This is a genomic window from Synechococcus sp. O70.2, from assembly GCF_047462135.1.
Lineage (GTDB): Bacteria > Cyanobacteriota > Cyanobacteriia > Thermostichales > Thermostichaceae > Thermostichus.
Genome location: NZ_JANSIS010000004.1, coordinates 55,899 through 164,076, shown reverse-complemented (window position 1 = coordinate 164,076; position 108,178 = coordinate 55,899). Strand labels below are relative to the sequence as shown.

The following is a 108,178-nucleotide window of genomic DNA, read 5'->3' as shown; positions in this document are numbered from 1 at the left end:
TACGGCGAGCGGATGGACGAGTGGATTGAGCTCTTCAAGTATGCCCTGGCCCGTGGCCTCAAAACTACTGCCCACCTCTATGAGACGCTGGATGGCTGTTATCCAGAGCTGTTGCCCTATGTCTTGCGGATTGGTCATGGCATTCAGATCCCTCTCCACTACCCAGAGCTGCTGCCAGAGCTGGCGCGGCGAGGCCAATGCCTGGAGGTCTGTCCTACCACTTACCTGAAGACGGGTACGCTGCCCAGCTTGGAGCCCCTTAAGCTAGTCTTTGACCGCTGCTTTGAGGCGGGGGTGGATATCGCCATCTGCACCGACAACGCCGGCTTGCACAATGTGCGTCTGCCGTTTGAGTACGAGAACCTACTGACCCACGACATCATCGATTTCGATCAGCTTAAACGTTGCCAGGAGGCGGCTTTTCGCCACGCTTTTGCCTGGCCTTACAAAGAATACCCAGCTCTGCTGTTGTCGGAGCTCCAGCGGTCGGCATCGGCTTCCTTAGTGGCTTTGTAGAACAGAGTGGGATTGCTGGGTAGCCTGTAAGCCAAGGTTTAACGCCGCCGTTAGGTAAGGGTTTGCCCATGCGGGAACCATCGGATCTCTTGACCCGTAGCCTCATCGCCCTAATCCGAGGCTACCAGGTGGCCATTTCCCCTCTGCTACCGCCTGCCTGCCGCTACTACCCCACTTGCTCCCAATACATGCTGGAAGCGGTGCGGCGCTATGGGGCCATCCGAGGGGGTTGGCTAGGGATCCGCCGCCTCTGCCGCTGCCATCCTTGGCACCCAGGGGGCTACGATCCAGTGCCTGACTTGCCGGGATCTGCAGCCGACGAAAACTGTCGCCCCAGCCGCAACTGAACGCTTCAGTTGCTGTTATCGGTAGCAGGCCACCGCCTCGATTTCCACCAAAGCATTGAGGGGCAGACAGGCCACCTGGATACAGGAGCGGGCTGGTGCGGGCTCGGTGGCGAAGAACTCTCGATAAACCTCGTTCATGGCGGCAAAGTCTTTCATATCCGCCAAAAAAACCGTGGTTTTTACCACATTGGCTAGGCACGTTCCCCCCGCTTCCAGCACCGCCTTTAGGTTTAGCAGCGCCTGCCGAGTTTGCGAGGCAACATCTTCTCCCACCAACCTGCCGGTTTTGGGATCCAAGCCCAACTGGCCAGCAGTAAACAGGAAAGGCCCGGAAGCGACAACGCCCTGGCTGTAAGGACCTACAGGGGCAGGAGCAGCCTCGGTTCGCACCTCCCGGGGACCTGCCCCGGCTTGAGGCTTAGAACTGACCGGCTTCCTCTGCTCCATGGGGATTGGCGGAACTCTGCAGCTAACCTACCACAGCTGGATCCCCGGCAATGGCAAGATCTACTCGTCGGCCAAAAGAAGCAGCTATGCCCTTAATTAAGTTGCAAACGCCGCTGCAGCCTGAACCTGCCGCTGTGGAGGAGCTGCTCAAGTCGCTCTCTGCCGCTCTGGCCAAACAGGTGGGCAAGCCGGAAGCCTACGTGATGACTGCCTTTGAAGGAGGGATCCCGATGACCTTTGGCGGCAGTGCGGATCCCTGCTGCTACGTGGAAATCAAGAGCGTGGGTCAATTTTCCGCCGAGCAAACCCGGGCCATGAGTGAGTTTTTTTGCAGCGCCATCGAGGCAGCTTTGGGGATCCCGAAGAAGAGGATTTTCATCGAGTTCACTGAGGCCAAGGGCTACCTCTGGGGATGGAATGGCACAACCTTTGGATGAAATGCCGCCCAAGAAAACTGAAACGAGGGACGGCTGCCGTTGGCAAGAACCTAACCAACAAGCTGGCAGAGGGTTTTTTGTCTTTCTCGATCCTGGTCCTCTAGCTCTTGGATGGCCTGTTGGTACACCTGGGCAGGGGTGGATCCCTGGCTGACCTGCTGCAGCCAGCGCTGGGCCTCGTTGCCCCGCTGGAGCAGAGTTTGCAGGGGAGCCAAGAAGCAGCCCAGGCCCTGGGGTTGGCCAATGCGCCAGGCTTCGGTCAGCAGCTCTTCAATCCACTCCTGGGCTGAGCGTTCGCGGCCGGTGCGCCAATCGATCAGCCGAGCTTGCAGGGACTCGCGGGCGGCAGCTTGCTCGTTAGCCTCGCAAAGGCTCTCCAGCTCCGCTGGGGTAAAGGGCCCCTGCAAGGGATCCAGAACCTCCGGCTGGGATAGCAATTGCCAGAGGCGGGCCTCCACCAAGGCAGCAATGGCCAGGACCATCACTGGGTCCGCCACCAGGTCGCAGATGCGCAGCTCCACCCGGTTGAGATGGTAGGGCCGCTCCGGACCATTAGGCCGCACAGAAGCCCAGAGGTGGCGCACATTCTGCATTGTGCCCAGGGCCAGTTGCTCCTGCATCCAGGCGATGTAATGGGCGTGATCCCGGAAGAAGGGCACCTGAGCTGGCGTTTTGGGAAACACCTGCCAACGGCTGGAATGATAGCCCGTTACTTGGCCGTCCAGGAAAGGGGAAGAAGCGCTTAGGGCCAAGTAAAGAGGGGCTTCCGCCCGCAGCAGACGACAGGCGAGGAAAATGGCCTCGCTATCCGGCAGGCCAACATTGATGTGGATGCTGGCAGTTACCACCCGCGTGCCGTAGGTGTGCTCGATGTAGTCGTGGTAGGGGTTGCCCGGATCCGAGCGCTCAAAGTGGTCGCTGCCGCCCAAAGCCAGGGTGCTCCCCGGCAAGAGGGTGTAAGGGCCCAGGCGGCGCAAAAACTGCCGCAGTTGCAGGCGGGGCCGAAGGAGGGCACAGAGCAGATCTTCGTAGCGGCGAAGGGGTGGGGTGATGTACTCCACGTTGCGCCGATCCGGTTCTCGCATAAACCCCGGCAGAGCTCGGCAGATGCGATCCGACAGCCCCACCACTTCCCCGGCAGCGGTGCCGGTGTACATTTCTACCTCAAAGCCCTTGGTCAACAGCACAGGCCAGCCTCCAGCCGCAGCCTTCTCTGCCCATTTTCCCAGGGTTTCGCAAGTACTACAATGTCGGCAAGGCTTGAAGGCAAGCGCAAGGCCAGATGCGGGATCCCATCTATATCCTGGGGGCAGGGCCGGCGGGCATGGCGGCTGCCTACCGCTTGACCCAGCTAGGCTTCCCCGTGGTGGTAGTGGAACGAGAAGAGGGAGTCGGGGGCTTGGCCAAAAGCATTCGCTACCAGGGGTTCATTCTCGACTATGGCCCGCACCGGTTTTTTACCAAGATCCCAGCGGTGCTGGAGTTGTGGAACCAGGTTTTGGGATCCGAACAAGTAACTGTCCGGCGGCTTACCCGCATCTACTACCGCAAGCAATATTTTCAGTACCCCATTCAAGCTTGGGAAGTCCTGCGCAAAGTGGGGTGGTGGGAAAGCCTGCCCATTGTCCTTTCCTATCTTTGGGCACAACTCATTCCGCGGCCAGCTCCCCGCAACTTTGCCGATTGGGTCAAGGGCAAATTTGGCACCCAGCTCTATAGCCACAGGATCTGGCAGGTGAACTTCGACAATGATTACCAAGAATAGATTGAAGCAACTCAGTCAGCTGTTGCAGCCAAGTTGGCAACATCTTGCCCCTTTCTTATGGCAAATCTTGCTGCCCAGTTTGGCCCTGACGGTGCTGCAGATCTTCATGATCTCGCTCTGGAGTAAGGAAAGCGATTATGTTTCCATCTTCAAGGGCCTAACTCAGTGGGATAGCCATTGGTATCTAGGCATCGTGCGGCAGGGTTATCAGTTTTTGGGCTTCGACAAGATTGCCTACGAGCAGAGCAACGTGGCCTTCTTCCCCGGCTATCCCCTCGCTGTTGCTACTATCAGCCGCTTGTTGAGAATCGAACCCGAGGTAGGGCTTTACCTCGCCGCTCAGCTCTTTTGCTGGCTGATGTGGATTTACCTTTTCCTGTTTTACCGCCGCTGGCAAATTCCCCTGGTCTGGCAAATCTTGGCAAGTTTGCTCATCCTGGCCTATCCCACTAGCTTTTATCTGTGTGTGGGCTACAGCGAATCTTTGTTTGTAGCCAGCTTGTTGGGTTTTCTCTACTGGTCAATTCACTGGGAGCGTCCTCTGCTGATGCTGCTAGCCGGGGTCACGGCTTGGTGATGAGTGCTACTCGCATTGTTGGCTTGCCCGTAGCCTTGATTCCGCTTCTCAATCTCTGGTTAGGATCCCGACGTTGGCTTTGGAACCTGGCTACAGTGAGCCTAGCTTTGCTGGGGGGCCTAGGCTTTTTTCTCTACTGTCAGCTTTTCTTTGGAAGCTGGGATCTCTACATGAAAATGCAGCCTTACTTTGGTTCCAGCTTTGTTAATTACCTAGCCATTGTTCAAGCGCACACCTACACTCCCCTTTTTTCTATTGACCACTGGCAATCCCTGTTTTCCCCTTCTAGGGCTTTGGGAGACCAGATATGGGCAATTTCTCTCAGTCAACTGTTTGTTCCCCTCACCCTGGGATCCCTACTGGTGACTGGTTTGATAGATGGGATCAGCGCTACAGCTGGTAAAAGTCAGTGCTGGCAGGAGAGGCTGGGGTTTCATTTGGCCGCTTGGTCGATGTTTTATATTGCCCTAGCAGGGGGGAGTGCGGTGGGTCAGCGAAGCATGAGCCGCTACTGCTTGCCGGTTCACATCGTGCAGGTATTGGCGTTGGTGCATTGGGCTAAGTACACCGATTTTAGCTTCATCCCCGAACGGATCCGGCCCTATCTTGGCAATACCCTAAAGCTGGGGTATGTGCTTTTGGCTTTCATCTTTTTCGCCCTCAACCAAATCCTCACTTGGCGCTATGCCCACCATCTCTGGGTAGCTTGAATCAACCTGGCTAGGGATTAAGATGTGAGGGATCCCGACTTCTCACCAACTGAGAGCTGTGGCGTTTTCTTCTCTCCGCAAGTGGCCTCGGCGGAAATCGTCCCTGCGGGTGGCTCAGCCCATCGAGCCCACCAAGATCTACCCCTGCCCGTGTTACCAGCAAGGCCAGCTGCGCCTGATCACCCTAACTGAGGCCTTCGGGTGCAGCCGTTGCCAGCATATCTTCGCCATTACCCCCGACCGCCTGCACATTGAACAGTTGGGTGTTTCCTATCCCTACCGCAAGATCTGGTTCTGGAACGGCCAGCAATGGGTGCTGCGGCGGGAAAATACCCTCCAGGGATCCATGCTCTTGGGCTTGACCCTTAGCTTGGGGGTTGTTTTGGCTGTAGGTTTTTTTGGCGCGGTGCTCTTCCCCAGTCAAACGCAGTTGCTCAGTGGGTTCCTGATTCTTTGCCTGTTGTTAACGCTGTTGATGGTGACGGCAATCCTGCTGCTGCGGCGGCCTTGAGATGCTTGGGATCGTGGCCAGCCCTGCGCCTCCGGGATCCCCAGTTTCAGCCCTTGTGGATCTAGCCATTTCTCAGGTCTGTCGCCGGTCGGCTAGGTAGGAGGGAAGCAGGTGACCGATTTTGGTTCAGCCTTCGAAAGGGACCATCCAGCCCGCTCGAGACCCCGCAGCCAATCCTCAAGAGGACTTGCTGCTGTTGCTGCTGCGGCAAACCCGCTACGTGGCCGCCCCGGCTGGGTGGAGTTCCTGTTGCAGGCTAGCAAAGTGCCGATCCTAGCTACCCACCTGGGCTACACAGCTCCCTGACCTTTGGCGAAGTCGGCTTTGCTGGATCCTTTGGCTCGCTATGGCCCAGAAGGGATCTCTACCCTTTGGCTGCTAATCCACGCCGACTGGGCCGCTAGCCACCTGCCAGCTCTGGTCGAGGCTTCCCATGTCCAGGCCGCCGCTCCTATCCTGGAGGAGTTTCCGCAGCTCCAGCCGCTGGGGGAAAGGCGTCGCCATCTGCGCCTCCAGCTGGTGGCGGATTTGACAGAGGCCCTCGCCTCACAGCTACCATCAGTCGGAAACAGCCAATCGGCGGCCCAGCGCTTTCTGGAGGAAGTGGATGCGGCTCTCATTCTGGAAGCCCTGAGCCCGGTGAAAGGAGTGACCCAGGGCGACCTGTAGTCCCGCCAACCCCCTTCTCCAAAGCTGGCCGGACCAGGCGAGACTGAAGATAGGGATCCACTCCCAGGTTGTCATCCTACAGAGCCCAAGCGACTAGGGGGGAACTCCTTTGGGGATTGATCTACGCAGCTACGTGTTCTTGGATCGGCTCCAGCCCCAGTACGCCGCCTACTTGGGCACGGTGGCCCAGGGCTTCTTGCCCCTGCCAGGGGACACTTCCCTCTGGGTCGAAATCTCCCCCGGCATTGAGATCAACCGCGTCATGGACATTGCCCTCAAAGCCACCTCGGTAAGGCCAGGGTTACAGGTGGTGGAGCGCCTCTACGGCCTCTTGGAGGTTCACTCTAGCAACCAGGGGGATACCCGCACGGCTGGGCAGGCCATCCTAGCGGCTTTGGGGGTAAGCGAAAAGGAGCGCCTAAGGCCGCGCATCATCTCCAGCCAAATTATCCGCAACATCGATCCCCACCAGACTCAGCTGATCAACCGTTTCCGCCGCGGCCAGATGCTCCTAGCGGGCCAAACCCTCTACATCCTGGAGGTGCAGCCGGCAGGCTATGCTCCCCTGGCCGCCAACGAGGCAGAAAAATCGGCCCGGATCAACATCCTCGAGGTAATGCCCTTTGGCAGCTTTGGCCGCGTGTACTTGGGCGGAGAAGAGCAGGACATTCTGGCCGCCTGTCGGGCCGCTGAGGAAAGCCTGGCGGCAATTTCTGGCCGGGATCCCTTGCTGTTGCCTGAGGAGGTATAGAATGACAGGACTGCATCCCAAGCCTTCACCCAAAGCCAGGCCGCCTCTGTCACCCAGTCGGGATCCCACCCTGGAGCGGGCAAGGTTGCTTGCCGAAGTGGCCGCTCCCTACCGCAGCTTGCGCCGCTTTATCTACCTGGCGGTGGGATTCTCGGCCACAGTTGGTGCGTTGGTGTTTTTCTTTCAGGCCTTGGCAGGGCGGGATCTAGAGACCACCTTGCCCAGCTTGGCCCTGCAGTTAGGGATCCTGGCTGGCGCCATCGGCCTAGAGAGGCTAGAAAACCGCTCTCACCAGAAGGTGATCAGACAGGTAAAGCAACGCTTAGGCATCCAGCAGCCCCCATCACCTGGAGAGGGCTAGTTGCCCGTCTGCCAGTTCCTTAGTCATCTTCATCCTCATGAGCCCTGGGCAAGTAGCGGCGCTGAACTTGGCGGTCGGGATCCACCTCTGCCCACTTTTGAACAATTTGGACACCTAGAAAGGTGAGAAAAGCCCCCAAAGCCACAAAGGTGAGAGGTGGGATCGCCAGGATCGCCACCGCCGCCAGCACGTAGATGGCCACCTTGGGCAGAGAGGGATCCACCCTCCAGCCGCGGCGGTACACCCAGTTGGTGAGCTGCTGATCCCAGCGGCGCAAGCGAGGGACGTTTTCTGTGTAGATCTCGGCCAAAATGGGCCAAAGACGGCGCAGCTGGCCTTGGGCTTGCTGTTTCCAATCCCGCGGCGAGTGCCTCATCGGGAGGATCTCTTGCCCTATCCTTCCTCAGGTCATCCTAGCCCAACCCCACCAGCAGTCCGCTGGGAAGACGGAGGATGTAAACATTTGCATCGGAGATTGGGGTGGCTGGACAGGGCTACAGTACACTGGGGGCACCTGCGCAGCGGTTTGGCTGCCGCGCTCTTCGGTAAATCTTTTGAACTGCTCGACTGGAGAACACCAATGGCTCACACGGTCAAGATCTACGACACCTGCATCGGCTGTGCTCAGTGCGTGCGGGCTTGCCCCACCGATGTGTTGGAAATGGTGCCCTGGAAGGGGAACAACAAAGCCGGCATGATCGCCGCAGCCCCCCGCACCGAAGACTGTGTTGGCTGCAAACGCTGTGAAACCGCTTGCCCCACCGATTTCCTGAGCATCCGCGTCTATCTGGGCCCCGAAACCACCCGCAGCATGGGCCTGGCTTACTAAGCAGGTTGGGTTGCAGTTTTCACTGGAGATTGCCTGCTCGCTCAAGCCCCTCCCACCATAGGAAAACAGCACCTTTGAACCTCAGCCTCTCCTCGACAGGAAAAAAAGTTGGGCGAGCCGTTGCTGTAGCCAATTGGTTTATTCGGAGAGGAGGGATCCCTCCTCTTCCTTTCTTCAAGGATCGAGATAGAGTCGGTGTTGGCGAATGTAGTGCTCCACGGCGGGGGGTACCAGGTAGCGGATGGATCCCCCTTTTTGGATCTGCTGGCGCAGGTAGGTGGAAGAAAGGGTTAGGGTAGGGGCTTCCAGGATTTCCGCCTGGATGGGTAGCTTCTCAGCCACCGCCCGCAGCACCTGGGCAGCGTCGCCAGCATCAAGGCGAGGGGCAACAATCCACTGACAGAGGCGGGCCAGCTCCTCTGCCTGGTACCACTGGGGCAGATCCCGCAGGGCATCCACGCCGATAATCCAGTACCACTGGGTGTTGGGCTGCTCCTGGATGAGGCAGCGCAGGGTCTCGATAGTGTAAGAAGGGCCGGGACGGCGGATCTCCAAGTCTGAGCAGGCAAAGCGCTCGTGGTCAGCAATGGCCAGCTTTACCATGGCCAGGCGATCCTCTTTGCTGGCGCCCCCAGCTAAGGGCTTGTGGGGCGGATCCCCTGCCGGCATCCACAGCACCTGATCCAGGTTGAACTGCCAGAGGGCTTGCTCGGCCATGATCAGATGGCCGTGGTGGACGGGGTTAAAGGTGCCGCCGAGAATGCCAACGCGGCGCTGCTTGGGAGCAGAGGAATTCATGGCTGTTGGCTGAGGTAGCTGATGGCATCGCGCAGCCAATCCTCTGTTTGCCGGGGCTGGGGTGGCAGGGCTTGGAGGGCTGCTTGGATTTCCTGGGGGCTATAGCCAAGGGCCAGCAAGGCCATTTCCACCTCTTCGCGGATAGGGGAGGGCGGCCCCCCCGACCAAGGCTGATTGGCATTCTCCAGGCCTTTTCGCCAGTGGGCCAATTTGCTTTTTAGCTCCAGCGCCAGCCGCTGGGCGGTCTTTTGTCCTACCCCTGGAGCCAGGGAGAGGAGGCGGGCATTCTCAGTTACCACTGCCTGGACCAGCTCCGGTAGGGCAAAGGTGTTGAGCAATGCCAAGCCTAGGGCTGGCCCCACCCCTGGTACTTTAATTAGTTCCGCAAACAGATCCCGCTCCGCTGCCGAGCCAAACCCGTACAACACCAGCTCGGTCTCCCGCACGAGCAAATGGGTGAACACCCGCACGGGCTCCCCTATGGGGGGCAGTTGCTTGAGAAAACGTGCCGGCGCCTGGATGCGATAGCCGATCCCTTGCACCTCTAGAGTGAGGCTGCTGCGCTCTCCCAGTTCCACAGCAACAAGATGACCTGTTAAAAATGCGATCATTTGCGTATCCAACCCGTGTTTAATACTCTGACCCGTAGCCTTCGGAGTTGGCCAGGCAAATCTACTAGGATGAAGAGAAGCTTGCGAGCAACCCTTATGGCTTCAACATCGGCACTGGCCACTCCTATCTCGGCCCGCTGGATTTGGCGAGGGCAGTCTGTCCATTATGTCGAACAGGGCGAGCAGGGACAGCCTCTGCTGTTGGTGCACGGCTTTGGAGCCTCCACTGACCACTGGCGCAAGAACATTCCCGAATTGGCGCAACACTACCAGGTCTATGCCATTGATTTGCTTGGCTTTGGCCGTTCCGCCAAGCCCAAGTGGAACTACGACGCTGAGCTCTGGAAAGACCAACTGCGGGACTTCTGTCAACAGGTGATCCGACAGCCAGTGGTGGCCATTGGCAACTCCCTGGGAGGCTATGTGGTGCTCAGCCTGGCAGCGGAGCATCCCGAATGGGTGCGGGGTGTGGTGCTGCTCAATGGAGCCGGCGGCTTTTCCACTGCCAAGGGATCCCGGCAGTGGCTGGGCAAGCTGGTGGGTTGGAGTCTGCGTCAGCCCTTGGTGTCTTACCTGTTGTTTCAGTACTTGCGCCAGCCCCAGGTGATCCGGGCCAAGCTCAAGCAGGTCTACTACAATCAGGCGGCAGTGACAGACCAGCTGGTGGAAGACATTCACCGGCCTACGCGGGAGCCGGGGGCGGCCGATGTGTTTGTGGCTCTGATGCGAGGCGGACAAAAAGGACGCTACGTGGACGAGCTGCTGCGCAGCCTAGCGCGACCCCTGCTGCTCATCTGGGGCGAGCGGGATCCCTGGATGCGGGTTCGCGAGCGCTCGCAGCTCTATCGCACTCACTACCCCACGGCAGTGGAATACTTCTTAGAGGCTGGCCACTGCCCCCACGACGAGTGTCCCGCCGAGGTTAATGCCATTATCCATCGCTGGATCGAGGAGAGGATCCCTTCCCCCTCCCCGCTAGTGCCGCCATCCATGAGGATCTAGCCGAGGTTATCTAACGGCTGTGGCGGCGAAGCTTCTTCCAGGCCAATGGTATACTTCAGCCACTTCCCAGGTATCGCTGCCGCCGCGGGATCACGGGATCTAGGGTGAGGTCTTCACCATAGCAGCCGCAGTATTGGCAGCGGTGCCCATCGCGATGGAGGACATTGCGCTGCGTCAGGGGAATCCAGTAGTGGCGAAGACGGATGACCGTAGGCAGAAGAACGTTGCCGTGGACTACTTTACCGTTGTGCCCGATTTGCTCAGCCTTGCCCTTGAGCAGCGCGATAGCCCGGCGCAACTGGTGATGTTGAGCGGCTCGTAGGAGGCATTGGCTACCAAAACCTTGCCCGTGCTGGGGATCCCCACCCCGCTCCAGAAGGCGCCAGCTCCTGATTGAACCCAGCTTTACTGGACTGCGGCCACTTCCACTTGGTCAGCCGGCCCCAGGCTGACGCGAAACTGCCTAGCCCCCCTTGGCAAGGGATCCGGCGCTACCTCAGGCACGTCGGCAAAGGGGGTTATGGCGCGGCGCTCCCGAGCGGGCGCATTCTTTGGTTCGGCAGCCAAGGGGAATCCGGTCTCACCCACCGTTACCCAGTAGTAGACTAAGCTCTCCTGCAAACCTGGGGGAGACTGCCACTACTGGGCCGGGGTGCTTTCCAGACGCTGCTGCAGATCTCCAGCGGCTTCCGGCGCAGTGAGCTGCTCCTGGGGTGGGGAGGGAGGAGGGGGGGGATCCCTGCGGCTGACCCAGAGGCCAACCCCAGCCACCAGGGCAATCCCGCCCGCCAGCAAGGCAGCAATTGCGGTGGGCTGTCGATACCAAGCCGGCGTCGGCGGCGTTGCCAGTTTGTCCAGTTGGGGCAGATCTTCAGCCGCCTGCGAGAGGTTTTCCAGGAGGTCATACAACTGCGTCATCGACAGATCCACCTGGGCAATGCGATCCTCCCCCTGCCGCACCGTAAGGCGGTGGGAAATAAAATCCAGCGGACGGATGGCCGCCGTACCACTGAAAGTTCCCTTGGGCGTACCGCTGAGCTGGGATTCAACGTAGCGGTCGATCACCGTGATCAAATTCTTAAGCCAAACGCTGTCTCCCTGCAGAGTTTTGGTAGTCTCTCCCTGGCGGATTTCCAGCTGACACTCAAAGTTGCTCTCAATCGCCTGTAATGGCAACCTAGCAGAGCCATCAACTGGCCGGGAAGGGAGGGGCGCTTCCCCGCGCACGGTGAGGGTCGAGGTGGGTTGGTGATAGGTTTGGCTAAGGGTGAGGCTGGGCATAGTTCCAAGGCTGAGGGCTAGGAAGAGGGCAGGGCATCCGATCCTACCTTGCTGCTGGCAGGGAGATCCATCTCAGGGCGATTGAGCAAGGCTTTCCACAGCCGCTCTGCTCCTCTGGGGCTACTGTAGAACAGCAGCTCAATCAGGATGCGCAGAGCCAGTTCGGCAAGGCTATCCTCATCGCGGACATCCCCATCCACCATACGGCTGCGGTAGTGGGAGATAAACTCGCCTAGATAATCGCCCACCAGCGGCTGACGGAAAGGGCTGAGCTCCTGCTTGAGGGCAGCTTCCAGTTGCTCCAGCGTGCTACGGATACGGGCCTGTTGCTGGGCTGCCAGATAGGCAATTACTCTGGCCAGGGCGCGGGCCTCTTCGATCTCGACTTTCTTGGGTTCACCGCTAGTGCGGCGGAGGGGATTGGCGTTGCGCAGGCGCCAGAGGGCCACCCGATCGCCAATGTACTCTTCTAGGTTCAGGGCCTTGGCTGCTGCCAGAACGGCCTCGGAACTCTCCCCGCTCAAGGACTCCAGGCCCAACAACAGCAAATCCAAGTGGGCTTTGATGGCTGCAGTAGCTGTGGTGGGGCCAAGGGCTTGAGGATCTAACTGAATCTGCCTAGGTTCCACTGTCACGCTGTTAATGGGAACTTTTAGCTTGGATAGGACTCTATGATCTCCTCTCCAGGGTAAACTCGCAACCCACCTCTTTGCCTTGGGCAAGAGCTCGGCCGCCAGGTATAGAGCTCTACTCCACCTCCCTTCAGATTGGCGATGTATACTGTAGCAAACCCAGGGAGAGGAGAAGCCCCACTTGAACCGAGCTGCAGCTTCTGTGTAACGCCCTGCCTTTTTGAAGGCCAGGGCAATGCTAGGCCTTGTTCCAGATGAGCATGGATGCTTGCCAACACAGCCCTGCCCGCCTAATCCTGATCTTCAAGGATCAGCTGGGCCAGCGCGGCGTTGTGTTGGACAAGATTTACTACTCGGTAGGGCGAGCCGCCAACAGCCACATCCGTCTCTATGACCCCTTTGTTTCCCGCCAGCACGCTGTCATTATCCGCGTTCCTGAAGAAAGCCAGGCTGGATACAGCTACGTGATCTTTGACGGCAGCCCTGGCTCTCGTCAAAGCACCAATGGTTTGTTCGTCAATGGGAAACGGGTTTCCTCTCATCGGCTGCAGCTTTTTGACAAGATCGGGTTTGGGCCGAGGGTAACAGCCATTGTTAGGAGCACCGACCACTTCAGTCCCGATACCTTGGCTATCCTTTTGAAGACGCCGCCCAATGTTCCTGAGCCGGGATCCCAGCAGGACACCGAGAAAGAAGCGCTCAGAGAGAACGAAAGCTTCACTGCCATCCCCTGCCTTGCGGTATCCTGAGACCAGCAGCCTAGTGAGCTTTGGGTTCCCGTGGCTTCCATTCCCCCTGCGCTGAGCAGCTACTGGCAAAATGGCTTTAACCTGGAAGCTCACCTGGGATCCTTCCTCGGCCTTGAAGCCGCCGAGCTGCAGGAAAAGCTGCGAGCTGGGCAACAACAGTTGGCAGAGCTGGGCCGGCGCGACTTCGGCTGGGATCAGGTAGAGGCCTTTTACCGGGATCGGGTGGGATCTGCCTATCTGCTGGACTTGGCCGCTTGGCACCTAAGCAGCACCGACTACATCGGTGACACCCTGCGCCTGGTGGCGGATCAGGCCCGCGGGCTGGTGCTGGATTTTGGCGGAGGCATTGGCACCCACACCATTGGGGCAGCCCTCTGCCCAGCAGTGGAGCAGGTGATTTTTTGGGATATCAACCCCATCCATCGGCAGTTTGTACAACTGCGGGCGGAAAAATTGGGTCTAAGCGAGCGGATCCACTGTCCAGAAACCTTGCCAGAAGGGATCTTTGATACCATTATCTGCTTTGATGTGGTGGAACACCTGCCAGATCCAGCAGCTCAGTTGCGTCAGTTTTACGCTTGGCTCAAGCCGGAAGGTAAGTTGTTGATCAACTGGTATTTTTTCAAGGGGTTTAACGACGAGTTTCCTTTCCACCTGGACGACCCCCAGAAAGTTGAGCAATTCTTCCAGGTGCTGCAAAGTCACTTTTTGGAAGTGTTTCATCCCTATCTCATCACTGCCCGCTGCTACCGCAAGTGGAATAAAGGCTGAGACTGGAGAGAACCCAAGTGCTGCGCTACTTGCAGGTGTTGTGGCTGTTTTGGAGCACTTCTGTAGCAGCAGAAATGGAGTACCGGGCCAATTTTTTCTTTGCCAGCCTCAGCAGCTTAGGCGGCCTGGCGTCAGCCTTGTTTGGGCTGTCGCTGTTCTACCAGCAGGGGCACCGCTTGGGGGGCTGGAGTTGGCCGGAGGCGCTCATCGTCCTGGGGGTGTTCACCATCCTCCAGGGGGTGTCGACCAGCCTCTTTAACGTCAACCTCAATCGCATCGTGCAGCAGGTGCAGGAGGGCACCCTGGATTTTGTTTTGCTCAAGCCCATCAGCAGCCAGTTTTGGCTGTCAACGCGGGTGTTCTCTCCCTGGGGCCTGGTGGATATCGGCTTTGGCCTGTTGCTGATTCTCTACGCCGGGATCCAGTTGGAGCTGCCAGCCTGGGCCTATGTCCTGGGGCTAGTGCCCTTTTTGCTGGGGCTGGTCATTCTCTACAGCCTCTGGTTTATGCTGGCGGCCACCAGCATCTGGTTTGTTAAGATCTACAACGTCACCGAGGTGCTGCGGGGCTTGGTAGAGGCTGGGCGATTCCCGCTGGTGGCCTATCCGGTGGCCTATCGGCTGTTTTTTACCTTCGTCGTGCCGGTGGCTTTCCTGACCACAGTGCCGGCGGAAGCTCTGTTGGGGCGAGCCCAATGGCCCTGGCTTGTGGGATCCGCCCTGTTGGCAGCAGGGTTGCTGTGGGGATCCCACCTATTCTGGCGCTTTGCCTTGCGCTTTTACACCAGCGCTTCTAGTTAAGTTTTGCCTCCTTAACTGCAGCCGACCCCACCGCCTAGGAGAGGCCCAAAGGGAATTAGGTTAAGATGAAAGTCGCGACTGCGCCAAAACCCTTGGAGGCCAGGTCATGGGCGAAGCCAAACGCCGCAAAACCCGCAGCAGCCCAGATCCCGACCAAGAGTTGCTGTTTCCCAGCTTCAAAAGCATTCCTCTCACCAAAGCCCAAGCCCGCACGATCTACAACTGGACAACTCGAGGCACTTGGGCCGGCATTATTCTCCTAGCCATTGTCTGGGTGATAGTGCGATTTGTGGGGCCTGCTTTCGGCTGGTGGCATCTGGCGGGCTAGCCAGCTGGATCCTTTGAGTTTTCCCGGAGTTTCCCTATGCAATCCTACTTGGCAGCCGCCCTTCAGATGACCAGCACGCCTGATCTGGCCGGCAACTTCCAGCAGGCAGAGGAGTGGATTGACTTTGCGGCGCGCCGGGGCTGTGAGCTCGTAACCCTGCCGGAAAACTTCGCCTTCATGGGGCCAGAGGAAGAGAAAGTTCGTCTTGCTCCAGAGATCGCGCAGCGGGCGGAGGAATTCTTGGCCAAGATGGCCCAGCGCTACCAGGTATTTGTGCTGGGCGGCGGATACCCGGTGCCAGATGGAGAGGGCAAGGTGTACAACACGGCCGCCCTCTACAGCCCAGAGGGCAGAGAGCTGGCTCGCTACCGCAAGATCCACCTTTTCGACGTCAACTTGCCCGACGGCAACACCTACCGCGAGTCCAACACGGTGGTGAGCGGCAACGAGGTGGTTGTCTACCAGGAAGAACGGCTAGGCACCCTTGGCCTTTCGGTCTGTTACGACGTGCGCTTTCCCGAGCTGTATCGCTCCCTGGTGGATCGGGGGGCGGAGGTGTTGCTGATCCCTGCCGCCTTTACCGCCTACACGGGCCGGGATCACTGGCAGGTTTTACTGCAGTGTCGGGCCATTGAAAACACTTGTTATGTCATCGCCCCTGCCCAGGTGGGCACCCACTACGCGCGGCGGCAGTGCCACGGGCATGCCATGATCATAGATCCTTGGGGGACGATCTTGGCGGATGCCGGCGGCGAAAAACCAGGGGCGGCCATTGCTGAGATCGACCCGGAGCGGCTGCAGCTTGTCCGACGGCAGATGCCCTCGCTGCAACACCGTCGGCTTGCCTGAGGGATCCCCTATGCCTTGGCCGCCGCTAATCCTCTACAGCAAGCCTGGCTGCCACCTCTGCGAGGGCTTAGCGGAGAAGTTGCAGCAGATCCCTGAAGTCAGGGAGCTGGAAATCCGTGACATTACTTCCAACCCCCTTTGGTGGGAGCAGTACTCCCTCGAGGTTCCCGTGCTGAAGGTGGCTGGGGATCCGGAACAGCCCCTACCGCGCCCTTCTCCGCGGCTAACGGTAGCGCAGTTGCGCAGCTGGCTGGGACAACAGTTGGGTGGTCTCTCAGGAGGCTAGCGCTTCCTTGCGGGCAGTGTAGCCGGCCTGGCGCAGAGCTGCAACGGTGGCCTCGGCATCTTTCACCCAAAATTGGGATCCCAGCCGCACCCAGAGGGTGTGGGGGGGGGCGACGAGGGCAGCCACCACGGGAATGCGATTTTCTTCCTGAGCTTCCGAGCGTTGACCGGCAAGTACCGCTTGCAGACGGCGCCGCTCCTCTACGGTTCCAGCAGAGTCCAGGGGAACTTCCACCGTAACCCAGCTTACTGCTTCAATGGGCTGCAGATCCTCCACAATCAATTGCACCTGCTCATCCCGCTGGTCGACCTTAGCCCAAACCAAGAGCCGTTGATCCACCTGCAGGCAACTGCGCAAACGCTTGTAAGTCTTGGGGAAGAGCACCGCTTCGCAAGTGCTTGTCAGATCTTCTAGTTGCAAAATGGCCATGCGCTCCCCTTTTTTGGTGCTGACGGTTTTGATGGCGGTCACCAGAGCGAGAATGCCGACTGAGGCCTCGGACGAGCAGGTCCTTAAGTCAGCGAGGTTGACAAGAGCCAGCAGCCGTACTTGCTCTTGGAGCCGCCGCAGAGGGTGATCCGAAACATAAAAGCCCAACAGTTCCCGCTCTAGCCTCAGCTTTTCCTGCGGCGGAAAGTCTTCAGTTGCAGGCCCTTGGGGCGCTTCCGTAAAGCCCTGACTGCTGCTGCCCAGCAAATCAAACAGGCTGGCTTGGCCAATGGCTTTGGACTTGGCCCGCTCCGCCGCCCAACTGAGGACGGGATCCAGATCCGCTATGAGCTGTTTGCGGTTGCCGGAAATACCGTCGAAAGCGCCTGCACAGATGAGCGACTCTATGGCCCGGCGGTTGACGATGCGCAGATCGACCCGCTGGCAAAAGTCGGCCAAAGAGGTAAAGGGGCCGCCAGCCTGGCGAGTGGCCAGAATGTTTTGCACCGCTCCCTCACCTACATTCTTCACTGCCCCCAAACCAAACAAAATGCTGGATCCCTGAGGCGTAAAGTCTAGGCCGGAGCGGTTGATGTCAGGCGGCTCAATTTGGATTCCGATTGACAGGCAGTAGGTGATGTAGCGCTGGACTCTATCCTGATCCCCGCTTACAGAAGAAAGCAGCGCTGCCATGTATTCTGTTGGGTAGTTGGCTTTTAGATAGGCGGTCTGGAAAGTAATCAATCCGTAGGCTGTAGAATGGGATTTGTTAAAGCAATACTCGGCAAAAGCAACCATCTGGTCGAAGAGCTCCGTGGCTACTTCTTTAGCCACACCTCGCTCGACTGCTCCTCGAACAAACTGCTCGCGGTGTTTCTCCATTTCCGAGACCTTCTTTTTCCCCATCGCCCGCCGCAGCAGGTCAGCCTGGCCCAGGGTATAGCCGGCCATGTCCTGGGCAATGCGCATGATCTGTTCTTGGTAGAGGATAGCCCCATAGGTATCTTGAAGGATTGGCTTGAGAAGGTCGTGGGCATAGGTTATCGGCTTGCGGCCATGTTTGCGATCGATAAAGTCTGGGATCATGCCCGTATCCAATGGCCCCGGTCGGTAGAGAGCCAAGACCGAGGAAATATCTTCCAGATTTGAGGGCTTGAGCTCTCGCACCACCTGCTTCATCCCGGAAGATTCCAGTTGGAAGATCCCTTCCACCTCCCCTTTTTCCAAAAGTTGGTAAGTCTTTGGATCGTCCAGTGGTAGGTTGTCCAAATCAATCACAACGCCTCTATGTTCTCGAATTAGCTCTACAGTCCGCTGGATCAGGGTTAGGTTGCGCAGCCCCAGAAAGTCCATCTTCAACAAGCCCAAAGACTCGATGTCCTCCATCGAGTACTGGGTAATAATTTGGCCTTCATTGTTGTACTGCAAAGGCACGATCTCGTCCAAAGGATCCTTGGAAATGACTACGCCAGCGGCATGGACTCCAAAGGTTTTGTTGGTGCCTTCTAGCAACCGAGCTAGGTCAATCCAGCGGCGGGTGGTTGGGTCTTTCTCATATTTTTCCTTGAACTCCGGAGCAGGAGTGTTCTCGCCGATCATCTCCTCTAGTTTTGCCGGCTTGCCCCGGGACACCGGGATCAACTTTGCCATTTTGTCAGCTTCGGCATAGGGGATATCCAGCACCCGAGCAACGTCCTTGAGGATAGCTTTGGAAGTCATGCGGTTAAAGGTAATGATCTGAGCCACTCGCTCCTGTCCATACTTGCGGGTTACGTATTCGATCAGCTCTCCCCGACGCTCGATACAAAAGTCAGTATCGATGTCTGGCATTGATTGCCGTTCTGGGTTGAGAAAACGCTCGAAGAGCAACCCGTATTTGACAGGATCGATATTGGTAATCTGTAGGGCGTAGGCCACCAGGGATCCGGCTGCCGAACCACGGCCTGGGCCCACTGGGATCCCGTGCTCACGGGCATAGCGAACGTAGTCCCAGACCACCAAGAAATAGCTGGAAAACCCCTTTTGCTGGATGATATCCAGCTCAAAGCGCAGGCGCTCCCGATAGTTTTGGGGGATCTGATCCGGATGGGCGACGCCACAGCGCTTTGCCAAGCCTTGCCAGGCCAATTCAGCAAGGTAGCTATCGGCAGAATGACCTGGGGGAACTGGGTAGTCAGGCATGCGTATTTCCCCAAACAGGTCATAGTCCTCAATCTTTTCCAGCACTTTGAGGGTATTGGCAATCGCCTCGTCAATGACCTCCTGCTCGAGGTGATCGCGGCAGAGGCGACGCATTTCCTCTAGGCTTTTTAGGTACTCTGTGCCCGTGTAGCGAAGGCGATTTTTCTCGGTGAGGGATTTGCCTGTCTGGATACAGAGCAGGGCATCGTGGGCCTCCACATCCCAGCAAGAAATAAAGTGGGTATCGTTGGTGAGGATGATTGGGATCCCCAACTCCCGAGCAATGCGAACCAATTGCACATTGACAAAGCGGTCTTCCCGGTAGCCGTGATCCTGGATCTCGATGTAGTAGTCATCTCCAAACTGTTCCTGGTACCAGGCAGCAACCTGACGAGCAATTTCTGGCCGCCCCTGCAAAATGGCCTGGGGAACCTCTCCAGCAAGGCAGCCGCTGGTAACAATCAACCCCTCCTTGTATTGCACTAAATACTCTTTATTGATGCAGGGTCGAGCGAAGATCCCCTTGCCTTGAACGCCGTGGAGATGGGAAATGGTGGTCAGCTTCACCAAGTTTTTGTAGCCCTGGGTGTTTTTGGCCAAGACCACTTGGTGATACTTGGGGTACTTGCGGCTTTTGTCCCGAATGTTGCCGTTGATAACATACATTTCGTTGCCGATGATTGGCTTAATCCCTTTGCTTTTACACAGTTTCACCAGTTCGATGGCCCCGTACATAACGCCGTGATCCGTCAGGGCCAGCCCTGGGAAACCCATAGCCACTGCTTGCTCAATCAAAAGCGGCAGTCGGCTAGCCCCGTCTAGAAGGCTGTACTCGCTGTGCAAGTGCAAGGGAACAAAGGCCATGGCAACGGTAGGGATAAGGGATCCCTTCAACCTTAACTCAGCGCTCTCCTTTTCCGGTTGCCGGCAGCTGCCGCTACAGTGAAGTCAAGCCCACCTTTTCGCCCTTCGCCTGATATGGAGCCTCCTATTCGCCTCACCCAGTACTCCCATGGTGGCGGCTGCGGCTGCAAGATTGCCCCTGCGCTGCTGCAGCAGATTCTCAAGGAGCTGCCCCTCCTCTGGTCGGATCCAGCCCTGTTGGTGGGAGCTGAAACCAGCGACGACGCCGCCGTTTACCAACTCAACGACGAGCAGGCCCTCATTCTAACCACCGACTTTTTCATGCCCATTGTGGACAATCCGGTGGATTTTGGCCGCATCGCTGCCGCCAATGCCCTTTCCGATGTTTACGCGATGGGGGGCACGCCCATCCTTGCCCTGGCCATCCTGGGCATGCCGGTCAACACCCTGCCCCTGTCGGTCATTCGGGAGATCATGGCCGGGGGGATCCAAGTCTGTCAGGAAGCGGGGATCCCTCTGGCTGGGGGGCACTCCATCGATTCCCCTGAGCCCATCTTCGGCCTGGTGGTGGCAGGGCTGGCCCACCCGCAGCACATCCGCCGCAACGCCACCGCCCAGCCTGGCGACGATCTCATTCTGACCAAGCCGCTGGGGATCGGGGTAATGACCACCGCCCTGAAGAAGGGTCAGCTCAGCGCAGCGGGCTATGCAGAAGTTTTACAAGTGATGACCCAGCTCAACCGCATTGGCCCGCAACTGGCCCGGCGAGCCCAGGTTCACGCCCTAACCGATGTAACGGGCTTTGGTCTTTTGGGACACTTGCTAGAGGTCTGCCGTGGCTCGGGGGTGAGCGCTGAGTTGGATCTGGCTGCCATTCCCTTTTTGCCAGAAGCCCTCTCCTTGGCTGAGGCTGGGATCTTCCCAGGCGCGGCCCGTCGCAACTGGCAAAGCTATGAGGGAATAGAGGCCAACTCTCTGCCCGAGTGGCAGCCATTGCTCTTGTCGGATCCGCAAACCAGCGGCGGCTTGTTGGTGGCTGTAGATCCGAGCCACACGGCGGAGCTATTGCAAGAACTGCAGGAGGCCGGCTACCCCTATGCCCGTCGCATTGGCCGCTGCCAGGCCGGTGAAGGGATCGCCATCCGGCTTGTCGGCGAGATCCCAAGATGAAGATTTGGTCAAGCAGGGCTGCAAAAGTTGAAGATCTCATGTAAGGGGAACGAGATATCTTGGAGGGGTATGAACGAGTCCTCTCCCAACCGCCACAGCCTGGTTCCGTGGGTTGATCCAGAGCAGCTAGTCTGCAGCCTCGGCAGTGGTCAACTGCTGATGGTGGATCCCCAGCGACACAACGCCTTGATCATCTGCAAAACGTTTCATGCCGAGTTTGCCGGGCCGGGCGCTGCAGTCGGGGGTCCTTTGGACGTGGAGTCGAGCAGTGTGGTTCCGATTGGGGATGTGGCTCTGTTGCATCCCCGGAGCTACCAAGAGCGGCAGAATGCTTATGCCAAGCGGCTGCACTGGATGCGCTGGCTGCAGCAGATTACCGACAACCCCCTGTCGGCCCAGCGGGCACGAACCTTGCTCTTTAGCCTAGAAGAGTTTTTCTCTGCTGAGGTGGTCAGCCAACTCCCCGATGAGGTTTTGGCGCGGCTGGTAGGGGTGCTGCCCCAGACCATTGCCGCAGCCCGCAGGGAAGTAAGCTACCCCACAGCCAAAGCTGCGAGTCTCCGCACCTCCTTTCCTCGATAACCTTGCCCCAGCTATTCCTTGGGCGATTGAGTCTGCCTGGGCTGGTTGGCATCACGGCTTGCCGTTGGGATAGAGCCGATTTAGTCCTTTGCGCGCTTTGGCATGGATGTCCAGGGTGGCATTCATTTTCAGGATTTGCCGGTAAACCTGCTCAGCCCGAGCAATTTCCCCCTCCTGTTCCAGTTTCTCGGCCAGCCTGAGCAAGTTCTGGGCTGAAGGCTCTGCCAGGGATCTCGCTTGGCCTTCCTGCCCCTGCAAGCGCTGCAGTTCTTCCAGGCGCTCTAGCACCATCGGTCGCAGCAGCCAAGAGTCATCCAAATCCAAAACTTCCCGGTAGTAGCGCTGGGCCTCTTTGAAGTTCTTTTGCTCGTCGTAGGCTTCCGCCAGTTGCAGAGCCAGCTCTGCCGTAGGCCGATCCTTAAATTGCCGATGCAGTTGGTTGAGCCGCCGCACGAAGGGAGATCCCTGCTGGGGGTTTTGCAGATCCGGAGCGTGTTGAACTGGCAGGTAGTTGGCGTTTTGGGCCGGTTGTTCTCCGGAAGAGGCAGCCTCTGTGGCTTGCCCTCGCAAGGGTACCTGACGGCTGAGGCTTTTGGGATCCAGGGGTGTGGGCTTGGAGAGCTCAATTGGCTGATCCCCAGAAGAGGTGGACGGACTTGACGGCGGGATCGGCTGCGGCGAGGGAAGGGTCTTGCGAGCCGGCGATTGGGGAGATGGCTGCTTCAGCTCCTCAAGGGTGCGGGGAGACTTTGCTTTGGGAGTCTCTCTGCGCTCTTGGGCCAATTCTCGATAGAGAGCAGCTAACTGAAGGTAGCCTGCCTCCTCGTAGGCAGTGGCCAACCAAAGGGCATTTTCAGGGCTGGGATCGGCCCGATAAGCCCGCCGCAACAACTGCAAAGCAGTGCCATAGTTGCGCTCTCGAATAGCTGCCTGCCCCAAGCTGACTGACTTGGCCGCCGTTGTATCGCTAGCCATACTTGCTGTGCCTCCCTGGGTGCTGCTGGTAGATTCCTAGCCTAAGCATACCTTTGCCGAGCCAGACGTTAACTGCTAGGAAAGACTTCTCCTATTGGCAAGCATTTCTAGCCAATATCGACTGGCTTAAATGTGGGTAAGAAGATCTGGATGTAGGGCGCACCTTCAAGCTAGCCTGGAGTTGGGGCTCTAGAAGCAACAGATTCCGGCGCCAAGATGATTCAAGACTTTCGAGAGCGGTACCCCATGGGCAGCTTGCTCACCGATCTGTTGCGCGTGGAAGAAGGGATCTACATCGTCAAAGCCCAGGTAGTGGTGAACAACACCGTTTTGGGCAGTGGCATGGCCGGCTCAAACACCATCGAAGAAGCTGAAGATGCTGCCTTGAAGCGGGCTCTCCAGCATGCAGGATTTGGTCGCCCTACCTCCTCTTTAAGTTTAGGCCTAGACGCTGCCCCTGCCAGGGCTTCTTATCTGTCCTCTCCCAGTTGGCCAACTCCTAACTTGGGCAATGAACAGTCCCAGTCTTCCTCTACCCCTCCAACCCCTGAAGCCGCAGGGATCTCAGCCCGATCCCAGGCCCTTAAAGAAGCGGAGACTCAAAGCGACGACCTTTCGGATCTCATTGCGCAAACGGACGTGGAGATGCAGCGCATTGGCTGGGGCCGCAAGGAGGGCCAAGAGTTTTTGGAACGTCGCTTCCAGAAAAAATCTCGCCACCAGTTGACTGAAACTGAGCTGCGGGAGTTCTTGCGCTACCTCAAGCAGCAGCCCTCGCGCCTGGGCAGTGAGCCCCGCTTCTAAGTTTTGCCACCAGGGCCGACAAGCTACGGCGCCCCCACAATCACTGTTGTATTCTGCATCGTTTTGACCACCGTCTCCCCCCCTTCCGAGAGCACAACCTGCCGCTCTGGCACCGATACCTTGGCTACCTGGGCAGTTTGGTAGTTTTGCCCAGCCTGCACAACTGCGGGAAGGGTGCCAGGGGCAGAAATGAGGGCAAAGGACTCACGGCCAATTTGGATAACCCCAGAAACCTGCACGCTGCGGGCAAAAGCAGCCGGATCTGGCGTGGGTGTGGAGAGCGGCGTAGCCACGCCTACAGGCACTTCGCCCTCCAGGGGAGGCAGTTCTGGAAGGGGCGGCAGATCTAGGGGTGGTAGAGGGGGCTCGGGAGCGCGCACGTTCTGGGGCACAAAGGGATCCGCCCGTCCCGCCCTACTCAGAGCCCGCTGGGTTTCCTGCTCCCGATCTACAGGTGGGATCAGGATGGAGGCAGGTTGGGTTGGCAAGGGCCGAGGCTGGTCGGGAGCAGTCTGGCCAAAGCCTTCGGGCAAAGCCGCCGTCTGTTGCCGGGCAAGAGCCTGCAGCTGGCTAGCTCCACGGGCCAGGGTAGCATTCATGTCCTGTTCCCAACGGCCTGAGGGGTTGAGCCGCATGATCACGGGGTTGCTGTTGCCGCGAAATTCTACCCAGACTTCCGCTTCCGTGTTGCTGAGCCGGCGGGAGCGAAGGATGCGGGATCCCGGCGGCAAAAGCGGCTGCAGGGCCAGCTCGGCGTCCCGAACTGCCTGGGCGTTGGCCAAAGCGGGAGCCAGAGACATGCCTCCTGCCAACCCCAGCAGGATCCCAAGCAAAAGCAGTGGGCGAACCATAAAAACCCCTGGGAGAGCGTCTCTGGACTAAAATATCCAAAACCCTCCCAATGGGGCTAACCTCGAGCTGCCTTTTTGTCAAGCCTCTCCCGACAAAACGGCGATCCCTGCCCCAAGGCAGCAAAGTTTGCCATAATTAAAACTTGTAAACATTCTGGCTCTCCCCACTTTGGATCCCGCCAACCCTAGCCAATTACAGGAGATTGCCGAGCGGCTGCGCAGCCCACGACCAGCGGATCGGATGCTGGCCTTGGCGCAGTTGCGGGACGTGCCAGCAGAGCAGGCAGTGCCGCTGATTCTGCAGGTCGTTGACGATGAAAACCTGCAAGTGCGCTCTTTTGCCGTCTTTGCGCTCGGGGTCAAGCAAACTGACGCCTGTCTGCCTAAGTTGGTGGAGATCCTCACCCAGGACCCGGACTACAGCATTCGCGCCAATGCAGCAGGCGCTCTGGGATACCTAGAAGACCCCCGGGCTTTCGAGGCGCTGGTGCGTGCCTTCTACGAAGATGTGGAGTGGCTGGTGCGCTTTAGTGCTGCCGTAGCGTTGGGCAACCTGAAGGATCCCCGAGCTTACGACGTACTGCTGCGGGCGTTGGAGGGGCCGGAAGAGTTGCTCCAGCAGGCGGCCATCGCTGCCTTGGGGGAACTGGGGGATCTGCGGGCGCTGGATCACCTCTTGCGCTTTGCCCAATCGGAAGATTGGCTGGTGCGGCAGCGGCTGGCCCAGGCCTTGGGAAATCTGCCCTCGCCTAAGAGCATTTCCGCCCTCAACTATCTGGCCAAGGATCCCAACGATAGCGTTGCCGCAACCGCTCTGGATTCCCTGCGACGGCTGCGCCAAAGGGGCTTCCTAGAAGCAGGATCCCCACCAGCGGATTAGAAGCAAGCTAAGCTGAAGATCGGGGTTCAGCTTGCTGGAGGGCTCCTTTGAGGAGGAGGCAAGCTTTTCTATTCTTATCCCCTGCTCTATGGTGGCTACCAAACCCCATCCTGAGATAGCCGGACTTCCCTCTCGGCCCCGCATCGTGGCGGCTCTTTCTGGGGGGGTAGACAGCTCCACAGTGGCAGCTCTCCTCCACGAACAGGGCTACGCCGTGGAGGGGGTTACTTTGTGGCTGATGCGGGGGAAAGGCCAGTGCTGCACCGACGGCCTGGTGGATGCTGCTGCTGTTTGTGAGCAACTGGGGATCCCGCACCACATCGTGGATAGCCGCGAGTTGTTCCAAACCCACATTGTCGATTACCTGCTAGCCGGCTATGCGGACGGGATCACACCCCTGCCCTGCTCCCGCTGCAACAAGCTGGTCAAGTTCGGTCCCTTGCTGGCCTATGCCCAGGAGCAGTTGGGCATCTCGCAGATTGCCACTGGCCACTACGCGCGGGTACGTTTCAACGCCGAGCTAGGGCGCTACCAACTGCTGCGGGCTGTGGATCGCCAAAAGGATCAGTCTTATTTTCTCTACGACCTCAGCCAGGAGCACCTGGCCCACAGCCTCTTCCCGTTGGGCGAGTACACCAAGGCCCAGACCCGCCAGATGGCTAGGCGCTACGGCTTGGCCACCGCCAACAAGCCAGAGAGCCAGGATCTTTGCCTAATTGAAACCTACGGCTCGATGCGCAACTTCCTGGATCAGCACTTGGGGGAAAGGCCAGGGGAAATTGTCGATACTCAGGGGCAGGTCCTGGGGTACCACCAGGGCATTCACCACTACACCATTGGCCAGCGCAAGGGCTTAGGCATTGCTGCCCCTCGTCCGCTCTATGTGGTGCGCATCGATGCAGCCATGAACCGCGTGGTGGTGGGAGAGCGGGAAGAAGCCACCCAAGCAGAAGCCTGGGTGCGGCAGGTCAACTGGGTGTCGATCCCAGCGCCATCAGAGCCCTTGGAGGTAGAAGTGCAGGTGCGCTACCGTACCCCTGCCGTGCCAGCTACCTTGATCCCGGAATCGCCGGAACGCGTGAAGTTGCAATTTGCCGAGCCCCAGTTTGGCGTCACCCCCGGCCAGGCCGCCGTTTGGTACCAGGGGGATCTGCTGCTGGGAGGTGGCATCCTCGAGCGCCCTCTTTCCTAGCTGGAAGTTTGCCAGAACGCAGCGGCAGGACCTCAAGCTGGCGGGACAGGGGCAGCCGCGGCTAGAGTCAATCGGTTGTGGCTATTGAGGCCCATGCGCTTGGCTTTCTACCTGCGCTTGCTGCTGTTGTTGGCGCTGCTGGCCCTGTTTACAGGCCTAATTGTGTGGCTGATTCAGTCCTTTCTCGAGCTCTACTACGCCACCCGCTACCACCCCCTTTTAGGGGGTCTGTTAGTTGGAGTGCTGACGCTGCTGCTAGTGGTGTTTTTGGCCGCCTCGGTCTATTACTTGTTTCTCTTTGGCCGAGCTTCCTCGTCTCCAACCCAGCGCCTCCCTCGGCTAGCTTCCCCGACAACCCCCGCCGAAAAGTGGGAGGCAGCCCGGCGCAACCTGGCCCAACTGGAGGCTCAAGTAGCCCAGATTCAGGATCAGGTGGCCCGAGCAGCACTGGCAGAACGGTCAGCCCGCTTAGCCCAGCAGTTGGCCCAGCCCCAACTGAAGGTGGTGGTTTTCGGCACAGGCTCGTCGGGCAAAACCTCGCTGGTGAACGCTCTCCTGGGGCGGCCAGTGGGAGCAGTGGGGGCCACCCTAGGCACCACGCAAGCCGTGGCCGTCTACGACTGGAACCTGCCCGGCATCCTCCACCCCGTGAAGATCGTGGACTGTCCAGGCATTTTGGAAATTGGGCCAGCAGGAGCCATGCGGGAAGAAGAGGCCCAGGCTCAAGCCCAGGCTGCCGAGCTGTTACTGGTAGTGGTGGATGGGGACCTACGCCAGTCGGAGCTGGAGCCCCTGCGCCGCCTTCTGGCCTTGGGCAAACGGGCCCTCCTGGTGCTCAACAAAATTGACCTCTACACTCCTGAGGAACAGCAGCTTCTGCTCCAGCGGCTGCGGGAACGGGTTTACCCCCTTATCCAACCAGAAGATGTCCTGCCAGCTGCTGCCAATCCGGCCCCCGTGCGCCTGGGATCCCAAACCTGGCAGCCGCAACCCGAGGTGGCGGCGGTGCGGGATCGGGTGCAGGCGGTGCTCTATGCGGAGGGGAGATCCCTGGCCTTGGACAATGCCCTCCTGCAATCCCAGCAGTTGGGTGAGGAGGCCAAGCGCATTCTCCAGGCGCAGTTGCGCCGCCAGGCGGAGGAGGTGGTCGATCGCTTTCAGTGGATTGTAACCGGTGTGGTCTTTGCCAACCCCATCCCAGCGCTGGATCTCCTGGCCATTGCCGCCATCAACGCCCAGATGGTGGTGGAGCTGGGATCCCTCTACGGCTGCAAGATGAACCTGCAGCAGGGGCGGGAGCTGGCTTTGTCCTTGGCTAAGACCTTGGCTGGCTTGGGTCTGGTGGAAGGGGCAATCCAACTGACCACCGGGATCCTAGCTACAGTGGCTGAGGTCAGCGTTGTTGGCTTTTGGCTGACAGCACCCATCCAGGCAGCCAGCGCTGGCTATCTCACCCGCATTGCCGGCAAAAGCTTTATCGAGTACTTCCAGCGCAACCAGAGTTGGGGAGAGGGAGGCATGCAGGCGGTGGTCAAGGCCCAGGTGGAGAGCGCCCAAAAATCCGGCTGGCTCAGGGAGTTTGTCCGCCAGGCCTGGGAACGGGTTTTCCGCTTTCGCTAGGAACCGCTCTGAAAGACTTACACAACCCCAGGCAAAAGCAGACTTTCACTCGGCGTTGAGGCTTTCTTCCTGCTTCCACGACCCGTAGCTAGTAGTAGAGTTCACCTCTACTACCCCGCCAGAGGGATCTCCACAGGCGTGACTTCCCCGCGAGCTGCAGGTAGGTGCTCCTTGCCCCCATAAGGCACACCGGCTAAAGACGGAGCCAACTTTTTTAGCCCAGGCAAAACGCCTACTCAAGAAGATGTACCGGCTAGCCTACTCGCTCAGCCCATCTCCGTCAAGGCAGAAGGTTGGTTATGCCACAAAGTGGCCAATTGTCCGGTGAATCAAGGACTAGAGGAGAACCCCGCCTGCAGTACCAGCTCCATCCCTGCTAGGTAATGGCGTAGCATCCGCCAGCACTTCGCGGCCAGCAGCAGCGGTGGCTTGCAAGCACCACGCAGGCGGCAATACTAGCGTGCCCCTAACCCATAGGCAGGCTCCCCTTGCTGCCAGTTGCCCCTGCTCGTTATCCTAGTAGAGCTGAAAAATTGGGGGAAACAGGTGAGCCGTGGCTAAAAAAAGCATGATCGAGCGGGAGAAAAAGCGCCAGCGCTTGGTTGAAAAGTATCGCGAAAAGCGCCAGCAATTGAAGGCAGCGCTGGCTGATCCCAATCTCGACCAGGCCACCCGCATGGAGCTGCATGCCCAACTGCAAAAGCTGCCGCGCTCCAGCTCGCCCACCCGCCTGCGTAACCGCTGCTGGAAAACGGGCCGTCCCCGCGGTTACTTCCGGGATTTTGGCCTCTGCCGCCACAGCCTGAGGGAGATGGCTCACCGCGGCCTGCTACCCGGCGTGGTCAAAGCCAGCTGGTAGCCCAGATGGGCTGGAGGCTGCTGGCAACTGCTCTGGAAAAGCAAGCACCTTCTCTGCCCTGAGGGGAGCTCCCCGTGGCCCTGAAGCCCTTCCAGATTTGCGACGACGATCTTACCTCCGACCTGGTCAAGGCCCTGGCCGGAGAAGCCTACCTGGCGGTGGACACAGAGACGATGGGCTTGATCCCGCAGCGGGATCGACTCTGTGTTGTGCAACTTGCCAACGCTGCCGGTGAGGTGGTGCTGCTGCGGTTTAGCCGCGGCGTCAGGCAGGCCCCTCTCCTAGCCAAGCTGCTGACGGATCCCGGCATCGAGAAGATTTTCCACTATGCCCGTTTTGACCTGGCCATGCTGCGCTACCACCTGGGGATCCAAGTCTGGCCGGTCTTCTGCACCAAGATTGCTAGCAAACTGGCTCGCACCTACACCAGCAAGCACAGCCTCAAAGATGTGGTGAGCGAGCTGTGCGGGGTCGAGTTGAACAAGGCAGCCCAGAGCTCCGACTGGGGAGCTGTCCATGCCCTCTCGGCGGAGCAGTTGGAGTACGCAGCCAACGACGTCCGCTACTTGATCCCGGTGCGCCACAAGTTGGCCCAGATGCTGCAGCGAGAGGAGCGCTGGGAACTGGCGCAGCGTTGCTTCCAGCACCTTCCCACCCTCGTCGAGCTGGACCTGCTGGGGTATAGCAACGTCTTCGAGCACCAGTAGTGGCAGCCTCTGGAGCTAGTTAGCCAAGTCGGGGAAAGTAGCCCGCACGGCGGGGTGGATGAGCTTGCCGGAGCGAATGTTAAGCCCTTTGGCCAAAGCTGGATCTTGTTCCAGGGCAGCGGCCAGGCCAAGGTTGGCCAGCTTGAGAATGTAGGGGAGCGTGGCATTGACCAAGGCTTGGGTTGAGGTCCAGGGGACAGCCCCTGGCATGTTGGGAACGCCGTAGTGCAACACGCCGTAGGCTTCGTAAACCGGCTGGGCGTGGGTGGTGGCCCTAGTGGTGGCAATGCAGCCTCCCTGATCCACCGCGACGTCCACAATCAGGGATCGGGGCCGCATCTGGGCCACCAGCTCCTCCCTCACCAAAATTGGCGCCCGCCTGCCCGGCACTAACACCGCTCCCACCACGAGATCGGCCTCGCGAACGCACTCCTCGATGGTTTGGGGGGTGCTGTAGAGCAACTCCACTCGCGATCCAAAGATGAGCTCCAGCTCGTTGAGCCGCTGCAGGTTAATGTCCAAAATCTGCACCTGCGCTCCCAGGCCAACGGCCACTTTGGCCGCCTCTGTACCCACGGTTCCTCCGCCCAAAATCACCACTCGTCCCGGTGGCACACCTGGGATCCCGCCCAGCAGTACGCCTCGCCCCCCCGCTTGGCGGGTGAGGTAGTGGGCACCAAATTGCACCGAGAGCCGCCCGGCAATCATGCTCATGGGCATCAAAAGAGGCAGGGAGCCATCGGCCAGCTCCACTGTCTCGTAAGCCAGGCAGGTGGCCCCCGAACGCAGGAGGGCTTGGGTGAGCTCGCGGCTAGCCGCCAAGTGCAAGTAGGTAAATAGGATCAGATCCGGATGGAGCAGCGGATACTCTGCGGGCAGGGGCTCTTTCACCTTCACCACCAACTGCTGCTGGTAGATCTCCTCAGGAGTAGCAGCCAGCCTGGCCCCCGCCTTCTCATAGTCCTCGTCAGTAAAGCCGGCTCCCTGGCCCGCTTGAGTTTCCACCCACACCTGGTGCCCCTGCTCAGTCAAGACCCGCACCGCCGCTGGTGTTAGGCCGACGCGGAATTCCTGCTCTTTAATCTCCCTGGGCACGCCAATGCGCATAGGGATCCCTGGAGGACTGCCTTCGAGTTTGTGCGCGCTCTGTTAAAGTGTAAGCGTGATTTACGGCCCGGATCTATGACCGTTGTCTCCGCTGCTGCTACACCCGCTGCCCCGGAGACGACTCTACTCAACGTCTGGCAAGTCCTAGCCGAGAAGTTTGCTGACCAGCCTGCCCTCAGGGATCCCCATGCCCAGCCGGTCTTTGAGATTTCCTATGGGGAACTGTTCCGCCGCATTCAGACGCTGGCTGCTGGCTTACAGGCTTTGGGCATTCGCCCTGGGGATCGGGTAGCCATTTTTGCCGACAATTCCCCCCGCTGGCTGATGGCGGATCTGGCCACGCTGTTTACAGGAGCAGTCAATGTGCCGCGCAGCGCCGTAGCGGATCCAGCGGAGCTGGGCTACATTTTGCGTCATTCTGGGAGCACCGCTTTGATTGCCCAGGATGTGAAGACGCTGGCACGGGTTCGGTCAGTTGTGGAGGAGCTGGGCCTGGAGCGGCTGTTGCTGCTTTCGGACGAAGAAGAGCCAGGAGTAGTGAATTTTTCTCAGTGGCTGCAAACGGGGCGAGAACACCGCTACGAGCCCCCCAAGTTGGAGCGATCCCAGTTGGCCACCATCATCTACACTTCCGGCACCTCCGGTCAGCCCAAGGGGGTGATGCTCAGCCACGGCAACCTCATGCACCAGGTGGAGAACTTGGGCGCGGTCGTACAGCCCCAACCGGGGAACAAGGTGTTGAGCATTCTGCCCACTTGGCACTCTTATGAGCGGGCTTGCGAGTATTTTCTCCTTAGTCGCGCCTGCACGCTGGTCTATACCAGCCCCCGCTTTATCAAACAAGATTTTCAACAGGAGCAGCCCCACTATTTGGTGGCAGTGCCGCGCATTTGGGAAACCGTTTATGAAGGGATCCAGCGGCAATTCAAAGAGAAAAGCCCCCTCCTGCAGTGGCTAATCCGCGCTCTGATGGCTGTCAGTGAAAGCCATGTGCTCTCTGGACGGATAGCTCGCAACCAGTCAATTTTGCACTACGGAGTCAGCCCCTGGGTGCGCCTACGGGCTCGCTGGCAACATTGGCTGCTCTGGCCCCTGCATCGGCTGGCCGATTGGCTCATCTACCGCAAGGTGCGACAAGCACTAGGCCCCAATTTTCAACATGCTATTAGCGGCGGCGCATCCCTACCTGCCTATCTGGATCTGTTCTATGAAGTTGTTGGGATTTCCATCTTGAATGGCTACGGCCTCACGGAAACCTCGCCAGTGCTATGCGCGCGGCGTCCTGACAACAACGTGCGCGGTACGGCTGGCCCACCGCTGCCAGGGACGGAGTTTCGCATTGTCGATCCGGAAACCTGGCAGCCCTTGCCCCCTGGCCAAAAGGGGTTGATCCTGGCCCGTGGCCCGCAGGTGATGATGGGCTACTACAACAATCCAGAAGCCACCGCTAAAGTTCTCAGCTCTGATGGCTGGTTTGAAACCGGGGATCTAGGCTGGCTCACTCCCGACGGCCAACTGGTGATCACCGGCAGGGCCAAGGATGTCATTGTCTTGCGCAACGGCGAGAACATTGAGCCACAGCCACTGGAAGATGCCTGCCTGCAATCTCCCTACATCAGCCAGATTGTGATCGTCGGGCAAGACCAAAAAAAATTGGCTGCCCTCATCTACCCCAACCTCGACGCCCTCAAGGCCTGGGCTGCTGAACAAGGGATCCCTACTGCCGAGACCGAGCTGCTCGTTCACCCGCAGGTGCGCCGCTTCATCTTGCAAGAAGTACGCCGCCGCATCCAAGAGCGCCCTGGCTATCGGCCCGACGAGCAAGTTGCTGACTTTCGCTTCTTGCCAGAGCCCCTGAGTGTGGAAAACGGCCTCATGACCCAGACGCTGAAAATTAAGCGCAACCCCGTGGCGGAGCGCTACGCTCACCTTATTGAGGAAATGTACCGATCTTTGAAGTAGGGCCAGCCTTCTAGGTTTGGGATCCCCGTTGTTGCTCCAGGTAGCGCCGGAAGGTCTCCGGTGGGATAGCCCCCCGGTAGGCCCCACAGTAGTAGAGGGTGAGCACCGCCTTGTAGGCCCAGTCGGTCGCCACCACGTCTGGGAAAGGGCTGGGCAGGGTATCGGCTTGGTTGGCGGCGCAGGCTTGCAAAATCCGCTCCGTGGTGAGCTGTTCTGCCAAGTCCGGAGGGAGCTCCCGCAGGTTAGCCTGGGCCAGAACCGCTCCCGGCAGGCACAAGCTGGCGAGGGTTGCTGCCCAAAAAGCGCGAGTGAAGAGGTGTTGCCAGTTCATGGCTCTCAAAGGGAAGAGTTGACAAGTGCTTTCTCTAGGGTAGTACGAGCCAGAAGAGCGCCTGGATGGGAGTAAACTCCCTCAGATCCCGCTTCTGGCATTAAGATGCAGGAAAGGGAGAGTGGGATCGCAAGCTGCCAATGGTCTCCCTGCATGGCCATGTAGAGCTGAGAGCGCGATAGGTCGAAGCCAATGAGTCGAAGCCAATGAGTTTATCGCAAGGGCCGGGTTTTGATGGGGTGGATCCCCCGGATCCGAAGCTGATCGATGCCTGTGTGCATTGTGGGTTTTGCCTGACCACCTGCCCCAGCTATCGCGTCCTCGGCAAGGAGACGGATTCGCCGCGGGGCCGCATCTACCAGATGGACGCCCTCAATCAGGGCCAAATCTCTCTCTCAGCGGCAGTGGTTTCCCACTTCGACACGTGCCTGGGCTGTTTGGCCTGTGTAACGGCTTGCCCCTCGGGGGTGCGCTACGACCGGCTGATTGCCGCTACCCGACCTCAGATTGAGCGCAACTACCGCCGCAACCTCTGGGATCGACTGTACCGCCAGTTGATTTTTTTCCTCTTCCCCTATCCGGAGCGGCTGCGACCGCTGCTCTGGCCCCTCTGGCTCTACCAAAAGATGGGGATCGGCGCCTGGATCCGCAAGGGGCTGGAAAAAATCTCCCCGCGGCTAGCGGCCATGGAATCGCTGCTGCCCCCTTTGCAGGTGGAGCACCTTTTGCCCAAGCGCTATCCGGAGCGGATCCCGGCGGTGGACGAGCGCCGCTTTCGCGTGGGGCTGATTCTTGGCTGTGTGCAGCGCCTGTTTGCCCCCCAGGTAAATGAGGCCAGCATGCGCGTCTTAACCCACAATGGCTGTGAGGTGGTGATCCCACCTGCCCAGGGCTGTTGCGGAGCCTTGCCCCACCACCAAGGGCAATTGCAGCAGGCGAAAACTCTGGCCCGCCAGATGGTGGATGCTTTTGCTGTCTACGACTTGGATGCCATTCTCATCACTGCCTCTGGCTGCGGGCATACGCTGAAGGAGTACGGCCACATCCTGGGTAAGGATCCCCACTACCAAGAGAAAGCAGCCCAGTTTGCGGCCAAAGTCAAGGACATCCAGGAGTTTCTTGCTCAGGTGGGGTTGACCGCTCCTCTCCATCCGCTGCAGCCGGATCCCTTGGTGCTGGTCTATCAGGATGCCTGTCACATGCTACACGGGCAGCGCCTTAGCCAGGAGCCGCGCCAACTGCTGCGGCAGATCCCGGGCCTGGAGCTGCGGGATCCCGTCGATGCTGCCCTCTGCTGTGGCAGCTCCGGCGTCTACAACCTGCTGCAACCCGAGGTGGCGGACGAGCTGGGATCCCAAAAGGTGGCCAACCTCCTCAACACCGGCGCCCAGGGGATCGTCTCCGCCAACATCGGCTGCCGCTTGCAAATCCAAAAGCACCTGCGCCTGCAAGGCAAGGCTGGGATCCCCATCTACCACCCCATGGAGCTCTTGGACCGGGCTCTCCAACCGCCCACTCCAGAGCTAGCCAAGGCAACTGCCTAGCTAGAGCTTGAGAGCGGCGCGGGGATCGTAGGACTGGATGCGCTGCAGCTTTTCGTAGAGTTCTCGTTCCTCCTCCGAAAGCCGCGTGGGCAAATAGATCTGAACTACCGCGTAGAAGTCGCCCCGCTCCCCGTTGCCCTTGGGAAAGCCCCGCTCTGCCAACCGCAGCTTTCGCCCTGGTTGCGTCCCTGGCGGGATGCGCAGCTTCACCAGCCCGTCTAGCGTGGGCACCTCCACCTGGGCGCCTAAAACCGCCTCGCTGGGACTAAGCGGCAGGTCGCAGTAGACGTCAAACCCCTCTAGGCGGTAGAAGGGATGCTCCTTCAGCTCGATCTTGAGGTAGAGATCGCCAGCGCCCCCGTTGGGTTTGGGGTGGCCCTGGCCGCGCAGGCGAATTCGCTTGCCCGGCGTGATTCCCGGTGGGATGCTCACCTCAAGCACGCGATCCCCGCCCACCCGCAGGCGGCGCTTTCCCCCCTCAAACGCTTCCGAGATGGAAAGGTGGAGGGTGGCCTCCGCGTCGTAGTTGGCATTGGCCGAAGGACTGCTGCGGTCTTTGCCAGAGCTGCGCACTCGCCCTAGCAGTTGATCGATAAAATCCTGAAAGTCTTCAAACTGGTCGAAATCGACGCCCCCTCCCCCCAAGCCAAAGTCCTCGCCAAAGGAGCTTTCGCCAAAGGGGCTGCTGTAGGTCTCTCGCCGGTAGCGAAAGCCACCCTGCTGGTGGTACTGGCTGAATTGGTCGTACTGCCTGCGCTTGCTGGGATCGGAGAGAACCTCGTAGGCTTCGTTGATGTCTTTAAACTTTTCCTCAGCAGTTTTGTCGTTGGGGTTGACGTCTGGGTGGTATTTCCGCGCCAAGCGACGATAGGCCTGCTTGATCTCCTCAGCAGTGGCTGTCTTGCTAACCCCCAGAATTTTGTAGTAGTCCTTGAAGCTTTGCATGGAGGCATCCGCAGGCAGAGGGCTACCAACCCCGAAGAAGGAAGGAGGCGGGCTAGTGACCCTTGCCCATTCCCTCCCTCCTCCTGTTGAAACTGGCACCAGAAGCCGGATCCCTCCTTCCTAGAGGGATCCCGCAGGGGTTACTTGGCCTCAGTGAAATCGGCGTCGATGACGTCATCGCTGCCGCCGGCAGTCTTCCCTGCGCTAGAAGTGGAGCTAGAGGAAGCGCCAGCTTGCTGATAGAGCTCGCTGCTCATGGCGTAGAGAGCCTCCTGCAGCTCCCGCTCCTTGCTTTGGATGGCGCTGTCGTCATCGCGCTGGATGGCCTCCCGCAGCTCCCGCACCAGGGTTTCGATTTGGCTGCGCTTGCTGGAGGAGATCTTGTCTCCCAGCTCCTTCAACTGCCGCTCGGCCTGGTAGGCCAGAGAGTCGGCCTTGTTGCGGCGCTCGATTTTCTCGCGGCGGGCGCGGTCTTCGGCGGCGTATTTTTCCGCCTCGGCAATCATCCGCTCCACCTCTTTGCTATCGAGCGTGGAGGCGCCGGTGATGGAGATGCTCTGCTCCTTGCCGCTTCCTCTGTCTCTAGCCGTTACCTTGAGGATGCCGTTGGCGTCGATATCAAAGGTCACCTCAATTTGGGGCACACCCCGAGGAGCGGGTGGGATCCCTTCCAGCCTAAAGCGGCCCAGCGATTTGTTGTCGCGAGCCAACTCCCGCTCCCCTTGAACCACGTGGATTTCCACCGAGGTCTGCCCATCTTCCGCTGTGGAGAAGATCTCCGACTTGCGGGTGGGAATGGTGGTGTTGCGCGGGATCAGCTTGGTGGCGATACCGCCCAGGGTTTCCACCCCCAGCGACAGGGGAGTGACATCCAAGAGCAGCACGTCTTTCACCTCGCCCGCCAGCACCGCGGCTTGGATGGCAGCGCCGACAGCCACCACCTCGTCGGGGTTGACGGTTTGGTTGGGCTCCTTGCCCAGCAGTTCCCTCACCAACCGCTGTACCGCCGGAATGCGGGTGGAACCACCCACCAGCACCACTTCGTTGATGTCAGCCTTGGTGAGCTTAGCATCCCGCAGGGCCTGCTCCACCGGACCTTTGCAGCGCTCTAGCAGGTCGGCGCAGAGGTGCTCAAAGTGGGCGCGCGAGAGCTTCAGCTCCAGGTGCTTCGGACCGTCGGCAGTGGCAGTGATGAAGGGCAGGTTGATGGTGGTCTCCAAGACGCTGGACAGCTCAATCTTGGCTTTCTCAGCAGCTTCTGTTAGCCGCTGCAGGGCCTGCCGGTCTTGCCGCAGGTCGATCCCTTCCCTGCGCTTGAACTCTTCGGCCATCCAGTCGACGATCTTCTTGTCGAAGTCGTCGCCGCCCAGTTGCGTGTCGCCGCTAGTGGCTTTCACCTCAAAGACCCCATCTCCTACCTCGAGAATGGAGACGTCGAAGGTACCACCGCCCAGGTCAAAGACAAGGATGGTCTCGTTGGTGCGCTTATCCAAGCCGTAGGCCAAGGAAGCCGCGGTCGGCTCGTTGATGATGCGCAGCACCTCCAAGCCAGCAATGCGGCCTGCATCTTTGGTGGCCTGCCGCTGGGAGTCATTAAAGTAGGCAGGCACGGTAATAACGGCTTGGGTGACCTGTTGACCCAGGTAGCGGCTGGCATCTTCGACCAGCTTGCGCAGCACCATGGCCGAGATTTCCTCGGGGGCAAATTCCTTGTTCATGCGGGGTGAGTACAACTTGACATTGCCCCGCTCATCCCGCCGCACCTGGTAGGGAACCCTCCTGGCCTCGGCGCCCACCTCGTCGTACTTGCGCCCGATAAACCGCTTGACGGAGTAAAAGGTGTTCTCGGGGTTGAGCACTGCCTGGCGACGAGCCATCTGACCCACCAGGCGCTCCCCATCCTTGGTAAAGGCAACTACCGAGGGTGTGGTGCGGCTCCCCTCGGCATTAGCAATAACCGTGGGGACACCCCCCTCCATTACGGCGACAACCGAGTTGGTTGTGCCCAGATCAATTCCTACAACTTTTCCCATCGGCTCCTTCTTCTCCTCTTTGTGTGTACAGGACTTCGGTTACCGCCGCCAGCCCATCCGCTTGTGGGGTAGCTTGGGCAGCCAACTTGCGAAAATCTGGCAAAGGCTTAGCCATTTCCTGAGCCGATCTTAACCAGGTGGTTGGCAACGCTAGGGCGAGAATGCCGCCCATTTCTGGGGGTTGAAAAGCCGACCTGTTACGGATCTCCGTACCTGCGGGGTTGGGGAGTCGGAGCTTCGGGAGTGGGGAGAAAAACTCATCCAGGGCCGCCACCGCAAGAGTTGCAGGCCCAGACCAACTTCACGTCGCCAATCACCCCTTTGCTGAGGAGCAGCCAGGCGTTCGTGCCCTTCCCCGCAGGGTTACAGCGGGGATCCATCGAGGCAAAAAAGAGCATTAGTGAGAAAGACTAAGAAAAACAGCAAAAGAAAGAGAAAGAGAGAGCTTGCCGCTAGAGCCTTTTTCAAGGAGCTCTCAAGCCCAAAGCCTTATCTGGCAAGGCTTAGGCGGTTTCCGGCACAGCCTCCCTGCTTGGGAAAAATCTTGACGCCTTCTGAAATAGAGCAATATATTGTGGATTCTGTGCGGAAATCCTGCGCTGTTCACATCTCGGTATCTGGGGGACTGCTATGCCGACTTTGACTCGTTCTCCCTGGACACTGCGAGACAGCGAAAAGCTCTATCGCATCTGCTACTGGGGGGAGCCCTACTTCCGTATCAACGCCGCTGGTCATGTGGAGGTAACCCCACAGGGCCTACAGCAGCAGGAACCGGGCATTGACCTGTACCACCTGGTGAAGGATCTGGTGGCGCGGGGTTTGCAGTTGCCGTTGTTAATTCGCTTTCCCGAGATTGTGGCCGACCGCATGCGGCAGCTTTGCCAGAGCTTTCAGCAGGCCATTGAGCGCTTTGGCTACCCCAATGTCTATCGGGGGGTTTACCCGGTCAAGGTGAACCAGCAGCGCCACCTGGTGGAAGAGGTGGTGAAGCACGGCCGCGCCTACCATTTTGGCCTGGAAGCGGGATCGAAGCCGGAGCTGTTGATCGCCCTAGCTCTGCTGGACACTCCCGGGGCTTTGCTCATCTGCAATGGCTACAAAGACCGCGACTTTATGGAAACGGCCCTCTTGGCCCAGCGGCTGGGGCGCACGCCCATCATCGTCCTGGAGCGGCTGCAGGAGCTGGAGCTGGTGCTGCAGGCTGCCGAGCACCTGGGCATTGATCCCATGCTGGGGGTGCGGGCCAAGCTTTCTACCCAAGGCAGCGGGCGCTGGGGCACCTCGGCCGGGGATCGGGCCAAGTTTGGCCTTACAGCGACGGAGATTTTGCAGGTGGTGGAACGGCTGCGGGAAGTCGGCAAGCTGCACTGTCTGCGCCTATTGCACTACCACATCGGCTCGCAGATCTCGATGGCGAGTGTGCACGGGCGGGCTGTGCGGGAGGCCAGCCAGATCTACATTGAACTCGTCAAGCTGGGAGCGCCGATGGGCTACCTGGATATCGGCGGCGGCTTAGGGGTTGACTACGACGGATCCCAGTCCGCCAGTCATTTCTCCCAGAGCTATAGCGTCGAGGACTACGCCGCCACCGTGGTGCAGACAGTGCTGACCACCCTGCAGCCGCATGGGATCCGGCCACCGGTGCTGGTTACCGAAAGCGGGCGGGCCTTGATGTCCCACCAGTCGGTGTTGGTCTTTGACGTGCAGGATGTCAATGTGGCTAGCCCCTACCCCATGCCTACCCAGCTCACCTCCAGTGCAGAGGTGATCCAGAAGCTAAACCAGCTCTACTACGAGATCCGGCCCGATACCCTAGTGGCCGATTATCGCCGCTGCCAGGAGCTAAAAGAAGCTGCCCTGCGCCAGTTCATCGAGGGATCCCTCAGCTTGCAGGAGCGGGCCGAGGTGGAGCGGCTGTTTTGGAACTGCTCCGACAAGATCTGCACCTTGGCCTACGAGCAGTACCAGGCAGGGCAGCCCGTGGCTGTAGATCTCCTGGAGCTGGACGAGATGCTGGCCAGCATCTACTACGGCAATTTCTCCCTGTTCCAGTCCCTGCCGGATAGCTGGGCCATCGGCCAGGTCTTTCCCATCATGCCCATCCACCGTCTGGACGAGGAGCCGCGCCAATGGGCTACCTTGGCGGATCTAACCTGCGACAGCGACGGCAAGATCAACCGCTTCTTTGGCGAAGACGGCCAAATCACCTCGGTCTTGCCGCTGCATGATCCCGACGGGCAGCCCTACCTGCTGGGGGTGTTCTTGGGGGGTGCCTACCAGGAGATCCTGGGGGATCTGCACAACCTCTTTGGCGACACCAACGCGGTGCATGTCCGCACCCGTCCTGGCGGCTATCACGTCTCCCAAGTGATCAAGGGAGACACGATTGCTGAGGTGCTGAGCTGGGTGCAATACACCAGCGAAGACCTGGTGGAAGCCCTGCACCACGCCACTGAAGCCGCGCTACAAAGGGGGCAGATCACTCTAGAGCAGGCTAGGGCGCTGCAGCAGCACTTTGAAGACAACCTGCGGGCCTACACTTACCTGCACCGCTAGCTGCCCCTCTGCCATCCCGGCTTTAGCTCGTAGGGGTGTAGGGGTAGCTGAGATCTGCGCTGTACTCAGTGCCGGGAGTAGGTCACGGAAGGGGTGGGCTCTATGGCCCCCTTTTTCTAATGACAGCTTCCGGCCTGAGCAGAGGTGCTCCTTACCCGGCAATCTGAACCAGACACGGGTTTGATCCACAGCCAACCAAAAAAAGCAGCGTCACGTCAGCCATCCCTGCCCGCTGGCAACGTACTCTCAAGCCCGGCGAAGAAAGTTGACCAACGCCAACAAAACCAAAGCCCCAACGGTTGCCATCAACAATTTCCCCAGCAGACCTGTAGCCCATAAGCCGAGCAAGTTGAAAAGGTATTCTCCTACAACTGCTCCGCAAATGCCGACAATGATGTTACCAATCAGGCCAAAACCGTAGCCGCGCTGGATAGACCCTGCCAGCCAACCGGCAATTGCCCCGATCACTAGAGACCTTAGTACGCTTTCCATGCCCTTTGCTCCTTCTTTTCCCGAGACAAATCCACTCCACCTCCAGCTTCTTTCGAAGTCGAGACAGAGCCTGGCAGCGACATGATAACTACAGGGATCCCTTGCTGTCCACGGCTCCCCAGCTCTACAAAAGGAAAGACTGGCAGGGTGAGATCTGCCAGCCTAGGTTAGTTCCCTGGAAGTGAGCTGAGAGCGTCGTTGCCAACGACTTCAACCCAGTTCCAGTCTCTGCCGTTTCCCCCCCTCCCGAAGTGATCCGGATCACGCGGCAAAGGTTCTTTAGAAGCGGCCCTGCTCCCCACCTCTGACCGACAAAGGTCAAAGCAATGGAGGCAGAGCCCTAGAACAAGGGCAATTGCTGCTCTTCCCAGTCGGCGGGGCTTGGAGGATCCACCTCCTCCTCGTTGGCATTCCCTTCCGGCAAGGGATCTGCTGCTTCCGCCAGCAACTGACGGGCAGCCGCCAGCAACTCGTTGCGCAAGGGGGCCAGATCGCTGCGGTCAGCTAGATACTGCTCCAGAGCCGTCAGGGGCTCTAGATGTCTGGGATCCAAGCCCGGCAAGCGGATGCGGCCAGGGCTGACCACTTCTGGGGCAATGGTGTAGCTGAAGGCAGGGGCAAGGGCTTGGTGCAGAGCCCGCTCGTCAATGCCATCGAGCTGGTCGGGGCGAAGGCGGTAGATGAGGCGTAGGATGGAGCCGGCTACAGGGGCCTTGGCAATGGCCTCCAGGAGTTTGGCTTGCACTTCTTGGGGGGGATAGGGGGTGAGATCGAGGCGGATGGTGTGAAAGGCGCGGGCGGGCAAGGGCAAAAATTCGTAGCTTGCTCCTGTGGCCGTAACCTCTGCCACTACGCAACCTTTTTCCTCTTTTTCCTCCCCGAAGTCCACCCGCTCGATGCTGCCGGGATAGATCACCAAGGGATCCCGACAGAGCACCTGGTGGCAGTGCACATGCCCCAAAGCCACGTACTGGTAAGCTGGCCGCGCCAGCAACCAGAGGGGCACCGTCAGGCCTTTGCCTACCGAAAGATGCCGCTCGGCCCCGTAGCGGGCTGTATCTACCATTACATGGGCTAGTAAAATTGCCGGGATCCCGGGCCGTAACCTGCGGGCCTCCCCTTCCAGCGCCAGATCCAAGCGCTGTAGCAGCTTCTGGGTCAGCCCTTCAGGGTCAAGGCCCAAGCCCTCTTGGCGGGCCAGTAGGGTGGAGCGGTTTAGCCAAGGCAGGGTGGTCACCTGGACTGGGCCGCTGCGAGTTTCAATCCAATGGGTCTGCAGCCGATCCCCGACGACAAACCCCGCCACCCCTAAGGCCCGGTAGATGGCTAGGCTGTTGCCCTCCTGGCCCTGTCCGTATTGGTCGTGGTTACCCACCAAGAGAACGGTCGGGATGCCGGCATCAGCCAACCGGCGAAGCTGCTGGGCAAAGAGTTCTTGGTGCCGAGGGGGCGGCGTCGCATCGGGAAAGGCATCTCCCCCAAACAGAACTAAGTCCACAGCTAGATCGAGGGCAAGGTCAATGCACCGCTGCAAGGAAGCCACAAAATCCTCCAAGCGGGTGTTCAGTCCCGTGGCCGGGTTGATGGAGCCGTAGGCTAGACCACTGCCCAAATGGACATCGGAAAAATGCAACAGCCTCACCATCTCAGCCGCCCTTCTCTAAATTCCAGGCCCAGCCTGGGATCCCTGCCTAAGCTAAGTTTCTCGGCGCGGCCGGGCCCACTCTAGCCGCAAGGGCCGACCCATAAATTCCTGACCGTTGGCAACGTTAATGGCTTCTTCTTCCTCCGCCTTGGTGGCCAACTCCACAAATGCAAAACCCCTTGTCTGGCCGGTTTCTCGGTCTCTCGGGATCGTAACTGACTTAACGTTCCACCGCTGCTGGAAGAAGGCTTTGAGCTCTTCAGTTGAAGCTTTATAGTTTAGGTTTCCCACAAAAATGGTCATAGCAATGTAAGCAAGGCAAGGCACAGGTCAGGAGGAGCAGCAGCCCCAGCTCAAGGTACTTCACTTCTACCATGACGCCTTGCTCGCTTGCCCAAAATAACAAGACGTAAAGGGATCCCTGCTCAAAAAGCTTCGCATCTCCCTATCCGAAATGCGCCCTCGTCAAATCTGTAGAACTGGACTTTTTCTGCTACTTCGTTGAGATCTCCCTCCCCCACCTAGCTACCAGGACTTGGCATCTTATTGCAGCTTGTTAAGGGAGATTGTTAAGATATGTGTTATCCTGACTGCGTCGCGCGTCAGGGGCAGGTTTGGAATAGCCCAAAGCAAGTCTCTGACCTACCCCCAAGCCTCTCGAGGTGACGATAATGGAGGAAACGCCAGGTCTTTCTTTGGAACAAGAATTTCGCCAGCGGGCTTTTGAGATGCTGGTGGCTCGCATGAGTCCCGAGCAAGCTAAGGACATCCTGGTCAAGCTGCACAAGCAAATGCTGCTGCAGGAGGCCACCTATCGCCAGTTGCTGCGCCAGTTCCTCAACGCCTAGGGGTGTATGCATGCCCTTTCATTTCCCACCTGGTGGATTCACGTGGCCAGCGTCTTGGAGTGGCTGGCGGCCATCGTTTGGGTGTGGCAGTTTGGGGAGCGAACGGGGCGCCCCGAATGGCGAAGCCTGAGCTGGGCGATGCTGCCGGCGCTGGTGGGAGCCATGTGTGCCATTACCTGGCACTGGTTTGACAACGACCCCAACTTGGAGGGGCTGGTGACTGCTCAGGCTGGGTTTACCCTGCTGGGCAACTGTACGCTGGCGTGGGCAGCCTACCGCATTTGGCGAGCCGAGCAGGCGGAGGAACGAGATCCCAGCTAAGCAATGAACAGCTTGTTTGCTCTCTCTCTGTTTCCCTACTTGCTCTTTTTGTTCTTCCTGTCGCGGCTGCGCCGGATCCCGCGCTTGGCGGTGGCGGGCTTTTGGCTGCTGCTGCTTTTTGTTGCCGTCAGCATCCCAGCAGGGTTGTACGCCCAGAAGCACTACGGCACTTCTTTAGCCAATGTGGATCCCCTCCATGGAGGGGCAGAGGCTTTTCTCACTCTCTCCAACATTTTGGTGGCCTTGGGCTTCAAGCAAGCCCTTGACCAGAAGGCCCAGGGATCCCCGAACAGCCCTGAGCAGTCGTGAGTCCTCAGGCCTAACTTCCAGGCGTCCCCGGGGTTTGAGCAAGTGTAGAATGAGGGGGCCAGCTAGACAACCTGATGTTTGTCCTTGTAAGAGACCTGCCCGATGGTGGCCACGCTTTCTGTCCCCAAAGTTAAACTCAAAAACCCACCGCTGCGCATCTATCGCATGGGGGACAAGGTGCTGCGGCAACCGGCCAAGCGGATTAGCCAAGTCAACGACGAGATCCGCCAATTGGCGCGCGATATGCTGCAGACCATGTACAGCGCTGATGGCATTGGTCTGGCAGCGCCACAGGTGGGCGTTCCCAAGCGCTTGATTGTGGTGGACATCTATCCCGACAAGCCAGAAGTGCCGCCGCTGGTACTGATTAATCCGGAGATCCGCCAGTACCTTGGCGAAACGGTGGCTGCTCAGGAGGGTTGCCTAAGCATTCCAGGCGTCTTCTGTGAGGTTCTACGCGCCCAGGGAGTGGTGGTGTCGTTTAAGGACGAAAGCGGACGGCCCCGCACAATCCAAGCCGATGACTTGCTAGCGCGGGTCATCCAACACGAAATCGATCATCTCAACGGTGTGCTGTTTGTTGATTACGTGGAAAACGAACTGCTGCTGGATCAGGAGCTGCGCAAGCATGGCTTCCAGATGCAGGATGTGCAACGCAGAGCTAATCCCCTTGCCGCTCCTGCCCTGAAACCTCGCTAGGTTATTTGCGCAGGCGCTGGGCCAAGAGCTGCTCCTCCAGGGCGGCAATGCGGTTGTAAGCAGCAGTTAGCTGCGCGCTCAAGCGCTGGATCTGAGCCTCAGGGGCAAGATCATAGGTCGGCTGGCGGTTGCCGACTACAGGCGGATCCTCCTCCAGCAAAAAGTTATGGCTCCCATCTCCAACCAAGTCGGCGTTTAGGGTGCTATAGCAGGAGGAGGCGGGCACAGCTTTTTTGGCCTCTTGCCGCGCCAGCAGGGCAGCGGCCACCTGCTCTGGCAGCCGTTCAATGGCAGCTTTTAGCTCCTGAATTTGCCCCTCCAGACGCTCAAAATAGTGCTGCAAGGTTTCGCTCATAGCTGCCCCGCTCTTAACTCTTTACTCCCATTGAAAGAGACAGGTTTCTATCCCTCCCTCCCTTCGCCCAGATCATTTAACGATTGAACAAAAAATGCAGGATTCCCTCCCCTCCTCCCCTCAGCGAGGTTACACCTTGCCCGTGTTTGCAGTGGCTGCTGCCAAGGCAGCCTTTCACCACCTCCTCAAGATTCCCTTGCCCCAGGAGGGTGGTTGTCCCGTCGTGGCAGTGCAGGTGGAGCCTGAGGTGGGATCGGTCAGGATCCCGGTGGAGCAGGTGGCCACGTTGTCGGAGAACACCGCTTTAGCCATCACCCGCTCGGATCCCGGCCCTCACCTGGATCTCACCCGCAACACGCCGGTCTGGGGGTGGGTGGCTCTGGAGGAAAAAGATCCCACCGCTCCCCCTTTGCTTCTAGAAGCTGGCGAGGGGCTAGGGCGACACGCTGACGGCAGTCCAGCCATCTCTGCCTACGCCCGGCGTCTGTTTGAGGTCAACCTTTTGGCAGGGATCCCGGAGGGTTATCGCCTGCGGGTGCGCATCATCTTGCCGGAAGGCAAGCTGCTGGCAGAACGCACCTCCAATGCTGCTTTCGGGGTGCTGGAGGGGCTAGCGCTGGTGGGGACGCGGGCGGAGGTGGAGCCCTCTGCCAGTGCCGAAAGTCTGGAGCAAGCCCGGCAAGAGCTGCAACAGAAGCTCGAGCAGCACAGGCAGCTGGCCTTTTGCCTAGGCAGCCACGGGCAACAGGTAGCCCTGCGGCAAGGGATCCCGGCAGAGCAAATCCTGCGGGTAGCCAATTGGGTAGGGCCGCTGCTGGTGGAGGCGGCGCTGCGGGGGGCGGAGGCCGTTCACTTGATTGGCTACCACGGCAAACTCATCAAGCTAGCAGGCGGCATCTTCACCACCTCCAGCCATGTGGCCGATGCCCGCCTGGAGATTCTGGTGGCAGCCTTGATCCGCTGTGGGGGAGCAGCCGAGCAGGCGCGACGGCTGTTGGAGCTGGGAACGGTGGAAGCAGCAGTGCAGTACCTAGAAAGCCTGGGTTGGGCAGAGCCGGTGCTACAGGCCCTGGCTTGCCGAATCTGCGAGCGGGCAGCAGCCTATGTGCAAAAGTACGCCGGCCGATCCCTAGCGTTGGCGGTAACGTTGTTTGATCGACAAGGGCAAGTTTGCGTGCAGGTAGGGCAGGGACTTAAACCTCAGTCTGCTCAAACCCTCTAGTGGTTTTCAGCAACTCTAGGCGCTGAGCTAGGTTGGATCCGAAGCTACCCAGGGATCTCCACCAGTGGCTACTTCTTCTGCAGCTTCTCCCCAGCCTCCTCTGTCGGAGAGGGTGGCGCGCCTGCAGGCAGCCCTGAGTGCGCTAGGGTTGAGCTCTCTCCAAGTCCAGGCGCGTCTTTCCGGCCACCGCTTGTTGCTGCGTTTAGAAGGGGAGCCCCTCCCGGATCCGGACTGGCTGCTGGAGGGCCTCCTGCCAACCCTAGAGGAAATGGCGCTGAGCTACCGGCAGCGCCAGGTGGAGCTGTTCGGCTTTCCTTCCAACGAAGGGATCCCGGAATGGCACCGCGAGTGGCGCTACCAGCCGCCGCCCAACCCCAACAGCCCCTTGTACCGTGCCCGGCAGGGGGATGAAGAGGCCCTCCAGGAGGTGCTCAACTACTTGCTCCACCCAGAAGGAATCCGCGCTCGGGTTCACCTGCATCCCAAGCTGGGCTGGCTGCAGATTAACTTGCAGGCTGCAGAGGCGCCGGATCCGGCCTGGGCCAAGGATTTTGTGCGGCGGGTTCTAACGCGCTTAGAATTGACCTTTGTGCAACGGCTGCGGCTTTCTGGGCAAAAGCTAAGCTCTTTCTTTCCAAGCTGGAGCCAGGAATTCGATCTCAAACAGCCCGCCTTTTGGCAGGCTCCCCCAGCCAGGCTTTCTCCCTTTCCTTCTCCAGCAGCCGACGCTGCCGATGGCGAGCCCCCTCGGCCTTCCCCCGCCGCCCTAGACTAAAGGGCAGGGTTCAGGGGGTTGGCCATGCGGGTTGTCTTCTTTGGCACGCCGGAGTTTGCCCTACCTTCGCTCCAGGCTCTCCTGCAGCCGCCGTCTCCTTTTGAAGTAGTGGGATTGGTCTGCCAGCCGGATCGGCCCCAGGGACGAGGACAAAGGGTGCTTCCTCCGCCCACGAAGGTCCTTGCCCAAGCCCAGGGGATCCCCGTGTGGCAACCTGTCCGTTTGCGGCGGGATGCAGAGGTGCTGGCGGCGCTGGCGGCGCTGGCTGCCGATGTGTTTGTGGTGGTGGCCTATGGCCAAATCCTGCCACCGGCGGTGCTGCAGATGCCCCGGCTGGGCTGCGTCAATGTCCACGCCTCCCTCCTGCCGGCCTACCGCGGCGCTGCCCCCATCCAGTGGGCTATTGCCAACGGCGAGACCGAGACCGGCGTCACCACCATGCTCATGGACGAGGGCCTGGATACAGGAGCCATCTTGCTGCAGGCCAAGCTGCCCATCGGGCCGGAGCAGACCGGCTTGGAGCTAGCCTCCCAACTAGCCCAACTGGGGGCAAGCCTGCTGGTGGAGACGCTGCTGAAGTTGGAAAAAGGAGAGCTGACCCCCATTCCTCAGGATGACTCGCGGGCCACCTACGCCCCCCTGCTCAAAAAACAGGACTTCCAGCTCGATTGGCGGCGCTCGGCCCAGGCTTTGCACAATCAAATCCGCGCCTTTTCCCCCAACTGCTTTACTGGCTTGCAGGGGCAGCGGATTAAGATTGTCCGCTCCGCCTCTCCTCAGTTGCACCCGCCACCTAATCCTCTTCCCCAGGGCAGCCCTGGAGAAGTCGTGGGACTGGCCAAGGGAGAAGGGGTGTATGTGGCTACCGGTGAGGGATCCCTCCTAATCCGGCGGGCCCAACTGCCTGGCAGAAAAGAACAGTCGGCTTGGGATCTGGTCAACGGCGGCCAGCTCAGGCTGGGCATGCGCTTTGAGCCGCTTTTGGAGACCGATAGTTCCTCTCCCCAGGGAGAGTAGGTCAGGGGGGTGGGGGTTTATTCTGGCTGGGGAAACTCCTGCCAGAGGTTGGTGTGTTGGCGCAGGCTGAGGAACTGACCACCGCCCAGGATGAGGTGATCCAAAACGGGGATCTGCAGCAGTTGTCCCGCCTGCAGCAGTTGCCGCGTGAGAGCCAGATCCTCGGGGCTGGGATCCAAGCTGCCAGAGGGGTGGTTGTGGGCCACCAGGATGCGGCTAGCTCCCTGCTTGATGGCGCTGCGGAAGGTTTCCCGGGGGTGGGTGAGGGTTTCCGTGGCGGTTCCCCGCGTTACGATCTGCTGGCCGATGAGGCGGTGCTTGATATCCAGGTGCAGGACGGCAAAGTGCTCTTGGGCCTCCCACATCAGGTCAGCGCTCAGGGCCATGGCCGCCTGTTCTGGCGATTCAATCACCGTCAGCTCAGGTGGTCGGGCCAAAAAGATCCGCCGCCCCAGCTCGATGGCCGCCAGCACCGTTGCCGCCTTGGCCGGGCCGATGCCCTCAATTTGAAGCAGCTCCCCGGCCTCCACCTGGCGCAACTGGGCAAGGGGATCTCCTTGCGCTTCCAGTTTTTTGAGGAGCAATTGGGCTAGGCCCAAGGCAGAGAGCTTGCCCGGCCCCTGGCCTGTGTTGAGCAAAATGGCCAGCAGCTCGGCGTGGGAGAGGCTTTTGGCCCCCTGGCTGAGCAGTCGCTCGCGCGGGCGATCCCGAAGGGGAAGGTCACTGATACGCAGCACGTACTGGCCCATATCTTCAACAGCCAAAAGGGGCTGCTACAGGCTGGGATCCCAGGTTACCAGGCAATCGGGCACCTACGCCGTGCTTGCCAGGAACCCGCAGCGGATCTCAAAGATAGGGTACAAACAAGCGCAGCCCATAGGGGCCAACCCTTCCTGAAAAAAAGTGGACGGCTCCTCCCTGAGTATGCTGCAACAACCGCCAGCACCAGGATCAAGGTAGGGCCACAGGTGAAGAAGGGTTACAAGATAGCTCCTAGGAAAGGGGAAAGGACAGAACCGTCACAAAGAGGAAGCCAACTCAAAACGGGATCCCTTGAATCCACCGCAACGCCGCACGCAGCTTGGCCAGGAGAGCGGTGGCCACCCAGTCCGCCACCTGGACGCCTGCCAGATCCCTGCCAACAATAAGGACACGGGGCTGCCGCGTCTGGTAAGGAGATAGAAGGTCTACCTCCACACTCCCCCAGCGCGTAGCGCTAACGGGTATCCCGGCGGGCTAGCTAACGTCTCACGAGGAGACAGTACGGTGATGGAAAACTTCGATCCTGTTTTAGGCGGACAAGGGCCTGGCGGATTCGATCCGGTCATAGGTGGCCTGGTGGGTGTTTGACAAGCCCTGGCCAGTCCGGATCCTCAAGTGAGAATCCGAGCTCTCAAAGATGCTCTCCAACATGGGGAAGAAGGGGCCCAGCTTCTCCTGAAAGCACTGCAGGAGGACAAGGAGTGGGAGGTAAAGTTCGCTGCTTGGGAGACGTTCCTGAAATCCGACAATCTCCACCACGTGCAGGCAGCAAAGGCATATCAGATCCCCCTACGTCAGGTTGGGGATATTCGAGGAAAGTATATAGCTGGCGAGCGAGACTTTCGCTGGGCTGACTTGAGGAAGGCCAACCTGAAAAAGGCTGACCTGAGCGGGGCTAACCTGATCGGGGCCAAGCTGAGCGGGGCCAACCTGGAGGAGGCCAACCTGAGCGGGGCCGAATTGTTCGGGACCGACTTGAGGGGAGCTGAACTGACAGGTCCTCAGCTCAGAGGGGCCAACCTAAAAGGTGCCAAGCTCGATTCTGAGATTTGACGAGCACAATTCTTCCCGATGGGACGCGCCATCCTTGACTTCGTAGCCCCAAGGTCTGTGGGGTCTCGAAGAGGTCGGAAAGCGGGATCCTCCCAGCCAGGGCAATAGCAGCCAGGACGCCCAGAGCCCTCCACCCCTGACCGAGATGCCCGATCCAACGAGCCTCGTCGGCAGCCCAAAGGGATCCCAGCAGTGGGTCAAAGCTTAGCCAGGGAAAGCTTCTAAAGGCACCACCCGGCCCACACTTTCGGGCGAGCGCAAAAGGCGCAGCAGGTGAGCGGCTAAGGTAGATCCCTCGATCCTGGCGGGAATTTCCACCCCACACCAGCGGCTGGAGCTCTCCTGCAGGGCTGTCACCCACGCGGGCGACAGGGATCCCTGGGCCACCCCAATCAGTTGCGGCAGGGGGTCGCTGCGGTAAAGCCCAATCCAGCGCAGGCCCAGTTGGAAGGGCCCAGGCCGAAAACGAGGGTTAGGGCTGCCGTCCGCTTCAAACTTGCTCAGCATCAGCTGCAGCGAATAGATCTGGCGGGTATTCAAGGGGGGAGCGGCAACCCGGCGGGCGCGAAAGGTGGGCACCATCTCGGCAAAAGGAACCTGGACGGTCTGCTCCTCCCCAGGGGTGGTGTCGAAGGCGTAGGCGTAGGCTGGGCTGTCCCAGCCGCCTTGATCCCTGAGCAAAACCTTGTAGCGCTGTCCATCACCCCGCAGCCGCAGCTCCAGGCCAGCAAACCCTGAGGCGTCCAAGGGAGGCTGCCAATTGCGCGTGCGCGTGGAAACAAAGCCGCCGAAGTTGGCCGTGGAAACCTGGCCCGTAAACAGCAGCTCGCCCTCTCCCCAGAGCAGTTGGCTCTGGCTCACCCCACCCATTACCACATCGTCCAAGATGCCCCAGAACTGGTTTAACTGGGGGTTGGGCTGGCGGAAGTCGAAGAGTATCTGTTCCGTTTGGCCGCTGCGGCGCAGCCGTTCCAGGTGGGCCCTGGCCACCTCTGGCGCTCCCAGCTCTAAGATCACCCTGGCTGTCACCCAGTCCTGGCTCTGCCCTACCTCCGCCCCTTGCTGGCGCAACGCCTCTGTCAAACCTTCGGGCAGGCCATCGCCCAAAAGAACCAGAGGAAGGGAAGTGGCTGGCGTCAGAGAAGGAGGCATAAAGGGAACTTCTGGGCTTTGAAAGCCATTCTGAAGCCAGCGCCAGAAGCTGGCAAAGGGTAGCACCTCGTAGTAGGTGAGGGTGTTCCAAAATCGCCCTAAGTCCCAGGTCATCTCTAGCTGCTCCAAAACGCCCTCCAAGTAGGCAGAACCGGCTACCTACCCAAGGGATCCCCTTCTCCAGCGTAGGCAAAGGGGCAACAGTGCGGCAGCAATTGGGGCAAGCTGAGCGGGACTCAGTAGCCTTGAGACCGCCACAGATTAGTCCCGGGGACCGGCAAGCAAGGCTGTGATCTGGTCAGCAATGCGCTGGGTGGCCCCAGGGGATCCCATGCGCCGTTGCCCGTGGGCCCGCAGTTGGGCGGCGTAATCGGGATCCCTGGCTAGGCGGTCCAGAATTTGGCAGAGCACGGCGGGGGCCTGCTGGGGAGAAGTGAGGTGGACGGCGGATCCCAGAAGGCGGCTTTGGGCTTCGGCAAAGCGCGGGGTAAATTGTGGCCCCTCTCCCGGCAGGGTAACCACTGGCTTTCCTAGGCCGACGCATTGTTCCGTGGCCGTCCCCGCCATGGCCAACACCGCCGTAGCTCGGTGGGCACAGGTGCCGAAATCTCCCCACACCAGCAGCAGGTCGCGGCGCCGCGACGGGATCTTCTCCTGAAGGGGACCCCGCTCCAGGTTGGGGCTGAGGGCTGCATAGACTTGGATTTCTGGCGGCAGTTGCTCTACCACCTGCATCATCAAAGCCCAGTTGCGGTAGGCTTCCGGAGGACGGGATCCCGGCAGCAACAGCACCGCAGGCCGGCTGGGATCCAAAGGCAATTCCCCCCGCGGCTCTAGGTCGTCCATCATCGGGTTGCCCAGGTAGAAGGCCCTTAGGCCCCGTTGCTGTAGGCCAGCTGCCGTCAGCTCATCCCGCAGAAAAGAACCCAGGCAGCGCCTGTGGGCCATCAGCCAGCGCTCCCAGGGCAAGTAATCGGAAGCCGGCTGGCCCAGCCAAGGGCGGCGGTAGGGCCCCCGCTCGTCCCGCCAGTAGTAGTCCGACTTGGCCGTGCCCACGAAAACGTAGGGGATCCCGCTCCACCAGGCCATGGCTAGGGGCACAATGTCTCCCACGGCTAGCACCAGCTCCACCTGCTTGGCTAGGCGGCGCACCAGAGCCAGTTGCTGCCTCGTCAGGCCCAACAAGCCAGCGCGCAGATCCCGCCACAGCTGCCGCCAATCCTGGTAGATAAATCCCCCCGAAGGCATTACCTGGGTCAGGGGCAGCAGCGGGATCCCTCGCCGTCGATACGCCACCCCTTCCCCCACAATCGGCAGGGCCTGCACTGGGATCCCTCGTTGGGTGAGGGCTGAGGCAATGCGGCTAGCCACCTCATCTTCTCCGTGGCCATTGCTCAGGCACAGCACCCGCGCCAGATTTTGGGAGTTCATTGCTGGGGGAGGTTGTCGTCTCCAGCCAGACTAAACGAGCCTACCAAAGCCTACCGAATTAAAATAGGGCCAATCTGAGAGAGAAAGCCGGGGCGATGATCCGAGATGAGCGACAGCGAGCTGAGTTTATTGCAGCGGTGGAAGCCTTGCGCCTGGAAGGGCCCTACTTCGTCGAGACCCGTCTTAGCCGTCAGCGGGGACCTTTTTGGCGGGCGGTGAAGGATGTGGCCGCCGGCCAGCCCTGGTGGGAGATCCGCTACTTTCCTGCCTGTGAGCGCTACGCTTGGGCCTACCTGCCGGAAGGGATCGGCCCCCGTGAGTTTGCCTGGGGACACACGCCCCAGCAGGCTTTCCTCAACGCCCTTTGGCAACAGCCTGCCTCCTCTTCGGACAAGGGCTAGCCCAGGTGCCGGAGAGACTATTCCAGTTTAGAGTAAGGATTAAAACTCCCACGCGCAGGGGACATGAAACCACAAGCCGTCGCCCGGATTCTCGATGCCAACCTTGACCGCGCTCGCGAAGGGCTCCGGGTATTGGAGGAGTGGTTTCGCTTTGGCCTGGAGAACGGCGAGCTGGCTAGCGAGTGCAAAGCTATGCGCCAGGCCCTAGCCCGTTGGCACAGCAACCCACTGCGGTTGGCCCGCGACACCCCTGCCGACCCCGGCACCCAGCTCTCCCACCCCCAGGAGGAGGAGCGGCGGGATCTCAGCCACCTGTTGCAAGCCAATTGCAGCCGCGTGCAGGAGGCGCTGCGGGTGCTGGAAGAATACGGCAAGCTGGCCGAATCCCAGCAGTGGGTGGCCCCTGGCCTGGCCAAGCTGGCCAAAGACATGCGCTACCACCTCTACGTTCTTGAAAGTGAGCTGTTGGGCAGATCCCTGCGCCGACGCCTGTTGGCAGCCCGTCTTTACCTGGTCACCAGCCCAGTGCCCCACTGGCTGGAAGTAGTGGAAAAGGCGCTGCGGGGCGGGGTGACTCTGGTCCAGTACCGCCGCAAGAACCTGGCCGACAGGGAGATGCTCTGGGATCTCAAACAGCTGCGGCAACTGTGCGACCGCTACCAGGCGTTGATGCTCGTCAACGACCGGGTGGACTTGGCCTTGGTCAGCCAGGCGGATGGGGTACACCTGGGCCAGACGGATTTGCCAGTTGCCCAAGCCCGACAACTGCTGGGATCCCAACGCCTGATTGGCCTGTCCACCACCAACGCTGAAGAGTTGGCCCAGGCCCTCGCCAGCGACGTGGACTACATTGGCGTCGGCCCCGTCTACGCTACCCCCACCAAGGCGGAAAAACCGCCTGCGGGTCTGGAGTACGTGCGCCTGGCTGCCGAGAAGGCCTCTCTGCCCTGGTTTGCCATTGGCGGCATCGATCTCCACAACCTGCCGGAGGTGCTGCAGGCAGGCGCCAGTCGCGTAGCCGTGGTGCGGGCCCTGATGGAGGCGGCGGATCCCACCCAGACCGCCCGTGCCATGCTGGCCGAGTTGCAAGGGATCCCTGCTTTATCTTGAAAGAGGAAGAGCCTACTTTTCATCCCCCTGATGGCAGAGTTGGCAAAAGAACTCAGAGAGCTCACGGATCGCAACCAGAAAAGCGGCGGCGATCCCAGCCTAAGTGGGATTGCCACTGAGGTGCAAGGGGAGCTGATCCAGGAGCTGGATCTGATGATCCGGGCCCGCTACCCTTTGATCTACCTGGTCTCCCCCGAAGAGGAGCCGGCCGATGCCGTGCTCGTGCAGGTAGCCAAGAGAACCGATCCGCCCCGACGGCTGCTGTTTTGGGACGTGGTACGGGGCTGGCAGGATAGCGGCGAAGACCGGGGTTCCCTCATGGCCGCCCTAGGGCGGGTGTGGCGCTCAGCTCCGCAGGAAGACACTCTGTTTGTGCTGCGGGATCCGCACTTTGTGTTGCGCAACGCCACCAGCGACAAAAACGCCCCCATCCTGCGGGAGCTGAAAAACCTTAGCCGCGAGCTCAAGCGCACCCGCAAGACCTTGATCCTGCTCAGCCATACTCTGGAGGTGCCCAGCGACCTGGCCGAGGAGGTCACGGTTGTCGATATTCCCCTGCCCAACAGCGAAGAGATTAGCCGCCTCATCCAGATCTATGTAGCTCCCGAAAAACTTAAGCTCAGCCCCTTGGGTCGCGAGCAGCTGGTCAAAGCCTGTCAGGGGCTAAGCCGAGAGCGCATCCGCCGCGTTTTGGCCCGCGCCCTGGCCGCCAAGCAGGAGGTCAACGAGGCCGATATCGACCTGGTGTTGGAGGAGAAGAAGCAGGCCATCCGCCAGACGGGCATTCTGGAGTTTTTCACTGCCCGCGAGACCCTGAAAAATGTGGGTGGGCTGGACAATCTCAAGGCTTGGGTGCGGGTGCGCCAGGAAGCCTTTACCGAAGAGGCGCGGCGCTACGGCCTGCCCAACCCCAAGGGGGTGCTGCTGGTGGGGATCCAGGGCACCGGCAAGTCCCTCTCGGCCAAGACCATCGCCAACGAGTGGCGGCTGCCCCTGTTGCGGCTGGATGTTGGGCGGCTGTTTGCTGGGATTGTTGGCGAGTCGGAAAGCCGCGTGCGCCAGATGATCCAACTGGCGGAGGCCATGGCCCCCTGTGTGCTCTGGATTGACGAAATTGACAAGGCCTTTGGCAACATTACCAGCGGCGCCGACGGAGACTCGGGCACCAGCCGCCGGGTGTTCGGCAGCCTCATTACCTGGATGCAGGAGAAAACCAGCCCGGTCTTCATCGTGGCCACTGCCAACAACGTGCCCCTCTTGCCGCCGGAGCTGTTGCGCAAGGGCCGCTTCGACGAGATCTTTTTCCTTAACCTACCCACCCACGCCGAGCGCAAGGAGATCTTCCGGGTACATCTGCAGCGGCTGCGCCCCAACCGCCTGCGGGAATTCGACCTAGATGCTCTAGCAGCCGCAGCTCAGAATTTCAGCGGCGCCGAGATCGAGCAGGCTATCGTGGACGCCATGTACAACGCCTTTGGGGGCAGCGGCAGCGGCGCTCGGCGAGACTTCACTCAGGAAGACATCTTGCAGGCCATCCGCGAAACCGTGCCCTTGGCCTCCATTGCCCGCGAGCAGATCGAAAGCCTGAAGTGCTGGGCTGCCCAAGCCGGCGCTAGAGTTGCCTCTCAAGATGCTCAGGTGCTGCAGGAGATGAAGCAATGTTTTGCGGCTTCGTAGAGCCCCTAGGCGGGGGTTGAGGCCCTGGAGTCGGCTCCCACCAAGCGGCTTACTGAGGCATTGGGAACCTGAGCGCTCCTCCCCTCGTGTCACAATGGGTAAAGGTTGGCTTCTTTTTGTGTCTTGGCCCTGTGCTCAAGCCTCTGTACTACCGCGAGATCCCTTGCCCAGAGACCGCTCAAGTGCTGCGCTGGCTGCAGGAGCACCTGCCTTTGCCTACGGGCAGCCAAAAGGTGCTGACTCCTACCGGCCTGCGCCTACAGGGATCTGGAGCGGAGCTGGCCGTTTTCCTCTGGTCGGGGCTAAACACCACCTATCTCAAGATCTTCCAGTGGTCAGAGCGGCCTTTTCCCCAGCAGGGCCGCTGGCTAAAGGAAGTGGAAAAGGCTATCCAAAGCCAGTTTCCCCACCGCTACCCGCAGTTGCCCCCTATCGATCTCAGCCAGGGATCCATCTTTGAGCAACTGGAGCCCTTTTACCCGCAGACGGTAAAGTACTTCCGCCGCATCCCCAACGGCGAGTTTGACCTGCAGCGGGTTTACTGGTGGGAGAGGCGCTGGCGGGAGGAGGTACAGTCCCCTCCTACTCAGCGGCCACCGGTGCTGTTGCGTCAGCCTGCCCCCCAACCTGCACCCTTGGAGTGGGACTTGGTGGTGGTGGGCGGAGCCCTGGGAGCCATCTACGGCGCGGCCATGGCCCGCCTGGGCTACCGCGTGGCCTTGGTGGAACGGCTTCCCTTTGGCCGCATGAATCGGGAGTGGAACATCTCGCGGCGGGAGCTGCAGACGCTGGTGGACTTCGGCCTCCTCAGCTCTGAGGAGATGGAGAGCCTGATTCTGCGGGAATACACCGATGGGTTCAACAAGTTTTTTGATGGCAACAGCCCTGTACGCGCGCCCGTCCTGCACACGCCGACGGTGCTCAACCTGGCCATCGATGCCGAAAAACTCCTGCAGCTCTGCGGCCAGATCCTAAAAGCCTGCGGCGGCGCCATCTACGAGCGCAGTGAGTTCCAGCGGGCCTATATCGAGGAGCAAGGCGTCACGGTGGTGGTTAGGGACTTAACCACTCAAGAAGAGTTCTGCCTGGGAACCCGCCTGTTGGTGGATGCCATGGGGACGGCCTCCCCCATTGCCCAGCAGCTCTACGGCCGCCGCGCCTTTGACAGCGTTTGCCCCACGGTGGGAGCTACCATTGCAGGGGGGTTTGAGCCGGGAGTTTGGGATCCCCAGTTTGGCGACATCCTGGCCAGCCATGGAGACATCAGCCGCGGTCGACAACTGATCTGGGAACTGTTCCCTGGGCCAGGGGAGGATCTCACCTTCTACCTGTTCTACTACCACCAAGTACACCCGGAAAACCCGGGCTCCCTCTTGGAGTTGTATGAAGACTTTTTCACCATCCTGCCTGAGTACCGCCGCTGTGACCCAGAGCGCCTGCAGTGGAAGAAGGCCACCTTTGGCTATATCCCCGGACGCTTTGGCCGGCAGCCAGCTCCCGCAGAGCCCTTCGACCGCGTTCTCTTGATTGGGGATGCGGCAGCCCTGCAATCGCCCTTGAGCTTTACGGGGTTTGGATCCCTAGTGCGCAACTGCCCCCGCCTTTGTGACCTACTGGACACAGCCTTGCGCCATGATCTGCTCAAAGCGGCCGACCTAGCCCAGATCCGCGCCTATCAGGGCAACTCGGCGGTGACCTGGCTGTTTTCCCGCGGCATGATGGTGCCCACCGGTAAGGTACTGCCGCCCGAGCGCATCAACGCCATCCTCAACAGCTTCTTTGGCATTCTCACTACCGAGCCGCCAGAGGTGGTGGACGACTTTATCAAAGACCGGGCTGGCTGGCTGGCCTTTAACCGCATGGCCATCAAGGCAGCTCTGCGGAACCCACGGCTGCTGCTGTGGATTTGGGAGGCGGTGGGGGCGGAAGGCTTTGCCCACTGGCTACCCACCTATTTCGGCTACACCGGCCTGGCCTTGCTCTCGGCCTTGCTGGGGGGCTGGTTCCCCAAGCTGCTGCGGCGCCTGCAGCTCTGGCTGGAGCCTCGCTACCCGCGCCTCTGGCTGCGCTGCCTAAGCTGGAGCTACACCCTCACTTACGGTGTCGGCCGGCCGCGCCTCGAGTTCCACCTTCCTGCTCCTAGTTCTTCTGCTAAGCCAAGCGTCCAAAATCCGATACCGAGCTGGATAGAAGAAAGAGTCTAGCTCATGCAGCCACGGCAGTTTAGAGTCACAAACAGGTAGGCTAAGGGCAGAACTTGTTTGTCACCACCCATGAGCGACACGGTTTTCAGCAAGATCATCCGTAGGGAGATCCCCGCCCAAATTGTCTACGAAGACGAGAGGGCAATTGCTTTCAAAGACATTGCTCCCCAGGCCCCTGTCCACATCCTGGTGGTGCCCAAGGAGCCCATTCCCCGGATTTCCCAGGCCAAACCTGAGCATGAGGCGCTGTTGGGGCACCTACTGTTGACAGCCCAACGGGTGGCTGCTGCAGCTGGCCTAGACAAAGGCTACCGCTTGGTCATCAACGACGGAGAAGACGGTGGCCAAACTGTCTTTCATCTCCACATTCACGTTCTCGGCGGTCGACCCATGGGCTGGCCTCCCGGCTAGACGACGGTTTTGCCGCCAATGGGGGGCTTTATAGAGCGCTCCGCGCTGCCAGGGCGAGAAGGTGCAGACGTGTCAACCGGTGTCGAACGCGCTTGGGCAAGCGCTGTAGAGGGCAAATTTTGCCAACTGCGGGCATCGGCTGGCAGAGAGTTTACCCAAGGGCACTTAGCGGGGCTGGAGAGACAAGCACCTCTAGCTCTGTGGAGGCCCCGCCTTTAAGCAGGAGGCAGGGGAGGACGTCAAAGATACAATGCTGCTGTTAAGGGTAGCCGGCGGGCGAGGTCTAAAGCCGATGGAGTGGCATGTCACCGATGCGGAAAGCCTGATGATTATCGACCAAGAGGTGGGCAAGCATGGGCTTTCTCCTGCCGAATACGAGGTGGTGCGTCGGGTAATTTACGCTACCGCAGACTTCGAGTATCTCCACCTCATCCGGTTTGCCAACGAGGCTCTGCAAGCAGGGGCGGCAGCCCTGGCAGCGCGCACCACCATCGTGGTGGACGAGCCAATGGTGCAGGTGGGCATTGCGCGGGCTGTGCAGAACACCTTTTCCAACCCCATCTACTGCGGCAGCGAAGCTGTCACCCGCCCCCAGAAGGACAAGACCCGCTCTGCCTGGGGCCTGCAGACCCTGGCTCAGCGCTACCCGGAGGCCATCTTTGTCATCGGCCAGTCCCAGACTGCCCTCACCACCCTAGTGCAACTGATTACAGCGAAGGAAGTAGCCCCCGCCCTCGTGATCGCGACGCCGGCTGGGTTTGTGAACGTGGTGAAAGCCAAGCAGGAGCTGGCCGATTCGATGGTACCCCACATCCGCACCGAGGGACGTAAAGGCGGCCCCGCTGTAGCAGCGGCGGTGTTGGATGGACTTCTGGATCTGGCTTGGCAGGCCTACACGCAACCTGGCCGTGGGGATCGCCCAGGTAAATCTAGCCCTGGATAAGCCAAGATCACAAACGCCCTGGGATCCTGGTCACACCTTTCTAGGTTTCGTCTTGGCAAGCTGGGAGCTGCCTTCTTGGAGTGCAGCAGGGCGCCTAGTTATGCAACATTTCCGGCATTTCAGTGGTTTTTGGAGGATCAGTTGCCTTCTAGCTGTAGCGTTTGGGCTGAGAGGGTGGGCCTATCCCGAGCAGGTGGCCGCTTTGCCCCTGTCTTCCCTCGCCGCCTCCCTAGATCTCAGCTTGGAGGAAGCCCAGCTCAACCCCTACCAGCGCTGGCAACAGCAGCATGCACCTTCTGCCGTTCCCTCTGCGGGTAGCAGCTTCTACCGCCTAGCCCAACAAGTAGAGCAAGAAGCCCCAAAGCTGCCTTTTCCGCTCAAAGCAGAGGGGATTCCCTTGGGACAAGACAGCTCTTTTGTCTTGCATCCCAGCGGTCTAGGGTATCGGCTGTCTTATTGACGATCAGTAGTGATTCCCCACCTTTCGGTGGTGCACCGCAGTGAGGCCCTCGGGACTGGAGACCCGCCCTGCCTCAAGGATGCTGTAGACCACCCAGTGGTCACTGGTTTCTAGGCGGCTGGCCACGCGGCACTCCAGGTAGGCCAAGGCATCGGCAAGGATAGGGGATCCGTTGGCGGCAGGGTAGGTCTTGACGCCAGCAAAGCGGTCGGCCCCTGGAGGAAACCGCTTGAGGAAGTGGCGCATCAGGGACTGGTGATGGCCCTCCTGCAGCACGTTGAGGACAAAGGTGTCTCCCACTTGCAGGAAAGACTCGATGGCCCGATCCTTGGCCACCGCAACGCTGATCCCCGGCGGATCAGAGCTGGCCTGGGCTACCCAGGAGGCGAGCATGGCGCTAGTGGCCTGCCCTTTGCGGGCGGTGAGGATGTAAAGGCCATTGCTGATGCGACCCAGAGCGCGATCCAGGTCAGCATCTAGAGCTTTCATTTGCTGAATGCTGCGATCCCGGGTCAGCCATTGCCCTAGGTCGGTGCCAGCCTCTTCCGCCAGCTGCAGCAGGGTTTCGTTCACAGGCTGCTTGAGGAGGATGGGCGGAAACACTTCCTTGGCACCCAGCTCCTGCAAAGTGTTGCGGCAGAGGTAGACCGACTCGTCGTCTTCTCCCCCCGACTCAAACAGGCCAAAGCCCTGCTTGCCGTGGGCAGCAGCCAGAAGAGTTTTCAGCAGCATCTGCGTGGTGGCTGCCTCGGGCCCCGATTGGGGGGGCATGCCGATCACCACACCGGCAGCCAAGCTGGTTAGCTCCCGCACCTCATGGGCATCCAGCAGCCGCAGATCCGCCAGCTCTACGGCAACGCCGGTTTTTTGGATCCCGCGGGCAATGGCTTGAGCCAGCGTTTCCGCCTGGCCATATCCCGACAGGTAGAAGACGGCCACCAGCCGTTCGGCTTTGGCCTGCTCTAGACTCCAGCGGCGGTAGTGCTCTACCCAGTTAGACAAGTGATGCCGTAGTAGGGGGCCGTGGCCGGTGGCAATGGCCGCAATGGGAGGTAGGGCTTCCATGCGCTTGAGAGCCGAGAGCACGGAGCGGGCGTTGGGCGCCATGAGGCAGTCGTAGTAGAGCTTAAAGTCGGCCTGTAGCAGGTGGGGATGCTCATCCCAAGCCAAGTCGTCGCAGTAGTGCATCCCAAAGACGTCGCAGGTGTAGAGGATCTGGGTGCCGTGGTCGTAGGTGAGGATGGTGTCGGGCCAGTGCAGGTTGGGAGCCGAGATGAACTCCAGGACATGCCCCTTGCCCAGATCCAGGCGATCCCCCTGCTTCACCACCAGGTACCGGAAGGGCCGATGCACCAAGCTTTCCAGAAATTGCACGGCCACTTTAGAGGCCACCACCGTCAGCTGGGGCGCCAGCTCCAACAGGTCCCCCACTAGGCCGCTGTGATCTGGCTCGGTGTGGCTGACCACCAGGTAGTCGATTGTGGCGGGATCCAGGAGGCCTCGCAGCAGATCCAAGTACAACTGCCGAAACTTCTCGTGGGAGGTGTCAATGAGGGCCACCTTCTCGCCGCGGATCAAAAAGGAGTTATAGGTGGTGCCATTTTCCAGGGCAAACTCGATGTCAAACCGATCCCGATCCCAGTCCTGGGAGCGGATGGCAAGGGTATCGGCGCCAATAGGCAGCGTCTGCAGTGTGAGATGCGCCGAGCGCGGTGCAACTGCCATAGCGGCCATGTCCTCCCCCTCTGCCAGACGGCAACTTGGCGTGTAACTGAACCTAGTTGCAATGTAACTGAATGTTGAGGCAGGGGGAAGGGAGAGGACAGCCGGCAAGTTTGGATTTTCTAATGGAATGCTTTAGGGATCTGCCGCCAAGGAGCTGGAACCAAAGGCAGCCGCAAACTGGGCCAAGGTGTGGCGCAACTGATCCAGGTTTTGGCCAGTGGCAGCGGAAACAAACAAAGCCTTGGGGTAGAGCAGGCGGACATCTTCCACCCACTCGGGATCCAGGCGGTCAATTTTGTTGAACACCAATTGTCGGGGACCGGTGGTCAGGGGCATCTGGTCCAGCAATTTTTCCACCGCCTCGATTTGCCCTTCCCAGTTGGGGTGGGAGAGATCCACCACATGCAGCAGGGCATCGGCCTCCGTCACCTCCTCCAGCGTGGCCTGGAATGCCTCTACCAATTGCTCAGGCAGCTCAGTTAAAAATCCCACGGTGTCGGTCAAGAGCACCGCCTGCTGACCGGGCAGCTCCAGCCGCCGCGTGGTGGGATCCAGGGTGGCAAAGAGTTGGTCAGCCACGTAGACCTGGGCGTGGGTGAGGGCGTTGAGAAGGGTAGATTTACCAGCGTTGGTGTAGCCCACCAGGGCCACCACAGGAATTTGGGATCCCTCCCGCCGTTGGCGCAGCCGCTGGCGGTGGCGGCGCAGCTCTTCCACTTCCTGCCGCAGCTTGCTGATGCGCCGCTGGATGGCCCGCCGCTCCGTTTCCAACTGGGTTTCCCCCGGGCCGCGGGTGCCAATTCCACCCCCCAACCGCGACATGGTGCGACCGCGACCAGCCAAGCGGGGCAGCAGATACTGCAGTTGTGCCAGCTCCACCTGCAACTTCCCGGCCCGGGTTCTGGCCCGCTGGGCAAAGATATCCAGGATCACCTCGCTGCGATCCACCACTCGCACCCCCAGGGTCTCCTCTAGGTTGCGCACCTGGCTGGGGGTGAGCTCGCGGTCGAACACCACCAGGTTGGCCCCCAAATCCTGCACCAGCAAGGCCAACTCCTGGACTTTACCCGAGCCGATGACCGTGGCGGAATCGGGGCTCTCCCGCCGCTGCCAGATGGTCTGGAGCACCTGTCCGCCGGCGCTCTCCACCAAGCGGCCCAGTTCCGCCAAGGCGTCCATGAGATCCTCGTAGCTCTGGCCCGGCCCCTGCAGCCCCACTAGGATGGCCCGCTCTTGCTTGGGATCCACCTGGCGGGCGGTTGCTTGGCGCCGAAAGCCATCTTCTAGCTCCGTCACCAGCTCCTGCAGATCTTGTTCTGCCAGGATCCCCAAGGGCAGAGGCTCAGAAACCTGCCAGCGGCGCCCTTCCTCCGGCACCAGATGGGCCAGGTAGGCGCACTTGACAAAGCCCGTGACCCCCCCGCCGCGGCGCAGCTTTCCCTCTAGGGGAGAGACCGAGAGGGTAATGAGGGCATCCAGCCGCTGGAGGGCCATAGCTGTCAGCGCTTTTTGGCTAGGACCCCCTGGGCCCACTTGGGTGGTGATGCAGCGGATCCCGGACAGGCGCTCCGCCCCCTGGCGCGGCAGCTCCCAAGCCGGGATCTGCGTTTCAAAAGGGGATCCCAGCCCCACGCGAATCACTTGGCCCCGCCGATTGAGGTAAACACTGATGGGCTGGCTTTCCAGATCTTGAGTGAGGGCTCCCAGCCTTTGGGCAAACTCCACCGTCACCAGCCGATTGGGGGGCAGTCGCAGTTGGTAAAGACGTTGCAGTTGCTTGCGCTGATAGGGTTTTAGCCCCTTGGCCTGGGCAAGGCTCAAACCAAGGTCGGTCTGCTGGCGAGAGGCGCTAACCCTGGGCATAGGGACGAGGAAATACCCGAAAACAGGCTTTTATCTACCATACACGCTTTGTCCGAGCCGCCTGGGAGGGAGAGCCGCCGGCCCAGGGCCAATGGGAGCGTGGCGACGGGGCCCCAGATCCTCTGCAAAGGTTAACTACCAGGACAAGCCGAACGGCGCGTTGGCGGCAATCCCCCAGAAGGCTCGTGCCTATGTAGACGGCTAACTGAAGGTGGTGGGATCCAGCCCCGACCTCAACCATCACGAGGTGTTTATCCGCAACAACGTGCCGGTGATGGCCTTCTTGTTGCTGCATAGGCGGTCAGACATCGTGCGCCGCTTCCTGGACTCCTGCCTTACCTGCCCAAGCTGGAATCCCTGTATCGAGCTTGCCATTGAGGTAGCTACCGCTGGCGAGAAAATGGTCAAGCCGGGTTTGGAAGAGGTGGATGGATTGGATTTTGCGCCGGGCCAATTTGCCAGATGGCCGTAAGGGAATCGACATCGGCATCGAGGGGGAGCGCATCGTTGCCCTGGAGGCAAATCTGCAGGCTACTGCTCCCCAGGAGATCGATGTGAGCGGCCGCTTGGTGTCGCCCCCCTTTGTGGATGCCCACTTTCACCTGGATGCCACCCTCACCTACGGGATCCCGCGCGTCAACCAATCGGGCACCTTGCTGGAAGGGATCGCCCTCTGGGGAGAGTTGAAGCCACTGCTAACTCCGGAGGCGGTCATCGAGCGGGCTCTAACCTACTGCGACTGGGCAGTGGCGCGCGGGATCCTAGCCATCCGCGCCCATGTGGACGTGTGCGATCCCAACCTGGTGGCGGTGCGGGCCTTGCTGGAGGTCAAGCAAAAAGTGTCCCCCTACCTGGATTTGCAACTGGTGGCCTTTCCCCAAGATGGCTACTACCGCTCGCCGGGGGCGGTGCAGCTTTTGGAGAAGGCTCTGGATTTGGGGGTGGAGGTGGTGGGTGGGATCCCCCACTTCGAGCGGACAATGGCCGAAGGAGCCGCTTCAGTGCGGGCTCTGTGCGAGATTGCAGCCGCGCGGGGCCTCCGGGTGGATCTGCACTGCGACGAAACAGACGACCCCCTCTCCCGCCACGTCGAGACCTTGGCTTATGAGACGCTGCGGCTAGGCCTGCAGGGGCGGGTGACGGCCTCCCACCTCACCTCGATGCACTCGATGGACAACGCCTACGTGAGCAAGCTAATCCCCCTAATGGCCGAGGCAGAGCTGGGAGTGGTCGCCAACCCGCTGGTCAACCTGGTGCTGCAGGGCCGCCAGGACACCTACCCCAAGCGGCGGGGACTGACGCGAGTGCCAGAGCTGATGGCCGCCGGGCTGACGGTGGCTTTTGGCCAGGACTGTGTGATGGATCCCTGGTACCCTCTGGGCAGCGGCAACATGCTGGAAGTGGCCCACATGGCCGTCCACGCTGCCCAGATGACAGGCTATGAGCAGATGCGGCAGTGCTTCCTAGCGGTAACCGAAAACCCAGCCCGCCTGCTGGGCCTGGAGGGCTACGGGCTCCAGCCTGGCTGCCGCGCCGATTTGGTGGTGCTCCAAGCTGCCGATGTCGTCGAAGCCATTCGCCTCAAGCCACCCTGTCTGTATGTTTTCCGCCGGGGCCGCCTCATTGCCCAAACCCCGCCGGTGGTTGCCCAGCTCCATCTTCCAGGGCGCCCAGCCCAGGTGGAGTTTACCCGTCAGCTTTAAGGCTAACGGCGCACGGTGCCGCTGAAGCCGCTGGCCTTAAATTGCTCCAGGGTCAAGGGCAGGGGGCTGGTCACGGGCACGGAGATGCGAATGGAGAAGGGGCTTTCCCCAGGAGGAACTTCGGCAATTGCCCCCAGGCGGGTGCGCTCCGGCAGAACTTCGTTGCCGTTGGCATCATAGAGGCGACCAAAGACGTCGGCATTCAGCACGGTATTCTTGGAGCGGTTGACAACTGTGCCCTCGATAAACAGGCACCTGGCCGGTATGGGGTTGCCGTTGCTGGTTACCAGGTTGGTGTATTCAGGGGTATCGGGGCAGGAGGTGACGTGGAGATCCTTGAGTTGCAGCGGGATCTTCCCAAGACCCGCTAGGAGCGCCGCCAAGACCACCCAAGCCAGACTCCAAGCAAGGGAAGAGAACCTTCTTTGGGCTAGACGCTGCCTGTGCTCCCAAACTTGGCTCATGCTCTCTCCTCCAAGGCCTACCCCCTTAGTCTAGGGGATTCCTTGCTGGGTAAAACCCCTCTTCGGTTTGGATCCCGTCCAGGCGCTGATCCCAGGGATCGCAGGGGAGGGGCTGCTCCAGCAGACAGGCCTGCGGGACAATGCCCCACTTGGGCACGGTGGGATTTGGTAGGGAGGCCAGAAACCAGTCATAGTATCCTCCTCCGTAGCCTAGGCGCCTCCCCCAGCGATCGCAGGCCAGGGCAGGCACGAGGATTAAATCCGCCTCGCCCGGGTCGACAACGGGGCTGGTGGGGGAGGGTTCCAGCAAACCCCAGCGGTTGGGGACTAGCTCAGCCGGATTGTAGCGGTGCCAGCGCAACTGCCGCTGGGGCAAGCAGCGAGGGATCCCCCACTGCTTCTCTGGAAAAAGGACAAATAGGGATCCCAGATCCACCTCTGAGCCGAAAGCCACATAAGCCAGGATGGTTTTGGCGGCCAGGATTTGGGAACAAGAGGCCAAATGAGCCACGATCTTTTGGCTGATAAGAGCTCGATCCAACCCCTGCCGTAGCTGGCGAAAGTGCTGGCGCAGATAGGCCTTTGCTGAGGCAGGATCTGCTGTAGCGGCAGGAAGCTGAGGGAGAGAAAGTTGCTGCACAGGCCCAATGAGATTACTGGATGGCCAGCAACTCCACCTCAAAGTCTAGGGTGGCGTTGGGAGGGATCACGCCGCCAGCACCGCGGCTGCCGTAGGCCAACTCCGGCGGGATGCGCAAGTACCGCTTACCCCCCACGCGCATCGTGGCCAGACCTTCTTCCCAGCCAGGGATCACCTGCCCTGCCCCGTAGGTAAAGGTAAAGGGTTGATTGCGCTTGTAGGAGCTATCGAAGACCGTACCATCCTGAAGTTTGCCCACGTAGTTCACCACCACCTTTTGCCCTGGCTGCGGGGAAGGCCCTGTCCCTTCCACAATGTCGTAGTACTGCAAGCCCGACTCGGTAGTGATGAAATCCTTGGCTTGGGATGGGGCGGTAACTGCCGGATTGTCTTTGGCTCGGGACAGAGCTGTTGCTGGCAGTCCAACCCCTGCCCACAGGCAAAGCAAGGCCAAGCCCACCAGCAGCACCCGTTGCGTTGCTTTCATCGGCGTTTCCTTAGCTGTTGCTGTTATGGTACCAGGATTGCCTCAGCTCCTCAGCTCGGCAAATTCGATGATTTGGCCTTGCGGATCCCGCACCCAGAAAACCAAGGGCTTCTCGGAGCGGACACTGTTGCGGATCCCTTGTTTGTTAATCCGCCTCAGGAGGGCCTTGAGGGCCTCCCGCTCATAGCTGGCGTGGCGATAGCGAGCGCTGCCGCTGCGGCCTGCCGTTGTCCCGTAGGTTGACAAAGGCCTGGAGGAGCCACTGTAGGGGGTAGCAGCCGCATAGGGATCCGTAGAGCCAGGGATCACGTGCAGCTGCACTGCGTCAGAGAGCTGGTACCAAAGGCCAGAGGTATCGAGGGTTTTCGAGGCAGACTGGCCCTTGGCGTCAAGGCGGGAGCCAAGGCCAAGATCCCCCGGGAAGTAGACGGAGCCCAGGCTAGAGCTGACGACGCTTTGCTCATAGCCGTAGTAGTACTGCAGCGGCAGCTCCGCCTCCGGCAGCTTCAACACCTTCTCGTAGAACCCCCTTGCCTGCTCCAGATCGGGCACGATGATGGTGTAGACCCGCGGTGCGCCGCTCAAAAATGTCCACATCGCCCCGCCATAGGCTGAAAGCAGTAAGAACATTAGCCCCTTTGTGGAAAGCAAAGCCTCCAGCGGAATGAGGGGCAGCAGCAGTCCAAGGGGGCCCAACATCGGCACTGTCCGTGGGTGACTCTATAGTCCAGTATAGGACTCTCCCCTCCCAGGTGATGAAGCTTGCCCTGTTTGCCCCTACTCCCCGCGGCCGCCAGTTGGCCCAGCCTTTGCTGTCGCTGCTGCCGGAGGAGTGGATCTGCTGGAGCAAGGCCAACTCCCAAGGAGAGCCCCTGCCTCCGCCCTGGCAAGCTTACGGGGATCCCCTACCCGGATCCCTAGCGGCAGCAGTGGCTCAGAGCTGGCCGCAGGTGCAGGGCTGTATCTTTGTCTTGCCCGTTGGGTCGGTGGTGCGGCTCATTGCTCCCCTCTTGCAGGACAAATACCGGGATCCGGCGGTGGTGGTAGTGGACGAAGCTGGCCGCTGGGCCATCAGCCTCTGTGGCGGACATGTGGGGGGAGCCGATGCCTTAGCGCGGCGGGTGGCGGCTGCTTTGGGAGCCGAGCCCGTCCTCACCTCCGCCTCGGAGGGTCTGGGGATCCCGCCTGTGGATTTGCTGGGGGATCCCTACGGTTGGCGGCGGGGCGCTGGCGATTGGAACGAGGTGGCTGCTGCTTTGGCGCGAGGAGAGCCAGTGGCTGTTGAGCAAACCTGTGGCACGCAGCTCTGGCGGCGGGCTTGGCCGGCAGATCACCCTCTCTTGAGCACTGCTCCTAGCCAGGCGGTGGCCCAGATCCGGATCAGCGAGTATTCAACTTCTTTGGACAAGAACAAGATCCCCACCGTTCACTGGCATCCGCGGGTGCTGTGGGTGGGGGTGGGCTGCGAGCGGGGCACTAGCCGCGCCTGGCTAGAGGGATCCCTGCGGCGCCTGTTGCAGAGCCAGGGGCTAGCTTTCGAGGCCATTGCCGGCTTGGCGACCCTAGAGCTGAAACGGGATGAGGCGGGACTTGTGGAGCTGGCCCAAGCCTACGGCTGGCCCATTCAGTTTTTCTCGGCCGAGGCCCTGGCGGGGATCCCGGTTCCCCACCCTTCGGAGGCGGTGCAACAGGCGGTGGGCACCCCTTCGGTGGCAGAGGCGGCTGCCCTTTTGGCGGCCCAGCGCTGCTCAGGGGATAGCGATCCAGCCCCAGCGAGAGCTACTCTCCTCTGCCCCAAGCAGGTCTTTGCCTCCGAAAGCGAGGGAGCTTGTACCCTAGCCATTGCCCGCGCTGCCCGAGAGTATTCGCCTCGCGCCGGGCACCTGTGGCTGATTGGCACCGGCCCTGGGGATCCCGCCCAATTGACGCTGGCTGCCCGGCTGGCTTTGGCCCAAGCCGACGCGGTAATCGGCTACCAGCTCTACCTGGACTTGGTGGCGCCCCTCCTGCGCCCCGGCCAGATTTGCGAAGCCTTTCCCATCACGCAGGAGGTGCAGCGAGCGCAGCGAGCCATTGCCCTGGCCCAGCAGGGGCTGCAGGTGGCGGTGATCTCTTCGGGAGATGCGGGGATCTACGGCATGGCTGGGCTGGTGCTGGAGTGCCTGGCCCGTGCTGGTTGGGATGGGATCCGCCCCTCTGTGGAGGTGCTGCCAGGGATCTCTGCGCTTCAGGCTGCTGCTGCCCGGCTAGGGGCACCCCTGATGCAGGACTTTTGCGCCATCTCCCTCTCGGATCGGCTCACTCCCTGGCCGACCATCGAGCAACGCCTGCAGGCGGCTGCCCAGACTGACTTTGTGGTAGCTCTGTATAACCCTCGCTCGCGGCAGCGCTTGGATCCCTTTCTCAAGGCGCTGCAGATCTTTCGCCGAGCCCGCTCTGCCCATACCCCGGTGGCAGTGGCCCGTAACCTCTACCGCCCCGGCGAGACCCTCCACCTCACCACGCTGGGGGAGGTAGATCCCGAGGCGGTGGATATGTTCACCCTGGTCTTGATCGGCAACTCGCAGACCTTTCGCTACGGCAGGTGGCTAATCACCCCCCGCGGCTACCCCTTGGGTAAGACTTAAAACACCCTGAGATGCCGAGGATTCAACTGCAGCCACCGGGGAAGCTCGAGCCGCCTTTTGGTTTGGCAACGTTTTCGGGCACTTGCTGGCGAAAATAAGTATGGCCGAACCGAGAGCTGCTACCATTGACGGCGGCAAGTGGAAGAGGGATCCCCTTTTCGGATTACGATAATCTATGAGCAGTAGGGTGGCGTAGCCAAGTGGTAAGGCAGAGGTCTGCAAAACCTCTATGCGCCAGTTCGAATCTGGCCGCCACCTCTTGAAGCTGACCTCCCCGGCGGGACACGCATGAAAGACAAGTTAATGTTGATGATCCCGGGCCCCACTCCCGTTCCCGAGAGTGCGCTGCTGGCCATGGCGCGGGGGCCCATCGAGCACCGCAGCAAAGAGTTCGCCGCCATTTTGGAAGAGGTGACGGATGGGCTGCGCTGGCTGCACCAGACTACTTCCGATGTGTTTGTCTTTGCCTCCAGCGGCACCGGGGCGATGGAAGCCGGGATCCTCAACACCCTCAGCCCTGGGGATCGCGTCTTGGTAGGGGTCAACGGCAAGTTTGGCGAGCGCTGGGCCGAGATGTCGGAGCAATTTGGCCTGCAGTGCGAGCGGATAGAAACCCCCTGGGGCGTGCCCTATCCCGTCGAAGTCTTCCAGGAGAAGCTGGCTGCTGACCGGGAGAAGACCATCAAGGCGGTCATCCTCACCCATTCAGAAACCTCTAGCGGCGTGGCCAACGATGTGCAGGCCATTGCGGCTGCCGCCCGCGAGCATGGGGAAGCCTTGGTAATTGTAGATGCCGTCACCAGTTTGGGAGCCATGCCGGTGCCCATGGACGAGTGGGGCTTGGATGTAGTGGCCTCTGGATCCCAAAAGGGCTACATGATCCCGCCAGGGCTGGGGTTTGTAGCTGTTAGCCCGCGGGCCATGGCTGCTGCCGAGCGCTCTCGCTTTCCCAAGTACTACTGGAGCTTTAAGCTTGCCCAAAAAGCCCTGCGTCAAGGCACCACTCCCTTTACGCCGGCAGTGAACCTGTTCTACGCCCTACAGGTTACCCTGCGCCTAATGCGGGCCGAAGGATTGGAGGCCATCTACCGCCGCCATGCCCGCTTGGCCCAGGCCACCCGCGCCGGTGTCAAGGCCCTGGGGCTGAAGCTTTTGGTCAACCCCGAGTCAGCGGCTAGCCCCTCGGTAACAGCCGTGCTGGCTCCGGAAGGGATCAACGCCGACACCCTCCGCAGCACCCTGAAGAAACACTTCGACATTGCCCTTGCTGCTGGCCAAGATCACCTCAAGGGCAAGATCTTCCGCATCGGCCACCTGGGCTTCGTGAGCGAGCGCGATATTCTCACAACCCTGGCTGCTCTGGAATCGACCCTGCACACCCTGGGCTACAGCGACTTCTCTCCTGGAGCAGCTCTCAAAGCGGCCGAAGAAATCTTGGCCAACCCCTAGGGATCCCTGGCCCATGCTGTAGCTCTTGACACCTAGCGACCCTCCCTTGCCCTGGCTAGAATGGGTGAACCTGCTTAACAAAAGATAAAACTCCAGAGTTTACTTCTCTGGAGAGATGCCTGGTTGAGACTCAAGGGCTGTCATGCTGATTAGTTTGCAACGGGATCCCTGTCAAACTGCTTCGGCAGCAGAGTTGCGGCGAGTTCTGCAAGGGATCGGCCCCCTTTCTTGTCCCTGGCAGTACAACTTTCACCTGCACACCCGCTGTTCGGATGGGCAAATGGATCCGGTGGAACTGGCGGAGCAGGCGCGCCGGCATGGCCTCCAGGGCCTGGCCATCACCGATCACCACACCCTGAAGGGTTACCAACAGGCCCGCGCCCACCTGGATCGCCCCGATGATCCCATCCTCTGGTCGGGGATCGAGATTACAGCCAACTTGCTGGGCTGCGAGGTGCATATTCTTGGCTACGGGTTTGATCCTGCCGACCCTGTTTTGGATCCCTACATCCAAGGCGAGCAAGTGCCCGGCCTGGGTGCTGCTGAGGCCATTGGGGCCATTCAAGCAGCAGGAGGGTTGGCGGTGTTGGCCCATCCCTTTCGCTACTGGCTGCCTGCAGAAGTCCTCGTCCCGGCAGCAGCGGCCCTAGGAATCGACGGCCTCGAAGTCTACTACGCCTACAAGAATCCGGAACCTTGGGCTCCCAGCCCAGAAGAGACGGCGATCGGGGAGGAGTTGGCCCAGACCTACGGACTCTTGAAAACCTGTGGCACCGATTCCCACGGTTCCAGCATCCTCAGGCGTATTTAGCCGGCTCCACCTAGGGGCGGGGATAGAGCAACTGACCCAGGCGGCGCAACTGCTCGGCCGTGCCCATACACAGCAGCAGATCCCCTGGCTGCAGCAAGGTGTCGCTGGTGGGTCCGCCAATAAGCTGGCCATCGGCTCGCCGAATCGCCACCACCAAAGCGCCAGATCGGGCTCGCAAATTGGCTGCCCCCAAGGTTTGGCCAACATAGGGGCATTCTTGAGCCACCAGCTCGTACTCCTCTAGGTAAAAGGTACGATCCCGACCGGACAGGATCCCATCCACAAAGTCCACCACGCGGGGGCGCAAGGCAGCTGCTGCCATCCGCTTTCCGCCCGTAATGAAGGGGGAGATAGCGTGGGTGACACCTGCCCGCTGCAGCTTTTGCAAAGCCTCTTCCGTGTTGGCGCGGGCAACGGTGCGGATGCGAGGGTTCAGGGTGCGGGCCGACAGCACCACATAGAGGTTCTCGGCATCGGTGGAGAGTGCGGCGATCAGCCCCTCGGCCCGCTGCACCCGCGCCGCCAGCAAGGTGTCATCGAGGGTGCTGTCTCCCTGGAGAGCGATGTATCCCAGCTCTTGCGCCACCTGAATAGCTTCGGCAGATTGATCGATCACCAAAAACGGCACCCCCTCTGCCTGCAACTCTTGGGCCACCTGCCGCCCAATACGCCCAAAACCGCAAACGATGTAGTGGTTGTTCAGCGCTTCCATTTGTCTCTTCCACTTCCGCCGCCGGATCCCTTCCTGAAAATGCCCTTGGATGAGGGCCTCCGTAAAGCGATTCACCATAAACCCGATGCTCAAGACCCCCATCAGGATCAAGGCCGCTGTGAACAAGCGTCCCCGATCCCCAAGCGGCCTCACCTCCATAAAGCCTACAGTGGTTAGGGTGATGACGCTCATGTAAAAGGCTTCCACCCACGGCCACTGCTCCACCCAGTGGTACCAGAGAGTGCCGATGAGGACCACGCCCAGCAGCGCCCCCACACCCAATCTCAGATCGCGGCGGATGCCGGGATCTCTTTTGGCAGCTTGCAAGGGTGGACGCACTGAGGCCATGGAGCCAATACAATGGGGAGGAGGAAAAGGGTTGCTGAAAGGCAGATGCCCGAGTACGTCAAGATCGAGTATCGGATCGACAAAAACGGACAGGTAACGGAGACCGTGCTAAACGGCAACGGCTCCAGTTGTACGCTAGCGACTGCGGAGCTGGAAGCAGCTCTTGGAACGGTGCAAAAACGAGAGCTGCTGCCTGAGTTTCATCAGCCGGCAGAAACTGAGATAGAATCACGGGTTTCTTTGCAACAAACCTGCTGAGTCCCACCTCTACCTGCTCATTTTCTCTTCTTGCCCCTCTTGCCGGCGTTGGCAGCCCGCGCCGCTTCAACTGCTCCTTGGAACAGCCAAACGGCTAGGGGAGCGGCCACGATCAAGATGATGCTAGTGGGGCCAACGCCAAAGTCCGGCTTACCAGAAGCCAACTCGAAGATTGAGCCCACAGCGGCAATGGCGCTGACGCAGGAAACCGCTAGGAGCAGGTAGCTTTTGACAGGGGTGGTCATGGGGAACCCGTCTGGAGACTACAGTTAGGGGCTAGGGCCTGTCCAGCCTAAGAGCAAGCCGGCTAGACTTCTCTTCGCAAAAAAGCCCCCTCATCTTTGAGAGGGCTAGCTTTTTTTCTATACTACTACGGGTAGGGCTCCGCCCCAGCAAGCCGAAGTCGGGGTTGCTAGCCTACAGTTCGATTTACCCCTTGACAATGATCTTGCCAACCATTCCGGCTCCCCGATGGGGCGTGCAGTAGTAGGTGTACTCGCCCGGCGGGACATCGACAAAGGCCGTCTCGACCACTTGGCTGGGAGCAGTGAGCAGGGCCTTGTGGGAGAGCTTGGCTGCCAGGGCCGCATCGCCACCGGGTACTTTGTCGAAAACAATGTTGTGGGGATAGACCTTGTTGTTGACCCACCGAACAGTATCCCCTTGCTGGATGGTGAGGACAGGGGGATCGTAAATGAGCTGGGCCTTATCGGAGCCCATTTTGACCGTGTAGGTTTCAGCAGCAGCAGGGTTGGACAAAAACGCCCCTGCAGCCATCCCGAGCACAAGGGTGAGGAGAACAAGCTGTAGACGCTTTGCCAGGTTAAAAACAAACAACATGGATCCCTCTCAAAACGTAACAGCACTTACTCTTCTGCTGCTTGGCCACCGCTTTCCAAGCTGTGAAGCGTGCCTGGTCATGCAGGAGGAGTGACAGCTCTATCTTAACCCAACTTTAGGCATCTTTAAGCATGGAAAGCATCTTTAAAAAGCGTAGAGCTTTTTAAGCATAGGGCCTATACCCTCACAGGCTGTATCATGAGGGCAGCTACAGCAAACAGCTTTGCCAGAATCAGTTAAACTACGCGGTGGGACATCCCGGGTCTGCTCGCTGACGGCTCTTGCGAAAGCTCCCCGTTAAAGCGAGAAGCCCATGCTGCACCTACCTACAGGATCAGTGCCGGGAGTATGTCGCGTGTAGGGCGGCCGTGCTTCTTCTCTCAGGTTGCCCCTGCGTTCACGGCCAGCTTCCAAGAGGCTTCTGGCAAAATCTGGACCTGCCCCATTAGCACTGCCCTAAGCTTGGGCAGAGTCCTCAAGCTGGAGATGCACTACTAGGTGCAGAGGTGAAGGTTCTTCCCAGCGGCTTTGTAGCAGCTCTTTGGCTTGAGAGGGATCCGCCGCCTCCCCTAGATACCCACCACCTATACCTAGACTGGTATTGTAGGTTTTTAGGGCCAGAGGTGGGCAATTTCCCGAAGCCTAACCTCGTTCAGGAAAGCAATGCTAAAGTGCCGCTTGCACAGCAGGCTATTTGAGGTAAATTGGCGGATTCGTAGGACTTCCTCAACAACGGACTGAATAGTGATAGCTTTTGTCAGATTGAGTTGGATCGAATGCTGTTTAACTGATTTCGAGAGTTAAGGCCTATCTCTAGAAGAAAGCCAAAACGGTTTTTTTGGCAGCATACGGACCAGCCGCTGAGATCCCTAGGGCTCTAGAGTGGGCTGGCTGTCCTCAAGGGGCCGTTGGGTTAAGGGCCCTTTCCTGGGAAGGTCCTCCCAGCTTGAGCGCTTGAGTAAGCAATCCTTGCTGCAGGTAGGAGGCGCACTGGCCTAAGTTAGCTTAACATGGTTTCAGAGGTGGGCCAGGCGTTACCTTCGTAACCGTGGCTAACTGACCCAGCCTCTAGAGATTGGCTCCTCTTTCCTTGCACTGCAGGCAAAAAGACAATGGTAGGCATCTTCAGGCGCTTTTTCGGCTCTCGTGGTCGAGCAGCTTCCCAAAGCTTATCAGAAACGGTTTCCCAGCCGGCCAAAAAGAAAGACAACACCTTCTTTCTCAACCCGGATGAGGCCAAGACCCTTGGCAACATCGAATACATGCGCACTCCTAGGATTGTGAAGCACACCTTTAAAGACTTTGGTTCTGGCAGCAAGATAGAGGTGGTGGAGGAGGTGTCTTCCTTGAGCAAGGTTAAGTTGACTGAAGAAAAAAGCAAAGCTTCTGAACCTGTTGCCGAACAGGGCTCCCTCACCTCCAACAGCGGCAGCGGAGTGGCCTCACGCCGCGGAGGAGGATCTGACCTAGATAGGTTCCGCGAGATGGCTCGCAGCTTACGGAAAAAGTAGGCTAGCCGCGAGTGGACTAGCGCCCAGATTCAACCCATCAATCAGCACCGAAGGGAAAGGCAATGGCAATCAAGCGAGGCACCCTGGTAAGAGCCATCCGTGAGAAGCTGCAGGGCAGCTTGGAAGCCCAAGCCAGTGATCCCATGATCCCCAACTACGTCTTTGACACGGCTGGAGAAGTGGTGGAGATTAAGGGAGACTACATCCAGATTAAGTTTGGAGCTGTTCCCACCCCTCCGATCTGGCTGCGGGTTGATCAGGTCGAGGAAATTGCCGGTTAGGTTGCTCCCTGCCGGAAGAAAGAGGGAGGCAGTGGTATCTCTTGCTCCGCCCAGCCGCGAGCAACTTTTGCGACGGCGGCAACTTCTGCGCCAAGAGCGGCGTCGCCGTTTTTGGCAGGGATCCTGGCGCTTGGCCAGTTCCACAGCTCTCCTGCTACTGCTGGTGCAAAGCCTGCAGCAGCCCTACTGGCAAATTCGTCGACCAGAGCAGATTCAGGTCAGCGGTAACCACTGGGTGGATCCCGACTGGATCCGGAGGCAATTGCCTCTGACCTATCCGATAAACATCTGGCAGGTGCAGCCAGCAGCGTTGGAAAAAGCCTTGCTGGGATCCCCGGCTTCCCCTTTCCAGAGCGTCCAGGTGCGGCGGCGGTTGCTGCCAGTGGGAGTTGTTGTCCAGGTGCAGGAACGGCAGCTGATTGCCCGTGCTCGCCGAGGCGACCAAACGGGTTGGGTGGATCGAGAGGGCAACTGGCTGCCCCCGGATCCCTACCGTTTCCTTGAGTCCTTGCCCGAGTTGGAGGTGCTGAGCTGGGAGAGCCACCCACCCGAGCAATGGGCGCCACTGCTCGAAGCCCTGCAACTGTCTGAAGTTCCAATCAGGGCAGTGGATTGGCACGCCGGCGGAGGGATTACCCTACACACTGAGCTGGGCAATGTTTATCTGGGGCCGCTTTCTGACCGCCTGTCCTTGCAAATTCAAATCCTCAACCAAATGCGGGATCTGGGCCGATACTGCGAGTGTACGCCCGAGGAAATTCTCCAGATTGATCTAAGCAGCCCCACCGTGCCCACCTTGCAGCTTACCCCTGCCGCCATGCAGAGGCGCCAGAAGGATCTGGAGCAACGCTAGACTATTCCCTTGGCTAAAGCCAACTCCATCCCGCAGGTGTGAAGGTAGCTCTGTCCCTGGCCTTGGCTGCCTGCGCTGGGGGGCTAGCTTGCAGACCAGGGTCAGAGTTTGCTGCATAGTAGTGTAGTCGTCTTACGTTGGAGGGCGGCTAGATCCTGGGGCTGCCGTGCCGCGTTTTTTTCTGATGAAGACAGGGCCAGCGGTGGAGGTTAGCCAGTTGTGGGTCGCCTACCCTGGTTGCCCACTGGTTCTGCAAGGGGTGGATCTCAGAGTTGAAGTTGGCCAGCGGGTGGGGGTTATCGGCCCCAATGGTGCCGGCAAAACTACCCTGTTCCTTGCTCTTGCGGGTCTCTTGCCCCTCCGCGCTGGGCAGATTACGTTGTTTGGGGAGCCGCTGCAACCTGGCCAATTTCGGCCTGAGGTGGGGCTAGTGTTTCAGGATCCCGATGACCAACTGTTTGCTGCCTCTGTGGCGGAGGATGTGGCCTTTGGACCGCGCAATCTCGGTTGGCCTGAAGCGGAGATTATCGCCGCCGTACAGTCAGCCCTGCAGAGGACTGGCACCCTGCATCTAGCCAATCGCCCACCCCACCGCCTCTCCAGTGGCGAAAAGCGTCTGATTGCCATCGCTGGGATCCTGGCGATGCAGCCCCAGTTGGTGCTCTACGACGAGCCGACCGCTAACCTGGATCTGCGGGCGCGACGGCAGCTAATCGCCTTTTTCCAGCAAGTAGGCCACACCTTTCTGCTGGCCTCCCACGATCTGGAGCTGATCCTTGAGGTGTGCGATTGGGTGATCCTTTTGGATCAAGGCCGCGTCTGGGCTCAGGGATCCCCCAGGCAGCTGCTAAGCCAAGCCGACCTCTTGGAAGCGCATAGTCTGGAGGTGCCCCCTTCGCTGCGCTGTCAGGGAAAGAGTGGCTAAGCTGGTGACTCTGAGGAGAAGGAGTGTCAAGAACTGTTTGTTAACAGTTAACAACAGTCGTGCTTTCTTAATAAAAGCTATCACTCCAATTAAGAATATTGATTTTTATTCGGGGTGATTGGGGATATCATTCTGCTTAGGTTGGGGATCCTCGCTCTGAGCTATCTCAGCCGAATTCTCTGTATGATTTCAGCAAGGGATAGGTTGAGCTCAGAGTTGACAGTTTTGCCTTCCTGCGCGATGGCTCCCTTGAAATCCCGATGGCTCCTAGTGGCTCGTCCCAACCTAGTCCGAGGTCTGTTGCTAAGCAGGTCTTTCTTGGGCAAAAAGGGGGGAGGAAGCGTCTAGGTCAGTCAGGGTTGGTTTTCCTGAAGGGATCACCAGGTGAGGCAGAGACAGAAGGATCTTCACTTGAGGTCAACGAAGTAGCCAGATCCTAGCAGCAAGCCAATCGGCAAGACAGTGGCTGCTAGGTTGAACTTCACGGTGCTTAGGAACTAGGCGTTCAAAGGGGTGGAGAGTTGATATGCCTATTGCGGTTGGAATGATTGAAACGCGGGGGTTTCCAGCAGTAGTAGAAGCAGCCGACGCCATGGTGAAGGCAGCGCGTGTCACGCTGGTGGGCTACGAAAAAATTGGCAGCGGGCGCGTCACTGTGATCGTGCGGGGTGACGTCTCCGAGGTGCAGGCCTCGGTAGCTGCCGGTTTGGAATCTGCCAAGCGGGTAAGCGGTGGCGAGGTTCTCTCCCACCACATCATCGCTCGGCCGCATGAAAACCTGGAGTACGTGCTGCCCATTCGCTACACCGAAGCGGTGGAGCAGTTTCGCACCTAGCCCGGAAGCTGGTTAACCCATCTCAGCGTAAGGAGTCCCTATGGCCATCGCAGTTGGAATGATTGAAACGCTGGGCTTCCCAGCGGTAGTGGAAGCGGCCGACGCCATGGTGAAGGCAGCGCGCGTCACCTTGGTGGGCTACGAGAAAATTAGCAGTGGGCGCGTCACCGTGATCGTGAGGGGCGATGTCTCTGAGGTGCAGGCCTCGGTAGCTGCCGGCATCGAAGCGGTGAAGCGGGTCAACGGCGGCCAGCTGCTCTCCTGGCACATCATTGCTCGTCCCCACGAAAACCTGGAGTACGTGTTGCCCATTCGCTACACCGAGGATGTGGCCCAGTTCCGCGAAGGGGTCAATGCCATTCGTCCCTTCACGCGTCCCTAGATGCGTATTGCGATTGTACGGGGTACCGTCACCAGCACCCAGAAGGATCCCAGCCTGACGGGCGTGAAGTTCCTGGTGGTGCAGTATGTCGATCTCGAAGGCCGGCCGCAGCCAGACTATGCTGTGGCTGCTGACCCAGTGGGAGCCGGCGCCGAGGAATGGGTGCTGGTCAGCCAAGGTAGCGCGGCTCGCCAACCGCGGGGAAACGAAACCCGACCTTTGGATGCCGTGGTGATGGCCATTATTGACACCGTTAGCATTGACGGTCGCTCCGTCTACAACAAGCGCGAGCAACGCTAGCTGGGATCCTTCCCTTTCCTCTTTGATTGGGTCTAGAGGCTCACGGTTATGCCTGCTCAAACCTACGCTGCGCCGCCAACGCCCTGGTCACGTCGCTTGGCGGAGCCTACCATTCATCCCTCTGCTTACGTCCACTCCTTTTCCAATCTCATCGGGGATGTGCGCGTCGGCGCCCAGGTGCTCATCGCCCCTGGAACTTCCATCCGCGCCGATGAAGGATCCCCCTTCTACATTGGCGACGGCTCCAATATCCAGGATGGGGTGGTGATCCACGGCCTGGAGCAAGGGCGGGTCATTGGGGAAGATGGCCAGCCCTACTCGGTGTGGATTGGCAAGAACACCTCCATTGCCCACATGGCCTTGATCCACGGGCCAGCCTATATAGGCAACAACTGCTTCATCGGCTTCCGCTCCACCGTGTTCAATGCGCGGGTGGGAGATGGCTGCATCATCATGTTGCACTGCCTCATCCAGGATGTGGAGATCCCGCCGGGCAAATATGTGCGCTCCGGCTCCATCATCACCAACCAAGCTGAGGCTGACCGGCTACCGGATGTCCAAGATAGCGATGCCAAGTTTGCTCAGCACGTTATCGGCATTAACCAAGCCCTGCTGGAGGGCTACCACTGCAGCGAGAACCTCGTCTGTATTGCTCCTATTCGCAACGAGCTGATGCAAGCCCGCGCTTCTGATTCTTCCTCCTCTCTTGCCAATGGGCACAACGGCAGCGGATCCCTTCTAAGTCCAGAGGTGGTGGAGCAGGTGCGCGCCCTCTTGGCCCAAGGCTACCGGGTGGGCCTGGAATACGCTGATCCCCGCCGCTTCCGCGTCTCCTCTTGGCAGAGCGAAGGCCCAATCCTCGGCACCCACGAGGCCGAGGTGGTGCAATCGCTGGAAGCTCTTCTAGCAGCCCACCGCGGGGAGTATGTGCGCCTGTTGGGGATCGATCCCAAAGCCAAGCGGCGGGTGCTGGAGCAGATTATCCAAACCCCAGAAGGTCCCGCAACCCCCTCGGGATCCTCTGGCCGCCTTTCGGTGGCTATGCCAGGCTCCAGCAGGGGGGAATGGCGTCTGGAGGAGGAGATCCAAAGCCTGGTGGCCCAAGGGTACCGCGTTGGCCTGGAAGTGGCCGATGCTCGCCGCTACCGCACTTCTTCGTGGCAGACCTTGGGTACTTTCAGCGGCTCGGTCCAGGAGATCCTAACGGCTGTGCGGGCAGCCCTAGCCGAGCACGCGGGAGAGTACGTGCGCCTGTTGGGGATCGATCCCAAAGCCAAGCGGCGGGTGCTAGAGAAGGTGATTCAGACCCCCAAAGGTCAGGTGGGCAGCAGTCCGGCGGAGGCGGGCGCGGCGACAAGCACGACTTCTGCTTCTGGGGCAGGGGACAGCAGCAGCCCGGATTTGGAGCTGCAGGAAGAGGTGCACCGGTTACTGGCCCAGGGCTACCGCATCGGCTACGAATATGCCGACGAGCGCCGCTTCAAAACTTCCTCTTGGCAGAGCGGGCCGGTCCTTCGCGCTAGCCGTGGGCCAGAGGTGTTGGCCGAGCTGAGGGCGGCGCTGGCAGAGCACCAGGGCCACTACGTGCGCCTGCTGGGGATCGATCCCAAAGGGAAAAAGCGGGTCTATGAGCGCCTCATCCAGACCCCCAGTGGCAAGCCGCCCACTTCTGCGCCAGCAGCTCAAGGAGCGCCGGTGGCTGCAGTTTCCCCTCCCTCCACCCCTAGGCGACTTAGCAGCGAGGTGGTGTCGCAAGTCCAGCAACTACTTAGCCAGGGCTACCGCATCGGCACTGAACACGCTGACAAGCGCCGCTTTCGCACCTCCTCTTGGCAAAGCTGTAGCCCCATTGAAGCCACGCAATTGGACCAAGTGGTAGCAGCCTTGGAGGCCTGCCTAGAGGAACATCGCGGCGAGTACGTGCGCCTGCTGGGCATTGACCCCAAATCTAAGCGGCGGGTGCTGGAGCAGATTATCCAAACCCCTTGAGGAGTTCCGGGTTGGTTTCCAGCCAGCCCTCTAGCGATGAGAAGCACCTTGGCTTCCACTCTGCCCACCTCCCTCAGGTCCCAAGCCTGGCTTGTGCAGAGCGGTAAAGCCCACTACGTTGTCAGTGGTGAGGTAGACATAGAGGAGGAGGCAAGCATCGGCCCAGGGGTGCTGCTGCGCGCCAATCCCGGCTGCCGTATCCACATCGGGCGGGGCGTCTGTATTGGCGCGGGATCTATCCTGCACGCCTGTGGGGGATCCCTGGTTGTGGAGGCGGGGGCTACTTTGGGAAGGGGGGTGCTGGTGATTGGGCAAGGCACCATTAGCGAAAATGCCTGCATTGGCTCGGAAGCCACGCTGCTCAACTGTTCAATACTCCGCCAGGCAGTCATTCCTCCCGGCTCGCTACTTGGGGATCCCACCTGGGGAAGCGAGCAAGAGACGGCTGGAGTAACCCAGACAGAGCCAGAAGAGGCAGAGAGGGTGCAAGAGTTGCCCGCAGCCCCCGCCCAAGGGGTGCCTGAGGCCAAGACCCCTCCTCCTTCTCCTAAGGCAGAGGTAACCCCTCAGGAGCAGGCAGAGCCAACGCAAGAAAAGAGGGGGGTGGGCAAGCTCAACGGGATCCCAGGCCGTGCCGAGCTGGAGCGGCTGTTGGGCAAGATCTACCCTCACCGTCAGGTTCTCTCCTCGCGGGATGGGCGGTTCTGAGAGCTACCCTGGCATCGAGGAAGTAGAGTTCCATGTCCACCTCTCTAGGCCTTATTCAGACGCGCAGCTTCCCCGTCATTGTCCGCGTTGCCGACGCCATGACCAAGTCGGCCGGCGTGACTCTCATTGGCTTTGAGAAGATCTCCGGCGGCTACTGCACGGCAATTGTGCGGGGGAACATCGCCGATGTGCGCATTGCCATCGAAGAGGGGATTGAAGTGGCTCGCCAGTTTAACCAGGAGGAGATCTCCAGTCTGGTGATCCCAAGGCCCCTGCCCAACCTAGAGGTGGTGCTGCCCATCAGTAGCAAGCTGTCTCAACTGGCCCAAAGTCGGGGCTACAGCCGCCTCAGCAACCTAGCCGTGGGCCTGCTGGAGACCCGCGGCTTCCCCGCTATGGTGGGGGCTGCTGACACAATGCTGAAAACAGCCGATGTGCAGCTAGCCGCCTACGAGACCATTGGCGACGGCTTGTGTACGGTCATCATTCGCGGCACGGTCTCCAACGTGGCCATTGCCATCGATGCGGGCATGTACGAGGCAGAGCGCATCGGCGAGCTAAACGCCGTGGCCGTGATCCCACGCCCCCTCGACGAACTGGAGCAGGCCCTGCCGGTGGCCAGTTGTTTTGTTGCTCAGCCGGTTACCTTGCCCGTGGCGATCCCTCAAGCTCAGAAAGAAGAGGTACAGCGCAGCGAGAGGGCGGGAGAGCGGATCCCAGTCTATTTGGAGCCCCCAGGCACTCCCTAGGCTCACCGCTAGACAGCAAGCCAAGCAGGAAAAAAAATGCTAGGCTACTGGAAGACCTGGGTCCGTGCGGCTCGGACGCCCAAACCGTGTCAGGATCGGAAGATAGCAGCACTACGGGATGCTCTGAGCAGGCGCGTCAACCCAGGTCGCCCTTTTCCCGCAGCTGGGTTCCACGGGCACTAGCAGGGCACACCCTATGGCTGAAAAAGACAATCCCCTTGCCAACTTGGCTCAAAAGGCCTTCTACTTCGGCATGGGTCTGGCGGCGCTAGTTGCCGACAACGTCCCCAAGGTGGCTGGGAATGCCAGAGACCGCCTGCTGGAGCTGCGCAAGCAGGTACAGGTTCTAGTAGATGAATTGGTAGAGCTGGGGGCGATGAGAGCCGAGGAGGCGCGAGCCTACATGGACGCTATTGCCGCCACTGTCAGCCGCAAGGAAGAGGGAAAGGCTGCCGGTGGCCCCCGCAGAATCACCATTGAAGATATGGGCGAGGCAGAGGCAGAAGGGAGCACTGCCATTGAGCTGTCAGAGGCAGCTCGACTGCGTCAGCAGATTGCTGAGCTGCAGGCAGAATTGGAGCGGATCAAGAAAGAGGCCGGTAAAGCCTAGCTTGGCAGAGTATACAGGTTGCACTGCAAAGGCCAGCTTGAGCTCTAAGTAACGCGTCCTGGAGGACTCGAACCCCCGACATCCGGTTTTGGAGACCGACGTTCTACCAGCTGAACTAAGGACGCACTAGAGACTAGCTTTCTATCTAGCCTAGCAAGTTTCCCTGTAGCTTTAAAGGGCCTCCTCCTGGAGATCTTCCTTGGCTTTGATGCGCGTGGCTTTGCCTACTCGCTTCCTCAGGTAGAAGAGCTTGGCGCGGCGCACTTTGCCCCGCCGTAGCACCTGAATGGACTCGATGCGCGGCGAGTGAACTGGGAAGACGCGCTCCACGCCAATGCCCTGGAAAACCTTGCGCACGGTGATGGTGCGGTTGAGACCTGCATGGCGCATGGCAATGACCGTGCCTTCAAAAGTTTGCACTCGCTCTTTGCCACCTTCTTGAATGCGTACCCCCACCCGCACCTGATCCCCAACGTGGATCTCAGGTAGGTCCGGCTTCAGGTATTCCGCCTCCACAAGGCGGAGGATGGCCTCGGGGTTGATGCGAGCGTTCATGGCTTTCCCGCGCTCTCAGCAGCTAACTATCGTAGCAATCCCCCTGCTTTTTGTACAGGTCTCGAAGGGCCGGACGACCCCGGAGCTCAAGACTGCGTTGGCGCCCCTCTCTTTGCTAGATAGGCTAGATTGTAGGCTCTTGTGAGAGGCGGGAGACGCCGTGAAGCCCCAGACGGGATCCCTGCCCCCTGCCAAATCTGCAGACCAACCCCTGCTCCAGCCCGAAGCCCCTAGGAAAGGGTGGCCTACTGGCTGGATTCTCCTGGGTCTGCTGCTGGCTAGCTTGGGAGGGGGTGGTATTTTGGTTCAGCGGTACCTCCAGCAGCAGAGGGTACAGCGCCTACAAAGGTTGACGGTGCCCGTCGAGGTAGTGGATCTAGTCCAACGGCTGCGGGTAAGCGGCCAGGTGCAGCCCATTCGCCAGGTGAATGTTGGTCCTCGAGAGGCGGGCCGTTTGGCGGAGCTATTGGTGGATCAGGGGGATGAGGTGGTGGCAGGGCAGGTGCTAGCCCGGATGGACTACGGCGATCTAACTAGCGGCATTCGCCAAGCCCAAGCCCGCATCCAAGAGCTACAGGCCCGCCTGGCGGAATTGCAAGCCGGCGAGCGACCCCAGGTCATCGCAGCAGCCCAGGCCAGGGTGGATGCGGCGCGGTCGCAGGTGAGTTTGGCCCAAAAGGAGCTGGAACGGATTCAGGCGCTGGTGCAGGAGGGGGCTGTAGCCCGCAGCGAGCTGGATCAACGCCTAGCTCGCTTGGAACAAGCGCAAGCGGACTTGCAAGCTGCCCAACAAGAGTTGGAGCGATTGCGGTTAGGTAGCCGCCCAGAAACGCTGCGGCAGATCCAAGCCCAGATTGCCCAGGCCCAAGCCGAGCTAGCCCAGCGACAATCTCGCCTAGCTGAGGCCGAGGTCCGGGCGCCCTTTTCCGGTGTGGTGGTGCAGCGCTTTGCCGAGGTGGGATCCTTTGTAACTCCCACAACCGCAGCTTCCGACGCCACTGCTGCTTCCTCCAGCTCCATCCTGGTGCTGGCCCAGGGGATTGAGGTGCGAGCGGAGGTGCCGGAGGCGCAGATTGCCCAGGTGCGGGTGGGACAGCCGGTGGAGATCCGATCCCTGGCCTATCCGGATCGAGTGGTACGGGGACGAGTGAAGCGGATTGCCCCTGCCACGGTGGTGGTGCGGGAGGTCACCGTCTTTCGGGTCGCGATCGAGCCGGAGCAGGAGGCAGACTTTCTGCGCATTGGCATGAACGTCTCGGTGGATTTTCTCGGGGAGCAGCAACCCCAAGCCCTCACGGTGCCCTCGGTGGCCATCCTGCGGGAGGGGGGCCAAGAGGGGGTAATCCTGTTGGATCCGCAAACCCAGCGGCCTGTCTATCGGCCAGTAGAAACGGGCCTCACCCAGGGAGGGATCACCCAGATCCTTTCCGGCCTGCAGGCGGGGGATCGGGTCTTTACGGCGCTGCCGCCAGGAGTAACCCTGCAGAGTTTGCTTCCACAAGAGCGCCGTCCTAGCCGAAGTGGGAGAGTTAGGCCGCACCCATGAGCTTTCTGGTTGCAGCCAAAATGGCCTGGCAAATGGTGCGACGGCACCGCTTGCGCACAGGCTTGAGCATGCTGGGGATCCTCATCGGCAACGCGGCAGTGGTAGCCATTGCTGGCTTTGGCCATGCTGCCCAGGAGCTGGCTGTGGATCAGTTTCGGGCTTTGGGCACCAATTTGCTGATTGTCTTCTCTTCCAGCTTTGGCCTAGCGGATGCCAGCAACGTCCGTCCTCTTACCCTCGACGACCTGCGGGCGATTGCTGCGGAAGTGCCTGCGGTATCGGCAGCTGTCCCCAGCCTGGCGGTCAATGTGCGGGCTGTGCGGGGCGGGGTGGATCGCCGCTATGAGGTCATAGGCACCTGGCCGGAGTATTTGTCGGTGCTGAATTTAGAGGTCGAGGAGGGCCGCTTCCTCTTGCCAGCGGACATTGAGGAGCAGCGCCCGGTGGTAGTGCTGGGCAGTGAGGCCGCCCGCGAGCTGTTCGGCTTGGATCCCGCCGCCGCTATTGGAGAGACGCTGCTGCTCAACAACTTGCCCTTTGAGGTAGTCGGCATTTTGCGCCCCAAGCCAACAGTGTTTGGCAACAACGATGCCCGCCTGTTTCTGCCGGTAGACGTGGTGGCCAACCGCTTTGTTGGACGGCGCTCTCCCTATGGCCTGGAGTTGACGGCCATCTTTGTCTCGGCCCGCTCCGAAGCAGATTTGCCGGCTGCTGAGTTCCAGATCCGCAACCTGTTGCGCCAGCGGCACCAACTGATAGGAGAAGATGACTTCGTCATCCGCAACCAGAAAGTGTTGCTGGATGGGGCAGCCAGGATTTTAACTCTGCTGCGGGTACTGCTGAGCGGCACAGCGGCGCTCTCGCTGCTGGTGGGTGGGGTGGGGATCATGAACGTGATGTTGATCTCGGTGGCAGAACGCACCCCTGAGATTGGCTTGCGCAAGGCAATTGGGGCCGACAGTCGGCAAATTTTGCAGCAGTTTGCAACCGAGGCTATCCTGATTGCCGTCAGCGGGGGAGTGGCCGGGATCCTCCTCAGCAGCAGCCTCCTGGTGGCAGTGCGAATGTTTACCCCTTTGGCCACGACTGTCGATCCCGTGGCAGTGGTCATATCTTTTTCCCTCTCGACGGGGGTTGGACTGGTCTTTGGCATTTTCCCCGCCCGCAAAGCGGCGCAACTGGATCCCATTGAGGCCCTGAGAGCCTGAGATCCACCGTCTGTAGGATAGTAGGTGTGAGGTGCCCGCTGTTCGCTAAGGAGCTTTCCCTTGGTCAAAGAGCGAGTAGAGGTAATTGTCCCAGCCACTACCGCCAACCTGGGGCCAGGGTTTGACTGCATGGGTGCAGCCCTGCAGCTCTACAACCACTTCCAGTTTCGCGAGATCCCTGCTGGACTCAGCATTCACTATCGTGGCAGCGATCCTATCAGCCAGGGCAAGGACAACTTGGTGTATCGCGCCTTCTGCCGGGCCTTCGAGCTGCTGGACAAGCCTGTGCCGGGAGTGGAAATTGAGATTACCCTCAACGTGCCCCTGGCGCGGGGTCTGGGCAGTTCTGCCACTGCTATTGTCGGCGGCCTGCTGGGAGCCAATGCCCTTGGATCCCTTAACCTAGCCTCCGAGACCCTCCTCCAGTTAGCCATTGTCCTCGAAGGTCACCCCGACAACGTGGTGCCCGCCCTTCAAGGCGGCTGTCAGCTCTGTGTGCAGGGACAGCAAGGGCAGTGGGTGTTCTGCCCGGTGGAGTGGCACGAGCGCATTGGGATTGTGGCAGCGGTGCCTAACTTCAAGCTCTCCACTCAGGCAGCCCGCGAGATCCTGCCCAAGTCCGTCAGCTTGGCCGATACCGTTTTTTCCAGCAGCCATCTGGGGCTGCTCATCCGCAGCTTGCAGTCGGGGCGGGTGGACTGGCTAAGGGTGGCTTTGCAGGATCGGCTGCACCAACCGGCCCGCATGGAGTTGATCCCTGGTTTCAAGGCAGTCCAGGAGGCAGCCCTGGCTGCAGGAGCCTACGGAGTGGTGATCAGCGGGGCTGGGCCTACCCTCCTGGCGTTCTGTGCGCCCGAGGAGCGAGAAGGGGTAGGAGCGGCCATGGTCAGCGCCTGGGCCCAGCTAGGTATCGAGGCAGAAGCGAAACCCCTGAGTTTGGATTGGCAGGGGGGAAGAGTAATCATCCACTCTAGAGATGAGGAGCTATCTGAGAGATAAACGTCGTCCCTGGTGCCCCACACCGCTAGCCCAAGCAGAGCGGGCAAGGGTAGGACGGACAGCAGAGCTGTCTTCTTGCAAGAGCAAGCTGGAGGCCTTCTTGGGTCAGCAGGACGGAGTCCGTAAGTCGCGCTTCATGCTGGGCTAGGGAGGAGTTAAAGAGGCAAGCGCTCTGTTTGCCCCGATTTTCCAGATTTGCTCTTTGTTGGCTAGGGAGGCAAGCAGCTTGCTCGGCAGGTAGAGAGTCTATCAGCACCAGCTAGTAGCCATCAGGCAGTTGCTCTAGCAACAAGCCGGGGGAGCTAGGCTTAGGGTCAAATTCAGTTGAGGATGAGACGGGGCTACAGGTAAGATCCATGGGGGTAAACCCCAAGGGGAAGCTCTAGACTGACAGAACAAGGAAGGTGGCTGCGCTGAGGATTGGGTAAGTAAGGTAAAACAGAGAAAAAAAGTTGCCAGGGGAGTCATTGTACCAGCTATGGTTTCGTAGCTATTGGAGCTAACGATCTGGAGGTTTTAGCTTGAAGCCTTCTGAAGCAGGTAGTCGCTGTTTGCTGAGCTTTGTGGGGAAGCGTAACATCTTATCCTAAGTTGTGACGGAGCTGAAATGTCGGTTCTGGGGAGCGCTTGTTTTCCCTAGAATGGGATCGCTAGCCTGGATCACTCTTGCAGTTTAGCCCTTACCCTAGGCGATGGATGATGCCATGACTCCTGAGATGATACGTCAATTCTGGTCTTTGGTCAGCGAGATCGGCAGACCGGATTGGCTGAATCAGCGTGACGATGACTTGGTCAATCTCATCCTGAATGCCTGTCAGAAAAGATATGCCCTCAGCACGGTCGATACCTCAGTTCTCAACCGTTACATTACTCTCCGCCTGCCTCTAATCCGCGAAATTGTTGTGGACTAAAGCAAGGTAGGAAACTTTTTTCTTGTCATGGCGATTGCACGGATTACTTTGCTCGTCTACGGGGTGCTGCTTTTGGTAGGCGGAGTAGTCGGTTATAGAAGAGGCAAAAGTCTCAAGTCTTTAGTTGGAGGTTTGGTGGGAGCTGTTCTCAGCGGAGCTAGCTATGGCCTCCTGGGAGCGGATCCCCGTTGGGGCCTAGGCTTGGGCTTAGGGACGGCGGCGCTGGGATCCCTTCTTTTTGCCTTGCGCTACCGCAAAACTGGCAAATTTCTGCCCGCTGGTCTGATGTTGGCCGTGAGCTTGACGGCTGTTCTTCTCTTGGGCTTAAGTTTCGTTGAGGTTCTCCCCAGTCCTAGGGGGTGAGGGATCTTCCACAGCTTGTAGCTAGAGGAGCTTCCTACCACAAGGCGGTCTATCCCTGTCGCGGCAGCGGCGCGGAGTGTTTGCCAGGGGGCCTGCGCTGCCTTTTTTGGGCAGGTTTGGGCTGCTGGGCGTCCTTGCTCTAAGCTGAGAGCTCAGCGAGGAGCGACGCGATAGAAGCGAGTGGTGGTCGCCCATTCGCGGGCAGGGATCTTCTCGACGAGGATGGCGCGGGCGATGGCGTCGCCTAGTCTGGATCCCTCCACCTGCACACGGGCAAAGGAGCCACTCTCTTCAAAAGCAACGATCTCCTGGAAGTTGAGCGGCCGGGGGGAGGCCACCGCCAACACTTGGGCTTGGCCAAAGGGCGGGGCAATGGTCAGGCGGTAGCTGGCGCCAGGGGGTGGGAAGGTGCGCACTTCGCCGGCCCGCAGAAACTCCTCTCCACCCGAGAAGGGATTGGGCAAAATAAGGTGAGTGCGTCCATCGGCTTGGATGCTAAACAGGTAGACGTAGGCGTCACGGTTGGTACTGAGAGTCAGGCGAATCGGCTCGCCAGGCCGGTAGATGGGGTTAGAGCCGCGCCGATCCAGCTCCAAGGTCACCTGCAAGTCGGAAGGCACAGGGTTGACGAGGATGGAGCGGGCCCCGGTTTCTAGGCGAGTGTCAGCTAGTTGTAGCCTTGGCAGCGAGGGGTAGATGCCCAGCGTTTTGGGAAAAACAGCGGCGGTGGGCGCCACCGACAGCCCCAAAGCCAGCGGCAGGAAGAGCAGTTTGGCGTCCATGGTTCGCACCTGACATTCAGTGGCTATGTTCAGCCTAGGAAGGGGCAGAGTTTTACTGGAGCGAGCTTCGCGCAATCTCAGATCTCCTGCTGAGGCAGTTTCCCTTGCTGCAGATGGCAGGCCCAGGGGGAAAAGCGCTGAACCGCTTCTCACCTTTGGGTGGGAAAACTGGGAGATCCCAGCTAGAAAGAGCTAAGCTGCAGATCAGGGATCAACCTTGCCTATGGCCAGCGACAGTTACCAAGAAGGCATCGCAGCGGTTCAGGCGGGCGATTTTCCGGCTGCCATTCAAGCATTTCGCCGGGCAGTTGCCGAGGATCCCACCCATACAGAGGCTCGCTATAAGTTGGCCTGGGTGCTGGGTATGAGCGGCTATCTGGATCCAGCCCTGGCCGAACTGGAGGTGGTGGTGGCGGCGGATCCCGGCCATGTTGCAGCCCACTACAACCGGGGGGCCCTGCTGTTGCAAAAGGCCCAACTGGAAGCAGAGGTCGAGGGCCAGATCGATCTTGAGGTCCTGCAGAAGGCAGAAGAGGCTTTTCAAACGGTGATGCGCTTGGATCCTACAGATCAACGGGCCTACGCCTTTCTCACCTTGGTCAGGCGGGCGATCCGCAACTACCATAGCCGCAGGGATGAGGAGGCCAGGATCCCCTAGCTTGGCTGTCGCCCGCACCCCAGTTGCAGCTTCTCTACCAACTAGCGAGGGACGCCAATGTGGAAAACCAGGTCACCGCAGGCCCAAGCCTACGGCTCGAAGGGCGTAAGCGGCTTCGGCCCGGGGGAGATCCTAAGAATTGAGTGGAGGAATCTCAAGGTCAGACGAGAATGCCGCCGAGGTACGCAATTGCGGGGCCTCGGAAGCTTGGGAGCTTGATCCCTGGCTAACCTTGGAGATATCCACCATCGAGACCAACCCTTGCAGGGTGGCAGGGATGGAGCGGGGATCCATAAAAATGACCTTCGAGCTGGGACTGCTGCCCACTTTGAGGCCCATATCGATGTAGCTTTGGGCCATCAGGTATTGCAAGGCGTTGGCTGCCTCGGGGTGTTCTTGCAAGGCAGCGGCAATGGTTTTGATGGCCTCAGCTGTACCCTCGGCCAATAGCAGCCGCTGTCGCTTTTCGGCTTCTGCCCGCAGGAGTTGAGCCTTGGCAGCCCCTGCCGCCTGGTTGATGCTGGCCTGCTGTTCCCCCTCTGACCTGAGGATGGCGGCCCGCTTCTCCCGCTCGGCAGCCATTTGCTTTTCCATCGAGTCCTGCACGGTTTTGGAGGGTTGAATATCCCTGACTTCCACGCGCGTGATCTTGATCCCCCAGGGATCCGTGGCCTCGTCCAGTTCGGCCAGAAGGCGGGCGTTGATCTCGGCGCGCGAGGAAAAGGTCTGATCCAGGTCCATGCGGCCAATCTCAGCCCGCAGCGCCGTCAGCACCAAGTTCACCAAAGCTCGCTGCACATCTTCTACCGCATAGCGAGCCTTGATCATATCCGTGATGCGCCAGTAAACCACTGCGTCGGCCATTAGTGAAACATTATCGCTGGTGATGCACTGCTGCGGCGGCACGTCCAGTACCTTCTCGCGGATGGTTTCCTGGAACACAATCCTGTCGATGGGGGGAAAGATGACGTGCAAGCCGGGTGTTAGCTTGCGGTGAAACCTACCCAGACGTTCTACCAGTGCCTCATAGCCCTGGCTAATGATCTTGACAGAGCTGAACAGGTAGCCGATAAAGATGAGGGCAACGGCGGCTGGGATGACCGGCATACGACTCTTCTCCTGACAGAGGGTTCAGCCCCTATTCTAGACGGTTGCTGGAACTGATCCCTTCACCTCGATACACCGGAAGGCTATCTAGTAGAAAGCCTGCGGGAGGATCCCTTCTTATGAAACTAAACAGCAAGAACCTAGAAGTTGGCTTAAACAAAATTTACGATGTCATTATTGCTGGCGGTGGCGCGGGGGGGTTGTCGGCAGCCATTTACTTGGCCCGCTACGGCTTGAGCTGCCTGGTGGTGGAAAAGGGCAGAGGCCGCTCTTTTTGGATGCAGGACTTGCGCAACTATTTGGGCCTGCCGCCAAACACGCCAGGACGAGAGCTGTTGCGACAAGGAAGGGAGCACGCCCTTAGCTTGGGGGTGGACTATCTAGGGGGCTATGTGGAAGATGTTACAGATGAGGGGGAGCTTTTTGCTGTCAAGGTCAAGGTGGGGAAAGTCAACAGTGTCTACCCTATTTTTCGCAGCAAGTATTTGATTGCGGCAACAGGTATTATTGATTATCTGCCTCAATTGGCTGATATGCAGAATGTTTACGAATATGCAGGCTACTCGCTACATGTCTGCATGATCTGCGATGGCTATGAAATGCGGGATCAGAAAGCAGTATTGATTGTCAATTCAGAAGATCGGATTAATACAGCTTTTGTCCTCAACTGGTTTACGCCTTATATCTCGGTGTTAACCCATGGCTTGTGCTCGGTTGGCCCCGAGATACGCAAAAAGCTGGCAGATCATGGTTACCCTCTCTACGAAGCTCCCATTCGTCGCTTTCTTGGAGAAAACCACCAGCTGCAAGGAGTAGAGCTGGAGGACGGCACCTACATCGAGGCTACTACTGGCCTGGTAGCCATGGGCGCCAAATACCACAACGACTATTTGAAAGGGATCCCCGGCTTGACATGGCAAGGGGAGAACCTGCTCACCGATGAGTGGTGCCGCACTTCCCACCCGCGCCTGTTTGCGGTAGGAGATTTGAAGCAGGGCCTCAACCAGGTGGCGATTGCCGTCGCTGACGGAGCGCTGGCCGCCACGGCCATCTGGCGGGACATCCGCCGATCCTCACCTCCCCGTAAGTGGGAAGAGCGCCTGCACTCAATTTAGGTTCATCCTACTTGCTGCAGGGAGTGGTGATAGTCTTTTGCTCTGTAGTTGTTGTGAAAACCTTGGCAACTCCATGCATTTTCTGAAGGCGGTGATCTTTTTTTGGCTTTCCTCTTGGTGGGTCTATATTACTGTGCTGCGGGGGCCCGCCCTCTTTTCAACCTCAACCTCACCTCGACCCTAGGATACAGTCCCGTTCTCCCAATTGAAAGTGTTCGCGTTCTGCAAGGCAGCCATCCGCAAGAACTACTCATTTATCTATCGGCTCCCTCTGCTGCTTGGGTCTATCAAGAGCGGCTGAACGGGCATTATCTAATCGACATTCCCTATGCTGTAATCACTCATTCCACAAGGGTTGAGGTTGCCAAGGAACTGCCCTATCAACTCAACTGGGGCAACCAAGACCAGCACACTGGGCGTCTGTTGATTACACCCGCGCCTGCTTATGTACAGGTGTTTCTACAGCATGGCTGGGTTCCAGATCCTAGCTTTCTCGACCCAGCGGAAAATAGCCAGCCCTTGCAACTGCCTTTGGAAGAAGTGCTGGGGCCTTTGTTGGAGGTGCCGGCCCGTTCTGCCTTCCTCACGATTGACGATGGGCCTTGGCCTCAGTCCACCCCTCGCCTTTTAGAGGTTTTGGATCAGCTACAGATTCCGGCCACCTTCTTTCTTATCGGCACCCATGTTTCTCAATTTCCAGAGTTGGCCCAGTCCATTCAAGCTCACCACCACACGATAGCCAACCATACCTTTACTCATGATTATCGACGTCTCTACAGCAGCAACGAGATATTTTATGCCGAGGTGGAGCAGACAACCGAGCTGATGAAGAGGCTGGGCTTGGACCCTCAGCTGATTGTTCGGCCACCGGGGGGCTTTCGCCTAGATCCAGCTTTACGCCACTCTTTGGAACAGGCGAGGTATCAGGTTGTTTACTGGAACATTAGCCCTGAAGATGCCTATGCCGACCAAATACCGGCCCAGCTGGCGGAGCGGGTTCGCGCTCAGTTGCAGGCGCTCAGAAACTCGGAACAACCGCTAGTTTTGCTGCTTCATGACCGCTGGCCCCATACCGCTGAGGCCCTGCCAGGTATCGTGGCTGCCGTTGAGGAGGCAGGCTATCGCTTTTTGCCCTGGCCGACTTCTAAGAATGCTGCCTGATATTCTGGATGACGGTTGAATCCAAAGGAGCAGTCAGTTTTTGGTGGAGGAGGGGGAAGCATGCGCAAGCTTATAGTAGGGGGAGCGGCCTTGGCTTTGGCCCTGCCAGTCGCCTCAGCTTCCGCCTATTCCCAGCCGCTGCTGCCGCTATTGCCTGCTGCCTCTGCAGGCAGTACTGCTCGCGAGGGAGTTGTAGCCCTGTTTCGTCAGTCCATCTGGTGGGATTTTATCCGCGGCAATCGTGGGGAAAACCTGCGCTTGTTCCCTGCTCAGTTGCTCTCCTCCTCGCAGCAGGGAGTGGTGGCCGTGTTTGAGATCCAGCGGCAGCCGACGGTGGAGCCCGTGGTGCGCGTGCTCAGCTTTGACCATCAAGGAGGGTACGATTTTCGTCTGCTCCACATGGCTGAGCCCATCCCAGGTCGGCTAATCGAGGCTCAGCTGCGCACTGACATCACACCCACTCCCCAGCCCAAGTTGGTGCTCCTCACTGAGCGAGGGGGAATCAGCCTGCTGCGGTCGGTTCTGATCTTAGAACACCGAGCAGAGGGGCTTGTGCCGCTGCTGAGCGTAACAGATTTGAACAACGCCAGCCTGCGGGTCAGTCCCCAGGGGATCCTAATCCTCTCCAGTGCCCCGGGAGCTAGCCGCGACTTGCGGGCTACGCTCTACCAGTGGGAGGGAGATGGCTTTGTCCGCCGCGATCTCTAGCCTCCCCGCCTTTTAAACCGCTCTAGGGCCGCAGGTGTCTATGACCAGGGAGCTGTTGAGCCTGCCAACAGGCCCCTAGGCTGGGGGCTTGGCCCACCTGCCAAAGAAACAGGCTCTCTGCTCCCAGGGGATGGATGCTCCAGGGATCCAGGTCAGCCCCAAACCAGCCGTAGGGATCGACAGGGGCGGGCTGGCCGGAATTGGTTTGGTCAAAGCGGCGCACCTCAAAGTGGAGATGGGGCCCGCTGGCACAGCCGCTTTCCCCTGACAGGCCAATCACCTCCCCAGCTGCCACCCTCTGCCCCTCGTGTACCCGGATTTGGCTGAGGTGGGCGTAGAGGGTTTCTAGGCGGATCCCGCCCGGGGATTCCCCTTCGTGCAGGATGCGCACCCGCAGCCCTCTGACTGGACGGCTCAGGCTGGGGCAGAAAAACTCTGGTTCCGGGCGCGCTACAGTAACTCGTCCAGGGGCGGCGGCCAGGATGGGGGTGCCTACCGGCATGGCCCAGTCGTAGCCGGCGTGGCCATCGCTTTTGCCACAGGGGTGCTGGGGACTGGGAGTCCAAACCTGGCCCCGGCCGCTGACAAATCGGCCATTGCCGTCTCCTTCGCCCAAAGGCAGGTCGTGGTCGAAGAGGTTGGTGACCGGGAAGTCACCGATAAAGGGTTTGTGCAAAAGCGGCCACTGGGGCGGCGGCGGGTCCCCTTGGACTTGACGATAGCTCTCTAGTTGCCGCCGGTAGCCTTCCAGCTTCTGAAGCTGAGCGGGGTCCTGCAACTGCTGCCGCAAAAGATCCACCAAGCGCAGGGCCTGAGCCCAGTCCCGGCGCTCCACAGCCCGGCTCAACTGGGCGTAGACTCCCCTCAGGACTTCCTGGGATACGGAGGAAGGGGGCCTCTGGGGAAAGCCAGGCAGAATGTTTACGAATTGATACAATAGGCAGCAAAGTATCAGTAGGCATACCTTGAGCAGACCAGGCGGTTTGGCTCGGGTGCCACTTTCCTTTTTGCCACCCGCTTTTCTCCTCAGCCCCTGCCCAAGCTGTGGGAAAGCGCAGTGGCTCTGACCAACCACCCCGCGGGAGCTTCTCATGCGTTGGCTGTTATCCTCTGGTGTTCTGGTTAGCTTGCCTTTCCAGTTTTTTAACAGGCGAGGTGTTCTCCTTTGGTCTGGGTCAATCTGGCAGTGGTTGGAAGCTTCGGCGCTAGGCTTGCACATTCTCTCCTTGCTCTTCGGCCTAGTGGGCCTACTTTGGGTAGTACCGCATCCCGAGTGGGTGGCCAGTTTGCCTCCCATTGGCCTCCAGGCCTTCTCTTGGAGCATGGGCAACGGCGGCGTTGCCTACATGGTGTCTGGGGCGCTGGCGGCAGTTCTAATGGGATCCCGCCTCCTGGGGGTGCGACGCCTGCTGATGTTCTTGATCCCAGCGGTGGGCATCTCCCTAGCCAGCGAGCTGCTGGGCACCAGCACTGGGATCCCCTTTGGTGACTACGGCTACCTCAGCGGCTTGGGCTACAAGATTGCCGGCTTGGTTCCCTTTACAATCCCTCTGTCCTGGTTCTATGTGGGGTTATCGGCCTACCTGTTGGCGCGGGTGGCTCTGCAAGCGGGGCGCCACTGGCTGATCCACTTTGAAGCCATTCTGTTGGGAGCGCTCTTGCTCACTGCCTGGGACTTTGTGCTGGATCCGGCCATGACCCGCGGCCTGATCCCCTTCTGGACCTGGTTTCAGCCAGGGCCGTTCTTTGGCATGCCGCTGCAAAACTTCGGCGGCTGGATGCTGACAGGGACTGCCTTTATGACCGTGGCCAACCTCCTCTGGGGGAAAGATCAGCCTGTCCTTAACCGCCGCCAGTTGCTGGGGCCGCTGCTGCTCTATGGGGCCAATTTTGCCTTTGCCCTACTGGTAAGCCTGGGATCTGGAATTGTCGCGCCGGCAGGGTTGGGCCTGCTCCTGGGACTGGGGCCAGCCCTGGGGTTGTGGTGGAGTGCGCCGCCAGCTCTTCCCTCTCCTTCCGAGGGAGCAAGCGGGAGGATTGTCGGTGGGAGGGGGTGAAGTAGGCAGCTTAGTTGAATTTTCGCAGGGATCCCGGCACCGTCTTCTTCGGGCTGCCCTGCCACAGGCCAATCACCAGGCAGACCACCCCCAGGTTGATGGCCACATCGGCCACGTTAAACACGGGGAAGCTAATCCAGACGAAATTGAAAAAATCCACCACGTAGCCGTTGAGAAAGCGGTCGACGCCGTTCCCCACCGCTCCCGCCCAGATGAGGCCATAGCCCACCTGCTCCCAAAGGTTGAGGCTGCTGCTGCGCAGGGCCAGGAGCGCCAGGGCTATTGCCACCCCTAGCGAGACCCACTTGAGAAACTCCGCCGAATCGGCAAACAGACTCCAGGCAGCACCGGTGTTTTCCACGTAGGTGAGGTGGAACACCCCTGGCCATAGCTGGATCTCCGGGCCCGGCAGCAGCCGCTCCACCGCCCAGCGCTTGCTCAGCTGATCCAAGGTCGTCCCCAGGATCCCGACCAGCCAAAAGCCTTTGTTCTTCATGCTGCTTGCGCTCCCCGGCGGTTTGCTGGCCCAGATAGGTACCTTTCCCCTCGGCTGAAGAGGTGCAGAGCCTGCTGGGAGATCCAAGCGGCGAAAACAAAAGCGCCTGGCTGGGCCAGCCGGACAGGGATCCCAATGGCTACCGCCCCCGTTGCTCTAGAGATCGGCGTAGTTCGCTAGCCATCTGCAGAAACTCCCGGGGGCTACCCGCCTTGCCGTAGGAGGCGCGATCTTGAACCTTCTTGCCACTGCCCTGGCGGGCGCGGAGGTTGAGCAGAGAGCTGGCCATCTCCAGGAACTTGGCGGGGTTTCCCTCGCTGCTGCCCCGCATCACAAAGGTTTGTCCAGCACGAGTTACTGCCATGGCTACCTTGACTCTCAGAAAAGAAATACTCGTTCACATCTTCCCACAAGGGATCCCCAGTCGGCCAGGCCCGGTGCTCTCTGAGCCTCGTTAGAGATAGCCACGGCTTCTGAGACTTTGCATAACCAGCTCAATGCATTCGGGGATGCTCTGTTCGGCAGTTTTGCAGACCACCTCTGGGCATTCCGGCGGCTCGTAGGGATCGTCAATGCCGGTAAAGTTCCGAATGAGGCCTGCTCGCGCCTGGCGATAGAGACCCTTGACATCGCGCTGTTCGCACACCTCTAGGGGGGCATCCACAAAGACTTCGATAAAGTTGCCGATCTGCTGCCGCACCTCCTGCCGCGTTGCCCGATAGGGAGAAATGGCCGAGACCAGCACGATCACGCCGTGGCGAGTCAGCATCTTAGCCACAAAGCCAATGCGGCGGACGTTCTCGTCCCGGTCTTCTTTGCTGAAGCCCAGCCCTTTGGTGAGGTGTTGCCGCATTAGGTCGCCGTCAAGCACTTCCACCGGCAAACCCAGAGCTTGCAACTGTTGGGCCACGCCGCAGCTAAGGGTGGTTTTGCCCGCCCCACTTAGCCCTGTAAACCAGACTGTTACCCCCCGCCGCCCCATGGGTAGGCATTCCTCGTCCTCGGGCTTCGCTAGAATAGCATCCCCAGGGCAGAGTGATACACTCGAGACGCTGTCTCCATTTTTCCCCTGCCGAGCATGTCCCCGCCAGGCTTCTCTCCCCCTGACACTCTCCCAAGCCCTGCAACCACTGCCGAGCTGTTTGAGCGGCATGTGATGTCCACCTATGCTCGCTATCCCCTGACCCTAGTGCGCGGGGAAGGTTGCCGGGTTTGGGACGAAGAGGGGCGGGAGTACCTGGATTTTGTGGCAGGCATTGCCACCTGCACGCTGGGCCATGCCCATCCTGCCTGGATCCAGGCGCTGACGCAGCAGGCGCAGCAGTTGCACCATGTCTCCAACCTCTACTGCAACCGCCCCCAGGCGCAACTGGCCCAGTGGCTGACCCAGCACTCCTGTGCTGACAAGGTGTTTTTCTGTAACTCGGGGGCAGAAGCCGTTGAAGGTGCCATCAAGTTGGCCCGCAAGTATGCCCACACGGTGCGCGGGATCGAGGATCCCATCCTCCTCACCGCCCACGGCAGTTTCCACGGCCGCACCCTGGCTGCCCTCACGGCCACCGGCCAGCCGAAATACCAAAAAGACTTTGCGCCGCTAGTGCCTGGCTTCGACTACGTCCCCTACAACGATATCGAGGGCACGGCAGCGGTGTTGGAGCGCTGGGGCGAGCGGGTGTGTGCCGTGCTGCTGGAGCCGCTGCAGGGGGAGGGGGGGGTTGTCCCTGGGGATCCCGCCTACTTTCAGTGGCTGCGCCGGGTTTGCAGTGAGCGGGGCATCCTGCTGATGTTGGACGAGGTGCAGGTAGGGATGGGCCGCACCGGCAGGCTCTGGGGCTACTGCAACCTGGGGGTGGAGCCGGACGTGTTTACTCTGGCCAAAGGCCTGGCCGGCGGGATCCCCATTGGTGCCCTGTTGGCGAAGGACTTTTGCGCGGTGTTCCAGCCAGGGGATCACGCCAGCACCTTTGGCGGCAACCCCTTGGCCTGTGCGGTTGGCCTAGCGGTCTGCCGCACCCTGATGGCGGAGAGCCTGGTTTGGAATGCTCAGCAGACGGGCAGCTATCTGCGCCAGGGTTTGTCTTGCTTGGCAGAGCAGTTCCCACAGCTTGTTCAAGAGGTACGCGGCTGGGGCCTGATCCAGGGGCTGGTGCTGCGGATCCCGGCGGCTGAGGTGGTCAGGGCTGCCATGGAGCAAGGGCTGTTGCTGGTGCCAGCAGGATCCCAGGTGGTGCGCTTTGTGCCCCCTTTGATCGTCACTCCTGCGGAAATTGACGAGGCGCTGGCGCGGTTGGAATCGGCTCTGCAGGAGCTGGCTGGTGGCCAGTCCGTTGGCGATTCCTAAAAAGCCTAGCCCTGCCAGAGCTGCCGCAGAAACCCCTGGAGCCGCTGGCGCGCAGAGGGCTCGTGGGGGCCAGGATCTCTAGCCTGCTCCAGCAGGGGCAGGATCTCCTCGGCGTAGGCTGGAACAAAACCGGCAGCAGGCCAGAGCAAGTCCGGCGTGGCCCGCAGCTTCCAAACTTGGGATCCCTCCCTAAGCAGCAGGGGTCGCACCCAGAGCAGGGCTCGAGATCCCGCCTCAAGACGGTGGAGAGAAGCCTGAATCAGCTCCCCATAGAGAGTGGCCTGCGGCCCTGGCAGGGCTAGGATGGGGCGGGGCGAGGTGGGGACACTCCCTTCTGCCCCCCTTCCAGCAGGCAGAGGACGTTCCTCAATGGAGGGATCCTCACTAGAGCCACAGCGGGCAGGCAGACAGGGCCACAGGGTCATGGGATGGCTGGCTTCCGCCTGGTGAGCCTGAGACCAACTACCACCTGATCTTAAGAGACTGCCCACGGTGCTAGCCTTGCAGGCAAGGCATAAACTCCTTGCAACCGGATCCCGCCATGATGCACACCTTTATCCCGCCCCACCGCTTTTTCCCCTACCTGACCTGGACAGAGATCCAGGCCATGCCCAACAAAGAGAATGTGGTGATCATCCAGCCAGTAGCCTCGATCGAGCAGCATGGGCCCCATTTGCCCCTGGTGGTGGATGCCTGCATCGGCACGGCAATCATCGGGCGAGCCATGGAAAAACTGGAGCCGGAGATCCCGGCTTACGTTCTGCCCACCCAGTGCTATGGCAAGGCCAACGAGCACTGGCATTTCCCGGGCACCATCACCCTCTCGGCCCAGACCCTGATGGCCTTGCTCACCGAAGTAGCCGAAAGCATCTACCGGGCTGGATTTCGCAAGCTGGTCTTCCTCAACTCCCACGGCGGCCAACCTGAGGTGCTGCAGATTGTGGCCCGCGACCTACACCAGAAGTACGAAGATTTCCTTCTTTTCCCCATCTCCGTCTGGCGCGTTCCCCACCAAGGGCAGGAGCTGATGACGGAAAAAGAACGGGAATTGGGCATCCACGCTGGCGACGGCGAGACCAGCATGCTGATGTACCTGTTGCCCGAGACGGTGCGCACCGACCGCCTAGTCTGCGAGTACCCCCAAGATTTGCCGGAAGACAGTCTGCTCAGCCTGGAAGGGCGAATCTCTTTTGCTTGGACAACTCGCGATCTCAGCCAGAGCGGCGTTCTGGGGGATGCCACCGCTGCCACGCCCGAGAAAGGCAAACTTTTGGTGGAGTCCATGGCCGATGGCTGGGTGCAGCTAATCCGGGATCTGTACAAGTTCCGACAGCCCCAGGCTTGGCGCAAAGCCCCGCTGCCGGCCTAGACTTCTGAGGCTTCTGGCCGTCCCTAGCCTGCCTCTTCGCGAGGACGGGTGATAGGCTTGAGGGAAAGTTCCCCCACCCCCTGAGGGAAGAGCAATGGTTCTTGCCTCAAAGCCGGCTACCCCTTCCATCCTTGAGCGGCACGACGCCACCTGGCAGGACTACTTGACCATTTGCAACCATCCCACCCTGGACTGGCAGAAGATTTCTTTTTACCAGGGCTGGTTGTGGGTCAGCATGGGCAAGGAAGGGCCAGAGCACGCCTCCGTCAGCGATTTGATGACGGCAATCTTTTTCGCCTGGGCCTTTCTGCACCCGGACGTGCCGCTGCAGTCCTACGGTCGCTGCCTGATTGAGTACCCAGAAACCCACGCCTGCGCCCCCGACCTAGTGCTCTACAAGGGAGAAAACATCCCCAGATACCAAGCCGGCGAGCCGCGGCGGATTGACTTGCGTTTCCAAAGGCCTCCCGACCTGGTGGGCGAAATTGCCGACACCACCCTCAGCCTTGACCTAGACGAGCAAAAGCAGCTCTACGCCAGCCTGGGCATTTCTGAGTACTGGGTCATCGATGTCAAAGGGCGGCGTGTTTTTGCCTTTGCCTTGGCCGAGGATGGACGCTACCGGGCCATTGCCCAGTCGCAGGTGCTAGCGGGCCTGCCGATAGCCCTGCTTGAGCAGACTCTGGAACGCTTGGCCAACGAAACCAACACGGCGGCCGCCAACTGGCTTCTCCAACAGCTCCAACGCCAGGCTTAAAGCCATCAGGGCTCTCCTCTAGTCCTTGATTCACCGTTCGCGTAAGCGGGACGGAGTCCGTACAATCGGCCACTTTGCGGCATAACCAACCTCCTGCCTTGACGTAGATTGGCTGAGCTAGTAGGCTTGCGAGTCCATCTTTTCTGGTAGGCACTTTGCCTAGGCTAAAGTTGGCTCCGTCTTTAGCCTGTGTGCCCGGTATAGCAAGGAGCAACTACCGTCAGCTCGAGGGGAAGTCACGCCTGTGGAGATCCCTCTGGCGGGGTAGTAGGTGTTGAGCCTGCTACTAGCTATGGGTCGTGGAAGTAGGAAGAAAGCATCAACCGCGAGCAAAAGTCCGCTTTTGCTCGAGGTTGTATGAGTCTTTCAGAGCGGCGTTTGGGCCAGCTTGATGATGAGATGGTGGTTTTTGTCCACTGTGATCCAGCCCTGCTGGCGGAAACGGTTCAAAAGACGAGTGATGGTGACGCGGGTAGTGCCGATGGCATTGGCCAAGTCTTGGTGCGTAAGGCGCACCTGCAGGCGCACTCCTGTCGCAATGGGGGATCCCAACTCCACTGCCAACAGGGAGAGCAACTGACGCAGCCGATCCTCCACCCGCCGCCGCCCGGCCAGAGCCAGCAGTGCTTCGGTTTGGCGCAGTCGCCGCACCAACTGCTTGAGCAGCCCCTGGCTTAGGGTTTCTGAGGCTTCCACCTCGGCTGCCGACAGCCGCAGCACGTCAACTGCCGTCAACGCCTTAGCTTGGTAGGGATCCAACTTTGTCCGCGGGGATCCCAGCGGCATGGAGGGAACGGCAAAGCCCAAAATGGCCTCGCTCCCGTTGGCATAGACAGTGCTCAACTGCACTACGCCCCGGCAGACAATCACCCACTCTTCGGGCGGCAGAGGAATGATTTGGCGAGGGCTGTAGGAAGATAGGCTGCGGCCTCGGTAGAGGTCTTCTAGGAGCTGACGCTCCCGTTTGACATACTGGCTGGGCGTCGTTTCAGGCGTCATGAGCTAGCTCTGCTGGAGCAAACTTGGGTTCAGCGGGCGGCCTTTCCCCTGCTAAGGGAGAACAAGAGTCGGCCTTGGAACCAAGGATCCGTGTTCTCGACTACACCATATCGCTTGCCTTTCCCGCTGAAGTAAAGAGGAGGTTATGCTTGGGTTAAGTCTTGCCCTCGGCTTGGAAACGGGCAGAGCTGGGTGCAACCGCCATCCGGTAGGATAAAAACAGCCAAGCTCAAGCTTCAGGAGACTTGCCGTGACGCTGGTGGTTCGCGTGATTACTCCTGACCGCGTTGTTTGGGATGCCCCTGCCGAGGAAGTGATCCTCCCTGCCACCTCAGGCCAGCTGGGTATCCTGACCAATCACGCTCCCCTGTTGACAGCCATCGGCAACGGCGTGATGCGGGTCAAGGCCGGTGGCAAGTGGTCGGCCATTGCCGTGATGGGTGGCTTTGCAGAAGTGGAAAACAACGAGGTAACGGTTCTAGTCAACCGGGCCGAGCGAGGAGAACAAGTCGACAAGGCTGCAGCTCAAGCTCTTTTGGAGAAGGCCAACCAAGTTTTGAACACTAGCAGTGACAAGCAGGAGCGCCTGCAGGCTCAGTTGGATCAGCAACGGGCCAGGGCTTTACTCCAAGCTGCCGAAATGGGTTCCAAAAGCTAGGGGATACCTCTTGGTTAAGGTGAGGCTAGCTACCCGTAGGTTGGCAGAGTAGGATCCTCAAGACCCTTCCGCCCACGTGCATCCCCAGAAGCCTCCTCTGTTTTCTGATCCTCCCGAGGATTCTCACCAGCTTCTCCCGATCTCAGCCATTGGCGAGGCGGGGCTACTGCAGGTGGTGCAACGCTACTGTCCTGCGCAGGTGGTGGGGGATGATGCCGCAGTGTTGGCTGCTCCCCAAGGACAGTTGGTGGTAACCACCGATGTCTTGGTAGAGGGAGTTCACTTTAGCAACTCGACCACCCCGCCCCATGCCGTGGGCTGGCGCGCGGCAACTGCCAATTTGTCGGACTTGGCGGCGATGGGATCCCGTCCCCACTCGTTGCTCGTAGGCCTGGGCCTGCCGCCCTCCACACCAGTGGCCTGGGTGGAGGAGCTCTACCAGGGAATGCAGGCTTGCTGCGCCCCCTGGGGATGCCAAGTGGTGGGAGGGGATCTGTGCCGCTCGCCCCAGCGGTTTGTGGCCATTACGGCGCTGGGATCGGTGCAGCCAGGGCGGGCCATTGAGCGCAAGCGGGCGCAGCCGGGCGATTGGCTCATCGTAACTGGGCCCCATGGGGATGCGCGGGCTGGCCTGGAGCTCTTGCTTCACCCTGAGCAGGGATCTATAGTCCCGGCAGCCCAGCAGCAGTTAATTAGGGCCCACCAATACCCACAACCGCGGCTGGATCTGTTGCCGCTGTTGGCAGCGATCCCTGACCCTATGCGCCTTGCCGGCATGGACACTAGCGACGGCCTAGCCGATGCCCTGGTGCAGGTGTGTCAGGCTAGCGGGGTGGCAGCGAGGATCGAGGCGGAGCGGATCCCGATTTCAGAGGCTTTGCAGCAGGTCTTTCCGGCCCAGGCCCTAGAGTGGGCCCTCTACGGCGGGGAAGACTTTCAGCTGCTCCTTAGCGCTGAGCCCTCTGTAGCCCAGTACCTCTTGGAAAAGCTGCCAGGGGCAGCCTGGATTGGCGAAGTCACTGGCTGGGATCCGCAGGGGACGGTGCGGCTAGACAACGGCCAGATCCTCAGCCGCCAGCAGGCCTTCCAGCATTTTTGAGCGGCTCAAAAGCGCAAGTGTCGGCTGACGCGCACCAAGGGACCCAGCCCTAGGCGCTTGGGACTGAGGGCCTGCATCTCAAACAGGGCCAAAATATGGTGCACCGGCAGCTCTAGCTGGTGGGAATTTGCCCCCATCGCTATCACCAAACCACAGCAGCCCCCCGTATCGCGGCAACGCCGCTCCCAGCGCCTGCGAGCCCTTGAGTGCACGGGGTCGTCTTTGGGAAATTCGCCAAACAAGTGCAGGTCGCGGTTACCCGTCTGGACAATTTCTAGCTCGTAGCGATGGCCATCGAAGGGATCCACTCCCGTATTGAAACAAACCCCTTGGGGGCCCCCCTCGCCGCGCAGGTTTTCAATCAGTTGCTTGGCCTTAGAGCGAGAGGTGCGCACAATTACCACCGGCAGCCCCTCCCCCTTCTGCACCAGTTTGCTCTGAGGGAGAGGATGCACTTGCCCTGCACGGCGCAACACCTCCACAGTAGCCCAAGGCAGCAGTCCCAGGCCAAGCTGCGCTCCCTCAGGCAACAGATCCTCTCGGAGCAGAGCTTGGGTGGGTTTCTCTTCCTCTAATGCCAGCAGCTCTGCCGCCAACTCAGGCAGGGTGCGCACCTGCACCGACAGGGCTTCCCCTTGGGGATTGGGAACGCAATACTGCCCCTGACAAGGTTGAAAGCCCTTTTCCAGCTTGCGGCGGTACTGCTTCAAGAAGCAATGCAAGGCCTCCAAGGCCACGGCCAAGGTTGCTGCCTCCTCTTCCTGTAAAACACCGCGCAAGCCCTCCAGCGGGTGGATGGTGCCGAAGTTCGGCTCGATGTCCTCGGGATCCAACTCTGCCAAGTCCAAGTTTGGCCAGTCTTCCAGTTCGGGATGGCGGGGTTGAAAAGTCAGGTAGAGACAGTCCTGCCTCAGGAAGACTTCCTCCATCTCATCAGGGTCCGCTTGCCTGGCCTGCTGGCGAAACTGTTTGAGGGAGGGCAGGGAGCGGTAAAAAATCACCCCATACTCCATTCCTGCCCGTCCCATGATTGAGACGTAGAGAGTTTCGACGTCCCAATGATGCAGCTCGATGGCTAGAATGTGGTGATCCTCAAGGTACTCCCAGGGGGCATCCTGCCAGAGGGTAAAGGCTTTGCTAGCCAAGAGTTCTGCGTAGTTTTCTGGCAAAGGTGGGGGGATCTGCTCCTGAGCCTCGGCAAAGCTTTGTAGGATCTCATCGATGAGCGGTAGCTCCGGCTGGTATTCCACTTTGATGTCCAGCTCGTGCAGAATGCCGCGCAGGAAAAACTGCACCTCCCGGTTGCGCACGACGATTTTCTGGGGACGGGCTGGCAAGCCCGCATTGGGCCGCTCCATGGCCGCGATCAAGGCCCGCACCATTGGCTCTGTGCCAGAGCCAGCAGGCACCACCTCCATAGCTCGCACCACACCCTGAACGCCGTCCACCCAGAGAATGCATTCCCCCTCGCCGGGAGAAGGCTGGGAGCCAGCAACTGGCGAGCTTGGCAGGCTGTGGCGATCCCCTTCCCACACGGAAGGAATCTGGGGCAGCTTTTGCAGTCGACGAACCGTAGCGGCTGGCAGACGCGACATAGACATCCCGAGACCACAAAAACCACCCAAAGGCCTAGCAGATGCCTTGGGTAGGGATCCCTCTCTCCTCAGCCAAGTTGAGAGGGGGGATCCCCCTCAGCCACTCTAACCGAGCCCGGAGAAGCTGGATCCCCGCTAGGGACAATGGCCAAGCAAACCCGAGTAAAGAGCTGATGGTCAGATTCGAACTGACGACCGCTCGATTACAAGTCGAGTGCTCTACCAACTGAGCTACATCAGCCCGTTCTACCTGGATTATACTAGCACCTCCCTTGCAAGTTGTCCCCGCCTGCCAGTTTGTTGCTAGGGGGCAGCAGGCAGGGGATTGAGCTGACAGCCGAGAGAGGCAAGGAAGCTACTGCCGATCCTCTGCTGGCTGTGGAATGGGAGCTAGGTAAATAGCCAAAGCTCCGGCCAGAAAGCCCAAGATATTGCGCACCACTGGCAGCCAATCTCGGGTGCGGGCAACCACTGGGCCAAGGCCAAAGGCCCCAAACAAAATGAACCACAAGGGAGAGATGAGCAAAGCCCAGCGCCAGTTAAACACCTCCTCTCCCTGGCGGGGTTTGCCGGCAAACCCAAAGACAATCCCACCCAAGATAGAGGTAATCAACGTCAGGATCCACTGCTCCTGCGGCAGCCCGGGCACCACCCGGCAACCGCCTTGGCGAAAACAGCGATCCAGAACCTCAACGGCCTCTAGAATGGCGCGGTGGGCGCCATGTTCCTGCACATAGAACTGGTTGCCAAAGCGAGACTGCAGCTCGATCCAAAAGGTGCGCGGCAAGATCTCCCGCACCGCATCCCCCACGTTGAAGGCCAGCAGGTTGCCCCCCCGGGGATCCGCCACCATCAAAACGCTGCGCTCGTTTAGGCCCCAGTACTCCTTCACCTGGCGGCCCGGGGTTTGGTCAAACTGGGTCAACACCCGCAGCTTCCAGCCAGTTTCTTCCTCCAGCCGGCTCAGGTGCTCGGCCAGTTCGGCTTCCTCCTTGCTGCTCAACTGATCCGCCAAGTCCAAAACCGGAACAGGCGGCTGAGGCAACTCCATCGGCACTACTGGCAGGGCAGGCTGCGCCCACAGGGGAGATCCCCCGCCTACCCAAATCCACAGCCCTAGGCAAAGACTCACTCCAAAGCCAAGTACCCTTTGCCACTGGATGCTCATGCTACTCCCTCTTTAAAGACCCAATCCTGAAAACTGATGTTAAGAAGTGTTTCAAGTTCTTACAGATCCATCATGCCCTGGAAGCCAACATTTGGCCAGAGGGAGTTCTTTCTGGGTTTTCCAGGTAGCTGCGGGAAGGGTTGGCAGCAGAGTCTTTTCTGGTCAATTGCCCATCGAGAGGGCATACTGGTGGCAACAATTTTGGATGCCGGGGGCGTGCATGATGAAGTTCAGACGCTGGTTGGGTCTCTGCTGGGCCGGCCTGATGGCGCTACTCCTCACGGCCTGCGGCCAGGGATCCACTCCCTACGACAGCATTGTGATCAACTTTGTTAACACGGCTACTCCCAGTGAGATCGCTGCCCTTGCCAAAGAGTACAACTTGACGCTGCGACCCAGCAGCAACAGTGCCTTTGCCCGCCAAGAGGTTATTTACCTAGCCACTGGGGAGGCGACTCATCCCAGGGCCACCCGGCGGCTGCTCCAGCGGCTTCAGCGGGAAGCCCTCGTTGAGTATGCCCACCCCAACTACCAATTCCAGGCCGCTTTCGTGCCCAACGATCCCCTTTACTCCCAGCAGTGGAACCTACGGGCCATCCGCATGCCCGAAGCCTGGGAGATTTCTCAAGGGGAAGGGGTGACGGTGGCAGTCGTGGACACGGGGGTGACGCGGGTGCCGGATCTGGCCCAGACCGAATTTGTGAAGGGCTACGACTTCGTAGATGACGATGAGGATCCCACCGACCTCAACGGCCACGGCACCCATGTGGCTGGCACCCTTGCCCAGTCCACCAACAACGCCCTGGGCGTGGCAGGTGTTGCCTTCAAGGCCAAGATCATGCCCGTGCGGGTGCTGGATGCCAACGGCTTTGGATCCCTGTCGGATGTGGTGGAAGGGATCCGCTATGCCGTCGACCATGGCGCTACCGTCATCAACCTCAGCTTGGGCAGTCGCGCCTCAGCTCGCTTGATGGAAGAGGCGGTAGCTTACGCTCACAGTAAAGGAGTGACCGTAGTTGCAGCTGCTGGCAACGAAAACTCCAGCCAGGTAAGCTACCCAGCCCGCTATCCCCATGTCATCGCCGTCTCAGCCACGGGGCCTGATGGCACCAAAGCTCCCTACTCCAACTATGGGGTTGGCGTGGATATTGCTGCTCCTGGTGGGGCCAAGACGCCCGAGCACCCAGAGTACGGCATCCTGCAGCAGACCATCAACCGCCGCAACCCCGACGAGCCGGTCTTCGCCTACTTCCAAGGCACCAGCATGGCTGCCCCCCACGTGGCTGGCGTGGCGGCGCTGATCCAGGCTCAGGGCATCAAGGATCCGGACAAGGTGGAGGCCATCCTCAAGATGTCAGCTGCCCCAGTGCCTGGCGACAAACAGAACTTCTATGGCGCCGGTCTGCTGGACGCAGCCAGAGCCTTGGCCCGAGCCAGGGGTCAGCAGGAGGAGAACCCCTTGGTGCTGTGGCTGAAGGACTTCCTGAAGTACCTAAACGACAACGGCTACCTCAACCCTCGCTTCTGGTTTGATGGGGGCGCAATTGCCCTGGTGCCCAAGCTGCTGATGGTGGTAGGTGGCTACATCCTCCTGGTGCTCATTCGCTGGTGGCTGGCTCCCAAGCCCGTACCGGTGACAGTGCCCCTGTTGGCCGGAATCCTCCTGGGCAGCGCTGGCCTCTTCCCCCTGCAAGGGTTGGCCATTGTGGGTTTCCCCCGCTGGCCCTTGCAACTGCTGGGCAGCTCCCTGCCAGAGCTAGGCACCGCCTTAGCCCAGACCAATGCCCTAGATCCCTTGTTTGCCAGTGTGTTGATCCCTGGCCTGTTGATGGTGCTCTTCCTAGGTCATCGGCGCTGGCGCTGGGCGGTCATCGGCCTCTGCCTGGGGGTGGCTTCCCATCTGCTCCTGTCGGGATCCCTGTTCTATGAGGGGGTACTATGGCTTGGATCCTCTGCTTGGTTGGGGCGCTCCTTCTTGCTCCTCAATGGCTTGCTCTGCCTGGGCCTGGCCTACTTGGGAGCACAAGCCATCTTGGATTTGCAGCCCAGCAGCACCGTCCTAGCTCTGAGGAAGTGATGCAAGAATTTAGGGGTACCATTGAGTTTCTCGACATTGAGGGGGGGGTGTGGGTGCTGACGCTCCCTTCAGGTCAGCACTACGCCCTCTTCCGCGCCCCCAAAGAGCTCCTGCAGGAGGGATTGCAGGTTACCATTCAGGGGCAGGTGAGGGAAGACTGGGTAACAACAGCGCAGGTGGGCCCAGTCTTGGAGGTAAAAAGCTTCCGGAAGCAGCCCTAGCCAACTGAACCTCTGGGAGGACCCTAGTACCCCCTGCCAGCCATCCCCAGGCCGGCAGTTACTCCGAGCTTGGGATTTGACTGAGAACTGCTTGCAGAGAGCGGACATCGCAGCAGTACACCTGGTGCGGGCGGGCATACCCTTTGAGCTCCACCACCTGCTGGGAGAAGCAAGTGGCTGACTGACCTAGTTGTCGGGTCAAGTAGGCGTAGGTGCTCTGGCTGATGGCCAGGTCAGTGTTGAGGGTGCGGG

122 protein-coding genes, 3 tRNA genes, 1 other RNA gene and 1 pseudogene (2 of these 127 only partly in view) are annotated in these 108,178 nt (G+C 59.9%); 80 read left to right on the top strand and 47 right to left on the bottom strand.

All coding sequences use genetic code 11. The features are described 5' to 3' along the window. Both NW812_RS06370 and yidD read left to right on the top strand, forming a co-directional pair. Positions 1 to 516 carry the end of an adenosine deaminase gene (locus tag NW812_RS06370; RefSeq protein WP_414395074.1) on the top strand. The gene continues 519 nt to the left of window position 1, outside the view, so 516 of the gene's 1,035 nt are visible here — the last part of the coding sequence; the start codon falls outside the window, past its left edge; it ends in the stop codon at positions 514 to 516. Positions 517 to 584: 68 nt separating this feature from the next. Further along, positions 585 to 863 (top strand): membrane protein insertion efficiency factor YidD, encoded by a 279-nt coding sequence (gene yidD / locus NW812_RS06365; protein WP_414395073.1) that lies wholly within the window; start codon positions 585 to 587, stop codon positions 861 to 863. Positions 864 to 878: 15 nt separating this feature from the next. Here the strand turns inward: yidD and NW812_RS06360 are convergent, their stop codons facing one another. After that, a complete protein-coding gene (locus NW812_RS06360; protein WP_414395071.1) occupies positions 879 to 1,310 on the bottom strand; it encodes a RidA family protein in 432 nt (143 codons plus the stop codon). Between the two features lie 86 nt (positions 1,311 to 1,396). Here NW812_RS06360 and NW812_RS06355 point away from each other — a divergent pair, with 86 nt between their 5' ends. Then, a complete protein-coding gene (locus NW812_RS06355; RefSeq protein ID WP_414395155.1) occupies positions 1,397 to 1,747 on the top strand; it encodes a phenylpyruvate tautomerase MIF-related protein in 351 nt (116 codons plus the stop codon). A gap of 50 nt (positions 1,748 to 1,797) precedes the next feature. Here the strand turns inward: NW812_RS06355 and gshA are convergent, their stop codons facing one another. After that, the gene (gshA, locus tag NW812_RS06350) at positions 1,798 to 2,934 is read right to left on the bottom strand and encodes a glutamate--cysteine ligase (protein ID WP_414395069.1); all 1,137 of its coding nucleotides are present in this window, start codon (positions 2,932 to 2,934) and stop codon (positions 1,798 to 1,800) included. A 95-nt stretch (positions 2,935 to 3,029) separates the two neighbouring features. Here gshA and NW812_RS06345 point away from each other — a divergent pair, with 95 nt between their 5' ends. From NW812_RS06345 to NW812_RS06315, 7 genes are all read left to right on the top strand, one after another. Beyond that, on the top strand, positions 3,030 to 3,512 hold the full coding sequence (locus NW812_RS06345; protein WP_414395067.1) for an NAD(P)-binding protein: 483 nt from the start codon (positions 3,030 to 3,032) through the stop codon (positions 3,510 to 3,512). Positions 3,513 to 3,579: 67 nt separating this feature from the next. Continuing rightward, positions 3,580 to 4,089: a mannosyltransferase family protein gene (locus tag NW812_RS06340; RefSeq protein ID WP_414395065.1), complete on the top strand. Its 510-nt coding sequence runs from the start codon at positions 3,580 to 3,582 to the stop codon at positions 4,087 to 4,089. Then, positions 4,089 to 4,799 carry a hypothetical protein gene (locus tag NW812_RS06335; protein WP_414395063.1) on the top strand — a complete coding sequence of 237 codons (711 nt, stop codon included), beginning with the start codon at positions 4,089 to 4,091 and terminating at the stop codon, positions 4,797 to 4,799. Before NW812_RS06340 ends, NW812_RS06335 begins: the two co-directional genes overlap by 1 nt. 58 nt (positions 4,800 to 4,857) lie before the next feature. Continuing rightward, entirely contained in the window at positions 4,858 to 5,310 is a 453-nt protein-coding gene (locus NW812_RS06330) for a hypothetical protein (protein WP_414395061.1), read from the top strand. A 309-nt stretch (positions 5,311 to 5,619) separates the two neighbouring features. Further along, positions 5,620 to 5,979, top strand: a complete 360-nt coding sequence (locus NW812_RS06325) for a hypothetical protein (RefSeq protein ID WP_414395059.1) — start codon at positions 5,620 to 5,622, stop codon at positions 5,977 to 5,979. A 109-nt stretch (positions 5,980 to 6,088) separates the two neighbouring features. Then, on the top strand, positions 6,089 to 6,730 hold the full coding sequence (locus tag NW812_RS06320; RefSeq protein WP_414395057.1) for a hypothetical protein: 642 nt from the start codon (positions 6,089 to 6,091) through the stop codon (positions 6,728 to 6,730). A 1-nt stretch (position 6,731) separates the two neighbouring features. Beyond that, the gene (locus NW812_RS06315) at positions 6,732 to 7,091 is read left to right on the top strand and encodes a DUF3493 domain-containing protein (protein ID WP_414395055.1); all 360 of its coding nucleotides are present in this window, start codon (positions 6,732 to 6,734) and stop codon (positions 7,089 to 7,091) included. Positions 7,092 to 7,110: 19 nt separating this feature from the next. Here NW812_RS06315 and NW812_RS06310 read toward each other — a convergent pair whose 3' ends face one another. Further along, on the bottom strand, positions 7,111 to 7,467 hold the full coding sequence (locus NW812_RS06310; RefSeq protein WP_414395053.1) for a hypothetical protein: 357 nt from the start codon (positions 7,465 to 7,467) through the stop codon (positions 7,111 to 7,113). Between the two features lie 204 nt (positions 7,468 to 7,671). On the opposite strand from NW812_RS06310, the gene psaC reads away from it, so the two are divergent. Further along, positions 7,672 to 7,920, top strand: coding sequence for a photosystem I iron-sulfur center protein PsaC (gene psaC / locus NW812_RS06305; RefSeq protein ID WP_414395051.1), 249 nt, complete (start codon positions 7,672 to 7,674; stop codon positions 7,918 to 7,920). Between the two features lie 174 nt (positions 7,921 to 8,094). On the opposite strand, the gene nadD is transcribed toward psaC, so the two are convergent. Together nadD and ruvA are read right to left on the bottom strand one after the other, a co-directional pair. Then, positions 8,095 to 8,718 (bottom strand): nicotinate-nucleotide adenylyltransferase, encoded by a 624-nt coding sequence (gene nadD / locus NW812_RS06300; RefSeq protein ID WP_414395050.1) that lies wholly within the window; start codon positions 8,716 to 8,718, stop codon positions 8,095 to 8,097. Continuing rightward, positions 8,715 to 9,329, bottom strand: coding sequence for a Holliday junction branch migration protein RuvA (gene ruvA, locus NW812_RS06295; protein WP_414395049.1), 615 nt, complete (start codon positions 9,327 to 9,329; stop codon positions 8,715 to 8,717). The genes nadD and ruvA overlap by 4 nt, the downstream gene beginning before the upstream one ends. Before the next feature lie 96 nt (positions 9,330 to 9,425). Here ruvA and NW812_RS06290 point away from each other — a divergent pair, with 96 nt between their 5' ends. Then, positions 9,426 to 10,331, top strand: a complete 906-nt coding sequence (locus NW812_RS06290) for an alpha/beta fold hydrolase (protein ID WP_414395047.1) — start codon at positions 9,426 to 9,428, stop codon at positions 10,329 to 10,331. An 82-nt stretch (positions 10,332 to 10,413) separates the two neighbouring features. Here NW812_RS06290 and NW812_RS06285 read toward each other — a convergent pair. The 4 genes and pseudogenes from NW812_RS06285 to NW812_RS06270 form a co-directional block, all read right to left on the bottom strand. After that, positions 10,414 to 10,691 (bottom strand): annotated as a pseudogene (locus NW812_RS06285) (HNH endonuclease); the annotation flags it as partial. Positions 10,692 to 10,736: 45 nt separating this feature from the next. Next, positions 10,737 to 10,898 carry a hypothetical protein gene (locus NW812_RS06280; RefSeq protein WP_414395046.1) on the bottom strand — a complete coding sequence of 54 codons (162 nt, stop codon included), beginning with the start codon at positions 10,896 to 10,898 and terminating at the stop codon, positions 10,737 to 10,739. 72 nt (positions 10,899 to 10,970) lie between these two features. Then, positions 10,971 to 11,612, bottom strand: coding sequence for a DUF4335 domain-containing protein (locus NW812_RS06275; RefSeq protein WP_414395045.1), 642 nt, complete (start codon positions 11,610 to 11,612; stop codon positions 10,971 to 10,973). A gap of 17 nt (positions 11,613 to 11,629) precedes the next feature. Continuing rightward, positions 11,630 to 12,247: a DUF3038 domain-containing protein gene (locus NW812_RS06270; protein WP_414395043.1), complete on the bottom strand. Its 618-nt coding sequence runs from the start codon at positions 12,245 to 12,247 to the stop codon at positions 11,630 to 11,632. 251 nt (positions 12,248 to 12,498) lie between these two features. On the opposite strand from NW812_RS06270, the gene NW812_RS06265 reads away from it, so the two are divergent. From NW812_RS06265 to NW812_RS06240, 6 genes are all read left to right on the top strand, one after another. Next, positions 12,499 to 12,993, top strand: coding sequence for an FHA domain-containing protein (locus NW812_RS06265; RefSeq protein WP_414395042.1), 495 nt, complete (start codon positions 12,499 to 12,501; stop codon positions 12,991 to 12,993). A 30-nt stretch (positions 12,994 to 13,023) separates the two neighbouring features. Then, positions 13,024 to 13,764, top strand: coding sequence for a class I SAM-dependent methyltransferase (locus tag NW812_RS06260; protein WP_414395040.1), 741 nt, complete (start codon positions 13,024 to 13,026; stop codon positions 13,762 to 13,764). Between the two features lie 17 nt (positions 13,765 to 13,781). Further along, on the top strand, positions 13,782 to 14,564 hold the full coding sequence (locus NW812_RS06255; RefSeq protein WP_414395039.1) for an ABC transporter permease: 783 nt from the start codon (positions 13,782 to 13,784) through the stop codon (positions 14,562 to 14,564). A gap of 106 nt (positions 14,565 to 14,670) precedes the next feature. Further along, positions 14,671 to 14,892, top strand: a complete 222-nt coding sequence (locus NW812_RS06250; protein ID WP_414395038.1) for a DUF2839 domain-containing protein — start codon at positions 14,671 to 14,673, stop codon at positions 14,890 to 14,892. A 36-nt stretch (positions 14,893 to 14,928) separates the two neighbouring features. Continuing rightward, complete coding sequence (locus tag NW812_RS06245) at positions 14,929 to 15,741, top strand: carbon-nitrogen hydrolase family protein (protein WP_414395037.1); 813 nt, start codon at positions 14,929 to 14,931, stop codon at positions 15,739 to 15,741. Between the two features lie 10 nt (positions 15,742 to 15,751). Next, the gene (locus NW812_RS06240; RefSeq protein ID WP_414395036.1) at positions 15,752 to 16,027 is read left to right on the top strand and encodes a glutaredoxin family protein; all 276 of its coding nucleotides are present in this window, start codon (positions 15,752 to 15,754) and stop codon (positions 16,025 to 16,027) included. On the opposite strand, the gene NW812_RS06235 is transcribed toward NW812_RS06240, so the two are convergent. Beyond that, positions 16,016 to 19,501 (bottom strand): DNA polymerase III subunit alpha, encoded by a 3,486-nt coding sequence (locus NW812_RS06235; RefSeq protein ID WP_414395034.1) that lies wholly within the window; start codon positions 19,499 to 19,501, stop codon positions 16,016 to 16,018. The genes NW812_RS06240 and NW812_RS06235 overlap by 12 nt on opposite strands. A gap of 114 nt (positions 19,502 to 19,615) precedes the next feature. Between NW812_RS06235 and selD the strand changes: the two genes are divergently transcribed. Further along, the gene (gene selD / locus NW812_RS06230; RefSeq protein WP_414395033.1) at positions 19,616 to 20,671 is read left to right on the top strand and encodes a selenide, water dikinase SelD; all 1,056 of its coding nucleotides are present in this window, start codon (positions 19,616 to 19,618) and stop codon (positions 20,669 to 20,671) included. A 69-nt stretch (positions 20,672 to 20,740) separates the two neighbouring features. Continuing rightward, positions 20,741 to 21,253 (top strand): hypothetical protein, encoded by a 513-nt coding sequence (locus NW812_RS06225; protein ID WP_414395032.1) that lies wholly within the window; start codon positions 20,741 to 20,743, stop codon positions 21,251 to 21,253. Between the two features lie 51 nt (positions 21,254 to 21,304). Here the strand turns inward: NW812_RS06225 and NW812_RS06220 are convergent, their stop codons facing one another. Next, on the bottom strand, positions 21,305 to 22,228 hold the full coding sequence (locus NW812_RS06220) for a hypothetical protein (RefSeq protein ID WP_414395031.1): 924 nt from the start codon (positions 22,226 to 22,228) through the stop codon (positions 21,305 to 21,307). 216 nt (positions 22,229 to 22,444) lie between these two features. Here NW812_RS06220 and NW812_RS06215 point away from each other — a divergent pair, with 216 nt between their 5' ends. Continuing rightward, positions 22,445 to 23,032 (top strand): hypothetical protein, encoded by a 588-nt coding sequence (locus NW812_RS06215; RefSeq protein ID WP_414395030.1) that lies wholly within the window; start codon positions 22,445 to 22,447, stop codon positions 23,030 to 23,032. 23 nt (positions 23,033 to 23,055) lie between these two features. On the opposite strand, the gene NW812_RS06210 is transcribed toward NW812_RS06215, so the two are convergent. Continuing rightward, positions 23,056 to 23,883 (bottom strand): hypothetical protein, encoded by an 828-nt coding sequence (locus NW812_RS06210; RefSeq protein ID WP_414395028.1) that lies wholly within the window; start codon positions 23,881 to 23,883, stop codon positions 23,056 to 23,058. A gap of 169 nt (positions 23,884 to 24,052) precedes the next feature. Here NW812_RS06210 and NW812_RS06205 point away from each other — a divergent pair, with 169 nt between their 5' ends. The 5 genes from NW812_RS06205 (at position 24,053) to NW812_RS06185 (ending at position 29,141) form a co-directional block, all read left to right on the top strand. Beyond that, positions 24,053 to 24,763 (top strand): HEAT repeat domain-containing protein, encoded by a 711-nt coding sequence (locus tag NW812_RS06205; RefSeq protein ID WP_414395026.1) that lies wholly within the window; start codon positions 24,053 to 24,055, stop codon positions 24,761 to 24,763. 88 nt (positions 24,764 to 24,851) lie between these two features. Continuing rightward, positions 24,852 to 25,955 (top strand): tRNA 2-thiouridine(34) synthase MnmA, encoded by a 1,104-nt coding sequence (mnmA, locus tag NW812_RS06200; RefSeq protein WP_414395024.1) that lies wholly within the window; start codon positions 24,852 to 24,854, stop codon positions 25,953 to 25,955. A gap of 93 nt (positions 25,956 to 26,048) precedes the next feature. Next, complete coding sequence (locus tag NW812_RS06195; RefSeq protein WP_414395022.1) at positions 26,049 to 27,575, top strand: DUF697 domain-containing protein; 1,527 nt, start codon at positions 26,049 to 26,051, stop codon at positions 27,573 to 27,575. 553 nt (positions 27,576 to 28,128) lie between these two features. Continuing rightward, a complete protein-coding gene (gene rpsN / locus NW812_RS06190; RefSeq protein ID WP_414361099.1) occupies positions 28,129 to 28,434 on the top strand; it encodes a 30S ribosomal protein S14 in 306 nt (101 codons plus the stop codon). A gap of 74 nt (positions 28,435 to 28,508) precedes the next feature. Continuing rightward, positions 28,509 to 29,141, top strand: a complete 633-nt coding sequence (locus NW812_RS06185) for a ribonuclease D (RefSeq protein WP_414395020.1) — start codon at positions 28,509 to 28,511, stop codon at positions 29,139 to 29,141. Positions 29,142 to 29,156: 15 nt separating this feature from the next. Here the strand turns inward: NW812_RS06185 and ald are convergent, their stop codons facing one another. After that, on the bottom strand, positions 29,157 to 30,248 hold the full coding sequence (gene ald / locus NW812_RS06180) for an alanine dehydrogenase (protein ID WP_414395018.1): 1,092 nt from the start codon (positions 30,246 to 30,248) through the stop codon (positions 29,157 to 29,159). 75 nt (positions 30,249 to 30,323) lie between these two features. On the opposite strand from ald, the gene NW812_RS06175 reads away from it, so the two are divergent. Continuing rightward, entirely contained in the window at positions 30,324 to 32,210 is a 1,887-nt protein-coding gene (locus tag NW812_RS06175; RefSeq protein WP_414395017.1) for an AMP-dependent synthetase/ligase, read from the top strand. A 10-nt stretch (positions 32,211 to 32,220) separates the two neighbouring features. Here the strand turns inward: NW812_RS06175 and NW812_RS06170 are convergent, their stop codons facing one another. Further along, entirely contained in the window at positions 32,221 to 32,541 is a 321-nt protein-coding gene (locus NW812_RS06170; RefSeq protein WP_414395015.1) for a hypothetical protein, read from the bottom strand. 206 nt (positions 32,542 to 32,747) lie between these two features. Between NW812_RS06170 and NW812_RS06165 the strand changes: the two genes are divergently transcribed. Continuing rightward, positions 32,748 to 34,085 carry a (Fe-S)-binding protein gene (locus NW812_RS06165; protein WP_414395013.1) on the top strand — a complete coding sequence of 446 codons (1,338 nt, stop codon included), beginning with the start codon at positions 32,748 to 32,750 and terminating at the stop codon, positions 34,083 to 34,085. Here the strand turns inward: NW812_RS06165 and NW812_RS06160 are convergent, their stop codons facing one another. After that, entirely contained in the window at positions 34,086 to 35,030 is a 945-nt protein-coding gene (locus NW812_RS06160) for a DnaJ C-terminal domain-containing protein (protein WP_414395011.1), read from the bottom strand. Between the two features lie 140 nt (positions 35,031 to 35,170). Continuing rightward, a complete protein-coding gene (gene dnaK / locus NW812_RS06155) occupies positions 35,171 to 37,063 on the bottom strand; it encodes a molecular chaperone DnaK (protein ID WP_414395010.1) in 1,893 nt (630 codons plus the stop codon). A gap of 630 nt (positions 37,064 to 37,693) precedes the next feature. On the opposite strand from dnaK, the gene speA reads away from it, so the two are divergent. Further along, on the top strand, positions 37,694 to 39,619 hold the full coding sequence (speA, locus tag NW812_RS06150; RefSeq protein WP_414395009.1) for a biosynthetic arginine decarboxylase: 1,926 nt from the start codon (positions 37,694 to 37,696) through the stop codon (positions 39,617 to 39,619). Positions 39,620 to 39,865: 246 nt separating this feature from the next. On the opposite strand, the gene NW812_RS06145 is transcribed toward speA, so the two are convergent. From NW812_RS06145 to NW812_RS06135, 3 genes are all read right to left on the bottom strand, one after another. Further along, positions 39,866 to 40,111, bottom strand: coding sequence for a GlsB/YeaQ/YmgE family stress response membrane protein (locus NW812_RS06145; RefSeq protein ID WP_414395007.1), 246 nt, complete (start codon positions 40,109 to 40,111; stop codon positions 39,866 to 39,868). A gap of 340 nt (positions 40,112 to 40,451) precedes the next feature. Beyond that, positions 40,452 to 41,756, bottom strand: coding sequence for a metallophosphoesterase family protein (locus tag NW812_RS06140; RefSeq protein WP_414395006.1), 1,305 nt, complete (start codon positions 41,754 to 41,756; stop codon positions 40,452 to 40,454). A gap of 51 nt (positions 41,757 to 41,807) precedes the next feature. Beyond that, positions 41,808 to 42,059: an RNA recognition motif domain-containing protein gene (locus NW812_RS06135; protein WP_414395004.1), complete on the bottom strand. Its 252-nt coding sequence runs from the start codon at positions 42,057 to 42,059 to the stop codon at positions 41,808 to 41,810. 368 nt (positions 42,060 to 42,427) lie between these two features. Here NW812_RS06135 and NW812_RS06130 point away from each other — a divergent pair, with 368 nt between their 5' ends. The 4 genes from NW812_RS06130 (at position 42,428) to def (ending at position 43,933) form a co-directional block, all read left to right on the top strand. Next, complete coding sequence (locus tag NW812_RS06130; RefSeq protein ID WP_414395003.1) at positions 42,428 to 42,604, top strand: NblA/ycf18 family protein; 177 nt, start codon at positions 42,428 to 42,430, stop codon at positions 42,602 to 42,604. Between the two features lie 6 nt (positions 42,605 to 42,610). Next, positions 42,611 to 42,925 carry a DUF2499 domain-containing protein gene (locus tag NW812_RS06125; protein WP_414395001.1) on the top strand — a complete coding sequence of 105 codons (315 nt, stop codon included), beginning with the start codon at positions 42,611 to 42,613 and terminating at the stop codon, positions 42,923 to 42,925. 3 nt (positions 42,926 to 42,928) lie between these two features. Then, a complete protein-coding gene (locus NW812_RS06120; RefSeq protein ID WP_414395000.1) occupies positions 42,929 to 43,234 on the top strand; it encodes a DUF3593 domain-containing protein in 306 nt (101 codons plus the stop codon). A gap of 102 nt (positions 43,235 to 43,336) precedes the next feature. After that, positions 43,337 to 43,933 (top strand): peptide deformylase, encoded by a 597-nt coding sequence (gene def, locus NW812_RS06115; RefSeq protein WP_414394998.1) that lies wholly within the window; start codon positions 43,337 to 43,339, stop codon positions 43,931 to 43,933. Between the two features lies 1 nt (position 43,934). Here the strand turns inward: def and NW812_RS06110 are convergent, their stop codons facing one another. Beyond that, positions 43,935 to 44,288, bottom strand: a complete 354-nt coding sequence (locus NW812_RS06110; protein ID WP_414394997.1) for a hypothetical protein — start codon at positions 44,286 to 44,288, stop codon at positions 43,935 to 43,937. 94 nt (positions 44,289 to 44,382) lie between these two features. Between NW812_RS06110 and cbiD the strand changes: the two genes are divergently transcribed. The 3 genes from cbiD (at position 44,383) to fmt (ending at position 47,302) form a co-directional block, all read left to right on the top strand. Further along, positions 44,383 to 45,510 (top strand): cobalt-precorrin-5B (C(1))-methyltransferase CbiD, encoded by a 1,128-nt coding sequence (cbiD, locus tag NW812_RS06105; RefSeq protein WP_414394996.1) that lies wholly within the window; start codon positions 44,383 to 44,385, stop codon positions 45,508 to 45,510. 64 nt (positions 45,511 to 45,574) lie between these two features. Next, a complete protein-coding gene (locus NW812_RS06100) occupies positions 45,575 to 46,285 on the top strand; it encodes a hypothetical protein (protein ID WP_414394995.1) in 711 nt (236 codons plus the stop codon). 24 nt (positions 46,286 to 46,309) lie between these two features. After that, the gene (gene fmt, locus NW812_RS06095) at positions 46,310 to 47,302 is read left to right on the top strand and encodes a methionyl-tRNA formyltransferase (RefSeq protein ID WP_414394993.1); all 993 of its coding nucleotides are present in this window, start codon (positions 46,310 to 46,312) and stop codon (positions 47,300 to 47,302) included. A 17-nt stretch (positions 47,303 to 47,319) separates the two neighbouring features. Here fmt and radC read toward each other — a convergent pair whose 3' ends face one another. Both radC and NW812_RS06085 read right to left on the bottom strand, forming a co-directional pair. Beyond that, positions 47,320 to 48,051 carry a RadC family protein gene (radC, locus tag NW812_RS06090; protein WP_414395154.1) on the bottom strand — a complete coding sequence of 244 codons (732 nt, stop codon included), beginning with the start codon at positions 48,049 to 48,051 and terminating at the stop codon, positions 47,320 to 47,322. Positions 48,052 to 48,340: 289 nt separating this feature from the next. Further along, positions 48,341 to 48,499 (bottom strand): hypothetical protein, encoded by a 159-nt coding sequence (locus NW812_RS06085; protein WP_414394991.1) that lies wholly within the window; start codon positions 48,497 to 48,499, stop codon positions 48,341 to 48,343. A 180-nt stretch (positions 48,500 to 48,679) separates the two neighbouring features. On the opposite strand from NW812_RS06085, the gene NW812_RS06080 reads away from it, so the two are divergent. Next, a complete protein-coding gene (locus NW812_RS06080; RefSeq protein ID WP_414394990.1) occupies positions 48,680 to 49,117 on the top strand; it encodes a pentapeptide repeat-containing protein in 438 nt (145 codons plus the stop codon). A gap of 204 nt (positions 49,118 to 49,321) precedes the next feature. Here NW812_RS06080 and NW812_RS06075 read toward each other — a convergent pair whose 3' ends face one another. Together NW812_RS06075 and NW812_RS06070 are read right to left on the bottom strand one after the other, a co-directional pair. Next, positions 49,322 to 50,383 (bottom strand): CIA30 family protein, encoded by a 1,062-nt coding sequence (locus tag NW812_RS06075; RefSeq protein ID WP_414394989.1) that lies wholly within the window; start codon positions 50,381 to 50,383, stop codon positions 49,322 to 49,324. 147 nt (positions 50,384 to 50,530) lie between these two features. Next, entirely contained in the window at positions 50,531 to 51,700 is a 1,170-nt protein-coding gene (locus tag NW812_RS06070) for a lipid-A-disaccharide synthase-related protein (protein ID WP_414394988.1), read from the bottom strand. A 95-nt stretch (positions 51,701 to 51,795) separates the two neighbouring features. On the opposite strand from NW812_RS06070, the gene NW812_RS06065 reads away from it, so the two are divergent. From NW812_RS06065 to NW812_RS06035, 7 genes are all read left to right on the top strand, one after another. Beyond that, a complete protein-coding gene (locus tag NW812_RS06065) occupies positions 51,796 to 52,101 on the top strand; it encodes a hypothetical protein (RefSeq protein WP_414394987.1) in 306 nt (101 codons plus the stop codon). A 63-nt stretch (positions 52,102 to 52,164) separates the two neighbouring features. Beyond that, complete coding sequence (locus NW812_RS06060) at positions 52,165 to 53,211, top strand: thiamine phosphate synthase (RefSeq protein ID WP_414394986.1); 1,047 nt, start codon at positions 52,165 to 52,167, stop codon at positions 53,209 to 53,211. A gap of 153 nt (positions 53,212 to 53,364) precedes the next feature. Beyond that, a complete protein-coding gene (locus NW812_RS06055) occupies positions 53,365 to 54,888 on the top strand; it encodes an AAA family ATPase (RefSeq protein ID WP_414395153.1) in 1,524 nt (507 codons plus the stop codon). 131 nt (positions 54,889 to 55,019) lie between these two features. Beyond that, entirely contained in the window at positions 55,020 to 57,092 is a 2,073-nt protein-coding gene (locus NW812_RS06050) for an FAD-dependent oxidoreductase (RefSeq protein WP_414394985.1), read from the top strand. Positions 57,093 to 57,161: 69 nt separating this feature from the next. Further along, complete coding sequence (locus NW812_RS06045; RefSeq protein ID WP_414394984.1) at positions 57,162 to 57,503, top strand: histidine triad nucleotide-binding protein; 342 nt, start codon at positions 57,162 to 57,164, stop codon at positions 57,501 to 57,503. Positions 57,504 to 57,795: 292 nt separating this feature from the next. Further along, positions 57,796 to 58,446, top strand: coding sequence for a precorrin-8X methylmutase (locus tag NW812_RS06040; protein WP_414395151.1), 651 nt, complete (start codon positions 57,796 to 57,798; stop codon positions 58,444 to 58,446). A 202-nt stretch (positions 58,447 to 58,648) separates the two neighbouring features. Next, on the top strand, positions 58,649 to 58,906 hold the full coding sequence (locus NW812_RS06035; protein ID WP_414394982.1) for a hypothetical protein: 258 nt from the start codon (positions 58,649 to 58,651) through the stop codon (positions 58,904 to 58,906). Positions 58,907 to 58,909: 3 nt separating this feature from the next. Here NW812_RS06035 and NW812_RS06030 read toward each other — a convergent pair whose 3' ends face one another. Continuing rightward, the gene (locus tag NW812_RS06030) at positions 58,910 to 60,640 is read right to left on the bottom strand and encodes a diflavin flavoprotein (RefSeq protein ID WP_414394981.1); all 1,731 of its coding nucleotides are present in this window, start codon (positions 60,638 to 60,640) and stop codon (positions 58,910 to 58,912) included. Between the two features lie 123 nt (positions 60,641 to 60,763). Continuing rightward, positions 60,764 to 62,494: a GTPase HflX gene (gene hflX, locus NW812_RS06025; protein WP_414394979.1), complete on the bottom strand. Its 1,731-nt coding sequence runs from the start codon at positions 62,492 to 62,494 to the stop codon at positions 60,764 to 60,766. 211 nt (positions 62,495 to 62,705) lie between these two features. Here hflX and NW812_RS06020 point away from each other — a divergent pair, with 211 nt between their 5' ends. Together NW812_RS06020 and NW812_RS06015 are read left to right on the top strand one after the other, a co-directional pair. Continuing rightward, positions 62,706 to 62,966, top strand: coding sequence for a glycoside hydrolase 100 family protein (locus tag NW812_RS06020; protein ID WP_414394977.1), 261 nt, complete (start codon positions 62,706 to 62,708; stop codon positions 62,964 to 62,966). Then, positions 62,923 to 64,197 carry an amidohydrolase family protein gene (locus tag NW812_RS06015; RefSeq protein WP_414394975.1) on the top strand — a complete coding sequence of 425 codons (1,275 nt, stop codon included), beginning with the start codon at positions 62,923 to 62,925 and terminating at the stop codon, positions 64,195 to 64,197. Before NW812_RS06020 ends, NW812_RS06015 begins: the two co-directional genes overlap by 44 nt. 2 nt (positions 64,198 to 64,199) lie before the next feature. On the opposite strand, the gene NW812_RS06010 is transcribed toward NW812_RS06015, so the two are convergent. Genes NW812_RS06010 through NW812_RS05995 form a run of 4 tightly spaced genes read right to left on the bottom strand, consistent with a single transcriptional unit; the run spans position 64,200 to position 66,487 of the window. Next, on the bottom strand, positions 64,200 to 64,661 hold the full coding sequence (locus NW812_RS06010) for an FxLYD domain-containing protein (RefSeq protein WP_414394973.1): 462 nt from the start codon (positions 64,659 to 64,661) through the stop codon (positions 64,200 to 64,202). A gap of 25 nt (positions 64,662 to 64,686) precedes the next feature. Then, entirely contained in the window at positions 64,687 to 65,301 is a 615-nt protein-coding gene (locus tag NW812_RS06005) for a 5-formyltetrahydrofolate cyclo-ligase (RefSeq protein ID WP_414394971.1), read from the bottom strand. A 13-nt stretch (positions 65,302 to 65,314) separates the two neighbouring features. Continuing rightward, entirely contained in the window at positions 65,315 to 65,788 is a 474-nt protein-coding gene (locus NW812_RS06000; protein WP_414394970.1) for an FKBP-type peptidyl-prolyl cis-trans isomerase, read from the bottom strand. A gap of 42 nt (positions 65,789 to 65,830) precedes the next feature. After that, complete coding sequence (locus tag NW812_RS05995) at positions 65,831 to 66,487, bottom strand: hypothetical protein (RefSeq protein WP_414394968.1); 657 nt, start codon at positions 66,485 to 66,487, stop codon at positions 65,831 to 65,833. A gap of 56 nt (positions 66,488 to 66,543) precedes the next feature. Between NW812_RS05995 and cobJ the strand changes: the two genes are divergently transcribed. From cobJ to NW812_RS05975, 4 genes are all read left to right on the top strand, one after another. Further along, positions 66,544 to 68,415: a precorrin-3B C(17)-methyltransferase gene (cobJ, locus tag NW812_RS05990; protein ID WP_414394967.1), complete on the top strand. Its 1,872-nt coding sequence runs from the start codon at positions 66,544 to 66,546 to the stop codon at positions 68,413 to 68,415. A 186-nt stretch (positions 68,416 to 68,601) separates the two neighbouring features. Beyond that, a tRNA-Cys gene (locus NW812_RS05985) sits at positions 68,602 to 68,673 on the top strand. Between the two features lie 30 nt (positions 68,674 to 68,703). Continuing rightward, positions 68,704 to 69,864 (top strand): pyridoxal-phosphate-dependent aminotransferase family protein, encoded by a 1,161-nt coding sequence (locus NW812_RS05980; protein ID WP_414394965.1) that lies wholly within the window; start codon positions 68,704 to 68,706, stop codon positions 69,862 to 69,864. A 142-nt stretch (positions 69,865 to 70,006) separates the two neighbouring features. Beyond that, positions 70,007 to 70,675 carry a PHP domain-containing protein gene (locus NW812_RS05975; RefSeq protein WP_414394963.1) on the top strand — a complete coding sequence of 223 codons (669 nt, stop codon included), beginning with the start codon at positions 70,007 to 70,009 and terminating at the stop codon, positions 70,673 to 70,675. A gap of 10 nt (positions 70,676 to 70,685) precedes the next feature. Here the strand turns inward: NW812_RS05975 and NW812_RS05970 are convergent, their stop codons facing one another. Then, the gene (locus NW812_RS05970; RefSeq protein WP_414394961.1) at positions 70,686 to 71,735 is read right to left on the bottom strand and encodes a potassium channel family protein; all 1,050 of its coding nucleotides are present in this window, start codon (positions 71,733 to 71,735) and stop codon (positions 70,686 to 70,688) included. Positions 71,736 to 71,780: 45 nt separating this feature from the next. Here NW812_RS05970 and NW812_RS05965 point away from each other — a divergent pair, with 45 nt between their 5' ends. Continuing rightward, positions 71,781 to 71,993: a DUF2997 domain-containing protein gene (locus NW812_RS05965; protein WP_414394959.1), complete on the top strand. Its 213-nt coding sequence runs from the start codon at positions 71,781 to 71,783 to the stop codon at positions 71,991 to 71,993. A gap of 17 nt (positions 71,994 to 72,010) precedes the next feature. Here NW812_RS05965 and NW812_RS05960 read toward each other — a convergent pair whose 3' ends face one another. Together NW812_RS05960 and petE are read right to left on the bottom strand one after the other, a co-directional pair. Continuing rightward, positions 72,011 to 72,238 carry a hypothetical protein gene (locus tag NW812_RS05960; RefSeq protein WP_414394958.1) on the bottom strand — a complete coding sequence of 76 codons (228 nt, stop codon included), beginning with the start codon at positions 72,236 to 72,238 and terminating at the stop codon, positions 72,011 to 72,013. 184 nt (positions 72,239 to 72,422) lie between these two features. Next, positions 72,423 to 72,833, bottom strand: coding sequence for a plastocyanin (gene petE, locus NW812_RS05955; protein ID WP_414394956.1), 411 nt, complete (start codon positions 72,831 to 72,833; stop codon positions 72,423 to 72,425). Positions 72,834 to 73,945: 1,112 nt separating this feature from the next. Between petE and NW812_RS05950 the strand changes: the two genes are divergently transcribed. The 12 genes from NW812_RS05950 (at position 73,946) to NW812_RS05895 (ending at position 81,976) form a co-directional block, all read left to right on the top strand. Further along, a complete protein-coding gene (locus tag NW812_RS05950; RefSeq protein WP_414394955.1) occupies positions 73,946 to 74,344 on the top strand; it encodes a hypothetical protein in 399 nt (132 codons plus the stop codon). A gap of 62 nt (positions 74,345 to 74,406) precedes the next feature. Then, positions 74,407 to 74,625 (top strand): NAD(P)H-quinone oxidoreductase subunit O, encoded by a 219-nt coding sequence (gene ndhO / locus NW812_RS05945; protein ID WP_414394954.1) that lies wholly within the window; start codon positions 74,407 to 74,409, stop codon positions 74,623 to 74,625. Between the two features lie 31 nt (positions 74,626 to 74,656). After that, a complete protein-coding gene (locus NW812_RS05940; protein WP_414394952.1) occupies positions 74,657 to 75,478 on the top strand; it encodes a cell division protein FtsQ/DivIB in 822 nt (273 codons plus the stop codon). Positions 75,479 to 75,644: 166 nt separating this feature from the next. Next, positions 75,645 to 76,403 (top strand): energy-coupling factor ABC transporter ATP-binding protein, encoded by a 759-nt coding sequence (locus tag NW812_RS05935; protein WP_414394950.1) that lies wholly within the window; start codon positions 75,645 to 75,647, stop codon positions 76,401 to 76,403. A gap of 526 nt (positions 76,404 to 76,929) precedes the next feature. Beyond that, complete coding sequence (locus tag NW812_RS05930; protein ID WP_414361187.1) at positions 76,930 to 77,238, top strand: carbon dioxide-concentrating mechanism protein CcmK; 309 nt, start codon at positions 76,930 to 76,932, stop codon at positions 77,236 to 77,238. A gap of 40 nt (positions 77,239 to 77,278) precedes the next feature. Then, positions 77,279 to 77,620, top strand: a complete 342-nt coding sequence (locus NW812_RS05925; protein ID WP_414361188.1) for a carbon dioxide-concentrating mechanism protein CcmK — start codon at positions 77,279 to 77,281, stop codon at positions 77,618 to 77,620. Beyond that, positions 77,621 to 77,920: a EutN/CcmL family microcompartment protein gene (locus NW812_RS05920; protein WP_414394949.1), complete on the top strand. Its 300-nt coding sequence runs from the start codon at positions 77,621 to 77,623 to the stop codon at positions 77,918 to 77,920. A gap of 48 nt (positions 77,921 to 77,968) precedes the next feature. Then, a complete protein-coding gene (locus tag NW812_RS05915; protein WP_414394947.1) occupies positions 77,969 to 79,909 on the top strand; it encodes a ribulose bisphosphate carboxylase small subunit in 1,941 nt (646 codons plus the stop codon). Positions 79,910 to 79,957: 48 nt separating this feature from the next. Beyond that, positions 79,958 to 80,617 (top strand): hypothetical protein, encoded by a 660-nt coding sequence (locus NW812_RS05910; protein ID WP_414394945.1) that lies wholly within the window; start codon positions 79,958 to 79,960, stop codon positions 80,615 to 80,617. A gap of 32 nt (positions 80,618 to 80,649) precedes the next feature. Continuing rightward, on the top strand, positions 80,650 to 81,366 hold the full coding sequence (locus NW812_RS05905; protein WP_414394944.1) for a carbon dioxide-concentrating mechanism protein CcmK: 717 nt from the start codon (positions 80,650 to 80,652) through the stop codon (positions 81,364 to 81,366). Between the two features lie 53 nt (positions 81,367 to 81,419). Continuing rightward, positions 81,420 to 81,517, top strand: an RNA gene (ffs, locus tag NW812_RS05900) — signal recognition particle sRNA small type. A gap of 45 nt (positions 81,518 to 81,562) precedes the next feature. Beyond that, positions 81,563 to 81,976, top strand: a complete 414-nt coding sequence (locus tag NW812_RS05895; protein ID WP_414394942.1) for a hypothetical protein — start codon at positions 81,563 to 81,565, stop codon at positions 81,974 to 81,976. A gap of 52 nt (positions 81,977 to 82,028) precedes the next feature. Here the strand turns inward: NW812_RS05895 and NW812_RS05890 are convergent. Together NW812_RS05890 and rplS are read right to left on the bottom strand one after the other, a co-directional pair. Further along, a tRNA-Trp gene (locus NW812_RS05890) sits at positions 82,029 to 82,101 on the bottom strand. Between the two features lie 46 nt (positions 82,102 to 82,147). Then, positions 82,148 to 82,531: a 50S ribosomal protein L19 gene (gene rplS / locus NW812_RS05885; protein WP_414394941.1), complete on the bottom strand. Its 384-nt coding sequence runs from the start codon at positions 82,529 to 82,531 to the stop codon at positions 82,148 to 82,150. 160 nt (positions 82,532 to 82,691) lie between these two features. Here rplS and NW812_RS05880 point away from each other — a divergent pair, with 160 nt between their 5' ends. From NW812_RS05880 to NW812_RS05860, 5 genes are all read left to right on the top strand, one after another. Continuing rightward, positions 82,692 to 84,077 carry an efflux RND transporter periplasmic adaptor subunit gene (locus NW812_RS05880; protein ID WP_414394939.1) on the top strand — a complete coding sequence of 462 codons (1,386 nt, stop codon included), beginning with the start codon at positions 82,692 to 82,694 and terminating at the stop codon, positions 84,075 to 84,077. Beyond that, positions 84,074 to 85,285 carry an ABC transporter permease gene (locus NW812_RS05875; RefSeq protein WP_414394938.1) on the top strand — a complete coding sequence of 404 codons (1,212 nt, stop codon included), beginning with the start codon at positions 84,074 to 84,076 and terminating at the stop codon, positions 85,283 to 85,285. The genes NW812_RS05880 and NW812_RS05875 overlap by 4 nt, the downstream gene beginning before the upstream one ends. 60 nt (positions 85,286 to 85,345) lie before the next feature. Beyond that, the gene (gene thrB, locus NW812_RS05870) at positions 85,346 to 86,284 is read left to right on the top strand and encodes a homoserine kinase (protein WP_414394936.1); all 939 of its coding nucleotides are present in this window, start codon (positions 85,346 to 85,348) and stop codon (positions 86,282 to 86,284) included. Positions 86,285 to 87,000: 716 nt separating this feature from the next. Continuing rightward, positions 87,001 to 87,195 (top strand): hypothetical protein, encoded by a 195-nt coding sequence (locus NW812_RS05865; RefSeq protein ID WP_414394934.1) that lies wholly within the window; start codon positions 87,001 to 87,003, stop codon positions 87,193 to 87,195. Between the two features lie 27 nt (positions 87,196 to 87,222). Then, positions 87,223 to 87,558 (top strand): TMEM14 family protein, encoded by a 336-nt coding sequence (locus NW812_RS05860; protein WP_414394932.1) that lies wholly within the window; start codon positions 87,223 to 87,225, stop codon positions 87,556 to 87,558. A gap of 152 nt (positions 87,559 to 87,710) precedes the next feature. On the opposite strand, the gene NW812_RS05855 is transcribed toward NW812_RS05860, so the two are convergent. Then, the gene (locus NW812_RS05855) at positions 87,711 to 88,340 is read right to left on the bottom strand and encodes a DUF4384 domain-containing protein (RefSeq protein ID WP_414394931.1); all 630 of its coding nucleotides are present in this window, start codon (positions 88,338 to 88,340) and stop codon (positions 87,711 to 87,713) included. Positions 88,341 to 88,563: 223 nt separating this feature from the next. On the opposite strand from NW812_RS05855, the gene NW812_RS05850 reads away from it, so the two are divergent. Continuing rightward, positions 88,564 to 88,998, top strand: coding sequence for a tetratricopeptide repeat protein (locus tag NW812_RS05850; protein ID WP_414394929.1), 435 nt, complete (start codon positions 88,564 to 88,566; stop codon positions 88,996 to 88,998). A 132-nt stretch (positions 88,999 to 89,130) separates the two neighbouring features. Here NW812_RS05850 and NW812_RS05845 read toward each other — a convergent pair whose 3' ends face one another. After that, positions 89,131 to 90,105, bottom strand: coding sequence for an SPFH domain-containing protein (locus NW812_RS05845; protein WP_414394927.1), 975 nt, complete (start codon positions 90,103 to 90,105; stop codon positions 89,131 to 89,133). Between the two features lie 119 nt (positions 90,106 to 90,224). Here NW812_RS05845 and NW812_RS05840 point away from each other — a divergent pair, with 119 nt between their 5' ends. The 3 genes from NW812_RS05840 (at position 90,225) to NW812_RS05830 (ending at position 93,089) form a co-directional block, all read left to right on the top strand. Continuing rightward, positions 90,225 to 91,220 carry an NAD(P)/FAD-dependent oxidoreductase gene (locus NW812_RS05840; RefSeq protein ID WP_414394926.1) on the top strand — a complete coding sequence of 332 codons (996 nt, stop codon included), beginning with the start codon at positions 90,225 to 90,227 and terminating at the stop codon, positions 91,218 to 91,220. Positions 91,221 to 91,337: 117 nt separating this feature from the next. After that, positions 91,338 to 92,381 carry a polysaccharide deacetylase family protein gene (locus NW812_RS05835; protein WP_414394925.1) on the top strand — a complete coding sequence of 348 codons (1,044 nt, stop codon included), beginning with the start codon at positions 91,338 to 91,340 and terminating at the stop codon, positions 92,379 to 92,381. Positions 92,382 to 92,441: 60 nt separating this feature from the next. Beyond that, a complete protein-coding gene (locus NW812_RS05830; RefSeq protein WP_414394924.1) occupies positions 92,442 to 93,089 on the top strand; it encodes a hypothetical protein in 648 nt (215 codons plus the stop codon). A gap of 22 nt (positions 93,090 to 93,111) precedes the next feature. Here the strand turns inward: NW812_RS05830 and NW812_RS05825 are convergent, their stop codons facing one another. Next, the gene (locus NW812_RS05825) at positions 93,112 to 93,936 is read right to left on the bottom strand and encodes a M23 family metallopeptidase (RefSeq protein ID WP_414394922.1); all 825 of its coding nucleotides are present in this window, start codon (positions 93,934 to 93,936) and stop codon (positions 93,112 to 93,114) included. Positions 93,937 to 94,279: 343 nt separating this feature from the next. On the opposite strand from NW812_RS05825, the gene NW812_RS05820 reads away from it, so the two are divergent. Then, positions 94,280 to 95,146 carry a carotenoid biosynthesis protein gene (locus NW812_RS05820; protein ID WP_414394920.1) on the top strand — a complete coding sequence of 289 codons (867 nt, stop codon included), beginning with the start codon at positions 94,280 to 94,282 and terminating at the stop codon, positions 95,144 to 95,146. Positions 95,147 to 95,156: 10 nt separating this feature from the next. On the opposite strand, the gene lspA is transcribed toward NW812_RS05820, so the two are convergent. From lspA to cysC, 3 genes are all read right to left on the bottom strand, one after another. Beyond that, positions 95,157 to 95,642, bottom strand: coding sequence for a signal peptidase II (lspA, locus tag NW812_RS05815; protein ID WP_414394918.1), 486 nt, complete (start codon positions 95,640 to 95,642; stop codon positions 95,157 to 95,159). A 139-nt stretch (positions 95,643 to 95,781) separates the two neighbouring features. After that, complete coding sequence (locus tag NW812_RS05810) at positions 95,782 to 96,006, bottom strand: hypothetical protein (RefSeq protein ID WP_414394916.1); 225 nt, start codon at positions 96,004 to 96,006, stop codon at positions 95,782 to 95,784. Positions 96,007 to 96,096: 90 nt separating this feature from the next. Next, positions 96,097 to 96,624, bottom strand: coding sequence for an adenylyl-sulfate kinase (cysC, locus tag NW812_RS05805; RefSeq protein WP_414394914.1), 528 nt, complete (start codon positions 96,622 to 96,624; stop codon positions 96,097 to 96,099). Between the two features lie 96 nt (positions 96,625 to 96,720). Here cysC and NW812_RS05800 point away from each other — a divergent pair, with 96 nt between their 5' ends. Continuing rightward, on the top strand, positions 96,721 to 97,983 hold the full coding sequence (locus tag NW812_RS05800) for an aspartate aminotransferase family protein (protein WP_414394912.1): 1,263 nt from the start codon (positions 96,721 to 96,723) through the stop codon (positions 97,981 to 97,983). Positions 97,984 to 97,988: 5 nt separating this feature from the next. On the opposite strand, the gene NW812_RS05795 is transcribed toward NW812_RS05800, so the two are convergent. Beyond that, positions 97,989 to 98,408 (bottom strand): hypothetical protein, encoded by a 420-nt coding sequence (locus NW812_RS05795; RefSeq protein WP_414394911.1) that lies wholly within the window; start codon positions 98,406 to 98,408, stop codon positions 97,989 to 97,991. A 119-nt stretch (positions 98,409 to 98,527) separates the two neighbouring features. Between NW812_RS05795 and NW812_RS05790 the strand changes: the two genes are divergently transcribed. Together NW812_RS05790 and NW812_RS05785 are read left to right on the top strand one after the other, a co-directional pair. Further along, positions 98,528 to 99,352, top strand: coding sequence for a creatininase family protein (locus NW812_RS05790; RefSeq protein ID WP_414395149.1), 825 nt, complete (start codon positions 98,528 to 98,530; stop codon positions 99,350 to 99,352). 94 nt (positions 99,353 to 99,446) lie between these two features. Then, the gene (locus NW812_RS05785; RefSeq protein WP_414394909.1) at positions 99,447 to 100,109 is read left to right on the top strand and encodes a Uma2 family endonuclease; all 663 of its coding nucleotides are present in this window, start codon (positions 99,447 to 99,449) and stop codon (positions 100,107 to 100,109) included. Positions 100,110 to 100,475: 366 nt separating this feature from the next. Here the strand turns inward: NW812_RS05785 and NW812_RS05780 are convergent, their stop codons facing one another. Beyond that, a complete protein-coding gene (locus NW812_RS05780) occupies positions 100,476 to 101,108 on the bottom strand; it encodes a Crp/Fnr family transcriptional regulator (protein WP_414394907.1) in 633 nt (210 codons plus the stop codon). Positions 101,109 to 101,358: 250 nt separating this feature from the next. On the opposite strand from NW812_RS05780, the gene atpC reads away from it, so the two are divergent. Together atpC and thiL are read left to right on the top strand one after the other, a co-directional pair. Then, positions 101,359 to 101,766, top strand: coding sequence for an ATP synthase F1 subunit epsilon (gene atpC, locus NW812_RS05775; protein ID WP_414394905.1), 408 nt, complete (start codon positions 101,359 to 101,361; stop codon positions 101,764 to 101,766). A gap of 139 nt (positions 101,767 to 101,905) precedes the next feature. After that, complete coding sequence (gene thiL, locus NW812_RS05770) at positions 101,906 to 102,865, top strand: thiamine-phosphate kinase (RefSeq protein WP_414395148.1); 960 nt, start codon at positions 101,906 to 101,908, stop codon at positions 102,863 to 102,865. Between the two features lie 5 nt (positions 102,866 to 102,870). Here thiL and NW812_RS05765 read toward each other — a convergent pair whose 3' ends face one another. From NW812_RS05765 to NW812_RS05755, 3 genes are all read right to left on the bottom strand, one after another. Next, positions 102,871 to 104,460 carry a DUF6930 domain-containing protein gene (locus NW812_RS05765; RefSeq protein ID WP_414394903.1) on the bottom strand — a complete coding sequence of 530 codons (1,590 nt, stop codon included), beginning with the start codon at positions 104,458 to 104,460 and terminating at the stop codon, positions 102,871 to 102,873. A 168-nt stretch (positions 104,461 to 104,628) separates the two neighbouring features. After that, a tRNA-Thr gene (locus tag NW812_RS05760) sits at positions 104,629 to 104,701 on the bottom strand. A 114-nt stretch (positions 104,702 to 104,815) separates the two neighbouring features. Beyond that, positions 104,816 to 105,511, bottom strand: a complete 696-nt coding sequence (locus NW812_RS05755) for a TPM domain-containing protein (RefSeq protein WP_414395147.1) — start codon at positions 105,509 to 105,511, stop codon at positions 104,816 to 104,818. A gap of 337 nt (positions 105,512 to 105,848) precedes the next feature. Between NW812_RS05755 and NW812_RS05750 the strand changes: the two genes are divergently transcribed. Beyond that, positions 105,849 to 107,705 carry a S8 family serine peptidase gene (locus tag NW812_RS05750; protein WP_414394902.1) on the top strand — a complete coding sequence of 619 codons (1,857 nt, stop codon included), beginning with the start codon at positions 105,849 to 105,851 and terminating at the stop codon, positions 107,703 to 107,705. Continuing rightward, positions 107,705 to 107,926 carry a hypothetical protein gene (locus tag NW812_RS05745; RefSeq protein ID WP_414394901.1) on the top strand — a complete coding sequence of 74 codons (222 nt, stop codon included), beginning with the start codon at positions 107,705 to 107,707 and terminating at the stop codon, positions 107,924 to 107,926. The genes NW812_RS05750 and NW812_RS05745 overlap by 1 nt, the downstream gene beginning before the upstream one ends. Positions 107,927 to 107,984: 58 nt before the next feature. On the opposite strand, the gene NW812_RS05740 is transcribed toward NW812_RS05745, so the two are convergent. After that, positions 107,985 to 108,178, bottom strand: the 3' end of a protein-coding gene (locus tag NW812_RS05740) for an FHA domain-containing protein (protein ID WP_414394900.1). 826 nt of this gene lie beyond the right edge of the window; 194 of the gene's 1,020 nt are visible here — the last part of the coding sequence; its start codon lies off the right edge, out of view; it ends in the stop codon at positions 107,985 to 107,987.

Coding starts and splice junctions, on each gene's coding strand:
- yidD (WP_414395073.1), top strand. CDS start 585: ATGCGGGAACCATCGGATCTCTTGACCCGTAGCCTCATCGCCCTAATC.
- NW812_RS06360 (WP_414395071.1), bottom strand. CDS start 1,310: ATGGAGCAGAGGAAGCCGGTCAGTTCTAAGCCTCAAGCCGGGGCAGGT.
- NW812_RS06355 (WP_414395155.1), top strand. CDS start 1,397: ATGCCCTTAATTAAGTTGCAAACGCCGCTGCAGCCTGAACCTGCCGCT.
- NW812_RS06345 (WP_414395067.1), top strand. CDS start 3,030: ATGCGGGATCCCATCTATATCCTGGGGGCAGGGCCGGCGGGCATGGCG.
- NW812_RS06335 (WP_414395063.1), top strand. CDS start 4,089: ATGAGTGCTACTCGCATTGTTGGCTTGCCCGTAGCCTTGATTCCGCTT.
- NW812_RS06315 (WP_414395055.1), top strand. CDS start 6,732: ATGACAGGACTGCATCCCAAGCCTTCACCCAAAGCCAGGCCGCCTCTG.
- NW812_RS06310 (WP_414395053.1), bottom strand. CDS start 7,467: ATGAGGCACTCGCCGCGGGATTGGAAACAGCAAGCCCAAGGCCAGCTG.
- psaC (WP_414395051.1), top strand. CDS start 7,672: ATGGCTCACACGGTCAAGATCTACGACACCTGCATCGGCTGTGCTCAG.
- nadD (WP_414395050.1), bottom strand. CDS start 8,718: ATGAATTCCTCTGCTCCCAAGCAGCGCCGCGTTGGCATTCTCGGCGGC.
- ruvA (WP_414395049.1), bottom strand. CDS start 9,329: ATGATCGCATTTTTAACAGGTCATCTTGTTGCTGTGGAACTGGGAGAG.
- NW812_RS06290 (WP_414395047.1), top strand. CDS start 9,426: ATGGCTTCAACATCGGCACTGGCCACTCCTATCTCGGCCCGCTGGATT.
- NW812_RS06275 (WP_414395045.1), bottom strand. CDS start 11,612: ATGCCCAGCCTCACCCTTAGCCAAACCTATCACCAACCCACCTCGACC.
- NW812_RS06265 (WP_414395042.1), top strand. CDS start 12,499: ATGAGCATGGATGCTTGCCAACACAGCCCTGCCCGCCTAATCCTGATC.
- NW812_RS06250 (WP_414395038.1), top strand. CDS start 14,671: ATGGGCGAAGCCAAACGCCGCAAAACCCGCAGCAGCCCAGATCCCGAC.
- NW812_RS06245 (WP_414395037.1), top strand. CDS start 14,929: ATGCAATCCTACTTGGCAGCCGCCCTTCAGATGACCAGCACGCCTGAT.
- NW812_RS06240 (WP_414395036.1), top strand. CDS start 15,752: ATGCCTTGGCCGCCGCTAATCCTCTACAGCAAGCCTGGCTGCCACCTC.
- NW812_RS06235 (WP_414395034.1), bottom strand. CDS start 19,501: ATGGCCTTTGTTCCCTTGCACTTGCACAGCGAGTACAGCCTTCTAGAC.
- selD (WP_414395033.1), top strand. CDS start 19,616: ATGGAGCCTCCTATTCGCCTCACCCAGTACTCCCATGGTGGCGGCTGC.
- NW812_RS06225 (WP_414395032.1), top strand. CDS start 20,741: ATGAACGAGTCCTCTCCCAACCGCCACAGCCTGGTTCCGTGGGTTGAT.
- NW812_RS06220 (WP_414395031.1), bottom strand. CDS start 22,228: ATGGCTAGCGATACAACGGCGGCCAAGTCAGTCAGCTTGGGGCAGGCA.
- NW812_RS06215 (WP_414395030.1), top strand. CDS start 22,445: ATGATTCAAGACTTTCGAGAGCGGTACCCCATGGGCAGCTTGCTCACC.
- NW812_RS06210 (WP_414395028.1), bottom strand. CDS start 23,883: ATGGTTCGCCCACTGCTTTTGCTTGGGATCCTGCTGGGGTTGGCAGGA.
- mnmA (WP_414395024.1), top strand. CDS start 24,852: ATGGTGGCTACCAAACCCCATCCTGAGATAGCCGGACTTCCCTCTCGG.
- NW812_RS06195 (WP_414395022.1), top strand. CDS start 26,049: ATGCGCTTGGCTTTCTACCTGCGCTTGCTGCTGTTGTTGGCGCTGCTG.
- ald (WP_414395018.1), bottom strand. CDS start 30,248: ATGCGCATTGGCGTGCCCAGGGAGATTAAAGAGCAGGAATTCCGCGTC.
- NW812_RS06175 (WP_414395017.1), top strand. CDS start 30,324: ATGACCGTTGTCTCCGCTGCTGCTACACCCGCTGCCCCGGAGACGACT.
- NW812_RS06170 (WP_414395015.1), bottom strand. CDS start 32,541: ATGAACTGGCAACACCTCTTCACTCGCGCTTTTTGGGCAGCAACCCTC.
- NW812_RS06165 (WP_414395013.1), top strand. CDS start 32,748: ATGAGTTTATCGCAAGGGCCGGGTTTTGATGGGGTGGATCCCCCGGAT.
- NW812_RS06160 (WP_414395011.1), bottom strand. CDS start 35,030: ATGCAAAGCTTCAAGGACTACTACAAAATTCTGGGGGTTAGCAAGACA.
- dnaK (WP_414395010.1), bottom strand. CDS start 37,063: ATGGGAAAAGTTGTAGGAATTGATCTGGGCACAACCAACTCGGTTGTC.
- speA (WP_414395009.1), top strand. CDS start 37,694: ATGCCGACTTTGACTCGTTCTCCCTGGACACTGCGAGACAGCGAAAAG.
- NW812_RS06145 (WP_414395007.1), bottom strand. CDS start 40,111: ATGGAAAGCGTACTAAGGTCTCTAGTGATCGGGGCAATTGCCGGTTGG.
- NW812_RS06140 (WP_414395006.1), bottom strand. CDS start 41,756: ATGGTGAGGCTGTTGCATTTTTCCGATGTCCATTTGGGCAGTGGTCTA.
- NW812_RS06135 (WP_414395004.1), bottom strand. CDS start 42,059: ATGACCATTTTTGTGGGAAACCTAAACTATAAAGCTTCAACTGAAGAG.
- NW812_RS06130 (WP_414395003.1), top strand. CDS start 42,428: ATGGAGGAAACGCCAGGTCTTTCTTTGGAACAAGAATTTCGCCAGCGG.
- NW812_RS06125 (WP_414395001.1), top strand. CDS start 42,611: ATGCATGCCCTTTCATTTCCCACCTGGTGGATTCACGTGGCCAGCGTC.
- NW812_RS06120 (WP_414395000.1), top strand. CDS start 42,929: ATGAACAGCTTGTTTGCTCTCTCTCTGTTTCCCTACTTGCTCTTTTTG.
- def (WP_414394998.1), top strand. CDS start 43,337: ATGGTGGCCACGCTTTCTGTCCCCAAAGTTAAACTCAAAAACCCACCG.
- NW812_RS06110 (WP_414394997.1), bottom strand. CDS start 44,288: ATGAGCGAAACCTTGCAGCACTATTTTGAGCGTCTGGAGGGGCAAATT.
- cbiD (WP_414394996.1), top strand. CDS start 44,383: ATGCAGGATTCCCTCCCCTCCTCCCCTCAGCGAGGTTACACCTTGCCC.
- fmt (WP_414394993.1), top strand. CDS start 46,310: ATGCGGGTTGTCTTCTTTGGCACGCCGGAGTTTGCCCTACCTTCGCTC.
- radC (WP_414395154.1), bottom strand. CDS start 48,051: ATGGGCCAGTACGTGCTGCGTATCAGTGACCTTCCCCTTCGGGATCGC.
- NW812_RS06075 (WP_414394989.1), bottom strand. CDS start 50,383: ATGACCTGGGACTTAGGGCGATTTTGGAACACCCTCACCTACTACGAG.
- NW812_RS06070 (WP_414394988.1), bottom strand. CDS start 51,700: ATGAACTCCCAAAATCTGGCGCGGGTGCTGTGCCTGAGCAATGGCCAC.
- NW812_RS06065 (WP_414394987.1), top strand. CDS start 51,796: ATGATCCGAGATGAGCGACAGCGAGCTGAGTTTATTGCAGCGGTGGAA.
- NW812_RS06060 (WP_414394986.1), top strand. CDS start 52,165: ATGAAACCACAAGCCGTCGCCCGGATTCTCGATGCCAACCTTGACCGC.
- NW812_RS06055 (WP_414395153.1), top strand. CDS start 53,365: ATGATCCGGGCCCGCTACCCTTTGATCTACCTGGTCTCCCCCGAAGAG.
- NW812_RS06045 (WP_414394984.1), top strand. CDS start 57,162: ATGAGCGACACGGTTTTCAGCAAGATCATCCGTAGGGAGATCCCCGCC.
- NW812_RS06040 (WP_414395151.1), top strand. CDS start 57,796: ATGGAGTGGCATGTCACCGATGCGGAAAGCCTGATGATTATCGACCAA.
- NW812_RS06030 (WP_414394981.1), bottom strand. CDS start 60,640: ATGGCCGCTATGGCAGTTGCACCGCGCTCGGCGCATCTCACACTGCAG.
- hflX (WP_414394979.1), bottom strand. CDS start 62,494: ATGCCCAGGGTTAGCGCCTCTCGCCAGCAGACCGACCTTGGTTTGAGC.
- NW812_RS06015 (WP_414394975.1), top strand. CDS start 62,923: ATGGATTGGATTTTGCGCCGGGCCAATTTGCCAGATGGCCGTAAGGGA.
- NW812_RS06010 (WP_414394973.1), bottom strand. CDS start 64,661: ATGAGCCAAGTTTGGGAGCACAGGCAGCGTCTAGCCCAAAGAAGGTTC.
- NW812_RS06000 (WP_414394970.1), bottom strand. CDS start 65,788: ATGAAAGCAACGCAACGGGTGCTGCTGGTGGGCTTGGCCTTGCTTTGC.
- NW812_RS05995 (WP_414394968.1), bottom strand. CDS start 66,487: ATGTTGGGCCCCCTTGGACTGCTGCTGCCCCTCATTCCGCTGGAGGCT.
- cobJ (WP_414394967.1), top strand. CDS start 66,544: ATGAAGCTTGCCCTGTTTGCCCCTACTCCCCGCGGCCGCCAGTTGGCC.
- NW812_RS05980 (WP_414394965.1), top strand. CDS start 68,704: ATGAAAGACAAGTTAATGTTGATGATCCCGGGCCCCACTCCCGTTCCC.
- NW812_RS05975 (WP_414394963.1), top strand. CDS start 70,007: ATGCTGATTAGTTTGCAACGGGATCCCTGTCAAACTGCTTCGGCAGCA.
- NW812_RS05970 (WP_414394961.1), bottom strand. CDS start 71,735: ATGGCCTCAGTGCGTCCACCCTTGCAAGCTGCCAAAAGAGATCCCGGC.
- NW812_RS05965 (WP_414394959.1), top strand. CDS start 71,781: ATGCCCGAGTACGTCAAGATCGAGTATCGGATCGACAAAAACGGACAG.
- NW812_RS05960 (WP_414394958.1), bottom strand. CDS start 72,238: ATGACCACCCCTGTCAAAAGCTACCTGCTCCTAGCGGTTTCCTGCGTC.
- petE (WP_414394956.1), bottom strand. CDS start 72,833: ATGTTGTTTGTTTTTAACCTGGCAAAGCGTCTACAGCTTGTTCTCCTC.
- NW812_RS05950 (WP_414394955.1), top strand. CDS start 73,946: ATGGTAGGCATCTTCAGGCGCTTTTTCGGCTCTCGTGGTCGAGCAGCT.
- ndhO (WP_414394954.1), top strand. CDS start 74,407: ATGGCAATCAAGCGAGGCACCCTGGTAAGAGCCATCCGTGAGAAGCTG.
- NW812_RS05930 (WP_414361187.1), top strand. CDS start 76,930: ATGCCTATTGCGGTTGGAATGATTGAAACGCGGGGGTTTCCAGCAGTA.
- NW812_RS05925 (WP_414361188.1), top strand. CDS start 77,279: ATGGCCATCGCAGTTGGAATGATTGAAACGCTGGGCTTCCCAGCGGTA.
- NW812_RS05920 (WP_414394949.1), top strand. CDS start 77,621: ATGCGTATTGCGATTGTACGGGGTACCGTCACCAGCACCCAGAAGGAT.
- NW812_RS05915 (WP_414394947.1), top strand. CDS start 77,969: ATGCCTGCTCAAACCTACGCTGCGCCGCCAACGCCCTGGTCACGTCGC.
- NW812_RS05905 (WP_414394944.1), top strand. CDS start 80,650: ATGTCCACCTCTCTAGGCCTTATTCAGACGCGCAGCTTCCCCGTCATT.
- NW812_RS05895 (WP_414394942.1), top strand. CDS start 81,563: ATGGCTGAAAAAGACAATCCCCTTGCCAACTTGGCTCAAAAGGCCTTC.
- rplS (WP_414394941.1), bottom strand. CDS start 82,531: ATGAACGCTCGCATCAACCCCGAGGCCATCCTCCGCCTTGTGGAGGCG.
- NW812_RS05875 (WP_414394938.1), top strand. CDS start 84,074: ATGAGCTTTCTGGTTGCAGCCAAAATGGCCTGGCAAATGGTGCGACGG.
- NW812_RS05865 (WP_414394934.1), top strand. CDS start 87,001: ATGATACGTCAATTCTGGTCTTTGGTCAGCGAGATCGGCAGACCGGAT.
- NW812_RS05860 (WP_414394932.1), top strand. CDS start 87,223: ATGGCGATTGCACGGATTACTTTGCTCGTCTACGGGGTGCTGCTTTTG.
- NW812_RS05855 (WP_414394931.1), bottom strand. CDS start 88,340: ATGGACGCCAAACTGCTCTTCCTGCCGCTGGCTTTGGGGCTGTCGGTG.
- NW812_RS05850 (WP_414394929.1), top strand. CDS start 88,564: ATGGCCAGCGACAGTTACCAAGAAGGCATCGCAGCGGTTCAGGCGGGC.
- NW812_RS05845 (WP_414394927.1), bottom strand. CDS start 90,105: ATGCCGGTCATCCCAGCCGCCGTTGCCCTCATCTTTATCGGCTACCTG.
- NW812_RS05840 (WP_414394926.1), top strand. CDS start 90,225: ATGAAACTAAACAGCAAGAACCTAGAAGTTGGCTTAAACAAAATTTAC.
- NW812_RS05830 (WP_414394924.1), top strand. CDS start 92,442: ATGCGCAAGCTTATAGTAGGGGGAGCGGCCTTGGCTTTGGCCCTGCCA.
- lspA (WP_414394918.1), bottom strand. CDS start 95,642: ATGAAGAACAAAGGCTTTTGGCTGGTCGGGATCCTGGGGACGACCTTG.
- NW812_RS05810 (WP_414394916.1), bottom strand. CDS start 96,006: ATGGCAGTAACTCGTGCTGGACAAACCTTTGTGATGCGGGGCAGCAGC.
- cysC (WP_414394914.1), bottom strand. CDS start 96,624: ATGGGGCGGCGGGGGGTAACAGTCTGGTTTACAGGGCTAAGTGGGGCG.
- NW812_RS05800 (WP_414394912.1), top strand. CDS start 96,721: ATGTCCCCGCCAGGCTTCTCTCCCCCTGACACTCTCCCAAGCCCTGCA.
- NW812_RS05795 (WP_414394911.1), bottom strand. CDS start 98,408: ATGACCCTGTGGCCCTGTCTGCCTGCCCGCTGTGGCTCTAGTGAGGAT.
- NW812_RS05790 (WP_414395149.1), top strand. CDS start 98,528: ATGCACACCTTTATCCCGCCCCACCGCTTTTTCCCCTACCTGACCTGG.
- NW812_RS05785 (WP_414394909.1), top strand. CDS start 99,447: ATGGTTCTTGCCTCAAAGCCGGCTACCCCTTCCATCCTTGAGCGGCAC.
- NW812_RS05780 (WP_414394907.1), bottom strand. CDS start 101,108: ATGACGCCTGAAACGACGCCCAGCCAGTATGTCAAACGGGAGCGTCAG.
- NW812_RS05765 (WP_414394903.1), bottom strand. CDS start 104,460: ATGTCGCGTCTGCCAGCCGCTACGGTTCGTCGACTGCAAAAGCTGCCC.
- NW812_RS05755 (WP_414395147.1), bottom strand. CDS start 105,511: ATGGAGTTGCCTCAGCCGCCTGTTCCGGTTTTGGACTTGGCGGATCAG.
- NW812_RS05750 (WP_414394902.1), top strand. CDS start 105,849: ATGATGAAGTTCAGACGCTGGTTGGGTCTCTGCTGGGCCGGCCTGATG.
- NW812_RS05745 (WP_414394901.1), top strand. CDS start 107,705: ATGCAAGAATTTAGGGGTACCATTGAGTTTCTCGACATTGAGGGGGGG.